95 protein-coding genes and 1 pseudogene (1 of these 96 running past the window's edge) are annotated in these 114906 nt (G+C 69.6%); 44 read left to right on the forward strand and 52 right to left on the reverse strand.

Annotated elements, in window-relative coordinates; all coding sequences use genetic code 11:
* Positions 1–4683 precede the first annotated feature (4683 nt).
* The 5 genes from A176_RS34195 (at position 4684) to A176_RS34215 (ending at position 7898) form a co-directional block, all read left to right on the forward strand.
* On the forward strand, positions 4684–5475 hold the full coding sequence (locus A176_RS34195) for a ParA family protein (protein ID WP_002640372.1): 792 nt from the start codon (positions 4684–4686) through the stop codon (positions 5473–5475).
* Positions 5476–5536: 61 nt separating this feature from the next.
* Positions 5537–6430, forward strand: a complete 894-nt coding sequence (locus A176_RS34200) for a ParB/RepB/Spo0J family partition protein (RefSeq protein ID WP_002640373.1) — start codon at positions 5537–5539, stop codon at positions 6428–6430.
* Positions 6431–6433: 3 nt separating this feature from the next.
* Complete coding sequence (gene bacM, locus A176_RS34205; RefSeq protein ID WP_044890243.1) at positions 6434–6886, forward strand: bactofilin BacM; 453 nt, start codon at positions 6434–6436, stop codon at positions 6884–6886.
* A 2-nt stretch (positions 6887–6888) separates the two neighbouring features.
* Complete coding sequence (locus A176_RS34210; protein WP_044890244.1) at positions 6889–7434, forward strand: hypothetical protein; 546 nt, start codon at positions 6889–6891, stop codon at positions 7432–7434.
* A 272-nt stretch (positions 7435–7706) separates the two neighbouring features.
* On the forward strand, positions 7707–7898 hold the full coding sequence (locus A176_RS34215; RefSeq protein WP_002640376.1) for a hypothetical protein: 192 nt from the start codon (positions 7707–7709) through the stop codon (positions 7896–7898).
* 113 nt (positions 7899–8011) lie between these two features.
* Here the strand turns inward: A176_RS34215 and egtD are convergent, their stop codons facing one another.
* The 3 genes and pseudogenes from egtD to A176_RS34230 all read right to left on the reverse strand — a co-directional run bounded on the left by egtD (position 8012) and on the right by A176_RS34230 (position 10782).
* Entirely contained in the window at positions 8012–9037 is a 1026-nt protein-coding gene (gene egtD / locus A176_RS34220; protein ID WP_002640377.1) for an L-histidine N(alpha)-methyltransferase, read from the reverse strand.
* Positions 9038–9041: 4 nt separating this feature from the next.
* Positions 9042–10384 (reverse strand): annotated as a pseudogene (gene egtB / locus A176_RS41105) (ergothioneine biosynthesis protein EgtB).
* 197 nt (positions 10385–10581) lie between these two features.
* Positions 10582–10782, reverse strand: a complete 201-nt coding sequence (locus A176_RS34230; protein ID WP_002640379.1) for a hypothetical protein — start codon at positions 10780–10782, stop codon at positions 10582–10584.
* Between the two features lie 540 nt (positions 10783–11322).
* On the opposite strand from A176_RS34230, the gene A176_RS34235 reads away from it, so the two are divergent.
* Both A176_RS34235 and A176_RS34240 read left to right on the forward strand, forming a co-directional pair.
* Positions 11323–11844 carry a hypothetical protein gene (locus tag A176_RS34235; protein WP_002640380.1) on the forward strand — a complete coding sequence of 174 codons (522 nt, stop codon included), beginning with the start codon at positions 11323–11325 and terminating at the stop codon, positions 11842–11844.
* 119 nt (positions 11845–11963) lie between these two features.
* Positions 11964–12344, forward strand: a complete 381-nt coding sequence (locus tag A176_RS34240; RefSeq protein WP_002640381.1) for a helix-turn-helix domain-containing protein — start codon at positions 11964–11966, stop codon at positions 12342–12344.
* Between the two features lie 26 nt (positions 12345–12370).
* On the opposite strand, the gene A176_RS34245 is transcribed toward A176_RS34240, so the two are convergent.
* From A176_RS34245 to A176_RS34265, 5 genes are all read right to left on the reverse strand, one after another.
* Complete coding sequence (locus A176_RS34245; protein WP_002640382.1) at positions 12371–15229, reverse strand: Ig-like domain-containing protein; 2859 nt, start codon at positions 15227–15229, stop codon at positions 12371–12373.
* Positions 15230–15510: 281 nt separating this feature from the next.
* On the reverse strand, positions 15511–15774 hold the full coding sequence (locus A176_RS34250) for a hypothetical protein (RefSeq protein WP_049872426.1): 264 nt from the start codon (positions 15772–15774) through the stop codon (positions 15511–15513).
* A 25-nt stretch (positions 15775–15799) separates the two neighbouring features.
* Complete coding sequence (locus A176_RS34255; protein WP_021781324.1) at positions 15800–17566, reverse strand: chloride channel protein; 1767 nt, start codon at positions 17564–17566, stop codon at positions 15800–15802.
* Positions 17567–17841: 275 nt separating this feature from the next.
* Complete coding sequence (locus A176_RS34260) at positions 17842–20694, reverse strand: Ig-like domain-containing protein (protein ID WP_226994073.1); 2853 nt, start codon at positions 20692–20694, stop codon at positions 17842–17844.
* 255 nt (positions 20695–20949) lie between these two features.
* On the reverse strand, positions 20950–21915 hold the full coding sequence (locus A176_RS34265) for an ornithine cyclodeaminase family protein (RefSeq protein ID WP_002638224.1): 966 nt from the start codon (positions 21913–21915) through the stop codon (positions 20950–20952).
* Positions 21916–21970: 55 nt separating this feature from the next.
* Between A176_RS34265 and A176_RS34270 the strand changes: the two genes are divergently transcribed.
* Positions 21971–22924, forward strand: coding sequence for a DUF1152 domain-containing protein (locus A176_RS34270; protein ID WP_002638223.1), 954 nt, complete (start codon positions 21971–21973; stop codon positions 22922–22924).
* Between the two features lie 24 nt (positions 22925–22948).
* Here the strand turns inward: A176_RS34270 and A176_RS34275 are convergent, their stop codons facing one another.
* The 12 genes from A176_RS34275 to A176_RS34330 form a co-directional block, all read right to left on the reverse strand.
* Positions 22949–23374, reverse strand: coding sequence for a DUF4326 domain-containing protein (locus A176_RS34275; RefSeq protein ID WP_002638222.1), 426 nt, complete (start codon positions 23372–23374; stop codon positions 22949–22951).
* A gap of 19 nt (positions 23375–23393) precedes the next feature.
* Complete coding sequence (locus A176_RS34280; protein ID WP_021781325.1) at positions 23394–23678, reverse strand: hypothetical protein; 285 nt, start codon at positions 23676–23678, stop codon at positions 23394–23396.
* Positions 23679–23780: 102 nt separating this feature from the next.
* The gene (locus A176_RS34285) at positions 23781–24545 is read right to left on the reverse strand and encodes a class I SAM-dependent methyltransferase (protein WP_002638220.1); all 765 of its coding nucleotides are present in this window, start codon (positions 24543–24545) and stop codon (positions 23781–23783) included.
* A gap of 33 nt (positions 24546–24578) precedes the next feature.
* Positions 24579–28442, reverse strand: coding sequence for an FG-GAP-like repeat-containing protein (locus tag A176_RS34290; protein WP_002638219.1), 3864 nt, complete (start codon positions 28440–28442; stop codon positions 24579–24581).
* Positions 28443–28482: 40 nt separating this feature from the next.
* Positions 28483–30099, reverse strand: coding sequence for a caspase family protein (locus tag A176_RS34295; RefSeq protein ID WP_044890274.1), 1617 nt, complete (start codon positions 30097–30099; stop codon positions 28483–28485).
* On the reverse strand, positions 30096–31052 hold the full coding sequence (locus tag A176_RS34300; RefSeq protein ID WP_002638217.1) for an anti-sigma factor: 957 nt from the start codon (positions 31050–31052) through the stop codon (positions 30096–30098). Before A176_RS34300 ends, A176_RS34295 begins: the two co-directional genes overlap by 4 nt.
* Positions 31049–31672: an RNA polymerase sigma factor gene (locus A176_RS34305; protein WP_226994074.1), complete on the reverse strand. Its 624-nt coding sequence runs from the start codon at positions 31670–31672 to the stop codon at positions 31049–31051. The genes A176_RS34300 and A176_RS34305 overlap by 4 nt, the downstream gene beginning before the upstream one ends.
* An 80-nt stretch (positions 31673–31752) precedes the next feature.
* Complete coding sequence (locus A176_RS34310) at positions 31753–32814, reverse strand: hypothetical protein (protein ID WP_002638215.1); 1062 nt, start codon at positions 32812–32814, stop codon at positions 31753–31755.
* Between the two features lie 5 nt (positions 32815–32819).
* On the reverse strand, positions 32820–35057 hold the full coding sequence (locus tag A176_RS34315) for a hypothetical protein (protein WP_002638214.1): 2238 nt from the start codon (positions 35055–35057) through the stop codon (positions 32820–32822).
* A gap of 24 nt (positions 35058–35081) precedes the next feature.
* The gene (locus A176_RS34320; protein WP_021781326.1) at positions 35082–35738 is read right to left on the reverse strand and encodes a hypothetical protein; all 657 of its coding nucleotides are present in this window, start codon (positions 35736–35738) and stop codon (positions 35082–35084) included.
* On the reverse strand, positions 35722–36405 hold the full coding sequence (locus tag A176_RS34325; RefSeq protein ID WP_002638212.1) for a hypothetical protein: 684 nt from the start codon (positions 36403–36405) through the stop codon (positions 35722–35724). The genes A176_RS34320 and A176_RS34325 overlap by 17 nt, the downstream gene beginning before the upstream one ends.
* Before the next feature lie 101 nt (positions 36406–36506).
* The gene (locus tag A176_RS34330; RefSeq protein ID WP_044890275.1) at positions 36507–36908 is read right to left on the reverse strand and encodes a hypothetical protein; all 402 of its coding nucleotides are present in this window, start codon (positions 36906–36908) and stop codon (positions 36507–36509) included.
* Positions 36909–37559: 651 nt separating this feature from the next.
* Between A176_RS34330 and A176_RS34335 the strand changes: the two genes are divergently transcribed.
* Positions 37560–38894 (forward strand): AHH domain-containing protein, encoded by a 1335-nt coding sequence (locus A176_RS34335; RefSeq protein ID WP_002638210.1) that lies wholly within the window; start codon positions 37560–37562, stop codon positions 38892–38894.
* Positions 38895–39045: 151 nt separating this feature from the next.
* On the opposite strand, the gene A176_RS34340 is transcribed toward A176_RS34335, so the two are convergent.
* Positions 39046–39615, reverse strand: coding sequence for an imm11 family protein (locus A176_RS34340; RefSeq protein ID WP_002638209.1), 570 nt, complete (start codon positions 39613–39615; stop codon positions 39046–39048).
* Positions 39616–39689: 74 nt separating this feature from the next.
* On the opposite strand from A176_RS34340, the gene A176_RS34345 reads away from it, so the two are divergent.
* The gene (locus A176_RS34345) at positions 39690–40256 is read left to right on the forward strand and encodes an imm11 family protein (RefSeq protein ID WP_002638208.1); all 567 of its coding nucleotides are present in this window, start codon (positions 39690–39692) and stop codon (positions 40254–40256) included.
* 16 nt (positions 40257–40272) lie between these two features.
* Here the strand turns inward: A176_RS34345 and epsA are convergent, their stop codons facing one another.
* The 5 genes from epsA to A176_RS34370 all read right to left on the reverse strand — a co-directional run bounded on the left by epsA (position 40273) and on the right by A176_RS34370 (position 45620).
* Positions 40273–41088 carry an exopolysaccharide biosynthesis glycosyltransferase EpsA gene (gene epsA / locus A176_RS34350; RefSeq protein WP_002638207.1) on the reverse strand — a complete coding sequence of 272 codons (816 nt, stop codon included), beginning with the start codon at positions 41086–41088 and terminating at the stop codon, positions 40273–40275.
* Positions 41085–43319, reverse strand: a complete 2235-nt coding sequence (epsB, locus tag A176_RS34355; RefSeq protein ID WP_002638206.1) for a GH44 family glycoside hydrolase EpsB — start codon at positions 43317–43319, stop codon at positions 41085–41087. The genes epsA and epsB overlap by 4 nt, the downstream gene beginning before the upstream one ends.
* Before the next feature lie 202 nt (positions 43320–43521).
* Positions 43522–44079, reverse strand: coding sequence for a serine O-acetyltransferase EpsC (epsC, locus tag A176_RS34360; RefSeq protein ID WP_002638205.1), 558 nt, complete (start codon positions 44077–44079; stop codon positions 43522–43524).
* Positions 44080–44088: 9 nt separating this feature from the next.
* The gene (epsD, locus tag A176_RS34365; RefSeq protein ID WP_002638204.1) at positions 44089–45102 is read right to left on the reverse strand and encodes an exopolysaccharide biosynthesis glycosyltransferase EpsD; all 1014 of its coding nucleotides are present in this window, start codon (positions 45100–45102) and stop codon (positions 44089–44091) included.
* Positions 45099–45620 (reverse strand): hypothetical protein, encoded by a 522-nt coding sequence (locus A176_RS34370; RefSeq protein ID WP_002638203.1) that lies wholly within the window; start codon positions 45618–45620, stop codon positions 45099–45101. The genes epsD and A176_RS34370 overlap by 4 nt, the downstream gene beginning before the upstream one ends.
* A gap of 331 nt (positions 45621–45951) precedes the next feature.
* On the opposite strand from A176_RS34370, the gene epsE reads away from it, so the two are divergent.
* From epsE to mgtE, 3 genes are all read left to right on the forward strand, one after another.
* On the forward strand, positions 45952–47190 hold the full coding sequence (epsE, locus tag A176_RS34375; RefSeq protein ID WP_044890277.1) for an exopolysaccharide biosynthesis GT4 family glycosyltransferase EpsE: 1239 nt from the start codon (positions 45952–45954) through the stop codon (positions 47188–47190).
* Positions 47191–47425: 235 nt separating this feature from the next.
* Positions 47426–48970, forward strand: coding sequence for a response regulator EpsF (gene epsF / locus A176_RS34380; RefSeq protein ID WP_002638201.1), 1545 nt, complete (start codon positions 47426–47428; stop codon positions 48968–48970).
* 36 nt (positions 48971–49006) lie between these two features.
* Positions 49007–50326: a magnesium transporter gene (mgtE, locus tag A176_RS34385; RefSeq protein ID WP_002638200.1), complete on the forward strand. Its 1320-nt coding sequence runs from the start codon at positions 49007–49009 to the stop codon at positions 50324–50326.
* A gap of 3 nt (positions 50327–50329) precedes the next feature.
* Here the strand turns inward: mgtE and A176_RS40380 are convergent, their stop codons facing one another.
* Positions 50330–50539 carry a hypothetical protein gene (locus A176_RS40380; protein WP_226994075.1) on the reverse strand — a complete coding sequence of 70 codons (210 nt, stop codon included), beginning with the start codon at positions 50537–50539 and terminating at the stop codon, positions 50330–50332.
* Positions 50485–51921 (reverse strand): exopolysaccharide repeat unit polymerase, encoded by a 1437-nt coding sequence (gene wzy, locus A176_RS34390; protein ID WP_226994076.1) that lies wholly within the window; start codon positions 51919–51921, stop codon positions 50485–50487. Before wzy ends, A176_RS40380 begins: the two co-directional genes overlap by 55 nt.
* Before the next feature lie 56 nt (positions 51922–51977).
* On the opposite strand from wzy, the gene epsH reads away from it, so the two are divergent.
* Complete coding sequence (gene epsH / locus A176_RS34395) at positions 51978–53285, forward strand: exopolysaccharide biosynthesis glycosyltransferase EpsH (RefSeq protein WP_002638198.1); 1308 nt, start codon at positions 51978–51980, stop codon at positions 53283–53285.
* Between the two features lie 12 nt (positions 53286–53297).
* Here the strand turns inward: epsH and A176_RS34400 are convergent, their stop codons facing one another.
* Together A176_RS34400 and A176_RS34405 are read right to left on the reverse strand one after the other, a co-directional pair.
* Positions 53298–54653: a sigma-54-dependent transcriptional regulator gene (locus tag A176_RS34400; RefSeq protein ID WP_002638197.1), complete on the reverse strand. Its 1356-nt coding sequence runs from the start codon at positions 54651–54653 to the stop codon at positions 53298–53300.
* Positions 54650–56143: an ATP-binding protein gene (locus tag A176_RS34405; RefSeq protein WP_226994077.1), complete on the reverse strand. Its 1494-nt coding sequence runs from the start codon at positions 56141–56143 to the stop codon at positions 54650–54652. The genes A176_RS34400 and A176_RS34405 overlap by 4 nt, the downstream gene beginning before the upstream one ends.
* A gap of 138 nt (positions 56144–56281) precedes the next feature.
* Between A176_RS34405 and A176_RS34410 the strand changes: the two genes are divergently transcribed.
* From A176_RS34410 to A176_RS34425, 3 genes are all read left to right on the forward strand, one after another.
* Positions 56282–57391, forward strand: coding sequence for an efflux RND transporter periplasmic adaptor subunit (locus tag A176_RS34410; RefSeq protein ID WP_044890301.1), 1110 nt, complete (start codon positions 56282–56284; stop codon positions 57389–57391).
* A 21-nt stretch (positions 57392–57412) separates the two neighbouring features.
* Positions 57413–60586 (forward strand): efflux RND transporter permease subunit, encoded by a 3174-nt coding sequence (locus A176_RS34415; protein ID WP_002638194.1) that lies wholly within the window; start codon positions 57413–57415, stop codon positions 60584–60586.
* Between the two features lie 298 nt (positions 60587–60884).
* Positions 60885–62168, forward strand: a complete 1284-nt coding sequence (locus A176_RS34425; protein WP_002638192.1) for a TolC family protein — start codon at positions 60885–60887, stop codon at positions 62166–62168.
* A 169-nt stretch (positions 62169–62337) separates the two neighbouring features.
* Here the strand turns inward: A176_RS34425 and A176_RS34430 are convergent, their stop codons facing one another.
* From A176_RS34430 to A176_RS34480, 11 genes are all read right to left on the reverse strand, one after another.
* A complete protein-coding gene (locus tag A176_RS34430) occupies positions 62338–64428 on the reverse strand; it encodes a YfbK domain-containing protein (RefSeq protein WP_002638191.1) in 2091 nt (696 codons plus the stop codon).
* 776 nt (positions 64429–65204) lie between these two features.
* Positions 65205–66452, reverse strand: coding sequence for an exopolysaccharide biosynthesis GT2 family glycosyltransferase EpsU (epsU, locus tag A176_RS34440; protein WP_002638189.1), 1248 nt, complete (start codon positions 66450–66452; stop codon positions 65205–65207).
* 15 nt (positions 66453–66467) lie between these two features.
* Entirely contained in the window at positions 66468–67994 is a 1527-nt protein-coding gene (gene epsV / locus A176_RS34445) for a PCP family exopolysaccharide biosynthesis protein EpsV (RefSeq protein ID WP_021781329.1), read from the reverse strand.
* Entirely contained in the window at positions 67991–68395 is a 405-nt protein-coding gene (gene epsW / locus A176_RS34450; RefSeq protein ID WP_002638187.1) for an exopolysaccharide biosynthesis response regulator EpsW, read from the reverse strand. The genes epsV and epsW overlap by 4 nt, the downstream gene beginning before the upstream one ends.
* 26 nt (positions 68396–68421) lie before the next feature.
* Positions 68422–68598, reverse strand: a complete 177-nt coding sequence (locus tag A176_RS39470) for a hypothetical protein (protein WP_002638186.1) — start codon at positions 68596–68598, stop codon at positions 68422–68424.
* Positions 68599–68609: 11 nt separating this feature from the next.
* Positions 68610–69860 carry an exopolysaccharide export protein EpsX gene (gene epsX, locus A176_RS34455; protein ID WP_002638185.1) on the reverse strand — a complete coding sequence of 417 codons (1251 nt, stop codon included), beginning with the start codon at positions 69858–69860 and terminating at the stop codon, positions 68610–68612.
* 3 nt (positions 69861–69863) lie between these two features.
* A complete protein-coding gene (epsY, locus tag A176_RS34460) occupies positions 69864–70505 on the reverse strand; it encodes an exopolysaccharide export protein EpsY (RefSeq protein ID WP_002638184.1) in 642 nt (213 codons plus the stop codon).
* Positions 70506–70522: 17 nt separating this feature from the next.
* A complete protein-coding gene (gene wzx, locus A176_RS34465; protein ID WP_226994078.1) occupies positions 70523–71995 on the reverse strand; it encodes an exopolysaccharide biosynthesis flippase in 1473 nt (490 codons plus the stop codon).
* A 176-nt stretch (positions 71996–72171) separates the two neighbouring features.
* Entirely contained in the window at positions 72172–73656 is a 1485-nt protein-coding gene (epsZ, locus tag A176_RS34470) for an exopolysaccharide biosynthesis polyisoprenyl-phosphate hexose-1-phosphate transferase EpsZ (RefSeq protein WP_044890280.1), read from the reverse strand.
* Between the two features lie 326 nt (positions 73657–73982).
* A complete protein-coding gene (gene fdhD / locus A176_RS38435; protein WP_002638181.1) occupies positions 73983–75374 on the reverse strand; it encodes a formate dehydrogenase accessory sulfurtransferase FdhD in 1392 nt (463 codons plus the stop codon).
* Positions 75371–76621: a molybdopterin molybdotransferase MoeA gene (locus A176_RS34480; protein WP_002638180.1), complete on the reverse strand. Its 1251-nt coding sequence runs from the start codon at positions 76619–76621 to the stop codon at positions 75371–75373. Before A176_RS34480 ends, fdhD begins: the two co-directional genes overlap by 4 nt.
* Positions 76622–76833: 212 nt before the next feature.
* On the opposite strand from A176_RS34480, the gene mobA reads away from it, so the two are divergent.
* The 3 genes from mobA (at position 76834) to sitI6 (ending at position 78993) form a co-directional block, all read left to right on the forward strand.
* Entirely contained in the window at positions 76834–77448 is a 615-nt protein-coding gene (gene mobA / locus A176_RS34485; RefSeq protein WP_044890303.1) for a molybdenum cofactor guanylyltransferase, read from the forward strand.
* Positions 77449–77592: 144 nt separating this feature from the next.
* The gene (gene sitA6, locus A176_RS34490; RefSeq protein ID WP_476704358.1) at positions 77593–78264 is read left to right on the forward strand and encodes a SitA6 family polymorphic toxin lipoprotein; all 672 of its coding nucleotides are present in this window, start codon (positions 77593–77595) and stop codon (positions 78262–78264) included.
* 6 nt (positions 78265–78270) lie between these two features.
* Positions 78271–78993 (forward strand): SitI6 family double-CXXCG motif immunity protein, encoded by a 723-nt coding sequence (sitI6, locus tag A176_RS34495; RefSeq protein ID WP_044890282.1) that lies wholly within the window; start codon positions 78271–78273, stop codon positions 78991–78993.
* A gap of 298 nt (positions 78994–79291) precedes the next feature.
* Here sitI6 and A176_RS40385 read toward each other — a convergent pair whose 3' ends face one another.
* Positions 79292–79765 carry a hypothetical protein gene (locus tag A176_RS40385; protein ID WP_226994079.1) on the reverse strand — a complete coding sequence of 158 codons (474 nt, stop codon included), beginning with the start codon at positions 79763–79765 and terminating at the stop codon, positions 79292–79294.
* 187 nt (positions 79766–79952) lie between these two features.
* On the opposite strand from A176_RS40385, the gene A176_RS34505 reads away from it, so the two are divergent.
* Together A176_RS34505 and A176_RS34510 are read left to right on the forward strand one after the other, a co-directional pair.
* On the forward strand, positions 79953–80270 hold the full coding sequence (locus A176_RS34505; RefSeq protein WP_002638175.1) for a DUF3817 domain-containing protein: 318 nt from the start codon (positions 79953–79955) through the stop codon (positions 80268–80270).
* 127 nt (positions 80271–80397) lie between these two features.
* Positions 80398–81012 carry a DUF2378 family protein gene (locus A176_RS34510; RefSeq protein ID WP_002638174.1) on the forward strand — a complete coding sequence of 205 codons (615 nt, stop codon included), beginning with the start codon at positions 80398–80400 and terminating at the stop codon, positions 81010–81012.
* Between the two features lies 1 nt (position 81013).
* On the opposite strand, the gene A176_RS34515 is transcribed toward A176_RS34510, so the two are convergent.
* Positions 81014–82321: a PQQ-dependent sugar dehydrogenase gene (locus tag A176_RS34515; RefSeq protein ID WP_002638173.1), complete on the reverse strand. Its 1308-nt coding sequence runs from the start codon at positions 82319–82321 to the stop codon at positions 81014–81016.
* Positions 82322–82553: 232 nt separating this feature from the next.
* Between A176_RS34515 and A176_RS34520 the strand changes: the two genes are divergently transcribed.
* A complete protein-coding gene (locus A176_RS34520) occupies positions 82554–83111 on the forward strand; it encodes a hypothetical protein (protein ID WP_002638172.1) in 558 nt (185 codons plus the stop codon).
* A 75-nt stretch (positions 83112–83186) separates the two neighbouring features.
* Here the strand turns inward: A176_RS34520 and A176_RS34525 are convergent, their stop codons facing one another.
* The 4 genes from A176_RS34525 to A176_RS34540 form a co-directional block, all read right to left on the reverse strand.
* Entirely contained in the window at positions 83187–84980 is a 1794-nt protein-coding gene (locus A176_RS34525) for a glycoside hydrolase family 15 protein (protein ID WP_002638171.1), read from the reverse strand.
* A 358-nt stretch (positions 84981–85338) separates the two neighbouring features.
* Positions 85339–86277 (reverse strand): proline dehydrogenase family protein, encoded by a 939-nt coding sequence (locus A176_RS34530; RefSeq protein ID WP_002638170.1) that lies wholly within the window; start codon positions 86275–86277, stop codon positions 85339–85341.
* 20 nt (positions 86278–86297) lie between these two features.
* A complete protein-coding gene (locus tag A176_RS34535) occupies positions 86298–87176 on the reverse strand; it encodes an alpha/beta fold hydrolase (protein WP_044890285.1) in 879 nt (292 codons plus the stop codon).
* Positions 87169–87891 (reverse strand): lysophospholipid acyltransferase family protein, encoded by a 723-nt coding sequence (locus A176_RS34540; RefSeq protein ID WP_002638168.1) that lies wholly within the window; start codon positions 87889–87891, stop codon positions 87169–87171. The genes A176_RS34535 and A176_RS34540 overlap by 8 nt, the downstream gene beginning before the upstream one ends.
* Before the next feature lie 182 nt (positions 87892–88073).
* Between A176_RS34540 and A176_RS34545 the strand changes: the two genes are divergently transcribed.
* The 13 genes from A176_RS34545 to A176_RS34605 all read left to right on the forward strand — a co-directional run bounded on the left by A176_RS34545 (position 88074) and on the right by A176_RS34605 (position 103166).
* The gene (locus A176_RS34545) at positions 88074–88565 is read left to right on the forward strand and encodes a hemerythrin domain-containing protein (protein ID WP_002638167.1); all 492 of its coding nucleotides are present in this window, start codon (positions 88074–88076) and stop codon (positions 88563–88565) included.
* A gap of 199 nt (positions 88566–88764) precedes the next feature.
* Positions 88765–89307 (forward strand): hypothetical protein, encoded by a 543-nt coding sequence (locus tag A176_RS34550; RefSeq protein WP_002638166.1) that lies wholly within the window; start codon positions 88765–88767, stop codon positions 89305–89307.
* Positions 89308–89436: 129 nt separating this feature from the next.
* A complete protein-coding gene (locus tag A176_RS34555) occupies positions 89437–90318 on the forward strand; it encodes a tryptophan 2,3-dioxygenase (RefSeq protein WP_082282886.1) in 882 nt (293 codons plus the stop codon).
* A 210-nt stretch (positions 90319–90528) separates the two neighbouring features.
* Positions 90529–91470 (forward strand): ABC-three component system protein, encoded by a 942-nt coding sequence (locus tag A176_RS34560; RefSeq protein ID WP_044890286.1) that lies wholly within the window; start codon positions 90529–90531, stop codon positions 91468–91470.
* A complete protein-coding gene (locus A176_RS34565) occupies positions 91467–91769 on the forward strand; it encodes an ABC-three component system middle component 6 (RefSeq protein ID WP_044890287.1) in 303 nt (100 codons plus the stop codon). The genes A176_RS34560 and A176_RS34565 overlap by 4 nt, the downstream gene beginning before the upstream one ends.
* Entirely contained in the window at positions 91766–93490 is a 1725-nt protein-coding gene (locus A176_RS34570) for an ABC-three component system protein (RefSeq protein WP_002638164.1), read from the forward strand. Before A176_RS34565 ends, A176_RS34570 begins: the two co-directional genes overlap by 4 nt.
* A gap of 74 nt (positions 93491–93564) precedes the next feature.
* Complete coding sequence (locus A176_RS34575) at positions 93565–94686, forward strand: hypothetical protein (protein ID WP_044890288.1); 1122 nt, start codon at positions 93565–93567, stop codon at positions 94684–94686.
* Between the two features lie 119 nt (positions 94687–94805).
* Complete coding sequence (locus A176_RS34580; protein ID WP_002638162.1) at positions 94806–97850, forward strand: GAF domain-containing protein; 3045 nt, start codon at positions 94806–94808, stop codon at positions 97848–97850.
* Positions 97851–97892: 42 nt separating this feature from the next.
* On the forward strand, positions 97893–98897 hold the full coding sequence (locus A176_RS34585; protein WP_002638161.1) for an OmpA family protein: 1005 nt from the start codon (positions 97893–97895) through the stop codon (positions 98895–98897).
* 47 nt (positions 98898–98944) lie between these two features.
* A complete protein-coding gene (locus A176_RS34590) occupies positions 98945–100405 on the forward strand; it encodes an adenylate/guanylate cyclase domain-containing protein (protein ID WP_002638160.1) in 1461 nt (486 codons plus the stop codon).
* Between the two features lie 54 nt (positions 100406–100459).
* A complete protein-coding gene (locus A176_RS34595) occupies positions 100460–100876 on the forward strand; it encodes a type II secretion system protein GspG (RefSeq protein ID WP_021781331.1) in 417 nt (138 codons plus the stop codon).
* A gap of 175 nt (positions 100877–101051) precedes the next feature.
* Entirely contained in the window at positions 101052–102413 is a 1362-nt protein-coding gene (locus tag A176_RS34600) for a universal stress protein (RefSeq protein WP_002638158.1), read from the forward strand.
* Between the two features lie 165 nt (positions 102414–102578).
* Complete coding sequence (locus tag A176_RS34605; protein WP_044890290.1) at positions 102579–103166, forward strand: hypothetical protein; 588 nt, start codon at positions 102579–102581, stop codon at positions 103164–103166.
* A 48-nt stretch (positions 103167–103214) separates the two neighbouring features.
* Here A176_RS34605 and A176_RS34610 read toward each other — a convergent pair whose 3' ends face one another.
* Positions 103215–103631 carry a hypothetical protein gene (locus A176_RS34610; protein ID WP_002638156.1) on the reverse strand — a complete coding sequence of 139 codons (417 nt, stop codon included), beginning with the start codon at positions 103629–103631 and terminating at the stop codon, positions 103215–103217.
* 178 nt (positions 103632–103809) lie between these two features.
* Here A176_RS34610 and A176_RS34615 point away from each other — a divergent pair, with 178 nt between their 5' ends.
* The gene (locus tag A176_RS34615; RefSeq protein ID WP_002638155.1) at positions 103810–104277 is read left to right on the forward strand and encodes a hypothetical protein; all 468 of its coding nucleotides are present in this window, start codon (positions 103810–103812) and stop codon (positions 104275–104277) included.
* Between the two features lie 149 nt (positions 104278–104426).
* Positions 104427–104858 carry a hypothetical protein gene (locus A176_RS34620; RefSeq protein ID WP_002638154.1) on the forward strand — a complete coding sequence of 144 codons (432 nt, stop codon included), beginning with the start codon at positions 104427–104429 and terminating at the stop codon, positions 104856–104858.
* 116 nt (positions 104859–104974) lie between these two features.
* Here the strand turns inward: A176_RS34620 and A176_RS34625 are convergent, their stop codons facing one another.
* Positions 104975–105640, reverse strand: a complete 666-nt coding sequence (locus A176_RS34625; RefSeq protein ID WP_193409817.1) for an SCO family protein — start codon at positions 105638–105640, stop codon at positions 104975–104977.
* Between the two features lie 242 nt (positions 105641–105882).
* Between A176_RS34625 and A176_RS34630 the strand changes: the two genes are divergently transcribed.
* Positions 105883–107007 (forward strand): LysM peptidoglycan-binding domain-containing protein, encoded by a 1125-nt coding sequence (locus A176_RS34630; protein ID WP_002638152.1) that lies wholly within the window; start codon positions 105883–105885, stop codon positions 107005–107007.
* 213 nt (positions 107008–107220) lie between these two features.
* On the forward strand, positions 107221–108900 hold the full coding sequence (locus tag A176_RS34635) for a hypothetical protein (RefSeq protein WP_002638151.1): 1680 nt from the start codon (positions 107221–107223) through the stop codon (positions 108898–108900).
* 25 nt (positions 108901–108925) lie between these two features.
* On the opposite strand, the gene A176_RS34640 is transcribed toward A176_RS34635, so the two are convergent.
* Positions 108926–109771: a hypothetical protein gene (locus A176_RS34640; protein WP_044890291.1), complete on the reverse strand. Its 846-nt coding sequence runs from the start codon at positions 109769–109771 to the stop codon at positions 108926–108928.
* A gap of 148 nt (positions 109772–109919) precedes the next feature.
* On the opposite strand from A176_RS34640, the gene A176_RS34645 reads away from it, so the two are divergent.
* The 4 genes from A176_RS34645 (at position 109920) to A176_RS34660 (ending at position 113125) form a co-directional block, all read left to right on the forward strand.
* Complete coding sequence (locus tag A176_RS34645) at positions 109920–110345, forward strand: nuclear transport factor 2 family protein (protein WP_002638149.1); 426 nt, start codon at positions 109920–109922, stop codon at positions 110343–110345.
* Between the two features lie 470 nt (positions 110346–110815).
* The gene (locus A176_RS34650; protein ID WP_002638148.1) at positions 110816–111691 is read left to right on the forward strand and encodes a hypothetical protein; all 876 of its coding nucleotides are present in this window, start codon (positions 110816–110818) and stop codon (positions 111689–111691) included.
* Between the two features lie 37 nt (positions 111692–111728).
* Positions 111729–112307 (forward strand): YceI family protein, encoded by a 579-nt coding sequence (locus tag A176_RS34655; protein WP_002638147.1) that lies wholly within the window; start codon positions 111729–111731, stop codon positions 112305–112307.
* Positions 112304–113125: a QcrA and Rieske domain-containing protein gene (locus tag A176_RS34660; protein ID WP_002638146.1), complete on the forward strand. Its 822-nt coding sequence runs from the start codon at positions 112304–112306 to the stop codon at positions 113123–113125. Before A176_RS34655 ends, A176_RS34660 begins: the two co-directional genes overlap by 4 nt.
* A 69-nt stretch (positions 113126–113194) precedes the next feature.
* On the opposite strand, the gene A176_RS34665 is transcribed toward A176_RS34660, so the two are convergent.
* Together A176_RS34665 and A176_RS34670 are read right to left on the reverse strand one after the other, a co-directional pair.
* Positions 113195–114364 (reverse strand): CBS domain-containing protein, encoded by a 1170-nt coding sequence (locus A176_RS34665; protein ID WP_021781332.1) that lies wholly within the window; start codon positions 114362–114364, stop codon positions 113195–113197.
* A gap of 110 nt (positions 114365–114474) precedes the next feature.
* Positions 114475–114906: the final stretch of an ArsA family ATPase gene (locus A176_RS34670; protein WP_044890292.1), read on the reverse strand. 693 nt of this gene lie beyond the right edge of the window; only the last 432 of its 1125 coding nucleotides appear in the window; its start codon lies off the right edge, out of view; the stop codon is at positions 114475–114477.

Genomic DNA, 114906 nt, shown 5'->3' on the forward strand with positions numbered 1-114906 from the left:
GGAGGCCACGTCGCTCATGCGACCGGGCCCTTCGGACGTTCCACGTGGAACGAGAAGAGGACTGGTGTTCGATGTCAGCGAGCGGTGGTTCTTGGCCGCATGCCCCGTTAGCGCTGGTTCCACGTGGAACACGAAGCGGCATTCCGCGGCACTTGGCGGTGGGTCGTGTTGGGGGCGTGCGCTCAACCCATCGCTGGTTCCACGTGGAACACGGAGCGGCGTGCATGCGATGCGCGGACGCCGCGTCGCGCATGTGACCGAGCCTTTGGGCGTTCCACGTGGAACGTGAGGCATGCGCGTGGGCGTTGGCTGCGGATGGTGCTTGGGCGTGCGTTCAACCCATCGCTGGTTCCACGTGGAACACGAAGTCGGCTGCGCTTCTTGAAGCGAGCCACGGTGCGCACGACCACGCCTTCGAGCGTTCCACGTGGAACGTGGACCGTCATGCGCGCGATGACGACGGGTGGTGCTTGAGCGTGTTGGCTCAGTGCTGGTTCCACGTGGAACGTGGAGACGCCATGCACGCGGTGGCGACGGGTGGTACTTGAGCGTGTCGAACTCAGCGCCGGTTCCACGTGGAACACGAAGTCATCGCGCACCAGCGCATGGAGGACGGCGGCAGGTGGCGGCTTCTGAGTTCATCGCCCGCTTCATGTGGAGGAGAGAAACCGTACGCGTGATGGCGGTGAGTGGTGCTTGGGTGCGTGGCGCCATCTCCGGTTCCACGTGGAACACGAAGCGACTCAGGCGCCTCAAGGTCGGGTGTGCCAGGTCTGGTGAGTCCATCGCTTGTTCCACGTGGAACGCACTGAGCCAGATGCACCAGGAGGGGGAGGGTGCTTGGGCGTGTGCTGGGCTCTGCGCTGGTGCCACGCGGATGGCGGCGAGCGCATGCCGCATCGAGCACATGCTCAGCCCATCGCCGGTTCCACCTGGAACGAGATGGCAGCGATGCGAGTGGGGGTGGTGAGTGCATGCCCGGCCCATCGCCAGTTCCACGTGAAACGCGAAGACGAAGAGGCGAGTGGATGACGTGAGCGCATGCTCAGTCCATCGTCAGTTCCACGTGGAACGCGAAGATGTCGATGCGCGCGGGCGGCGAGCGCATGCCGCATCGAGCACATGCTCAGCCCATCACCGGTTCCACCTGGAGCGAGATGGCAGCGATGCGAGTGGGGGTGGTGAGTGCATGCCCGGCCCATCGCCAGTTCCACGTGGAACGCGAAGATGTCGATGCTCGCGGGCGGTGAGTGCATGCCGCATCGCGCGCATTCTCAGCCCATCATCGGGTTCAGGTGGAGCGGTTGATCAGGCCGCCACCAGTCCGCAGTTGGGCCTGAGCTTCGGTGGGCGCTTGCCGGCGTCCGTCGCCAGTTCCACGTGGAACGCGAACGGCGGCGTGGAGTGCCTCAACGAGTTGGTTGGGGCGTCGTGCGCATGGGTACTTCGTTGTCATGGCCCACGTGAGCATGGGGACAGGCGCCGCATGTCGTGGACGGAGCCGACGCGATGGCGAGCTGTTCGAGGTCTCTACCCACGCGCACCCTCCACGTGGGGCATGGGGTCGACGTGTTCGTTCCAAGGGTTCGGCACGGGTTCTTCGCTCCGCTCCTTGGCGAACGGTCCGAGCAGGCCTTTGTGTGGACTGTCATGGCGGCGTTGCGATGCGTCCGCGGTCCCACGCGGAACGCGTGCTCGGCGAGGAGACCACTCCGCTAGGAAATGGAGGCGTTGCTCAGCGAGACCGCTCGGCATGGCGCCGGTGGAGGATGCGAAGACCTCGCGGGCGTTCGATGCGGTCTCCCCGGCCGAGTCTCCGGCATGTCCATGCAGAGGACTGTCTCCGTGGGCCCGGGCGCATCGTTGATGTCGAAGTGGCGGGTGCCCACCCGAGGGTGCTCGATGCCCGTTCCACTTGGAGGGTGAACACGGCCGAACTCTGGCCGGGTGCATGGCCACTGCACGGCGATGGTGCACGTGGTGATGAGGTGGGCCAGCGCTGCGGAAGTGCGGGGCGCATCGCGGGCATGACTCAGCCTCGTTCGTACCCGCGAGTTCCGGCTCACATGCGCTTGTCCAGCAACAGCGACGAGACGCTCACCTCCCGACCCGTGTTCTTGGCGTGGGATGCGGCAGTTCGCGTGGACCGCGTACTCGAGACATCACGCATGGAAGCGCGGCATCGACATGTCGACTCGTGGAGCCGGTGGATTGGGACGGCCGACGCACGCGCTGCACTCAGCGCAGCCGGAATGAGTCGAGGCACGCCGAAGCAACGTGTCGACCCACGCTCCTGTTGGGCGAGGTGTCTCATCGCTCAGGCCGAGTGACTCACGCGCCCGCGTGGCAACGGATGCTCACGCGCTCCACACATCAGGGGTCGAACGCATCACCGCGCGAACGCTTCAGGGATGCATGGCGTGGGGGCGGCTGAAGGGCAGGGAGTTGCGTGAGCGAACTCGGGTGCTGGGCGGTCGCTTCGGCTCACGATGAGGGGGCGCGAGAAGCCCGCGGTGGACTTGAGCCGTGAGGCGAAGCGCGCGGTCGAAGCGCTCAGACACGCCTCTCGGTGGGGCGTACTCAACGAGGACCTGTGCGGGTTCCTCGAGGGGCGGTCGGCTACAGCGGGACATGGGTTGCGGCCTCCACACCCAAACGGCACCTCGAACCGGGTGCTCATCATCTCCGCGAGGTTCAGGTGGCGATGGTGCTCATGCCGTGAACGGCGACCTCATGCTCCGCGCGCTTGGACTGGGGTCGGACCTCAAGGGACCACGCATCGCAGTTGGGGACCGGGGGCGGACTCAATCGGCGTTCCGGGCCGCTCGACATTCGTTCGATACAGCAGAGGCGCTTCGCGGAAGTGGCTGCAACGTGACCAAGCGCCGTTCGTTCGAAGGTGCTGACGCTTCTGGTGACTCCGAATGCCGCATCGAGGTCGCAGCGGGTCTCTTGGTGGTGCGGGCGGTGTTTGGGTCGTGGTGCTCGTCATCGAACCGCGGAGCCGAACCTGCACGCCGCTCCATGGTGTCGAGACGTGCTCCTGGTGGTGCTCGCAGTGGTGGTGGCGCCCGGCTCGCGAGAGGCTTCGTGGAGTCGAACCGTGCCGCGACATCGGCGCGCTTGGCGGGTGACGCACGATGACCGCTCGCTGCTGTGGGGCTTGTCCACGCTGCACCGGACGCGATGCTCTGGTGCGACCGCGCCCAAGCAGAGCGACGGCTGCGCGAACCGGTTCCATGTGGAACAGGGGCTCGCGCACCTGCAACATCGGAGAGCGGAGTTGCGCCCCTGCACGCCTCGCCGTTCTTCGCGGATGGAGACCGCGCCGGCGCTTCGGCTCGTGCCTGCTGGAGTTCGTGGGGCCGGTCCTGGTTCAGGCGCGTCGATGCTTCTCTCCATGCGCGGGCTTCAACGGCCATGTCGTGAGCGCTCTCTCCGCATCGCCACTGCCGCGATGAAGGGCGGCACATCGGTCGAAGACGCATCGACCGCCCGGCTCCGGCGGCTGCCTCCCTACGAGGCGCCTTGAACGACAGCGGGTGGCCGCACTTCCGAACTCTGCGCTGAGCCTCAATCGTGACGCTGTGCCGCCATCGGGCCTCGTTGGGACCCGGAGCTTGGCGCACGTGGGTCGATGACGCCGAACCAACGCGGGCTCATCGATGCATCGGCACCGAACTTCGGGATGAGCGTCTCCGATGCGCCGCAAGACTCCGTTCAAGGTCCATCGTCGAGAGCAGAGGACTGTCTCCAGAGAAGGGGGCGTGGGCCCTCCCTCACGTCGCGAGAGGCCTCAGCTCCGTCCGGATGCGCGGCATCGCTCAACCCGCATCCAGGGGCTGCTTGTCAGCGCTGGCGACACCCGGCCAGCACGGCCCAGTGTCCGGCTGGCGAGACCCGCCCAACTCACGTGACGCTCCGCCACGCGCCGTGCACCCACTCCATCGGCGGACTCGCCAACCTTCCTCACGCTCCGCCACGCGCGGTGCACCCACCCCATCGGCGGACTCGCCAACCTTCGTCACGCTGCTGCCGCGTTCAGCGTGTCCGGAACCCCGCCGCCGTCACGGACACCTCGCGTGCATCCGGGACGCCGGCACGAACTCGCGCGCACGCACCCCCCTGAAAACTGGCTCAAAGGTCCGCGGGCTCGTCGGCGGCCCCAAAGCGCTCCGCATTCCCTGGCCTCGAAAGGTGCCCGCCTGCTCGCCAGAAACCCCTGCGAGCACGGTTCCACGCGGAACAGGGGACCGCCGGAGCGCGGGCGCCACACGGCCGCTCGGGACACGAACGTCACGCTCGGAAGCCCGGAAAGCCGAGTCCAAACGCGGCCGCCTCACGGAAGCCACGGACACAGCGCCACACCGGAGCCCACGGGTGCGGACCGGCGGCTCGGCCGCATCATTATATAGGGGGCTGACGGCGGCCTTCCGGGGCCCCGTTCGACTGGCCCCGGGGCACATCGCCTCCTTATATAAGGAGGGCAACCCCGGCAGCCCGGCCTCCCCCCAGTGACCCGCCGGGTCCCACGCGCTGCTTGAAGAGAGCAGGGAGGCAAGGGCCGCCGTGAATTTGATCCGATACCAAACCGCGTGCTAGCAGCGTGATCAGCGCGCAACCGTGCACTGCATCACGCGCGGGGCCCTGGCCAACGGCCGGGCAGAGAGAGGATGGGCCACCGTGGGTCGTATCATCTGCATCTCCAACCAGAAGGGCGGCGTTGGGAAGACCACCACCGCCATCAACCTCGCGGCGAGTCTGGCCTCGGCGGAGCGTCGCACCCTGCTGGTGGACATGGACCCACAGGGCAACGCCGGCAGCGGCCTGGGCATCAAGCAGGACAACATCACCGGCACCATCTACGAAGCGCTGCTCAATGACCGGCCCATCAAGGAGCTGCTCCACCCCACGGAGCTGCGCTACCTCCAGGTCGTGCCCGCCACGCCGGACCTCACCGGCGCCGAGGTCGAGCTCGTCAACCAGGACAACCGCGAGTTCCGTCTGCGCGACGCGCTCCGCCCGCTGGCCTCCGAGTACGACTACATCATCATCGACTGTCCGCCGTCGCTCGGCCTGCTGACGCTCAACGCGCTGGCCGCCGCGGACTCCGTCCTCATCCCGCTCCAGTGCGAGTACTACGCGCTGGAGGGACTCTCGCAGCTCACGCACACCATCGACCTGGTGAAGCAGGGCCTCAACCCGGACCTGAAGATGGAGGGCATCCTGCTCACCATGTTCGACTCGCGGGCGAACATCGCCCACCAGGTCGTCGAGGAGGTGCGCGGGTACTTCAAGAAGCAGGTGTTCGAGGTCATCGTGCCGCGCAACGTGCGCCTGTCCGAGTGCCCCTCCTTCGGAAAGCCCATCATCCTGTACGACATCAAGTCGAAGGGTTGTGAAAGCTACCTCGCCCTCGGCCGCGAGCTGATGAAGCGGGACACCCCCAAGAGCCCTCGCCGGCGCGTGGCTTGAGCCGCGCCCCTGTGGGCCATGGCCGCCGTGAGCGTGCTCGCGGCGGCGCTGGAGTCACGACGTGGTGAAAGCAGACGCACAGAAGCGGGCCCTGGGACGCGGCCTGTCCGCCCTCATTCCCCAGGCGGGCGCGGGCGGTTCCGGCAAGGGCGGCGAGCAGGCCGCGAAGGCCGGCGTCCTCAAGCTCCCCATCGAGTCCATCCACCGCGACAAGGAACAGCCGCGCACCTACTTCGACGAGGAGAAGCTCAAGGAGCTCTCCGACTCCATCAAGGCGCAGGGCGTGCTCCAGCCCATCCTCGTCCGCAAGGACGGTGACGGCTACCGCATCATCGCGGGCGAGCGCCGTTGGCGCGCGTCCCAGGCGGCCGGTCTCAAGGAAGTGCCCGCCATCGTCCGCGACGTGACGGAGGTCCAGGCCTTCGAACTGGCGCTGGTGGAGAACCTCCAGCGCGCGGACCTGAACCCCATTGAAGAGGCGGAGGGCTACAAGCGCCTGGTGGAGGAGTTCAAGCTCACGCAAGAGCAGGTCAGCGTGCGCGTGGGCAAGGAGCGCTCCACGGTGGCCAACGCGCTGCGCCTGCTCGCGTTGCCCGCGGACGTGAAGGGCATGGTGGCGGACGGCACGCTCAGCATGGGGCACGCGCGCGCCCTGCTGGGGGTTCCCCGGCTGCCGGAGCTCCAGAACCTGGCCAAGCAAGTCGCGGAGAAGAAGCTCTCCGTGCGTGACACGGAGCGGCTGGTCCAGCAGAGTCGCCCCAACGGGAAGAAGGACGCGGGCAAGGCGGCACCGAAGCAGAGCCCGCAGGTGAAGTCACTGGTGGAGGAGCTTCAACGGCGGCTGGGTACCAAGGTCCGGCTCACCGAACGAAGCCCCGGAAAGGGCACCATCGAGGTGGACTTCTTCTCGTACGATGACCTCGACCGGCTCTTGAAGCTTCTCAGGAAGGAGTAGGACGTGGCGCTCCTTGGCGGGAAAAAAGACGAAGCATCCAGCAAGCCTCTGTTCAGGCGGGAGGAGGAATCCGTGTCGCAGCGTTCTGGTGAGGTCCACACGCTCCTGGGCAAGGGGAGCGAGTTCGAAGGGAAGCTGACCTTCGAAGGGCAGGTCCGTATCGACGGCAAGTTCCAGGGGCAGATCATCACCAAGGACGTGCTCGTCATTGGAGATGGCGCCAAGGTCCAGGCTGAAATCCAGGCCGGCACCGTCATCATCAACGGCCAGGTCGAAGGCAACGTGAAGGCGACGCAGATCATCGAGCTGAAGACGCCCGGCCGCGTGAAGGGCAACCTCGAGACGCCGTCGCTGTCCATGGACCGCGGGGTCATCTTCGAGGGCTCGCTGAAGATGGAGAACCTGGGCACCACTGGCGCCCGGCCTCCTCCGCCCCCGGGCAGCGAGAAGAAGTAGGCGTGCAACACCGGAAGCACATGGCGCCAGCCGCATTGCTGGCGCTGACCCTCCTGGGCGGCTGCAAGGGCTGCAACCCGGATGGGGCTGCTTCCGGCTCCGGCGAGGGGAAGGACCGCGCGTCCTCCCTTCGCTCGGGGGTGAAGGTGCCGCTGCCGGACGGCTGGTCCGCGCAGGTGGCGCCGGATGAGAGCTTCCAGGCGGGCCCGCCCGGCCGCCCCGTGCTGCGGGTGGACCTGAAGCGTGGGGACGGCGAGCAGATGCCCTCCGCGGACACCCTGGCCGACCGCGTCCGGGATGAGCTGAAGGACTTCGAGCTCTCCTTCGACCAGGAGGAATCCTCGGACCGCTACGCGCTGGTGCGCATCACCCTGGCGCCTCGGTTGGAGGATGGCGGCGTGGGCCAGGAGGCCCCGGGCTTCTTCGGCGCGCGGCGCGTGGACGGTGACTTGTTCCTCTGCGCCAGCCTCCCGGGGGCCTCGCCCGAGGAAGTGCGCCTGGCCACCGAGGCCTGCCGCGCCATCTCCGTTCAAGGCTCGCTGCCGTAGGGAATCACACACCGGGGCAGGACGTATGTCCGCGGGTGGATCCACGGGGGGCGAGCAGGCGTCCGTCACGGGCGCGTGAACATCCCGCGCGGCTCAGGTGTCACATCGTTATGCATCCACGGTGCACTTCCGTGCATGCAACACCCGCATCCACGCTCGGGGGCTTCCCCTGGCCGTCACGAATCTTTAACCTTCACCTTCCCGGACTGCGTTGGGTGCCTGGTGGGACCCATCCAGGACCTCCACGCAGTGCCCTCGCAAGGAGTCCCCGCATGTCGTTCTCCGGAATGCTCCCCCTCCAGCTCGCCACCGTGGACATCGCACCCGTCGGAGAGCAACTGATCGCCGTGGGCGGCCTCGTGGTCGCCGGGCTGGGGGCGCTCTGGGCCGCTTGGACGCGTCCGTCCCCGCAGCCGGTTCCCGTGCCCGTCCGCAGCGGGCCCCGCCGCAACCCGCGCCGCTGAACCCCGGCGCCGTTCCACGCCGTTTCCCCGCCGGGTGAAACGGCGAAGGGCGCGGAGGCGGGGAGAGTCCCCGCCCACGCGCCCCTCTGAAGGAAGCGACTCCCGCCTCGCGCTCAGCGCTTGAAGGACAGGGAGAGCGCGAAGTCCCCCGCGGCGTCCGTCCACCACTGGGACAGCTCGAGCCCCGCCTCGGACAGCTCCGCGGCCACCTGCTGCTGGTGGAACTTGCAGCTCACCTCGGTGCGCAGCACCTCGCCCTCGGCGAAGTCCACCTGCTTGTGCAGGTGGGACAGCCGCACCGTCTGCGCCTTGCGCGACACCAGGCGCATCTCCACCCAGGCGTTCTTCTCGTCGAAGGGCGCGAAGTGGTCGAAGGCCTCCACGTCGAAGTCCGCGCCCAGCTCGCGGTTGAGCACCTTGAGCACGTTGCGGTTGAACTCGGCCGTCACGCCCGCGCTGTCGTTGTAGGCGGCGTACAGCCGCTCGCGGTCCTTGATGAGGTCGGTGCCCAGCAGCAGGCCGTCACCGGGCTGGAGGCCCGCGGACAACTGGCGCAGGAAGAGCGCGCGCTGCGCCGGCTTCAGGTTGCCAATGGTGCCGCCCAGGAAGGCCACCAGTCGCCGGCCGCCGCCGGGGAGCTGCCCCAGGTGCCGCTCGAAGTCGCCCACCACCGCGTGCACGGTGATGCCGGGGTACTCCCGCGCCAGCCCCGTGGCCGCGCGGCGCAGGAAGGCCTCGCTCACGTCGAAGGGGACGAAGCGCGCCAGCCGGCCCGCCTCCTCCAGCGCGTCCAGCAGCAGGCGCGTCTTCTCGCTGGTGCCGCTGCCCAGCTCGATGAGCGTGTCCGCGCCGCTCAGCCGCGCGATGTCGCCCGCGTGGGCCAGCAGGATTTCCCGCTCGCGCCGCGTCGGGTAGTACTCCGGCAGCCGGGTGATGTCGTCGAAGAGCTGGCTGCCGCGCTCGTCGTAGAGCCACTTGGGAGACAGCTCCTTGGGCGTGCCGCACAGGCCCTGGAGCGCCTCTTCCCGCAGGGCGCGCTTCGCGTCACCCGGCTTCACGTACACGTCCACCTGGACTCCCGGAGTCTGCTGCGCGTTGTCACCCGGAGTCGCCACCGTCGGTACCGTCGTCACCCGCATCGCCTCACCTCACGTCCCGTGCACATCGGAAGCCGGCGAAAATCTGCCGGCGGTTGGGGAAGTCCCAGTTCCGGAAGCCATTGCGCACCGCGACCGGTGCGCTCGCCCACGCGCCCCCTCGGAGGACCTTGTAGGCCTCGCCGAAGAACACCTCGGAGTATTCGGGGTAGGGGAAGGCGCTGAAGCCCGCGTAGGGGCGGAAGTCGCTGGCGGTCCATTCCCACACGTCGCCGAGCAGGCCCCACACGCCGTCATGGCTGACGCCCTGGGGGTGGCTGCCCACCGGTGACGGACCCCACGTCCCTCCGCCCAGGTTGGCGTGCGCGCGCGTGGGCGGCGCGTCGCCCCAGGGATACTCGCGGGGGTGGCCGTCACTGCCGCGCGCGGCCTTCTCCCACTCGGCCTCGGTGGGCAGCCGCTTGCCGGCCCAGCGCGCGTAGGCGTCCGCTTCGTACCAGCACACGTGCTGCACCGGCTCGTCCCAGGGCAGCGGCTCCACCTGGCCGAAGCGTCGCCGCAACCAGGTGCCTCCGTCCTGGGGCAGCCAGAAGCCGGGGTGCCTCAGCCCTTCGGCCTGGACGACCTCCCAGCCCCGGGGGGCCACCAGCGTGGATCCGCGTAGCCACCGGACTCGACGAAGACGCGGTAGTCCCCGTTGGTGACGGGGTGTGCGTCCATCAGGAACGGCGCCACGTGCTGACGGAACGCGGGCCGCTCGTTGTCGTAGGCCCAGGCGGCGTCGCTGCCCAGCCGCACCGGGCCGCCGGGGATGAAGACCTCCGTCTGGGGCACCGCGCCGGGGCGGGGCCGGGGGCGCGCCGCGGGCACGGGGTACTCCGGCGCCGTCATCAGTTGCAGCGTGGCGGCCAGCGTCTCCGCGTGCTGCTGCTCGTGCTGCGCCACCATGCCGAAGACGTAGCCCCCGGCCAGCAGCGGCACGGTGCTGGTTTCGGGCAGGGTGTGCAGGTGCTCACGCACCGCCTCGCGCACGCGCCGCGCGTAGGCGAAGGCGGACTCGGGCGGCAGCAGCGGCAGTTGCGAGCGCGTGGAGCGCGGGTGACGGAAGGCGTCGTAGATGGCGTCGAACGCGGGGTCGGTGATGGCCGGCGCGCCCAGGGCCCGGAGCAGCCACTGCTCCTCGTAGTTGGCCACGTGCGCCACGTCCCAGATGAGGGGCGACATCAGCGGCGAGTGTTGACGCCGCAGCTCCTCCTCGGGCAGCCCGCCCAGCATGGACAACACCCGCGCGCGGGCTGTCTCCAGCTCGGCCCAGGCCCGCGACTTCCAGGGGAGACACCCCCCGCTCACGTCCAGCGGGCCGCTCCGCTCCTCGACCAATGGAAACATCACCCGTCCAAGGTAGGGAGGCGCCCAGCGCGGAGGTAAGTCCCCGCCCCACCGCTGGCTGAGCCGCTCGTGAACGACTTCACGTTGCCTGCGCGTCGACGCCCTTCTACGCACGGCCTCCGGTGCTGTCGCCCGCGAATCGCGAAATTCGCCAATGAAGTTGAAGCTCAAACACTCATGACGCACGAAGGCGTGGATCAGGGCGAGAGCGGAACGCGGGCGAGGCCGAGCAGGGTCAGGGTGCGGGAGCGTTCATCCCAGGCGTACTCCAGCTCCAGCCCGTGCTGCGGCACGAGGTGCCGCGCCACGAGCCCCTCGTCCGAGGGGGGCTCACGCAGGGCCGGGTCGCCCAGCCGCTCCAGCACCTGCTGCAGTGCGTGGAACGTCTCCGCCGTCATGCGGCCCACCTCTCGCCACGCTTGTGGCGCGTAATGAACGCGGTGGGGTCCCTGTCGTTGACGGAGCTGCGGCATGTCCCGGTGTCCTTCGTCCTTTCCGGACCGCGCTCCATGCCAATGGCGTGCCTTCGACCCACCCCCAGCATTTTCAGTGATGTGGGACAGGTGCCGCCCCACCCATGCTGCAGGAGTTACAGACTGGCGTTATCCGGGACGGAAGAAAGGACAGGCTTGAAGTCCCGGGAGTCGCAGTTGCCTGCTCCTTTCCGCCCGCTTGCCAGCGGCCCATGCAGGGCAGGGTGACGCGAGCGTCGCCGCCGGCCTCGCGGCCCGTGGAAATGCGAGGTCCGCCCGGCGGCCCTCCGGGGCGCGGAGGTGGCGCTCGCGGGCATTCCCTTCCCGGCGTGCCGCCGTGCCCGGGTGCCCGCCGGGGAGGCGACGCCGCGGGCCCCTCGCGCATATCGGCTGCCCGCCCGTCCCCGCGTGGCCACGTTGACCTGTGGGGCCGGGCACGCGGCGGGCCCTGGCAAGGAGGAATGGATGGCACGGCGGAGGTACACGCCCTGGTCCGCCACGAACGGCCTGCTCTTCGGCATGGCCGCCGGTGTGGTGTTGGCCCTGGCGGAGGTGGTGCTGGCGGTGGCCACGGGGGACAGCCCCATGCGGCCGGTGCGCATGTCCGCGGGGGTGCTGTTGGGGCCTCCCGCCTTCACGCAGCAGGTGTCGGACGGCACGGCCTTGCTGCTGGGCGTGGGCGTCCACCTGGTGGCGTCAGCGGTGGTGGGGCTCTTCTACTCGGTGCTGGACGCGTTCCTGCCGCCGGATGGCCGCGGGCGCTGGGAGTTCCAGTCCGCGGTGGGGATGCTCTACGGCATCTTCGTGTGGCTGGTGAACTTCCAGTTCATCGGGCGTGGCTCCTACCCGTGGTTCCTCGACGTGCCGCAGTTCCCGCAGATTGTGATGCACGCCGTCTTCCTGGGACTGCCATTGGCCTCGTTGTTCACCGCGGCCGAACGCCGTCGGCTGCTGCTGGACGCGGCGGAGAGCACCCCCGCTGGCTGAGGCACGCGTGTGCTTTGAAAAAACGCGGAAGGTATGGTGAAAGTACCCGACCTTGAGGGTTATCTAGGGACTCCGTGGGGTCCGGGGCCGGCCCTCCCCTTCCGTGGACTGACACACGCATGGACACAGAACTGGCGAGCATGCTGGGCGCCGCGTCGCGAGCCGCCCGGGTGCGGATGGGCCTGACGCAGGCGGATGTCGCCGAACGCATTGGAATGGCGTCGGAGGTGTACGGACGTCTGGAGCGTGGCCACATGCTGCCCAGCGTCCAGAACCTGCGCCGGCTGTGCATGGTGCTGAATGTCCCGCCCCACGAGCTGCTCGGCCTGGGCGAGGGCTTCACGGCGCCTCCGCCCGTGAAGGAGAAGGCCGCCGCGAAGAACCGCGAGGACGACACGCCGGAGATGCGGCGGTTGATGCGCAACCTCCGCAAGCTGTCGGCCGTGCAGTTGAAGCTGATGAACCTGGTCGCCTCGGCGATGCAGCACAAGAAGAAGTAGGAGTTCCCCCCGGGCGCGGCGGCCGGCTACGGCGTGTTGCGCGTGAAGAAGGGGAACGTCTGGATGACGAAGTTCCCCGCATGGTCGTCCATCCACACCTCCACGGTGTGCTCGCCATCCACCAGCTCGCGCGTGTCCAGCTCCGCCGTCCAGGTGCCGTCCGGCTGGAGCGCGGCGGCCCGGATGCCCGAGCCATCCCGCGTGAAGGCCACGCCCCGCACCCCGCTCAACGTGTCCGTCACCCGCGCGGTGAGCTGAATCACCCCGCTGTACGTCTGCCCCGGCACTGGCAGCAGCAACTCGGCCTCGGGCGCGCTGTTGTCGTAGCGGACGGTGCGCGACAGCGTGGTGCGCATGCCCGTCTCACTCGTCACATCGATGGTGAAGGTGTTGTCCCCGGGCACCAGGTCCAGCGTCGCCTGCACGCCGCCGCCGCCGCGAGGCAGCGCGTACGTCCGCCCGGTGGACAGCGTCACCGTCGTCGAGGACGCGGAGTACACGCCGATGTCGTAGGGCAGCGTGTCCCCGGGCTGCGGCCCCACGAGCCACCCGTCCGGCAGGCCGGTGGACACCCACGGCGTCTCCGCGTCCACCCACACCATCAACATGTGCTCGGTGACGTGGCCCACGGAGTCGGTGGCGCGCACCAGGATGAGGTTCTCCCCCGGCCACAGGTCCACCCGGTGCGTCACGTCGCCGCCGCCCGCGGGCACGTCCGTCACCTGCACCCAGTTGGTCTCCACGCGCACGGGGGACCAGTCCCGCACCACCATCCGCACGTCCACGCTGTAGGTCGTCATCGCCTGGCCATTGGTGGGGGAGAGGAAGGTGACGGACGGGGCGGTGTTGTCCACCATCACCGTGGCCTCCTCGCTGGCGATGCCGCCGAACGAGTCGGTGGCCACCAGCCGGATGACGTTGGGCCCGTCCACCAGCGGCAGCACCGTGTCCACGAAGCCGCCGCTCGGGTCCGGCGCCACGGGGTGGCTGACGCCCTGGATGACGAAGGTGGCCGAGTCGATTTCCGCGCCCGGCGCCAGGGGCGTGACGAAGCCGCACACCTCCAGCGTCAGCGCGTCCGTGAAGTCCGGCAGGCCGCACAGCGTCACCGACGGCGCGGGGAAGGGCGACGGGTGGACCGTCACCGCGAAGGACGCCGTGCTGCCCAGGCGGTTCTCCCGCGCGGGCGCCAGCGTCACGCCCGAGTACACCGCGCGCAGGTCCTGCGCGCCCAGCTCGCTCCAGGTGGAGGCGCGGGGCCGCCACACGATGGAATACACGCCGTCTCCGTCCGCGTCGTTGTCCGCGCCCACGGTGACGCCGGCGACGGAGAACGTCACCACGCCCATGCCCGGGCCGCGCGCCTCCCAGCCGCGGGCATCCTCCACGCGCGCGGACAGGGTGTTGGACAGGGCCACGGTGAGCTCGCCGTTCGCGGGCGACAGAATCGTGGTGGTGGTGGGCACGCCCTCGGTGGGCGGCGGCGGGTTGGTGTACGTGGTGACGCGCACGGAGCCGCGCACGCCAGCGGCCTCCACCGAGGCCGCCACCACCATGACGTCCGAGGTGAGCGACGGCTCCAGTCCCTCGGGCGCGGTGATGGTGAGGAGCAGGTTCGCCTCGGCGCCGGGCCCGAGCTCCAGCGTGGTGCGGTTCAGCGTCGCCGTCCAACCGGTGAGCCCACCCTGCGTGCTCAGGCGGTAGCTGTCCGTGCGGTAGCCGTGGTTTCGCACCGTGACGGGGTAGGTGACGGACTGCACGCGCGGCAGGTCATGCTCGAAGGGCTGACGTGTCCCGCCGCTGACGGTGACGCCGACGCTGTAGTCGCCGAAGCAGGCCAGGCCCAGCGAGGCGAAGGTGGTGGGGATGTCCGGGTAGCGCGTGCTCGCGCCCCAGCTTCCGTCCGGCGCCTGCCGCGCCTTGAGCCATTCGAGCGCGTCCGCCATGCGCGCGTGTTCTCCGGGCGTCTCCCCCGCGAGGCACAGCGCGTACAGGGAGATGCCGGTGGCGAACTCGTCCGGTGCGTCGCCTTCGAGCGAGCCCCAACCCGGAGCGCCACCGCCCGCGCGCGTGGACAGCAGACGCGTGGCCAGGGACGCCAGGGCCTGGGTGTTCTCACCGCCCGCGCCGGGGCCTGCGGCCTTGAGGCCCACCATGGCCCACGCCACCTGGTGCGTGTAGCGCTGGCCGTCCTCATCCGGGCCGTCCGTCAGGTCGTTCATGTGCGCGCGCACGTACGTGGCCGCGCGGTCCAGCGCCGCCTGGTAGCGCGCGGCCTTGGCCGGGTCCACGCGCTGCTGGGCCTGGGCGACGGCCGTCATCATCCGCGCGGTGATGCCCACGTTGCCGTAGCCCACCGGGTAGAAGGGGAAGTCCTCGCGCCAGCGGCCGTTGGCGTCCTGCCGCGTCAGGGACCAGTCCGCGGCGAGCACCAGCACGTCCGAATAGCGCGTGCCCAGGTGGGCGTCGTAGCCCGCGAGCCCGAAGGCGGAGTAGCTGCTCTTCGCGTTCGGGTAGTGGATGTCCTCGTGGTACCAGGAGCCGTCCGCGCGCTGCTCGGACACGACGCGCGCCATGATGGCGTCCAGGTTCTGCCGGTTGGTGCGCCCGTTGTACGTGAGCGCGTCCAAGTCGTAGCCCTTGGTGCGCGCGTTCGTGAGGCCGAACATCGCCGCGCCGTGGCGGTGGCAGGACGTGCAGCCGAAGCGCGCGGACCAGTTCTCCGCGTCGGCGCTGAGGAAGTTGATGGCGCGCTGCGCGGACTCGGCGTTGGTGGCGGCGCGCGCGGTGTTGGAGAGCAGCAGCCCCGTCAGCGAGACGAGGACGAACGTGCTCAACGCGAGCGTCGAGCGCGGTGGGTGCAGAAAAGCGACGTGTGAGGGCATGGGGGGCTCGCTCGCAGGATACCGCCCCCGGTATTCGTGCAAGGAAAGCGCCCGGCGAAGCGAGCGAATGCCTGTCTCGGATGCATTGCATCCATCACCTCGAACGCGGGTCGTGCGTCACCCGAGGCCATTTGGCCCCCGAGGCATTCGCGACACGTGCGCAATTCCTGTTCATCGCGCCGTGTGTACGGTTCCAGCGCGATTGACATGACACACACGCCATTCCCTGGATGCGGTGCTCGCGGTGAATCACTCGCAACCGGTGTGAGGCATTCCGCGGGTTAGCGTGAGGGCTCGGGCGCCGGGGGCGGTGTGCCGGGCTCCGGTGCGGGCGTGTCTGACGGAAGCTGGGGCAGGGGCCAGCCCTGGAACATGGGCCACGCGCGGTACGGGGCGCGGCGCTCCTCGGGCGTGAGGGGGCGCTCGGGCGGGGTGGCGGGCTCGGGGACGGGCGGGGGTGGGCGGTGGAGCAGGATGATGCTCAGCACCCCGCAGAGCAGGGACATCAGCACGATGCTCCATGCGCGCGCCGGTCCGTGCAGCATCCGTGTGTGTTCCACGTCGCGTCCCTCAGAAGGTCCCTTGCTTCAACACGTCCACCTTGGAGATTGTGCCAAGCAGGCGCCGCTGCCCATCCACCACGGGCAGTCGCTCCAGCGAGGTCTCCGTGAAACGCGCGGCGACCTCTCCCAGCGACAGCCCAGGCGTGATGGGGCTCACGCGCACGTCCATCAGGTCCGCGGCGATGGTGGCGTGGAGCTGCGAGTGGTCCGGCAGGTGTCCCTTCAACTGGTCGAGCACCAGCGCGCCCCGGTACCGCCCCTGCTCGTCGGTGACGTAGAGGTCCTGGCCCAGGGGCTGCTCGAGCAGGAAGGCCAGCACCTCCTGGAGCGGCGCTGACGGGGCCACGCGCTGGTGCACGGGCTTGAGCAGCGCGCGGGCGCCTTCCTGGCGGAGCCAGTGCGGCACGGTGGCGGGGATGCGCACGTTGCGGCGGTTGAGCACGGCGGTGTAGAGCGACTCGGGTTCCAGTCGCCGGCTCACGGCCGCGGACACCACGGCGCTCAACATCAGCGGCAGCACCAGGGGGTAGTCCCCGGTGAGCTCGAAGATGAGGAGCACCGCGGAGACGGAGGCGTGGGTGGTGCCCGCGAGCACCGCGCCCATGCCCAGCAGGGCGTAGGCCCCGCTGGGGGCGCCGCCGGGGAGCACCTGTTCGGCGAGCAGGCCGAACGCGCCGCCCAACAGCCCGCCGTAGAAGAGGGACGGGGTGAAGAGGCCTCCGGGCACGCCCGCGCCCGCGCACGTGGCGGTGAGGGCCAGCTTCGCCAGGGGGAGCAGCAGCAGCAGGGACAACGGCAGCTTGCCGAGCAGCGCCGCGTTCACCGCGTCATAGCCATTGCCCAGGAGCTGCGGCAGCCACACCGCCGTCACGCCCACCACCGTCATCGACAACAGGGGCAGGAAGGGCGCCAGCCACGCGGCGACCCGGTCCAGCAGGTCCGACACGGCGTTGATGCCGCGGACGTAGAAGGCGGACGCGACGCCCACGCCGATGCCCAGCAGCATGGCCAGCACCAGCTCGCGCGGGTGCAGCAGTGTGTAGTCGGGAATCACGAAGCTGGGGTGGTCCGCGATGAGGCCGCGCGAGACGAGCGTCGCCACCACGCACGAGACGACGATGGGGCCGAAGAGCTCCAGCGCGAAGCTGCCCAGCAGGACCTCCAGGCCGAAGAGGGCCGCGCCAATGGGCACGTTGTACGCGGAGGCCATGCCGGCGGAGGCGCCACAGGCCACCAGCAGGCGGGCCTGTCCGGGCCCCAGCCGCAGCCATTGGGCCAGGGCCGAGCCACTGGCCGCGCCGGTGGACAGCAGCGCGCCCTCGCGGCCCAGCGGCGCCCCCAGCGCCACGGCGAGGATGGAGACCAGACCGCGCAACAGGGCGCGGGGGAGGGACAGCCTGCCGGACTTCACCCAGATGGACTCGATGATGCCGGCGGTGCCGTGGCCGCGCATGGGGCGGCCGACGATGAGCGTCAGCAGCGTCACCAGGGCGCCGCCGAGTATCGGAATGAGCACGCGGCGCCACGTGGGGGCCGCCGCGACGCCCGCGAGGAAGTCCTCGCCGGTGCTCCGCCAGAAGAGCTGCTGGGTGAAGCGGAGCACCTTGAGCAGGGCCACCGCGCCCAGGCCCGCGATGAGCCCCACCAGGACGACGAGCACCCAGAAGCGTTGCTCCGGGCCGGTGAGGCTCCCCAGGAGTGTCCTGGTGGAGCCACGCCCTTCCTGGGAGGCAATGCCACCGGGAGGACCGTTGGCTGGGTGTTGGGCGCCCACGCGGCTCCAAGTTAGGGCGTGCTTCCGGGCGTGAGGGCGCGTGGCCTGGAGGCCGGCCGTCACCCGGCCGTGGGATGGAGCCCCGCGCCGCCTCGCGCCGCCTTGGGGGTGGGTTGCGCTCCGGGCTTCATGCCCTCTGGGGCGGGGCGTGCAGGCACTGGCTTCCGCCGCCGCGCCGTGCCGCCGTCCATGCCACCAAGGCCGCGCCGGGACTCCGGTGTCCCGTACCGCGAGGAGCCCACCCTGAACGACCGGATGGGCTCCCGCTCATCGCATCAGTTCCTGATGACGACGTTGAAGCTCTGCACGGCGAAGTTGCCCACGCCGTCGTTCATCCACAGGTCGAAGGTGTGCGGCCCGTTCACCATCTCGCGCGTGTCGAACTCCGCCGTCCACGTGCCGTCCGCCAACTGCGTGCCCGCGCGGATGCCGGACATGTCGCGGCTGAAGCCCACGTTCGTCACCGGACCGAAGTTGTCGGTGACGCGCGCGCGCACGTTGATGGTGCCCATCACCGTGCTGCCCACCGAGGGGGTGATGAGCGTGGCCGTGGGGGCCTGCGTGTCGTAGTTCACCCGCCGCACGATGTTCGACGTCATGCCCGTCTCGCTGACGACGGAGATGTTGAGCGTGTTCACGCCCGGCACCAGCGTGGCCGACGTCTGAATCTGGCCGCCGCCGCGCGGCAGCGTGAAGGCGGGCCCGCCGTTGACGCGCACGGTGGAGGCCGACACGGTCTGCACGTTGATGGCGTAGTGGAACGTGTGGTTCGGCATGGGGCCGTAGAGCTGGCTGTCCGCGAAGTTGGTGCTGAGCACGGGCGTGCCCGAGTCCACCCACAGGTAGAGCAGCTTCTCGGTGACGTTGCCCGCGCTGTCGGTGGCGCGCACCAGGATGACCTGGTTGCCGTAGCTGACGTTCACCGGGTGCTCCACGGTGCCGTTGCCGAACTCGAGCAGCGAGCTGTTCACCCACTGCGTCTCCACGCGCACGGGCGTCTGGTCCTGCACCGACGAGCGCACGGTGACGACGGGCGTGCCCACGGCGGCGTTCTCCGCGGGGGACTCGATGGTGAGGAGGGGGGGCACGCGGTCCACCGTGAGGTTGACCTGCTTGGTGGTGACGCCGCCGAAGCTGTCACGCGCGGTCATCTGGATGATGTTGGGGCCTTCCTCCAGCGTGATGGAGGTGTAGATGAGGCCGCCGTTGCCCGGCGTGAGGGCAATGGGCGCGCCGCCGTTGATGATGAACGCGGCGTAGGTGATGACGGCGCCCGGGGCGCGCGGCGTGGCGTAGCCCCAGATGTCCAGCGACGTCTCGCGGGTGAAGGCCGGCGGGTTGCCGATGGTGACCAGCGGCGTGTTGTGCGGGAACGGGTCGATGATGATGGTGCGCGAGGCCGTGCTGCCCAGCAGGTTGGCCAGCGGCGCCCGCAGCTCCACGCCGGAGTACACCGCGCGGTAGTCCTGCGCGCCCGTGGTGGTCCACGAGTCGACCGGCGGCACCCAGTTGAACGTGAAGAGTCCGTCTCCGTCCGCGTCCACGTCCGCGCCCACCGGCACGCCGGCGACGTAGAAGGTGACGACGCCGTAGCCGCCGCCCCGGACCACCGCGCCGCCGTCCGTCACGCGGGCGGACAGCGTGGTGCCGTTGCCCACGGTGACGCGCGCGTTGACCGCGGGCGACTGGATGGTGGTGACGGTGGGACGGCCCGTCACGGGAGGCAGGGGCGGGGTGTACGCATTCACGCGCGCCGAACCGGTGACGCCGGGCGCGCCGCCGGACGCGGCGATGAGCGTCACCTCGGAGGTGAGCGCGGGCAGGAGCTGGGGCGGCGCGGTGACGGTGACGGTGACGGTGCCCTCGCCGCCCGCGGGCAGGAAGAGGGTGACGGGGCTGACCGACGCGGACCAGCCGGGCAGGCCGCCCTGGGTGCTCAGCGTGTACGTGTCCGCCTGGTAGCCGTGGTTGCGCACGCTGAAGGTGAAGGTCGTCTGCTGCGGCGACGGGCTGTCCAGCTCCAGCTCCTGCCGGTCCGCGCCGACGACGGCGACGCGCACGCTGAAGTCACCGAAGCACGACAGGCCCAGGGCCGCGAAAGTGGTGGGGATGTCGAAGGTGGCCGAGCCCGTGCGCCAGCTCCCGTCCGCGGACTGGCGCGCCTTCATCCACTCAATGGCGTTGCGCAGGCGCGGGTTGGTGGCGGGCTCGCGGTCCGCGAGGCACAGCGCGTAGATGGCGCTGCCGGTGGCGAAGTCGTTGGCCGCCTCGTTGGGCAGGTTGCCCCAGCCGGCGTTGCCGGGCGAGGTGCGGGTGATGAGCCGCTCGGCCAGGGTGTTGATGGCGGTGGTGTTCGCGTTGCTCGGGCCCGGGCCCGCGGCCTTCAGGCCCAGCACCGTCCACGCCACCTGGAAGGTGTAGGGCATGCCGTTGCCGGCCGCCGTCGTGTCGTTGTTGTTCAGGTTGGTGCGCAGGTACGCGGCGGCGCGGTCCAGCGCGGCCTGGTACGCGGCGGCGCGCGCGGGGTCCACGCGCTGCTTCGCCTGGGCAATGCCCGTCATGATGCGCGCGGTGGTGGACACGCTGCCGTGGTCCACGGGGAAGTCCGCGTGGTCGGAGGGCCAACGGCCGCTGGACTCCTGGGTGGACAGCGCCCAGTTGGCGGCGTTCACCAGCGCGGCGCTGTACTGCGTGGAGACGTTCTGGTCGTAGCCCGCGAGGCCGAAGACGGAGAAGGACGTCTTCTCGTTGCGGAAGGCATTGCCCGTGTGAATCCACGAGCCGTTGGCCAACTGGTCACTGTTGATGCGCTGGGCGAGCAGCTCCAGGTTGGCCAGGTTGGTGCGCCCGTTGCCCACGACGGCGTTCATGTCGTAGCCGTTGGCGCGGGCGCTGGACAGGCCGTACACCACCGCGCCCTGCCGGTGGCACGCGACGCAGTTGTTCGCCTGCGTCCAGTGGACCACGTCCGAGCTCAGGAAGTTGAGGGCCCGTTGCGTGGACTGGGTGTTCGTCTGGGTCTGCGCCGAAGCGGGGACCGCGACGAGGAGGGACAGTACCGCCGCCAGCCGGAACAGCACTGACGGCAAGCGGCGCCACGCGGGCCGCTGGGTATCGAGGGGCTTCAAGTTCACTCCGAAAGACAGCGGGTGCCGGAATTGGCACCCAGCGCTGCTTCCGCGAGGAGCACCCAGGACGCACGACGGCCGTTGCCGGGCGAAGCGCGGGTGGCGTTTCGTCCGGGTGGGGAGGTCTGACGACTTGGAGAGCATCCCCCCGGACGGCGCGATTGGAGGAATACTCCAGTCTTGTTGGAACTGTCCAGCTCAGCAGGTCTCGATTGAGTGACAAGATGTCCGGGGTAGGATTGACCCTCCCGGACTTCAGCTCCCAACGATGTCGAAGGCCTGTCCCAGGCCGCGGGCGAGGGCGGCGTCGTAGAGGGCGCGGGCCAGGGCGACGTCCTGGAGCGCGAGCCCGGTGGAGTCGAAGACGGTGATGTCGGTGTCGCTGGCGCGGCCGGGCTTCTTGCCGGCGACGACCTCGCCCAGGGTGCCGGCGAGCTGCTCGGGGCGCAGGAGGCCGTCGTGCAGCGGGACGTTGACCTCGCCGGAGTGGAGGGCCTGCTCGGTGTCGTCGATGAAGACGCGGCCTTCGGTGAGCAGGCGTGGATCCAACTCCTGCTTGCCGGGGGCGTCCGCGCCCATGGCGTTGATGTGGGCGCCGGGCTGGAACCACTCGCGCTTCACCACGGGGGCGCGGGCGGGGGTGGCGGTGCTGACGATGTCGGCGCCGCAGGCCTCCTGGGCGCTGACGATGCGGCCGCCCTTCTCGGCCTGGAGCGCCTTGGCGGCGGCCTCGGAGGTGTCGGAGAGGAGCAGCTCCAGGGTGTCGCCGTAGATGGCGCGGTGCGAGTCGATGAGCACGCGGGCCTGCACGCCGCAGCCGATGAGGCCCAGGGTGCGGGGCTGCTTCTTCGCGAGGAACTTGGAGGCGACGCCGCCCGCGGCGCCGGTGCGCCAGGCGGTGAGCAGGGTGCCGTCGAGGATGGCGAGCGGGGACGCGGTGTCCGGGTCGCTGAGGATGTAGAGGGCGCGGACGGTGGGCAGCCCGTGCTTCTCCGGGTTGCGTGGATGGGCGTTGACCCACTTCACGCCCGCGGCGCCGTCGAGGAACGCCGGCATGGCGCGGAAGTCGCCGTCATACTTCGGCAGGGACAGGTACACCTTGGGCGGCATCAGCGACTCGCCGAGGCCGTGGGCACGGAAGGCCCGCTCGACGGCGGTGAGGCCGAGCTCGACGGTGTAGAGGCTGCGGAGGTCCTTCGCGCTGAGGATGAGGGTGGGCATGGCGGCGCTATATAGCGCTGGAGGCGCCGTGGTTGGCATTGGAAGGAGTTTGGGAATGGACCTGTCCACTTCACCGCTGTTCCACCGGCTCGCGGATGCGCGGCACGTGCTCATCGCGGGGGCGGGGGGCGGTTTCGACGTGTTCAGCGGGTTGCCGCTGTTCTTCCGCCTGCGCGAGCTGGGCAAGCAGGTGTCCCTCGCGAACCTCAGCTTCACCCGGCTGGAGGCCGTCGAGGGCACGGTGCTGGCGCCGGGCTTGATGCGGGTGGATGCGCACACGAACGGACCTGAGCACTACTTCCCCGAGGGGCTGCTGGCGCGGTGGTTCCTGAGCCGGGGGGAGCAGGTCCCGGTGTACTGCTTCGAGCGGACGGGCGTCGTGCCCCTGCGCGAGGCCTACGAGGTCCTGCGCGAACGGCTCGGCTTCGACACGGTGGTCCTGGTGGATGGTGGGACGGACATCCTGATGCGGGGCGACGAGGTGGGGCTCGGCACGCCCGAGGAGGACCTCAGCAGCCTGGCCGCGGTGGACGCGCTCCCGCTTCGCGACAAGCTGGTGGTGTGTCTGGGGTTTGGCGTCGACTTCCACCACGGCGTCTGTCACGCGCACTTCCTGGAGTCCGTGTCCGCGCTCAGCCAGCAGGGGGCCTACCTGGGGGTCACCGCGTTGTTGGAGGGCATGCCGGAGGTCGCGCTGTACCGCGACGCGGTGAAGGACGTCTGCGAACGGATGCCGCGAGCGCCCAGCATCGTGTCCCTGTCCGTGGTGAGCGCGCTGGAAGGCGAGTACGGGGATGTCCACCGCACGGTCCGCACGAAGGGCAGCACGCTGTGGATCAACCCGCTGATGAGCATGTACTGGGCGTTCGATTTGACGGCGGTGGCCCGGCGCTGCCTCTACCTGGACTCACTGCGTGACACGCAAACGGCGTGGGAGGTCGCGGACCGCATCCTGTCCTTCCGCAACCAGTGTCAGCGCATCCGGCCGTGGAAGGACATCCCTGTGTGACGACGGGCGTCTGAGCGTCCGAAGCTACGCCGGTTGCGCGTCCACCCACTCCGCCAGGATGTCCGCGTGGCACGGGCCGGGCTTGCACCAGCAGCCCAGGCGTTTGCCACGCAACGTCAGGGCCGCGGCGCGGAAGTCCGCGTCATGCCGGACGCGCAGCGCCAGGTACCAGCGATACGCGTCGAAGGCATCCGCCTCCGGGCCCATGCGGCCCCGGGCTTCCTCGCGGATGTGTGCTTGCTCCGCTTCCGGCAGCGCGCCCAGCCAGGGCTCGAAGTAGGCGCGCAGCATGGCGCCCGGCGTGCGCACGCCTCCGGGCTTGAACGGGTTGCCGAAGCGGCCGGGCACCGGGTTGCGGGGGCTCGGCTTCGCGTAGGCGCGGAACGCCCGGCCCACGTACACGTCGCAGGCGTCGTGGACATGGACCGCCGTGGTGCGCGTCACGGTCATCGGCGTGGTTTCCCTCGTCCTACTTCTTCCCCGGGCGCTTCTTGCCCGCGGCGGGCGCGACGACGGGCTCGGGCGGCTTCTCCGCCTCGGCCTTCAACGTGTCGCGCTCCTCCAGCACCTTCGCGAGCTGCGTCTCCAGCTCCCCCACGCGCTCCTTCAACGTCGCGTTCTCCTCGCGCAGCGTGTCCGCGTCCTTCTTCGCCGAGCTCGCCTCCACGCGCGCCCGCGTCAGCTCGCGCGACGACGTGCAACCCACGGCGAGGGGAACCACCGCCAGCGACACCACCGTCATCCATGCCTTCATGTGATTCAGCTCCTGGACGCCTGGGCCCATGGCCCTGAGTCCGGGAGGACCGGCGTCACGGCGCGAAGCGTAGACATGGAGCGAGCGCCACCGGAAGCCGCGTCAATTGGTTGTATCTCCAACGACACGATCGCTGACTTCGTGAATCCAGACGTGCTCCAGGCCCCACGTGAAGAGGAGCCGGTGCTTCGACACCACCGCGATGCCCGGCGCCTCCACCGGCCGCGTCACCGTGAGGATGCGGGTGCCCGGGCGGCAGGTGCGGAAGCGCTCCACGAGCCGGGCGCGCGTCTGCGGCGTCAGCGCCGTCCAGTTGGTGAAGACGTGCGTGGCGTCCTGGAGGTCCGCCTGCATCGCGTCGCCCAGTACGAGCCGGGCGCCGGCCGCCTCCACCGGCTTTCGCGCCAGGGCGACGTGGTGCTGCATCAGCTCGATGCCCACGGCCTCCGCGCCCAGCCAGCGCGCGGCCAGCAGCGTGCGCCCGCGCCCCGCGCCCAGGTCCACCAGCCGCGAGCCGGGGCCCAGGCCCGCCTTCCAGAAGAGCCACACGCCCGTGTGCACGGGCATCTCACCGTACATCAGCTCCTTGAGAATCTGCCCGCTGGCCTGGAGCACCCGCCGCACCTCGAACGACTGCTTCAGGCGGTAGGGCGAGACGAAGACTTCGCGCAGCCAGATGCCCAGGTAGGACGGGAGCAGCCGGGGCCGGCGCAGCAGGAGCAACACGTCCGCGAGCCGGGTGAAGAGCTCGATGAACATGACGCTGACGCGCAGGACGACGAGCGCCGGCAGGGACATGCCGTAGTCATCATCGTCCGGCGCGTCTTGCTGGGACTTCACCGGCGGGCTGGAGGAGGGCTCCGTCATGTCCGTGGAGCCCGCGAGGATAACACCCGGGGGTCAGCGCACGCGCAGCAGGGTGGAGCCAGCGCGGGAGGGCGGGGTGAGGACGCCTCCGGGGCCGGTGAGCACTTCGGGGACGCCATCGTGGTCGATGTCCACCAGGGTGATGTCATTCGGGGTGTTCTGTGTCCCGAAGCAGCTTCCGGGACCGAAGTCGATGTGCCCCCATGACGGCAGGACGCAGACCGTCTGGCGCTCTGGCCAGGTGACGAGCAGCTCGGGCCGCCCGTCTCCATCCAGGTCGCGGGCGATGATGGAGCCTCCGTACCCACCACCCACGGGCCACCGCCCCGAGTTCGGCACATAGAAATCGAAGTTGCCCCGTCCCAGGATGGGCAGGAGGGTGTCCACGTTGCCGCAGGTCACCACGATGTCCAGGTGTCCAGGGGCGTCGAGGTCCGCGATGGCCATGCTTTCGCCAGTGCACGGCGTACTCCCAGCGGGCGCGAACTCTCGCCGCTTGATCAGGGCGCCATGGGCCATGCCTTCGAAGATGATCAGCTCGAAGGTCGAGGCGACGCTGCGCCGCACGAGCAGGTCCGCCCGCCCGTCCCCGTTGAGGTCCTCCAGGACATGCTGTGGCCTTTCGGAGTAGGTGGCGACCACGCCTCCATCCGAGAAGGTGCCAAGGCCGTCGTTCCGGTACAGGCGCAGGTCGACGTGCGACAACCCGTTCTCCGTTCGCGACAGGTCGACGACCAGATCGAGGTCGCCGTCACCGTCCACGTCACCCACGGAGATTCCACGCGTGCTCGAAGACGTGAAGACGCTCCCCAGGGGCAGCACTTCCGAGGGGCGGAAGGTGCCGTCTCCGTTGCCTCGCAGCAGCAAGAGCGAATGTCCGTAGGGCTCCTCCTGCTGGAGCAAGAGCACGAGCAGGTCCACCGTGGCGTCCGCGTCGAAGCGTCCCGTCACCAGCTTCGAGGGCAGCCAGGCGCCCGTTGGCAGCGGCGAGGGTTCGCGCACCACCAGTCCTCCCTCCGCGCGGGTGAGGTGCACCTGGATGCCGTCGCCGAGCCATGAGGCGACGTCGTCGTGTCCGTCCCCATCGAAGTCAGCGGTCACGAAGAGCGCGCCAAAGGGCGAGGCCGAAGGGGCCTCCAGGTCTCTGAGGACGCGCACGGTCTGATGGATGCCCGAGAGGACGGCCAGGTCTGGCTTGCCGCTGCCATCGAAGTCCGCCGCCACCAGCCGCGTGGGATGGCGTCCCGCGGGCAGCGTCCGGATGATGAACGTGCCGTCTCCCCGCCCATGAAAGAGCGTGACGGTGTCTGCGTCCGCATGGACATACGCCAGGTCCTGCGTACCGTTGCCATCGAGGTCACCGGAGATGAGGTGGCTCGTCTCTCCGAAGCCGTACCACGTGTGGTGGTGCAGGCGCAGGGGCGCGGCGAACCGGCCGCGGCCATCCCCTTGCAACAGATAGATGGAAGATTCACCCGCCCCCACGACGAGCGCGGCGATGTCCAGATGCCCATCGCCGTTGAAGTCCTCGGCGGTGGCGAAGCGGACGTTGTCTGCCAGTTCGCCGATGTGTTCGGACACGAAGGTGAGCGGGCCTCGACCGTAGAAGGCCTGGAGCGCGTGGCCGACGACCATCAAGTCCCGTTGGCCGTCGTTGTCGAAATCACCGGCGACCACGGTGCTCCCCGGAGTGTGGGAGAGCTTCTCTCCCTCGAAGGCCAGCGTCAGCCGCCCCCCTTCGGTGTGGCGCATGACGACAATCCGGTGGGTCAAGGCGACGACGAGCTCGGGTGTCCCGTCACCATCCAGGTCCGTTGCGACCGGAGGGGTGAGTGCATGATTGGAGTTGTCGTTGAACCGGTACGGAATGGAGCTCTGGACCGCATCATGGAAGTGACCGTCGCCCTGGCCGCGCAGGACCTGGAGGCTGGAGGTACCGCTGGAGCGGGCGTCGACGGCAATCAGGTCGAGGTTGCCGTCCTGGTCCAGGTCCGCGGTGACCATGTGCTGTCCGGGCAGCCGGTTTCCGACCTGAGCGTTCGGGACGGTGAAGCCGCCATGGCCCTGGCCTCGCAGCACCCACGCCTGCTCGTCGGAGGCCGAGCTGTTGTGCAGCACGGCGATGTCGGGCTTGCCGTCCCGATTGAAGTCACCCAGCGCGGTTCCATAGGTCCGCGCCGGATAGGGCTGGCGCAGGCGCCGCGTCGGGTTGGCATCCAGGTTCACCTCGCAGCGCTGCGCCGGAGCGGCGAGCGCCACGGTGAAGGTGCGCGTCGCGGGTGAGGTGCCAGGGACGACGGCGGTGATGCGGAGCCGCGCGGAGGGTGCGACGCCGGGCACGTCCCTGGGGCGGTTCCAGCGAAAGGTGTGCGCCGCTCCACTGGGTGAAGTGTCGAGGGCGGTCAGTCCGGACGAGAAGTCGAAGAGGGTATCTCCCGCGAGGGTCGCGCGGGTGAAGTCGCCGCTGCCGGTCGCATCGAACTCCACGAGGACGTCCGCGCGCTCCTTGTCCACCTGCCGCAGGGTGTAGGTCACGGGCCGGCAGCCACGGTCCTCCGAGGGGGCGTCGACCTGTGTGAGCTCCACGGGGGCGGGGAGCGACTTCACGGGGGCCGGCGCCGCGCCGGCGGGGCCTTCCCCCGCGGCATTTCGAGCGATGACGGTGACTGTCTGGGCCTTCGTGCTGGGGACGCCCTCCAGGACACTGCTTCGCAGGTCCGCGCCCACGTCCATCCGCACGCCGGAGGGCCGCGCTTCCACGGTGTAGCCGATGAGCGATGAACGGCCATCGGATTCCGGAGGCTGCCACGTGACGGTGAGCGTGCGCACGCCAGGCTCGGCCGCGACAGAGATGGGCGCACCCGGCCGCGCGTGTGTGCGCGCGGTGACCCCGCGGCTCTGGAGCCCCTGGCCCACCTCGTTTGTGGCGGACAGGGTGAAGGTGTACTCGGTGTCGTCCAGGAGGCTGGTGAAGGAGGCCACCGTGGCGGTGCCCTCGAGCTGCTGCGTGGCGCCCCCCGGCGAGGCCGTCACGAGGTAGCCGGACACGGGCAGTCCGCCCGTGTCCTCGGGCGACTGCCAGGAGACGGAGACCGCTCGCACCCCCGGCGAGGCGGACACGGACGTGGGCGCGCCCGGTGGTGCCGCGGGAATCACGACGGAGGACGCTTCGGACACAGGGCCCGTGCCCACGGCGTTTACCGCGCGCACGGTGAACGTGGAGGCCACGCCGTTGGGCAACCCACTCACGGTGGCGGACAACGACGTGCCTTCTGAATCGACGCTCGCGCCGCTGGGCTGGGCCGTCACCACGTAACGCAGCACGGGGCTCCCACCATCGGACGCAGGTGCTCGCCAGGAGATGTGGGCCTGCCGGTCGCCGCGCGCCACGGTGAGGGACTCGGGCGCGGTCGGAACATCCGGCAGTCTCACCGCCTCCACGCTCATGACAGGGCTGGCGCCCACGGCGTTCCGCGCGGCGACGGTGAAGCGGTAGGTGCCTCCCGCGCGCAGTCCGGTGACGCGCGCGGAGGTTCCGTCCACCCGCACCTCCATGCCGCCTTCGAGCGGCTCGACGCCGACGTCGTAGCCCGTAATCGCGCTGCCGCCATCCCGCGCGGGCGCGAACCAGGTGAGCGTCACCAGGCCCGGGGCCGGTAGCGCGGTCACCAGGAGCGGCGCGGAGGGGGCCGTGGGTTCAGGCGGCTTGGGTGGCCGGAGCTGTTCGCACCGGGAGGCATCCGCCACGCACAGGTTGGCGTCCACGCAGCACGTCCATCCACCGGCGCAGGGGCAGGGCCGCTCTCCCTCGTCCACGGGATTGATGCAGCCGGAGAACAGCAGGACGCCCAGCAGCAAGCTCAGGACGTGGGAGGAATGTTTCGTGAAGGTCTTCATCTCAAACGTCACAACGATGGGCGCCAGCGCATTGGACGAATCAGAATGCGCCCGTGAGGCCCAGGCCCGCGCCTTCCGAGCCGAGGGTGGCCAAGGGCATCGTGTCCGTGTCGGGCCACAGGAACAGCAGCGCGCCTCCGAGCACCGCCGCGCCGCCCAAGCCGTAGAGCACCCCACTGGTGGTGTTGAGGGCGTTGATGCGGCGGTTGCGCGCGGCGGCTTCCTGCTGGGGCAGGTTCGGAGGGACGCCGTTGCGCAGGTCTCGGGCCTTCAGCGTGGTCCACATCCCGACGCCCGCGGAGGCGACGCCCAATGACAAGGCCCCCCAGCCCAGTTGCTTCCGGAGGCGCCCCGGCTCCCGGGCGTCCTCCATCAGGGTCAGTGATGGGGGCGGACGGAGTTCGAAGCCAGAGACGGTGTCGCTGCCGAAGGGCAGGGTGAAGATGTGCTGGAAGGCCGCGTGCGCCGCGCCGCGTGAGGCCACGCGAGGGGCTTCGGCGGACAGCGATTCCAGGCGCACGACATCCTGTGTGGTGGGGAGCGCGAACTCCTGCGTCTCATCGCCCACGCGTCGCAGGAACACCGGGCCGCGCGGCGGTGGGCGCAGCAGGCGCAGCGCTTGTCCCTGTGCGTTGTGGAACTCCGCGAGGCGCACGCCGTTGGCGTCCTCCAGCAGGTAGTGCGCGCCCTGGGCGCCGTCGACCTCGAGCCGCCGATCCATGCCCGGGCGCAGGTCCACCAGCAGCTCGGAGCCCTTGGGTGGACGCGCGTGGAGTTGGGGACGGAAGCGCTCATTGGGGATGGCCGCGTTGGCGCGCTCCACGAAGGCGGCGATTTCGCGGTAGCTCACCTGGCCGTCGCCGTCCGCGTCCGCCGCGCCGAACAGGCCCGAGCGCACCTCGTGGTTGAAGACGCCGGCTTCGAAGGCCTCCCACTCGTGGCTCTCCCGGGCGGATGAGGTGGACAGCAGCAGTCCGACGTTGTCCGCCAGCGCCAGGCCCACCGCGCGCGTGAAGCCCGCGGGCAGGGGACGCCGCTGTCCGCCCGGGCCCCGGCTGTAGGCGAGGAAGTAGGAGTAACAGGCGTCGACGATGAGGTGGACGCGGTCGGCGCCGAGCTTGCCCACCACCTGCGTGGACAACTGCTGTCCGGTGAGTGGGCCGTCCTCCAGACTCACGTAGCCCTCGCCGTTGCGCACGTTGCCGTGGCCCGCGTAGACGACGTAGGCCACCGTCTCCACGCCCCGGCTGCGCGCCAGCGCGATGTCCTCGCCCAGCTTCTTCACGGAGGCGGACAGCTCGGAGTGCTTGGGGTCCAGGGCCTCGGCGGCGGCCTGTGGGTGCAATCGGCGCGTGTTGTCATCCAGGCGCGCCAGCAGGTAGGTGCGCGCGCCGAGCATGCGGAACAGGTCGAGGTAACGCGCGGCATCGTCGTCCGCGAAGCGCAGCTCGGGCTGGTCCGGCTCGTGGCTGCGGTTGACGCCGATGATGAGGGCGAAAGAGGCGGTGCTCGGCGGAGGCGGTGCGGTCTCCGGGGCCGCGGAGCGTGGCGGCATCTCGGCTCGCAGCGATGCCGCGCGAGGGGGTGGCGTGACCTCCGGTGTGGACGCCCCCACCGCCACCGGGAGCAGGCCAAGGAGCAGGATGGCGAATCTCATGGCGTGACCTGGAGCTGGAGCGAGAGGGACTCCGCGCCGGCGGGGAGCACGGCTTCCAGGTCCCCCCGCGCCACGAGCGACTCCATCTGTTTCACGGTGAGCGGCGACTCCAGGAAGACCGCGTGAAGGGTGAGGGGCCCGGGCACGAGCGGATGAGAGATGGCTTCGGGCAGCTCGCGCAAGGTGTCCCCAGCGGGGATGGGAATCGCCGAGGGGTTGCTCGCCTCGTCGGTCCAGCCCGGGTGGTACCAGTGGACGCGGCCCGAGGCGTCGCGGGCGAAGACCATGAGGAACCGGTGGGCGTCGGGGTTGCGGAAGGCGAAGGCCAGCTCTTGTTCGGGCCGCAGCGTCGGGCCCAGCAGGCGGGTGTGGCCTCCGGGCGCCACGGCATAGGCGAGCAAGCGCGCCTGGGCCGCCGCGTTGCCCGCGCCCCGGGCGGTGAAGCCCAAGGGGTCGGTGGATGCGGAGGGCAATCGGACCACGAGCAGCGCGAGACCGGCCACCGCCACGGGGGCGAGCAGCCATCCGCGGAGCCCTTCCTTGCCGGACGACCTGGGCCTGGTGTCTCCGCGAACGGGGTGGCCGGAGGTTGGAGCCGCCGAGGTGTCCGGGTTGAGGGCCGGCCGGTCCGGAACGGAGGTTCCATTCCTCGCCGCGCCGCCGGGGGCGAGGCGCGCTGGCGTCGCGGACTCCCGTGGGGCGCCCATGCGGTGGCGCATCCGCTGCCAGAAGGAGGCGGGGCGTCGTGCCTCGAGCCCCAATCCCCGCGCCAGCCGCGTCCGCGCATCCGGAGCGGACGGGTCGAGCCGGGCGAGGAGGAGCTGGCGCTCGTAGCGCTCACGGCAGTGGGCGCAGTCCTGGAGGTGCTCTCGCATGCGGCGCTCGTCCGGCGGGGTGATTCGCGCGGAGAAGTGACGGTCGACGAGGGGGAGGAGGTCGCAGGGGGGGCTCATGGGGCCTCCGGGGTGAGGAGGAACCGCTTGAGGAGCTGGCGGATGCGCAGCTCCTGGTAGGCGAGGGTGGTGCGGTGGATGCGCAGCGTGGCGGCGGCCTCGCGCTGGCTGAGCTGGCGGATGAAGCGGGCTTCGAAGACGGGCGCCCACTTGGGCGGCAGGCACTTCTGGCGGAAGTGCTCCAAGAGGAGGCTGGCGTCGAGCCCCGGCTCGGGCGGCGAGAGCTCCTCGGCCGTGGACTCCGCGGCGAGCTGGGCGAGGATGTCCGACTCGCGCCGCTGGCGGCGCACCCGGTCCACGGCGAGGTTGTGGGCGACGCTGTGAAGCCATGCCGCCAGGGAGCCGCCGTGGAAGGTGCGGCGGGCGCGCTCATCGGACACGAGGCGGAGGAACACGTCATGGACCACGGTCTCCGCGTCCACGGACGGGAGGATGCGAGCGGCGGCGCGGTACACCGTGTCGAAGTGCTCGCGGTAGCACGCGTTGAGCACCTGGGCGTCCCCGGCATGGAACCGGGCAAGCCAGCGGCTCGCCTCCTCCGAGGTGTCTTCGCTCGCGGGGTGACGGTGAGAGGGGCCAGCGGGGTCCACGAAATGCCCAACGTCCGGGACGAGGGACATGGACGAAACCATTTTCGGGCGGGCTCCGGAAAAGGAACCCGCCTGGGTGTGTGTCCCTGCCCGTGGGGAGTCCGCAGGGACTACGGCCGGCGGCGGCTCCCCAAATCCAGCATGTCCCGTGTCACCACGGCCATCCGCGTGGGGCCGCTCAGGGCCTCGCCGCAGAAGGCATAGACGAAGTGCGTCTGGGCCTTGCCCCTGAAGGCGGGGTGCTGGAAGAGGTCGTACTCGAAGTGTCCCGTCACCAGCGCGCCCGCTTCCACCGGCGTGTCCTGGAAGCAGGGGACGCGGAGGGAAATCACCTCGGCCCCACCGGTGCGGCTGCCAATCACCACCAGGGACACGGGGATGATGGCCACCGGACGCGGCTGGCCATGGCCGTCGTCGTCCTCCTCCACCGACGGCTCGGGCTTCGGCGGAACCCGCTCGTGGGCGAGCACGGGCACGTGGAAGGTGCCGCGGATCCACGCGGGCTTCCCGGGCTCGTACAGGAACACGCGCTCACCGTGCACGGTGATGCCCGGGGCCTCCGGCGCGGGAGGACTGTCCGGCCGTGCCTGGAACTGGCGTTCGTCCTCGCCGGGGGCGTACCGGACGGGCTCGGGCGGTGGGGGCTGTTGCTTCAGGGACTCCAGGAAGCGGGTGACCTCTTCATCCTGGTAGCCGGGCACGGAGCGGGTGACCTGGACCTGCACGCGGTTGGAGGTGCGGTCCAGCATCAGCGCCAGCAGCAGGTAGGTGCCGGGCTGCTGCATCGTCTCCAGGCGGAGCGCATCCGTCTGCTCGACGATGGCCATGGCCCCGTTACCCGGAGGCGCTGGGTCGGGGTCGTCCTGGTCGAACAGGCCCGGCTGCTCGGGCGGCTCGGCCAATGGGGTGATGTCGAGCGTCCGGTCTTCCAGCCGCACCCCCACGAGGTGCGCCGTGCTCCACGGGTCATAGATGCGCGCGTCCTGCTGCTTCACGGCGTACAGCGACAGCAGCGGGATGCGGTCGTCCGTCCGGAGGTCGGCTCGCGCGGGTGCGTCCAGGAACAGCCCGTAGCGGTCCTCGGGGACGAACTTACGTAGCACCTGGGAGGTGAACTTGAACGGGTCGGTCCAGTAGTCCCGGCCCTCGATTTCGAAGATGCCCGGTGCCATGTCCGCTAGGCCTTCCAGTTCGTGGTGATGTCGAGCGCGTCGCTGGCCTTGATGTAGCGCGTGCACTCCGGGCAGTAGCTGAACTGCGCCGCCTTCGTCTGGTCGCCGGCGCCGAACAGGACACAGTTGCTGTCGAGCATGTATTCGGGAAGGTTGAAGCTCTTGACGCTCAAGTCCTTTCCTCCCACCTTCAAACCGTGCGCGCAGTGCGAGCCCTTGTGCCCGCGGCCCGCGTAGAAGAACCCCGCCGGGATGAAGGCGTCGAACGGGACGCCGGGAATCTGGTGCTTGGTGAGTCGGCCCCGGCTGTCCGTCGCGGCGCCCTTGTTCTCGATGTACGCGTGGCCCAGGTTGTGGCCGATTTCATGGCACAGCGTCCGCGCCACGCCTTCGGCGGTGCCCAGGCCCATGCACGGCGTCATGCGAATCTTCCCTTGAAGGGCGTTGGCGTTCGCCCCCATCTGGAAGTGGCGGAGCCCCAGGGTGACCACGATGCGGTGCTCGTAGCCGTTCCAGTTCGTCAGGTACTGGCCCGGGTCCTGCGGGTCGGTGCTCGGCAGCTTGATCTTGAACTTCTTCGCCGACTCGAAGTCGACCCACTTCGAGGCCTCCGGCAGGGTGGCGGGAAGCACCTCCGTGATCTCCCAACTGTCCCAGATGGAATTGAGAAGGGTTTGCCCGGGCTCGGCTTCCTTCCAGATGACGTCCCGCGGCAACCAATCGGTATCACCCAGCTTCCGGAAGCCGGTGATGCGCCAGTAGACCTTCTCCACGCCCCAGAGGTCTCCGGGGCCCGTGCACACGGGGTTGCGCAGGGCGGAGAGCAGCCCCTTGGGCGTCGTCTGGGCCACGGGGGTGGGGACGTGTTCGAACTTGGCGACGTACTCGCCGGGCGTCGCGGCGCTCACGTCCGCGTCATCGTCGGACAGCGTCTTGGGCAGCATGTCCGTCCAGACGAGCATGAGCCGGCGAGGGTCCGCGGGCGGATTGTGGAGGACGCGGTCCCGGAGGGCATCCAGGTCCTTGGGGGACAGGAACGTGCAGTTCTTGCCCGGGGTGAGCCGGTCGTGGACGTATGCGCCCGGCAGGATGAAGGTGTCCGTGCCGCCTCGAGCCGAGAGCAGCGCGTTGATGTCGGCGTCCGTGTAGACGGCGCGGAAGGCGTCGGGGAACGTCAACTCGATGAACAGCGGGTCGAGGATGCGCTTGAGGGCGGACTCGAAGTCCGGGTGGGGCTTGGGGTCCGCGTCGTCGTTGTTGACGATTTTGTCCCAGCCCTGCCGCAGGTTGCTGTGGGGGACGACGAACTCGGACTCCAGCCGCCGCCAGTTGCACACCCAGAGTTCGTCATCGCCCGTGCCGTCGTCGAAGCCGACCTGGATGTGGCACATGTCGCCGCCGGCGTAGCCGAGCTGGACATGGAACACGCAACTGCCGCCATTCGCGGGCAGGGTGAGCTGTTCCTTGTAGACGAGGGCCGCCGTCCCGGGTGCCGCCCCCGCATCCGTGCTGGTCTTCGCCAGGCCGTTGATGATGAGCGCCGGACGGGGCGTGGTCCGCTTGCTGTTGGTGGCCTTGAAGGTGACGCACACGCTGATCTTCTGGTCCTTCAAGCCGAGCGCCCGGTCATGCGGTGCGACTTCCACGCGCATGAGGTTTCCCTTCTCCGTGCCGTCCGTGATGGGGAGGTTCACGTACTGCTTGAAGGGGGCGTCCTCGGCCTTGCCGTCGGTGTGCGAGGTGATTTTCGCCGTCCACGGGAGCTGGGAGACCTCGAGCGCGTAGCTCGCGGCCTCGTCCGCGGAGGCCGTCTTCTTCTCGAGCTTCCAGGGCGAGACGGCATCGAAGCTGTGGGCGGCCTTCTCGAGCGGGCCCGCCCATTTGCCGCCCGTCACGGTGGGCTTCTCGGACTTCTCGCCCTGCTGCAGCGAGAACATGAAGCCTTCCGCGGAGCCCTTGGCGCCTGCCTGCATCTTGACGTCGAGCTTCAGGGTCTTGGGCCAGACGCGGAAGGTGTCCGAGCCCGAGAGGAGGTCCTCCTGCTCCGGGAGCTTGTAGTTCCACGAGATGACGTAGTTCTCCATCCCCGCGGGGACCTTGCCGCAGGTGTGCTCGTGGGTCGGGGCCGTCGCCTTCTCTTCCTTGCCCTTGCCGTCCGTGTTGATGAGGGTGAATTCGACGGCTTCCTCGGTCTCGACGCCCTTCAGCTTGATGGGGTCGCCTTCGTAGACCTCGTATTGCACGGGGAACTCCTTGTCGGGACGGGTTCAGTCGCCCTGGGATGGCGGGGAAAGGGAGGCCCTGGCGGAGCTGGGGCGCGGGGAGGTGCTGTTGGCGCGAGCGGAGGCCAGCGGCCGCGACGCGGAGGCGCCCTGGGCGGAGGCTTGAGGTCGTGAATCGAAGGCGCCCTGGGCGGAGGAGGGGGGCTTCGAAACGAAGGTGGCCTGGGCCGAGGCGCGGGGCTGGGAGGTGCCGGGCTCACCCGCGCGGGACGTGAGCTGGGCCTCGGCCCGGGGCGGCGGCCGTGTCTTCACGGTGGCGACCGCCTTGGGAATCACGCACCGGACGGGGACGATGAGGCTCTTGGTTTCGCTGTCGGCCAGGGAGAAGGGCCCGGGCGGCGCGTCGATGCGGTAGTTCTTCGCGTGCGCGCCCGTGAGGTTGAGTTGCAGCGAATAGGGGCCCCCTCTCAGGGGGCGGAAGGTGACGGCCCCCGAGTCCATGGCGGTGGCGCCCTGCTGGCCGGTGGGGCCGGTGAGCTGGACGGTGGTGTCTCCGAGGAGCTGCCCGTTCTCCGGACACCACACCTGGACCACGACGGTGGCGGCGGGCGAGGGGCAGGCCATCACGGGGGCGCCGGCATCCGGAGGGACGTTGGCGACGTCCTGGGCGGCGCGGTCGGTCCAGTCAGCGGTTGGAGGCATCGGGCACCTCGCTGCCGCGCTGCTTGAGCATGCGGAGAATCATCCCGGCCTTCTCCTCGGGGGGAATGGACGTCGAGCGCAGGATGGCGCCGCTCCAGGCCATGGCGGGGGTGTCCTCGAAGCCGGGGCCTTTCACGACGACGAGGTCGGTGAGCAGGGTGACGCTCTTCGGGTCCTGGATGCCGTGGCGTTCGGCGGTGGCGGCGCCTGCCGCGACGAGCGCGAGCGCCTCGGCGGGGGGGAGGGCGCGCATTCGTTCCGGGAACACGCGGCGCAGGTGCGCGAGCATCCGGTCCTCGGGTGGCGGCTTCGCGGGGGATTCGAAGGCCTGCATCTGGGCGGCGCGGATGGTCAGCGCGCCCTTCCAGGGGCCCGAGGCCACGCCATGGCCAGGGGCGGAGCGGCGGCACGTGGAGGCCCAGGCGCCAGCGTCATACTCGGGCGCGGCGGCGTCCGCGAGCACCTGACCGAGCGCGAACAGGACGGCCTGGGGTGACTCACCCAGGCCCTGCCGGTGCGCGGTGGCCAGTCCTGTCTGGAGCTTGCGGGTGGCCTCGGCCTCGCCCAAGGCGCGGTACTCCCAGGCGTAGTGCTGCTTCAGCGTCGCCAGGGCGTGCCGCAGCAGCGCCGAGGGAGGCGCTCCCGGTCCGCCGTTCCAGGAGGTCATGGGTGTCGGATATTGCACGAAGGCGTGGGTGGACGGGAGGACCTGTCTGGCAGGTCGAACTCGTCTGACGCACGTGCGTGCGTGCGTATTCACTCGTAGGCTCAGGGCTGAGCGGCTGCCTTCTTGCGGAACTCGATGATTGGCGTCGCATCGAGCTTCCACGCACCGTTGACACGGCGGACTTCCATGGGGACAGGAGCAACGGGGCTCTGCAGCACGACCCGCTCGGGCTCATCCGTGACGCGGGTGATTTGTACCTCGCGATACTGCTTACCGAGCGCCGCGGCCACGGGTTCGGGATAGGAGCCGCCTGACCAGAGCAACGCGGCGTCCGGGTGGTCGAGGATGAGTGACCGGATGGCCTTTTCGTCGCCAGTGAGGTTGGCGAGCATGAAGCGTCGATAGACGTCCTCGGGGGAACCGGCGGTGTCAGACCCCTTCGAGCAACCTGCCAAAGCGAGAAGCGCAGCGACAGCGACCCATCGCGTGAATCCAGACTTCATTTGGGTTCTCCTTGCATTGAACGCGGCGCTGCCTGGCACGCCATGACAGAGGTGCCTGCCACTTGCCGCTCCAATGTGGAAGCATACTCGGGTTTGAGTCTGCCTTGGGCTTGTCCACGCACGGGGGCGGGAGTGTGGTGATAGTGAGTGACGAGAATCCGCTTCGCATTGCGTCCGAGCTCGCCCAGGCAGGTAGGACGGCCGAAGCCATTGCTTGCCTGGAATCCGCCTTGGCGCGCACTCGGTCGAGCAAGGAGCGGCCCGCGAGTGCGTCCCTCCTGGCGAGAACAGCGGGACTCTTTTGTGAGAGCGCCGGGGAGTTATCGCAGGCAGCGCTCTATTACGAAGAAGCAGTGGCTACGGCGGAGCGCGACCCACTTCCGTTGCTCGCTCTGGCTGGCGTCCGCTGGCGATTGGGTCCGCCGGACAGCGCACGTTCGTGTCTGGCGAAAGCAGAAGCCTTGGCGCAGTCCGCCTCGGATGCGGAGGCCTTGAAGTGCGTTGCCAGTCTCCGCTCGGAGTGGGCACACGACGACTGAGCAGCGCTCAGGAGTCCGTGGCCTGTTGTCTCTTCTCGTAGCCGGAGTTTCCGTCAGCCGTCGCCGCTAGTTTGATGGGCGCCTCGTTCGGAAGTGAGGCCGTGGGGGACATATGCGACTGCTGTGGATGGCCTTGCTCCTGTTCGTTGGGTCCGCGTGCTCGACGGTCCGTGTCGTTCGCCTGGAGACAGGTGATGCTGAGCCTCGCGTGCATGTGCCGCGTGACGCGGAAGGCGCCGGTCCTGTGGGACTGGATGCCGAGGTGTTCGAGGCCGCCGTGGCCTCATTGGCTCGAGACGTGATGCCGTCCCTGCATCCACTGCGCGATGCGCGCCGACGCTTCGGAGTTCCGGACAGGAGCGGTGTCTACGCGTACGAGCGCCGAGGCCAGCGGCTGATTCCCCTTGAGGAGCGCTCGGATGGCCCGCGCTTGTTGGAGAACTACGCGGACGAGGAACTGACGCGTGCCTATGGCCAGTGGTGCGCACGCAGGAGACACGCTGGAGACTGTCTTCGGCTGTTGGATGAAGGTCCGCTGCTGGCCAGCGATGGCAAGTACACGCTGGCGATGGCCATTGCCATGGATTCGGTTTGGGATGAGACGGCCGAGGCCTTGCGCGGCATGGCGGACCCTCAAGCATTGATGGCGACGATGACGGCGTCCGTCAGCATGTACCTGCTGCTGTGGGCTTTGCCGGAGCCCGTGAGCAAGGGTGTGGCGGCCCTCGTCACGGCCGCTGCGATTGCGTACCTGGGCGTGGATACGGTGTGGCGCCTGTTGGACGGGTGGATGGCGCTGGTTCGTCAGGTGGACCGAGCCACGACGTTCGCGCAGCTCAGCGCGGCGGGGGACGCATACGGTGAGGTTCTCGGAGAGAGCGCCGCACGCATCTTTGTGCTGCTGGCGACGGCCGCGGTCGGCAACACCGCGGGACTGGTGGCAAGGTCGTCGAGACTTCCTGGCTCAGCGCAAGCAGCGCTGAATGCCGAGGCGCAGGCTGGCTATCGCTATGCAGTGCTTGGCGCCGTGGAGTCCGTGTCGATGACCGCCGAGGGCTTCGCCATCGTGTTGGCCCCGCACGCCGTGGCGATGGCGGCCCGAGGAACCTCGGGTGCGAGCCGCACCGAGAAGCACCACATCGCCACGAACAAGAACGACGTCTCCACCTTGCGTGGCGGCCCGTGGACGCCCGAGTTCCGACGAATTTTCAAACGAGCTGGGATGGAACTGAAGGATCCCGAGAACATCGTCCAGGTGAGAGGGCACAAAGGGCCGCATTCGCGGGCGTACCATCAGGCTGTTCACGACAGACTCATCAACGCCACGGAAGGCTGCCGCACGATGGAGTCGTGCCGTAAGGCGCTGACGACCGCGCTCCGAGAAATGGCCGAAGAGGTCGCCACACCCGGAACGAAGCTTCACAAGCTCCTGACCCGAGCCATGTGAGAGAAGGCCGTCATGCCGAGCCGCTACTTCAAATTGACAGAAGACAGGCAGCCCGGAAACTGGGACCTGGGCGACCCGGTGCATGCGAGCGGATCATTCGCCGGAGGTCTTCGGGGGGGTGGAGCGACGGCTTCCTCATGCGGGTTCGCCCCTATACCGGCGTGAACTCCACGCCCGTGGTGCCGGACTGTTCCAGCGCGACCTTGAGGTCCTCGGAGACAATGAGGGCGAGCTTCCATCCCCAGGTGCGGAACACCTGGGCGTCACCCACTTTCGCGGGGTCGATTCGGAGGCCAATGACTGAGCGGTACTGTCCCACTCGCTCCGGCTGGCCATGCTCCGGCTTCCAATAGCGGACTTCCTCGGACGCCGCGTCGTCGATACATCGGATGAGCTTCGTGGCGACCAGGATGAGGTACTGGTCCGGCTGCCCTGAGATGTTTACGGGGACGAGTTGCACATCATCAGAGGCGAGCTCCGCGAAGAGTGAGGCCACCCGGACGTGGACGATTGGCATCACGCCGATCCCCACGGTGCAGAAGTCCAACTGTCTGCCCGGTGTGTCGATGGGGATGTTCAGACGCCCTTCGACCTGAATGGGACGCCCGGCGGTGTACATCCAAAGGTCGTCCACTTCGTGGCCCGATGCGTCCACCGGGTCGCCCAGGTCCCAGTTTCCGGCTTGCATGTTCTCGGTCAGCCGGAAGTAGCGCTTCGTCATGAGGGCCTTGAACGATGTTCGCGGGTCTTCTCAGTAGCTCTGATGCAGGATGGCCCGATATCGAAAGTTCCACCATGCCGATGCGGTACTTCCAGCTCCCGGACGACATGTACCTGCCCCATCGCTGGGAGCTGGGGAGCCTCATCGGACCGGACGCCCAAGATGTACAGCCCTCGTTGCTCCGAAGCGGGACACCGCTGGAGATGCAGGGGCGCTTGAAAGTCTCTATCGAGACGCCCGGCCGCCCGCTCGACTTCACGCATGCGGCGTACAGCATCCCCATCGTCCACGTCCGGGTGGCGTCCCTTCTCTCGGAGGTAGCGCCGGACGACGTTCAATTCCTGCGGGTGGATGTTCCGTCACAGCCCGACGCGTATCTCGTGCTGAACGCGCTCCATCTCATCCGGTGCATCGATGACGAGCGCTCCACGGAAGTCCGTTACTGGGAGCCCGAGGACGGCATGCCGGAGAAGGTCGGGACCTATTTCTCCGTGGCCGGCCTGCGCATCGACCCCACGAAGGTCGGCGGCGCCAGGATTTTCCGCACCTGGGGATGGACCGGGGCCCTCATCGTCTCCGAGGACCTCAAGGCCGCGCTGGAACAGTCCGGGGCCACGGGGATGAAGTTCACCCCCGTGTGACGCACGGACGTGCCGGCTACTCCGACTTCTGCGCCCCCGTCCGCTGCCAGAACTCCCGCAGCAGAATCGTGGCGAAGCGCGAGTCATTCAGGATGTACCGGCGCCACAGGCGCTTGGGCTCGTTCACCAGCCGGTAGAGCCACTCGAAGCCCGCGCGCGAAATCCACACAGGCGCGCGCTTCGCCGTGCCCGCGATGAAGTCCAACCCCGCGCCAATGCCAATCGCCACCGTGGGCCCCAGCTTGGACGCCACCTGCGAAATCCACACCTCCTGCTTCGGGCTGCCGAGCGCCACCAGGAGCAGGTGCGGGTCCTTCTCGCGAATCTTCGCGACAATCGGGTCGTTCTGCGCGTCGCCGCCGTCCAGGCGCACCATGGGCGAATCCCAGCCCACCACCTCCACGCCGTACTGCTCGCCGACGATGCGGCCCACCTTCTCCGCCACGCCTGGGCCTGCGCCCAGCAGGAACACGCGCCACTTGCGCTCCGCCCCCAGCTTCATCAGCGGGAGGATGAGGTCGGAGCCGGCGATGCGCTCGGGCAGCGGCACGTCCATGGCGCGAGACGCCCAGACGATGGGCATGCCATCCACCACCGAAATCGTGGCGCGCGAGTACGCCTCGCGGAACTGCGCGTTGTCCTCGGCCAGCACCACGTGGTCCACGTTGGCCGTGAAGACGTAGCCGCCCTGGCGCGAATCCACCAGGCGGCCAATCTCCGTTATGGCCTCGTCGAACGTGAGCTGATCGATGGCGAGCTGGCCGATGTTCAGGCGCGCGCGGCCGGTGGTGAAGGGAGTCTGCGGAGGGACGGGGGCAGCGGCGGAGCTCATGGCTTCTTCACCGTCAGGTCGAGCACGGTCATGGAATAGGGCGGCAGCCGCTGTGTGAGTGAGCCCGCGGCCTTCGTTCCGGGAGTCTGCTCGGTGAACCCCCCAGGTGCGCCCGAGTAGCCCAGCACGCGCACGCTGTCGAGTGTACCGCAGCCCTTGAGTTCAATCTGCGCCTGAGCCGCCTGGTCGGGGTCGAAGTTGAGCACCACCGCCACCAGCTTGCCGCCCGCCTCGTCCCGCGAGGCGAACACGCTGGTGTTCTCGGCGGCCTTGGCTGGCACCCACATGTCCTGGAAGCGGCCCCCCTTGCCGTCGAAGTTGCGGAACGCGCGGAACGCCCAGAACACGGGCGAGCCCTCGGTGGGGTACTGCCAGAAGTAGGCGGAGTAGATGTTCTCCTGCGCGAAGCGGCCCAGCGTCTCGGCCTGGGCCAGGCCGCCGCTCATGTGCCGGAAGGCGCCGAAGTTGTACTCGCCAATGGAGATGCGCAGACCTGGGTAGTTGTCGGCGATCCACTCCTTCATGCGCGGAATCAGCCGGATGGGCTCACCAATCCAGGACTCGTCCTTGTACGTGGGGTCCCACAGCCCGCGCGTGGAGCGGATGCGCCGCGCGTTGGTGGCCGGGTCGGTGTTGCCCTCCAGTCCCACGCCCACGTTGCTTTGCGGATAGAAGTGCAGGTCCACGATGTCGAGCAGCTTCACGCCCGTCTTCTTCTCGTGCTCGCGGAGCTGCCGCAGGTACCAGGGCAGCAGCGGCACGTTGCCGTGCGCGCGCCGGTCCGAGTGCGGCATCTTCCCCGGCGCGAAGTCCGCCGCGGACCACAGGTAGTTCGTCCAACCCCACTCGGCCGGGCCCGCGATGAGGCCCTCCGGGTCCGCTTTCCGCACCGCGGTGCCGTAGGCGATGGTGCGCTCCATCAGCCCGTCATACGTGAGCGGCTCCGGATGCACGTCGCGGTGCGTGGAGTTCCAGAGCATGGGCTCGTTGTCCAGGATGTACATCTGGACGCTGCGCTGACCGCGCTCCTGGTCCTTCTTGCGGATGGCCTGAATCCATTCCGCGATGAACTCCGGAGACGCCTCGGTGCTGGTGAGCGTGGGCGCGCCGGGCTTCAGCGGCGTGCCGTCCCGGGCGAGCCCGTTGCCCGAGCCGTTGTCCTCCTGCTGCTGCGGGCCGAAGCGCATCACCGGGAAGCCCACCGACTTCGCGTCCTTGGCCACCCAGCCCAGGATGGGCACCGTCAGCGCGGAGCTCATGCCGTGCTTGCGGTTGGACTCCAGGAAGTCGTCGTAGCTCACGCCGATGTCGACGTTCTGGAAGAACCAGTCGTTCGCCGTGTTCCACGTGCCGCCCAGCTTCCAGTTGTAGCGGGACGTGGGGTTGCCGCCCCAGCGGCGCGAGGTGGCGCCGACCTCGTACTGGTGCTTGTCCTTCTTCTCGGTGAGCCCGTCGAAGGCGATGCCGTAGATGAGCGGGCTGATGCGGTGGCTCGGGGCGGTGCAGTCGATGGTCATGGGGGCCTCGCGGCCACTGCCCTGACCCTGGCGTCCGCCTCCCGCGGCGAGCGCGGCGGCCAGCTCGGGCGGCAGGGCCGCCAGCGCCACCTTGTCGAAGAGTACCCACTCCCGGCCCACGCTCTTGGACGCGCGCATCACCACGCGGTCGAACGGCTGACCGCGCGGGTTGAGCATCTCCATGGGGATGATGATTTCAGCCCACTCGCCGTCCTTGCGGACCTGGAGCTCGGGGGTGATGGGGATGCGCGGGAAGCTCGCGGCGCCGGGCGCGTCCAGGCGGACCTCCAGGAACTCGCCGAAGGCCTCCGGGGCGCTGAGCCGGAACGAGAGCGCGCCGAAGGTCCCCTCCAGCTTGGGCTGGTAGAGAATCCACCCGCTGTAGTTGAACATGCGCATGCGCGCGGGCGCGCCCTTGGGGAGCTGGCGCTGCGCCCAGCCGAGGTCCTTCCAGCCCGAGGCCAGGCCCCCGTCGTACAGCATCAGCGGGGCGGTCTTCTCCAGGCTGGCGGTGAGGCTCGCCGCGGCGGTGTCGGCAGCAGCCGCTGGGGCAGTGCCGCTCGGGGCACCGGCTGCCGTGGTGCTGGCCGCTGCCGCGTTGCCGCTCGCACCCGGCGCCTCCGCGCCCACGGCCTGAGCCACGGCCACCGAGCCACCGGCGAGCAGCACACCCGACAGGACCGCGGCGCCCGCCTTCGTCCGTGAACGCTTCACTGTGTCCTCACTGAGCGAGTTGCCACCACCGTGCCCTCGTGCGCCATCGTCCGCGAACGCTTCACCCCGGCCCTCATGGGAGCGCGGCCCAGGCGCGAGCCGAGCTCCGCGACTGCTTCACCCCGTGGGTGCGTCGCCGCCCCTGCGCCATCGTCCGCGAACGCTCCACGCCGGCTTCCATCGGCACGCCCGTCCCGCCGCGCTAGAGCGCGACTTCGTCCGTGTCCTTGCGCGGGAAGATGCGCGCGGGGATGCCCACGGCCACGCTGTCCGGCGGCACGTCCTGGAGCACCACCGCGTTGGCGCCGATGCGCGAGCGCGCGCCGATGCGCACTGGCCCGAGAATCCGCGCCCCCGCGCCAATCCACACGTCATCCTCGATGACGGGGTAGCCGTTGTCCTTCGCGGTGCCCACGGTGTTGTTGCCGTAGAAGCGCACCCGGTCGCCGATGCGCGCGTCTCCGCCGATGACGACGCCCAGGCTGTGCACGAAGTACACGCCCTTGCCGAGCGTGACGTCCTTGCCAATCTCAATCCCCATCACCGCCGTCTGCGCCACGCGCAGCACGTGGTTCAGCAGGGGGATGCGGTACGTCAGCGCGGCCTCACGGGCGCGGTTGAGCGCGGTGATGCGGTACGAATCACTGGTCAGCACCACCTTGGCAATGGACTTCGCATCCGAGTTGCCATTGGCGGCCTTCGCCAGTTCCAGCGCATCCGTGACGAGCGAGCCAATCATCGAGTCCCTGGCCTTCCGCATGGTGTGTGATTACTCCCCCCGGCCCTGCAGGTAGCGGGCGACCTCGCGGGCGATGCCCGTCCAGCCGCCGGCCTCGCCGCGCGCGCCGCGCAGATACTCCATGCCGTACACCACCGACGTGCCCGCGAACGCGGCCTTCTCCAGGCCCAGCTTGTCCGCGGCGTTCGCGGCGTGCATCACCGCGCGCGTCAGCACCCGCGAGGCCTCCGGCGCCACCAGCGTGGCGGCCAGCAGCGGGCGGGTGAGGGGATTCGTCTTGAACAGCAGTCGCAACGGATTGACGTCGCGCACGTCCGGGTGCTTCCGGGCGACCTGCGTGTCGAACATGCCGTAGCGGTGCGCGCGCTTCAGCCAGCGCTCGAAGGAGACGTGGTCGCTGCCATGCAGCACGTACGCGTCCCGCGCGAAGACGAAGGCGCAGCCGGCCTTCTCCAGCCGCACGCCCAGCTCCACGTCTTCCGACTGGCCCAGGGACTTGTCGAAGCCGCCCACGCCCACGTAGTCGGCGCGGGGGAAGGACACGTTGCCGGTGAAGAGGTGGACGCCGCGGGCGCGCGCGCCGGGGACGGAGAGTTCGTCCGCCATGCGGTTGTTGAGGTACGCGTACCAGCGCTCGAACAGCGGCATGTCGCCAATGGACGGGTCGGGCCGGATGCGGCCCAGCACGACGACGCGCGAGCCCTCCGGGTGGTGGGCCAGGTGGCGCTCCAGGAAGTCCGGGGCCACCTGCATGTCGTCGTCGGTGACGAGCACCACCTCGCCCCGCGCGGCCAGGACGCCTCGGTGGCGCGCGGCGGCGGCGCCCGCGTTCTGCTGGACCTCCACGCGCAGGGTGTAGGGCAGGGACAGGGCCTGGAGCGGCTCGCGCGTGGGCTCCTTCGAGCCGTCGTCCACGACGACAACCTCGAACTGCTCGGGCGGCAGCGTCTGCCCGGCGAGCTGCCACAACAGCCGGGTGATGAGCGGCAGCCGGTTGTAGGTGGCGATGACGACGCTGAGCCGGGGCGCGGAGGCGGAGGTCATGGCTTCTTGTTCTTCTTTGCCAACGCCCGGCGTTGCTTCTTCGTCAGCCGGGGAAAGGTGACGCTGCCGAGGAAGCGCTCGCGGCCCACGAAGTCCAGGGTCTTGTTGGCGGCGCCGAAGTCCGTCTCGCCCAGGGTGACGCACAGCAGGCAGCCGTCGGCGGCGAGCGCCAGGGGCAGGCTGGCCGGGCGGGTCATCAGGGAGTCGATGACGGCGACGACGCGCTCACCTCGGGACACGCGCTCGCGCAGCTCCAGCACCTTCTGCGCGGCGGCGGTGGGCGACAGGCCGCTGGCGTCCTCGAGGTGGATCTTCTCCATGTACGCGTACGGCGCGCCGGCCTCCAGCACCGCCATGGCCGCTTCCAGCGCGGGCGCGCCCGGGTGCGCGGGCACCACGGTGATGAACCTCCAGGCGTGGCGCTCCAGGGCGAACCACAGCCGTTGCAGCGCCGGAGAAGGAATGGCGCTGTCGGGCGAAGTGGCGTCTGCGGGCGGTGCGCTGGAATCGGCGGCCATGGGGAGGCGCTCGGTATAGCGCAACGCGTGGCGTCGGCCCAACGGCCTCGCCGGGCAGTTCAGGGCGCGCAGGCCTGCCCACCTGCCAAGGCACGGAGGCGAGGGGCTCCAGGTCGCGCGGCGCCGCCCGCTGCCAGGGCACGAGCCACCAGGCTCGTCCGCTCCGGCTCGCCAGGGGGATGCACGGCGGCAAGGAACCGGCGTGGTGGGGCGCCCGGGGACGCGCGCGGCGCCACTGTCCCTCCATGCCGCCAGTCCTGCACGCGTGAAGGCCATGTCACGGGCTGGGTGCGCGGCCACCCACGCCGTGGCAGGGGCGGGCAGGCGTGTTATGCCATCCCGCGTGCAGAAGATTGGCTACCTGATTCCCGAGTTCCCCGGACAGACACACATCTTCTTCTGGCGCGAGCTGCAGGCGCTGCCGGGCAAGGGCGTGTCGCCGGAGCTGGTCTCCACGCGTCCTCCGCCCGCGGGCATCATCTCGCACCGCTGGGCGCACGAGGCCATGGCGCGCACGGAGTACCTCATGCCGCCCGGGCCGCTGGGCGTCGTGAAGGCCGCCGCGGAGGTGGCCCGCGCGATGCCGTCCGGCTGGGCCCGCTGCCTGGCCTCCATCGCCCGCGCGGAGGGCCTGGACGCGAAGGGCCGCGCGCAATTGCTCGCCTTCGCCATCATGGGCGGCCGGCTGGCCTCGCTGGCGCGGGAGCGTGGCTGGACGCACGTCCACGTGCACTCCTGCGCCAACGCCGCGCACGTGGCGCTCTTCGCCCACCTCCTGTCGGGGCTCACGTACAGCCTGACGCTGCACGGGCCGCTCTACGACTACGGCCCCAACCAGCGTGAGAAGTGGCGGCACGCGCAGTTCGCCTTCGTCATCACGAAGAAGCTGCTCCAGGAAGTGAACGACGAGCTGGCCGGCGCGCTGCCGTCGCGCATCGAGCTGGCGCCCATGGGCGTGGAGCTGCGCAAGTTCAATCGCTCCGTGGCGTACGCGCCGTGGACGGGCGAAGGCCCGCTGCGCATCTTCTCCTGCGGCCGTCTCAACCCCTGCAAGGGCCACGCGGACCTCATCGACGCGGTGGGGCTGCTGCGCGCGAAGGGGCTGGACGCGCGGCTGGCCATCGCGGGCGAGGACGAGGCGGGCGGCACCACGTACCGCAAGGTGCTGGAGGCCAAACTCCAGGAGACGCGTCTGGGCGACGCGGTGACGCTGCTGGGCGCGGTGAGTGAGGACACGGTGCGCGGGGAAATCGAGCGCGCGCACATCTTCTCATTGGCCAGCCTCCAGGAGCCGCTGGGCGTCGCCATCATGGAGGCCATGGCCATGCGCGTGCCCGTGGTGGTGACGGGCGCGGGCGGTGTGCCGGAGCTGGTGGATGATGGCGTGGACGGAATCCTCGTCCCCCCGCAGCAGCCCCAGGTCCTGGCGGACAAGCTGGAGGCCGTGGCCCGTGATGCCCAGGAGGCACACCGGCTGGGCGAGGCGGGCCGCCGGAAGGTGGAGACGACGTTCAGCAGCGAGCGCAGCGCGGACATGCTCGCGCTGATGCTCCAGCGGGCGGTGGTGTAGCGGGGCACACGGTAGGACGTCCTCCCGCATGCGCAGGTGTTTGCGGGCCGTCACTGGCCCACCCGGCGTCGTTCCTGGACTGGTGAGGCCGGTGGACGCGGCCCATGATGGGAACGTCCTGACCGGGGCCCCTGTTGTCGCCCGGTGACCAACGGGAGGAGCGGGCCGGACCCGTTGCCAGACGGCCCACGGCGCATTACCGCCTGGGGTTCAGGCCCGAAGGGAGGCATCGCGGGTGAGAGCGCCCGAGCAACCCACGTTCCATGCACCCGTCCTGCTGGTGGACGACAACGCGGCCAACCTGCTCGCGCTGGAGGCCGTCCTGGAGCCGCTCGGCCAGCGGTTGGTGCGGGCCATGTCCGGTCCGGAGGCCCTGCGGTGGCTGCTCCAGGAGGAGTTCGCCGTCATCCTGCTGGACGTGCAGATGCCCGGCGTGGACGGTTTCGAGACGGCCCGTCTCATCCGTCAGCGCCAGCGCACGCGCTTCACGCCCATCATCTTCCTCACGGCACACAGCCGTGACGAAGCACACCTGGTGCATGGCTACGCGATGGGCGCCGCGGACTACGTGGTGAAGCCCTTCCACCCGGACGTGCTGCGCTGGAAGGTGGAGGCCTTCGTCGGGCTGTACCTGGAGCAGCAGCGGCTCCAGCAGCACGAGTCCACGCTGTGGGAGCGCGAGCGGCGGATGCTGGAGCAGCAGGGCGAGCTGCGCTTCCGCAGGATGGTGGACACCATGCCCCAGTTCGTCTGGGAGCTGCTGGTGGACGGAAGCATCGGCTACGCCAACCGGGGCTGGCTGGACTACGCGGGGCTGACGCCGGAGCAGGGGCGGCAGTGGAAGGACACGCTGCGCTGCCTGCACCCGGAGGACGTGCCCGCCCTCCGCTCCGCGTGGCAAAAGGCCCAGAACGAAGGAAGGCCCCTGGAGCGGGAATGCCGGCTGAGGCGCTCGGAGGGGGACTACCGCTGGTTCCTGACGCGCACCATCCCGGAGCGGGATGAGCGGGGTCAGCTCGCCGGCTGGGTGTCCACGGCGACGGACATCGACGACGCGCGCCATGCGGTGGAGACGCTGCGCGCGGCCAGCGAGGCCAAGGACATGTTCCTCACCATGGCGGCGCACGAGCTGCGCACGCCGCTCCAGGCGGCGCGGAGCTTCGCGCACCTGGCCACCGTGCGGGCGGGGGACACCTTGCCGCAGGGCATGGACAAGGCGCTGCACGGCCTGCACCGCAGCGTGAATCGGATGGCGAAGCTGGTGGAGAACCTGCTCGACGTGGGCCGCATCCAGCGGGGCGAGCTGCACCTGCGGCCCTCCATGCTGGACGTGAGCTCGCTGCTGCGCGAGGTGGCGGAGCACTTCGAGCCCCTGCCAGACGGCCAGCGCATCGAGTTGGACGCGCCGGAGGGGCTGGTGGTGCCGGGGGACCGCGAGCGGTTGGACCAGGTGTTCACCAACCTGGTCTCCAATGCGCTGCGCTACTCGCCGGAGGGCGGACGCATCCGGCTCGCCGCGCGTGAGGAGGCGGGCCGCGTGCACGTGGAGGTGGTGGACCACGGGCTGGGGATTCCGGGCGGGAAGCTGGAGCACATCTTCGAGCGCTTCAGTCGCGCGCACGGGATTTCGTACGGCGGGCTCGGGCTGGGCCTGTCCATCGCCCGCGGCATCGTCGAGCGCCACGGGGGCCGCATCTGGGCGGAGTCACCGGGCGGCGAGGGCTCGGGGAGCACCTTCCACGTGGTGCTGCCCGGGGAGCCTGGGGCGCCAGCGCGGTGACGCCGTGGGTGGGGCCACGGCGAGGGGGGAGTCGTCATGGAGGCCGAGGCCGAGGCGGTCCACGAGGATGAGCTGCGCGACGCGTGGCCCGTGCTGTCGCCTCGCGAGCGGGTGGAGGGCTTCCACCTGCTGCGTCCCGAGCGCGCGCGGGACTTCTTCGCCACCCTGGAGCCGCCGGAGCAGGTGGGCCTGCTCCAGGCGCTCTCGCCCGGGGAGCGGGGCACGTGGCTGCGGGTGATGGCGCCGGATGACGCGGCGGACGTCGTGCAGCGGCTGCCCCCGGAGGAGCGGGAGGACTGGTTGGCCCTGCTGGACGCGCCGTCCCTGCGCGAGGTGCGGGCCCTGTTGGCGTACGGCGAGGACGCGGCGGGCGGGCTGATGAACCCGCGCTTCGTCCGCGTGCGCCCGGAGCTGCGCATCGACGAGGCCCTCAGCTACCTGCGCCGGCAGGCCCGGGAGCAGGTGGAGACCGTCTATTACGCCTACGTGCTGGACGCGGAGCAGCGCCTGGTGGGCGTGGTGTCGCTGCGCCAGCTCTTCCAGGCCACGCCGGACAAGGTGGTGCGGGAGGTGATGCGCACGGACCTGGTGCGTGTGCGCGAGGACACGGACCAGGAGGAGGTGGGGCGCCTCTTCGGACGCCACGGCCTGGTGGCCATCCCCGTGGTGGACGGGCAGGGGCGGATGAAGGGCATCGTCACCGTGGACGACATCGTCACCGTGGTGCAGGAGGAGGCCACCGAGGACATCCAGAAGGTGGGTGGCACGGAGGCGTTGGGCGCGCCGTACCTGGAGGTGGGGCTGCGCGCGATGCTGAAGAAGCGCGCGGGCTGGCTGCTGGTGCTCTTCCTGTCGGAGATGCTCACCGCCACCGCGATGACGCGCTACCAGGACGAGATTGCCCGCGCGGTGGTGCTCAGCCTCTTCGTGCCGCTCATCATCTCCGCCGGGGGCAACGCCGGCAGCCAGGCCTCCACGCTGGTCATCCGCGCGCTGGCGCTGGCGCAGGTGCGGCTGCGCGACGTGTGGCGGGTGCTGCGGCGCGAAATCGTGTCCGGCCTGTTGCTGGGCGCGGTGCTGGGCGCGGTGGGCGTGACGCGCATCCTGCTGTGGCAGGAGCTGTTCCACCTCTACGGCGAGCACTTCCTCAAGGTGGCTTTCACCGTGGGCCTGTCCGTGCTGGGCGTGGTGACGTGGGGGACGCTGGCGGGCGCGATGCTGCCGTTCCTGCTGCGGCGGATGGGCTTCGACCCGGCGAGCGCGTCCGCGCCCTTCGTGGCCACGCTGGTGGATGTCAGCGGGCTGGTCATCTACTTCACCACGGCGGAGTTCATCCTCCGCGGCACGCTGCTGTAACCCTTACGCGTTGCCCTCGCGCGCGGCGGGCGCCGGGGCGTCTTCTTCGTTGGGGTAGTGGATGGCGCCCGGCGGCGGCACCGGCGCGGTGGGCGCGGGCCCCATCAGCCGGCTGTGCGGCATGGGCCACGCGCCGGTGTACACGGCGAGCTTCCCCGTCATCGCCACGGCCAGCGATATCTGGAACGTGCAGATGTACGAGATGATGCCCATGTCTCCGAACACCTGGTTGATGTACGTGGCCACCAGTCCCACGATGATGAGCGCGGCGGCGCGGTACTCCGACACGTCGCAGCGGTGGTACGAGCGCACCACCAGGTAGACGGTGACGGCCAGGTACAGCCACACGCCCGTGTAGCCGAGCATCCCCCGAACGCGAACAGCCCCAGCAGCGAGTTGTGGGGATGGAAGCGGTACTGGGGGAAGACGAAGGCGATGTCCGGCAGGGGGATGGGTTCCAGGAACTCGTGCCCGTAGCCGGTGCCCAGGATGGGGAACTGGGCCCACGTGGCGATCATGTCCAGGTTCTCGATGTCGCGGTAGTCCAGGTTGCCCTCGCCGCCCTGGCCGTCAATCAGCGAGCGGATGGTCTGCACCGGCGCGAAGGCGGACGAGCCCGAGTTCCACCCCACCGCCATGTACACGATGATGAAGGGAATGAAGAGCGGCGCCAGCCGGACCAGGAAGCGCTTCAGCGGCGTCCACGGGTTGATGAGGAAGGCCGCCATCAGGCAGCCCATGAAGCTCACGTAGGCCAGTCGCCGGTCGTTGAAGACCATGCCAATGCCGATGAGCGCGATGATGAGCAGCCCTCTCAGCACGTGCGCGGCCTTGGGTTTCTCGATGACCCGCATCGTCGACACCAGCAGGGCGAAGACGAACGTCATCGAGTCGGAGTGGGACGTGGTGTACTCCACCTCCACACCCAGCTCGTGCACCACCACCATGGCGAAGTAGGTGCTCACCGCGGACTTGGTGAGGCCGGCCAGGATGATGGTCTTCGCGAAGGCGGGCCAGTCCTCGGGGCCCCGCATGGCGTAGTGATACATCGCGACGATGAAGGGCATCATCGCGGCCTGGTGCCATTGCCAGAGCGAGTTCTTGATGTCCCCGCCCCGGGCGATACCCCGCACCTCAATCCAGAGGATGGCGACCAGGGACAGCGCCACCACGGCGATGAGCGGCCGGGGCATGGGCATGGGCTCCGGGTCGATTTTCAACCCCTTCACCCGCCGGTACATCGCCAGCCCCATCAGCCCGACGATGAGCACGTCCACCAAGGGGAAGCGCAACGCCCCGATTTTGGTGATGTAGCTGAGTTGCGCGAACATCAATTCGCCCAACGGGTACAGGGGTGAGGGCCACAGGCCCGCCTGGGGCCGCTCCGGCACGTAGTCCACCGCGAGGACGAGCCAGGTCACCACCAACACCGGGTACTTCACCGGCACCTTCAGGATGACCCACACCACCCCAATCCCCAGGACTGGGGCCAATGCGACCACGGGGTGCAGGATGGCGCCGCCCACGGTGGCCAGCACCAGGACTGCGAGCAGCGCGGCGAAGCGCAGGTAGGGCGGCCGGTGGGGGGCGTACATCGGGACCGGAGGAGGCTACATCCCAGGCACGGGTTGGGATAGATGGAGTGGCACGTATGCCTGCTCCCCGCCCACGCGTCCTCTTGATTGCCGAGCTGTGCAACCCTGACTGGGTGAGCGTCCCGCTGGAGGGCTGGTCGCTCTACCACGCGCTGGCCGAAGTGGCCGACGTTCACCTGGTCACCCATGTCCGCAACCGGGAGAACATCCTGAAGCAGGGCGTGCAGGAGGGCTCGCAGTTCACGGCGCTGGACTCCACGCCGGTGGAGAAGCCACTCGACAAGGTGGGCGAGGTGCTGCGGGGCAGCACCGGCGTGGGGTGGACCACGGCCACCGCGCTCAGCGCGCTGCCCTACTACTACTTCGAGGAGGTGCTCTGGCGCCGCTTCGGTCCGCGCATCGAGGCGGGCGAGTTCGACCTGGTGCACCGCTACACGCCCATCAGCCCCACCACGCCCAGCACGCTGGCGGCGCGGTGCAAGAAGGCGGGCGTGCCCTTCGTCATGGGGCCGCTCAATGGCGGCCTGCCCTGGCCCAAGGGTTTCGGCGGCGCGCGGCGGCGGGAGAAGGAGTGGCTCAGCTACATCCGGGACGCCTACAAGCTGATGCCCTTCTACAAGTCCACGCGGGACAACGCGTCCGCCATCATCACCGGCTCGCGCGCCACGCGGGGGCAGGTGTCGGACCGGTGGCAGGGCAAGACGGTGTACGTGCCGGAGAACGCCATCGACGTGCGGCGCTTCGGCACGGCGAAGTCGGAGGGCCCGGTGGAGCTGCCGCTGCGGGTGGCCTTCGTGGGCCGCTTCGTACCCTACAAGGGCATGGCCATGCTGATGGAGGCCGCCGCGCCGCTCATCCGCGAGGGCAAGGTGGTGCTGGAGTACATCGGTGACGGGCAGGAGATGGCCAACCTCAAGGCCCAGGCGGCGCGCGACGGCATCGAGTCCGGCGTGACGTTCGCCGGCTGGGTGAAGCACCACGAGCTCCAGGACCGGCTGGCGAAGAACCACATCTTCGGCTTCCCCAGCGTGCGCGAGTTCGGCGGCGCGGTGGTGTGCGAGGCCATGGCCCTGGGGCTGGTGCCCATCGTCATGGACTACGGCGGTCCGGGTGAAATCGTGAGCCCGGCCACGGGCTTCGCCATCCCCATGGGGACGCCGGAGGAAATCGTCGCCCGCGTGCGCGAGGTGCTGGCGAAGCTGGCCGCGGACCCGTCCGTCATCCGTCCCATGGGCGAGCGCGCCCGCGAGCGCGTCTTCAAGTACTTCACCTGGAAGGCGAAGGCGGAGCAGGTGCTGGAGGTGTACCGCTGGGTGATGGGTGAGCGCGGCCAGCCCGACTGGGGCATGCCGCTGGCGGACTGAGGTCCGCGGGGCCTACTCCTCCAGGTCCAGCTTGCGGTACAGCGTGCGCCGGTTGATGCCCAGGATGCGCGCGGCGGCGGCCTTGTTGCCACCCTGCGCCTCCACCACCCGGCGCACATAGGCGCGCTCCACCTCTTCCAGGGGCGCGTCTTCTCCCGAGGCGCGGTTGAGCAGCGAGGTGATGCCGCTGTCGTCGCCGCCCGGCAGGTCGAAGTCCTCCGGCACCAGCGTGTCGTGGTCCGCCAGGGCCACCGCGCGCTCCAGCAGGTTGGCCAATTCGCGCACGTTGCCGGGCCAGGCGTGGGCCATCAGCCGCTTCATGGCGCTGGCGGACACGCCCAGCACCTCGCGTGACTGCTGCTCGCCCAGCCGGCCGAGGAAGAAGTCCACCAGCGGGAGGATGTCCTCGCGCCGCTCGCGCAGCGGGGGCACCTCGATGCGGATGACGTTGAGCCGGTAGTAGAGGTCCGCGCGGAAGCGGCCCTCGCGCAGCAGCGTCTCCAGCGGCCGGTTGGTGGCGGCCAGCACGCGGGCGCGCACGGGCGTCTCCGTGCTCGAGCCCAGCGGGCGCACGCGCCCCGTCTCCAGCGCCTGGAGCAGCTTGGCCTGCACCTCCAGCGACAGCTCGCCCACCTCGTCGAGGAACAGCGTCCCGCCGCCCGCGGACACGAAGACGCCGGCCCGGTCCTCGCGCGCGTCGGTGTACGCGCCGCGCCTGGCGCCGAACAGCTCGCTCTCCGCTAGGCTCGCGGGCAGGGCGGCGCAGTTGAGTTGGAGGAAGGGTTGGGCGCGCCGGTTGCTGGACTCGTGGATGAAGCGGGCCAGGGAGCTCTTGCCGGTGCCTGTCTCCCCCGTCAGGAGGACTGTGGCGTCGCTGCGCCCCGCGCGGCGGGAGACCTCCAGCGCCTTCTGCATGGCGGCGCTGCGGGCCACCAGGCCTCCGGGCGTGTCCCCGGGGACGGCGGCGCGCAGGCGCACGATTTCGCGGCGGAGCTGCCGCTCGCGGAAGGCGCGCTCCAGCGTGAGGACGAGCGCGTCGATGTTGAACGGCTTCGTCACGAAGTCGCAGGCGCCGGCCTTCACCGCCGCGACCGCCAGCTCCACGCTGCCGAAGGCGGTGATGAGCACCACGAGCTGGCCCGGCTTGCGCGTCAGCAGCGCCTCCAGCACCTCGGTGCCCCGCATGCGCGGCATCTCCACGTCGGTGATGACCAGGTCGAAGGGCTCGCGCTCGAAGAGGCTCAGCGCCTCCTCGGGCGACGTGCGGCCCACGGCCTCGTAGCCGCGCGCGTCCAGGCTCTCGCAGAGGAAGTCCACCACCCCCGCGTCGTCATCCAGGACGAGCAGACGCTTCTTGGGAGTGCTCATACCGCCCCCGTTCCCTCTTCCGTCGCGGAAGGGATGTGTACGACGAAGTGACTGCCCTGGCCCTGCTGTGACGTCACCGTCACGGCGCCCCCGTGTTCGGCGACGATGGCCTTCACCACCGGCAGGCCCAGGCCCGTGCCGCCGTGGGTGCCCCAGGTGCTGAAGAAGGGCTCGAAGACGCGCTCCAGCGCCGCCGCGTCCATGCCCACGCCGGTGTCCTCCACGGAGAGGCACACGCCGTGGCGCTCGCGCAGGCCGGGGGCGGGCTGGAAGGTGGAGGGCTTCAGCGTCACGCGCACCTCGCCGCCCCGGGGCGTGGCGCGCAGCGCGTTGGTGAGCAGGTTGAGCGTCACCTGCTGCAAGCCGTCGCCGTCCGCCATCACCTGGGGCAGGGCGGGCTCGAAGTGGAACGTCAGCCGGACGTCGCGCTTGCGGGCGTCGAACTCCAGCAGGTCCACCACGGCGCGCACCGAGGCGAGTGCGTCCAGCGGCTCCAACCGCGAGGGCTTGCGGCGCGCCAGGTCCAGGAGCTGGCGGACGATGCGCTCGATGCGCTCCGACTGCTCCACCAGGATGCGCGCGTTGCGCCGCACGTCGTCCGGCAGCTCCGCGCGCGCGGCCAGGGCCTGCGCGCGCCCGTTGAGGATGAGCAGCGGCGAGCCGATTTCATGCGCCAGCCCCGCGGAGAGCTGCCCCACGGCGGCCAGCTTGTCCACGCGCCGCAGGCCCGCCTCCAGCGCGAGCCGCGAGTCCGCCTCCTCCGACAGGCGCAGCCGCGCCACGCGCAGCTCCGTCACCATGGCGTTGAAGGCGTGGACCACCTCGCCCACTTCGTCGTCGCCGCCGGCCACCACCGTGGCGGTGAAGTCGCCGCCGCGCACCGCGCGCATGCCGCGCACCACGCGCTCCAGGGGCTGCTGGAGGTAGAGCATCAGCAGCAGCCACCCCACCACGGAGATGCCCGCGATGAGCGTCAGCACCGAGAGCACGGTGGCCCGGGTGGTGTGCTCCAAGTCTTGCCGCAGCCCGTCCAGGGGCTTCACCACGCCCAGCGCGCCAATGGCGCCGCCGTCGTCGCTGAGCAGCGGCAGGACGACGAGCAGGTGGGACAGCTTGTCCGGGCCCGCGAAGTGGGTGAGCGAGTGGCGCGTCTTCAACACGCGCTGGGACGCGTCCTCCACCAGGTGGAGCGTCTGGGTGCTGCCCGGCGAGCGCACCATCACCGCGCCCCGCGCGTCGAAGACGAACAGGTCCACCGTGGGGTCGCGGCGCTCCAGCGACTCGAGGATTTCGTTGACGTCCCCCGCCTGTCCGTCCCGGAAGGCGTTCTCCATGGCCACCTGGAGGGCCGTGGCCAGCAGCCGCGTCGACTGCTCGGTGGCCGTCCGCAGGTCGTACTCCTCCCGCTGGAGCTGGCTGTAGCCGTAGGCCCCCAGGATGATGGCGCTGGTCAGCGTCAGGCCCAGGCCCAGTTTCGTGGAGATGCGCACGCCGGGCACTGTGGCGAAAGTGCACAGGTGGTTCAATAAGCACCAGTCACGCCTGCTCGGCGAGCGTCGCCTTCCTCAATGATTCCAGGGGGTTGAGGATGTGGCGCGGTGGGCCCGGACTTGCTCAGGGGCCTGGGCATGAACAGGACCCTGCTCCTTGGCCTCTGGGCCTTCTCCACCGCCGCCTGCTCGGGCGCCTCCGCCCCTCCCGCCCCCCCCGAGCGCGCGGCCCCCGCGCCTCTGAAGGAGGGCGTGGTGCAGCTCGCCGAGGCCTCCCGGGCCTTCGTCACTGTCACCCCGGTGAAGGCGGATGCCAGCAGCGCGGCGGTCCAGGCCCCGGCGCGCGTGGCCTTCCGAGATGGAGCGCTGTCCCGCGTGGTGCCGCCCTTGGCGGGTCGGGTGGTGAGCGTCCATGTGCGCACCGGTGACACCGTGAAGCCGGGGGATGCGCTCGTGACACTGGACTGCCCGGAGGCCGCGGCGGCGCGCACGGCGGTGGCCACGGCGACGGCGACGCTGCGCGAGGCCCAGTTGGCCTTCGAGCGCGAGGTCCGCATGTTCGAGCAGGGCGTCACCACCGAGCGCGAGCGGCTGGCGGCGGAGACGCGGCTGGCGGAGATGCAGGCGGAGCTGGCGCGGGCGAAGGCGTCGGTGGGCTTCGTGGGCACGGGCAACGGAACGACGGTGGTGCTGCGCGCGCCGCTGGCGGGCACGGTGCTGAGCCGGAGCGCGGTGGACGGCCTCGCCGTGCAGCCGGGCGGGGACCCGTTGGTGGAGGTGGGTGACCCCTCCGCGCTGTGGGTGATGGCGGACGTGTTCGAGCGCGACCTGTCCCTGGTGCACGAGGGCGCGCGGGTGCAGGTGACGCTGCCGTCGGTGCACGCGCCGCTGGCGGGCAAGGTGGAGTGGGTGGGCGCGGTGGTGGCTGGGGGCTCGCGGACGGCGCCGGTGCGCATCACCCTGGACACGCCCGCCAACGGGCTGCGCCCCGGCATGTTCGGGCGCGTCCGCATCGACTCGCCGGACGCCATCCTGACGCTGCCGGTGGAGGCGGTGCTGCTGCGCAACGGCAAGGACTCGGTGGTGTACGTGCAGGAGGCGGCCGCGGGCACCTACGTGCGGCGGCCTGTCGTCGTCGCCCAGCCGGTGGATGGGCGGGTGCAGGTCATCGGCGGTCTCTCACCGGGTGAGCAGGTCGTCACTCGCGGCGCGCTGCTGCTGGACGGCGCGGCGGACCAGCTTCTCTAGGCGCGGCGAGGACACCCACCCATGTTGAGAGCACTCATCGCGTTTTGTGTGAAGAGCCGCCTGCCCGTCCTGTTGCTGACGCTGGGCATCGGTCTCTTCGGTGTGAAGGCCTACCTGGAGACGCCGGTGGAGGCGTTTCCGGACGTCACCAACCTCCAGGTGAACGTCATCGCGCAGATGCCCGGGCTGGCGCCCGAGGAAATCGAGCGGCAGGTGACGGTGCCCCTGGAGCGCGTGCTCAACGGCACGCCGGGCATGGTGCAGATGCGCAGCGAGAGCCTCTTCGGGCTGTCGCTCATCTTCCTCACCTTCGATGACGGCGTGGACCCGTTCCGGGCGCGCACCATCGTGGGGGAGCGCATGTCCAACGCGGACATGCCGGACGGCGCCGACGTGCGGCTGGCGCCCGAGGCCACGCCGCTGGGCAAAATCTACCAGTTCCGCGTGCTGAGCGACCGGCACACCCTCACCGAGACGCGCTCGGAGATGGAGTGGAACATCGCGCGGCACCTGCGCCAGGTGCCCGGCGTGGCGGACGTGCTCAGCCTGGGCGGCTTCCTAAAGGAGTTCCACGTGCAGGTGGACCCGTCGCGGCTGCTCGCGCACGAGCTGACGCTGGCGGACGTCACCGAGGCGCTGGAGCGCTCCAACCGCAACGTGGGCGGCGGCTTCCTGCGCCAGGGTGACCAGGAGCTGCTCATCCGCGGCGTGGGCTACCTGCGCAACGCGCGGGACGTGCAGAGCATCGTGCTCAAGAGCGAGGACGGCACGCCGGTGACGGTGGGCGACGTGGCGCGCGTGGTGGCGTCGCACACGCCGCGCCGCGGCTCGGTGAGCCACAACCTGGACATGGACGTCACCGAGGGCGTCGTCCTGCTGCGCCGCGGGGAGAACCCCAGCACGGTGCTGGAGGGCGTGCACGCGAAGGTGGCGGAGCTGAACTCGCACGTGCTGCCCAAGGGCATGCGCATCGAGGCCTTCTACGACCGGAACGATTTGGTGGGGCACACGCTGTCCACGGTGCACCACAACCTGATGCACGGCGCGCTGCTGGTGGTGGCGGTGGCGTGGCTGTTCCTGCGCAGCCTGCGCTGCTCGCTCATCGTCGCGTCCGTCATCCCGCTGGCGCTGCTGACCGCGTTCATCGGCCTGAAGATGGTGGGCCTGCCCGCCAACCTCATCTCCATGGGCGCCATCGACTTCGGCATCCTCGTGGATGGCGCGGTGGTGCTGGTGGAGAACGTGTTGCATGAGGCGGGCGTGCAGCGGCCCCGGAAGCGGCGGGAGATGCTGGGCCTCATCCTGCGCTCGGCGCTGGACGTGGCGCGGCCGACCTTCTTCGCGATGGCCATCATCATCGCCGCGCTCATCCCCGTCTTCACGCTGGAGCGCGTGGAAGGCCGCATCTTCCGTCCGCTGTCGCTGACGTACAGCTTCGCGCTGGTGGGCGCGCTCGTCTTCGCGCTGACGGTGGTGCCCGCCCTGTGCGCGCTGCTGCTGCGGCCCCAGGACGCGGAAGTGAAGGAGCCGAAGCTGTTGACGACGCTGCGGGACGGCTACGCCCGCGCGGTGTCCTGGCTGATGCCGCGCAAGGTGATGGTGTTCGCGAGCATGGCGGCGCTGGTGCTCGTCACCGGCGTGGTGGGCTCGCGGGTGGGCAGTGAGTTCCTCCCGGAGCTGGACGAAGGTGACATCAACATCTTCGTGGAGATGCCGGCCAGCATCTCCCTGGGCAAGGGCGCGGACATCCTCCTGGAGGTGCGGCGCCGGCTGCTCGACTTCCCCGAGGTGAAGGAGGTGCTCGTCGAGCAGGGCCGCCCGGAGGACGGCACGGACAACGAAGCCGTGAACATGGGCAAGACCTTCGTCCGCTTCAACGCCGAGGAGACGTGGCGCAAGGGCTGGGACAAGGAGCGGCTGGTGCGGGAGATGCGCGCCTCGCTGCTGGAGATTCCGGGCGTCGCCTTCAACTTCTCGCAGCCCATCAAGGACAGCGTGGAGGAGGCCATCAGCGGCGTGCGTGGCAAGGTGGTGCTGAAGATTTTCGGCACCGACCTGGCGGCCATGCGCGGCACGTTGGAGCAGGCCGTCACGTCGCTCCAGAAGGTGGAGGGCGTGGTGGACCTGGGGCTCTACCGCGACTCCAGCGTGCCGCAGCTCCAGGTGGTGCTGGACCGCCCGGCGCTGGCGCGCGTGGGCGTGGACGTGGCCGCGGCGCAGGACCTGGTGGAGACGGCGCTGGGCGGCCGGGTGGTGACGGAGCTGTGGGAGCAGGAGCGGCCCGTCCCGGTGCGCGTCATCCTCCCGGGCTCGGAGCGGGATGACGAGGCGCGCATCGGCAACATCCGGGTGCCCACCGCCAATGGCGGCCAGGTGCCGTTGCGCGAGGTGGCGAAGCTGGAGAAGGCGCTGGGCCGCGCGAGCATCAATCGCGAGGCGAACAGCCGCACCCTGGCGCTGAAGTTCAACGTGGAGGGCCGCGACATGGGCTCCACCATCCAGGAGGCCATGGCCACGGTGGAGCGCGAGGTGACGGTGCCCGAAGGCACGTTCCTCAAGTGGGGCGGCGAGTTCGAGAACCAGGAGCGCGCGCTGGGCCGGCTGGCGGTCATCGTGCCCATCTCGTTCCTGGTGGTGTTCGCGCTGCTGTACGCGGCGCTGGGCTCCATGCGCAGCGCGGGCGCGGTGTTGGCGGGAGCGCCCTTCGCGATGTGCGGCGGCGTGCTCGCGCTGGCCGTCACGGGCATCCCGTTGTCCGTGAGCGCGGCGGTGGGCTTCATCACGCTGCTGGGGCAGGTGTGTCTGGCGTCGCTGCTGGTGGTGAGCGCGGTGGATGACCGGCGCAAGGCGGGCGAGGCGCTGGACACGGCGCTTCCGGCGGGCGCGGCCAGCCGCTTCCGCGCGGTGCTGATGACGGCGCTGCTGGCGATGCTGGGGCTGATGCCGGCGGCGCTCTCCAGCGGCGCGGGCAGCGAGACGCAGCGGCCCTTCGCGGTGGTCATCATCGGCGGGCTGGTGACGGCGGTGCTGGTGTCGCTGTTCGCGCTGCCGGCCTTCTACGCCGTCATCGTGGGCAACAGCACGTCCTCCTCGGGCTCGAAGGATGACGAGGACCTGGACCTGGACGAGGGCGTGGGGCACCTCGAGCCGAAGGGCCACGGCCCCGTGCACGGCACGACGGGGGTGGCGGCGTGAGGCGCTTCAGCGGGACACGCGTCCGGTGGTCGGGTGTTGCACCCAGCGGCGCTTCGGCGTTTCGGCGGGCCGGGAGCAAGGCCCGCCACCGTTGGAGCAGCGATGCCGGTCCTCGCGATGCCGGGGCCGGTCCCACGCTTCGTGGCGGCCTGCGGTCCGTGGGTGGCGGCCTGAAGCGCTTCATGCCGGTGCGCGCCCACTGGGCGGAGCCGAAGCCCGAGGGGCGTTTGAGCACAGAGGGAGTTCCATGTCTGTCGTTGGTGCTGGAAGGCGTTCAGGGCGAGGCGGAGGTGACGGAATGAAGCGGTTCATCACATGGGGCACCCTGTGCCTGCTGATGGCCGGGAGCGCGGGCGCGGAGCAGGCCGCGGCCCCCGTGACGCTGGAGCAGAAGCGGACCGGGACCGCGCCGCCGTCCGAGCTCACGCTGGAGCAGGCGCTGACGCTGTTGGACGAGCGCAGCCCCTGGACCGCGGCGGAGCGTGCACGCGTGGACGTGGCGGCGGCGGACCGGGTCGAGGCGAACATCCTGCCCAACCCGTCGTTCAGCTACGGCACGCAGTTGCTGGCGGCGGGGGTGAACACGGGCTCGTCCGTGGTGCACGAGCTGTCGTTGGAGCAGCCGCTGCTCATCTTCGGGCAGCGGGGTGTCCGCCGTGAATTGGCGGAGCGCAACGTGTCCGCGGAGCAGGCGCGGGTGAAGGCCTCGGTGGCGGAGCGGGCGTTCGCCGTGCGCGAGGCCTTCGCGGCGCTGCTGACGAACCAGGAGGAGCTGCGCGTCCTGCAGGAGACGTCGGTGGACCTGGGCCGGGTGGAGAAGGTGGTGAAGGGCCGCGCCTCGGCGGGTGATTCCAGCCGGTACGACGTGGAGCGCATCGAAGTGGAGAGCCGCGCGTTGGAGGTGGAGGTGATGAACGCGCGTGCCAGCGTGGACGATGCCTCCGGGCGGTTGGCGGCGTTGCTCGGCATCGAAGGGTGGCACCCTCGGGCGCAGGGCACGCTGCGCACCACCGAGTCCCTGCCGGACCTTCCGCTCCTGTGGGAGTCGGCGCAGCAGCGCCGGCCGTCGCTGGTGGCGGCGAGGGCGCGGCAGGAGGTGGCGCGTGGTGGGCTGGACGTGGCGCGCAGGGACCGGCTGCCGGTGCCCTCCGTGGCGGCGGGCGTGATGCTCACGCGCAACGAGAAGAGCACCATCGCCATGGTGGGCGTGGGGTTGCCGTTGCCGCTGTTCGACCGGAACCAGGGTTCCATCGCCCGGGCGTCCGCGGAGATGCAGGCGGAGGCCCGCGCGTTGGACGCGGAGCTGGCCGAGGCCCGCGCGGAGCTGTCCCGGGCGCACGCCGTCCTGGAGGGCCGCAAGAGCGCGCTGGTGCGCTTGGAGCAGGACGTGGTGGAGCGGCTGCCCACGATGCGCCGGATGGCGGAGGACGCCTACCGCGAGGGCCGAGGCGGCATCCTGGAGTTGCTGGACGCGTTCCGGTCGCTCAAGGACATGCGCGTGCTCCACTTGAAGCAGATGGAGACGGTGAAGGTCGCGGAGGCCTCGGTGCTCTTCGCGGCGGGGATGGACGCGGCGCCCTGATGGGGTGTCGGCGCGAGGTTTCGCCGCGGTGCCGGAGTGGGCCTTTGGAGGAGGCCCCCATGCCCTTCGCGGTGGGCAGGGTTTCGGCGCTGTGACGGAGGCTGGCGCTCGCGCCTGGTGAAATCGTCCCGTCATGGGAGGGACGTGACGCCAGGCGCGGGCGCGGGGCTCAGGGCAGGGTGGGCACGCGGTCGAAGTCCATCGTGCTCACCGGAGCGAAGGCCTCGAAGCGGTCCGTGCGGCGGTCCATCGCGCGAGCCTTCTGGATGAGGCCTCCCAGCTCCACGACATCCGCACGCTCCTTCAGCGGCTGTCCGAGCTCCTGCCACAGGGAGCCCAGGGTGTCGTAGCTGAGGGTGCGCACCCAGTACGAGCCTCGGAGCTTCTCGGCGAAGGCGGCGGCCACGTAGGACAGGCGCGTGGGCGGTGCGGCGCTGCCATAGGCGGGGCGTAGCACCTTGGAGGGCAGCGGCTTCTCGATGAGCTTGGAGGCCCCGCCCATGGGCGCCTTGTAGCGGATGCGCAGGGTGCCGAGGGACTTCGAGGCCTCGGTCAGCTTCACTTCATAGAGCGCGGTGACGGAGTGGCCCGCGCCGACTTCGCCCGCGTCCACGCGGTCATCGGAGAACTGCTCCTTCGTGAGCATGCGGTTCTCGTAGCCAAGCAGTCGGAAGTGGGACACGGCCTTCGGATTGAACTCCACCTGGAGCTTCACGTCCTTGGCCACCACCTGGAGTGTACCGGTGAGGTCACGGACGAAGAGTCGGTGGGCTTCCTGGAGACGGTCGACGTACGCGTAGTTGCCCTCGCCAACGTGAGACAGGCGCTCCATCAGCACGTCGTTGTAGTTGCCCATGCCGAAGCCCACGGTGGACAGCGTGATGCCCTTCTCCGCGTGTTCACGGATGCGGTTCCAGATGCCATCCGCGTCCGTGATTCCGGTGTTGGCCACGCCGTCCGAGCACAAGATGACGCGGTTGATGCCGCCCTCCACGAAGTGCGAGGCCGCGAGCGAATAGCCCAGCTCCAGTCCCGCCTGGGCGTTGGTGACGCCCTCGGTGTGGAGACTCTCGATGGCGGCGCGGATGACGTGCTTGTGCGTGGCGCTCGTCGGCTCCAGCACCTGCCTCGCGGTGGAGCCATACACGACGATGGACACCTGGTCGCGTTCGTCCAACGCGTTCACGAGCAGGTAGAGCGACCGTTTCACCAGACCCAGCCGGCTCTCCATCTCCATGGAGCCGGACACGTCGATGACGAACACGAGGTGGCTCGGCTTGCGCTCCGTGTGGGTGACCTCCTGGGCTTTCACGCCGATGTGGACCACGTGGTAGCCCTTGCGCACGGGCGAAGGGAATCCCTCCATCTGGACGTTGAAGGGGGCGTCGCGCTGGGGCGAGTAGCCGTAGTCGAAGCTGTTGACGAACTCCTCCACGCGGACGGCGCGTTCGTCGGGCAGGCTTCCGCGTTCCAGGTAGGCCCGCGTCAGCGAGTACGACGCGGAATCCGTGTCGACGGAGAAGGTGGAGAAGCGCTCTTCCTCGGTGTTGACGGTGGGATTGACGCCGTACCCCTGGAAGTACATGTGGAACGGGGAGACCGGCGCCGGAGTCGGTTCGGAGGGCTCGACGATACCGAGGACGAGCTGAGGCTCCTTCGGTGGTGTGCGAACGCCACGGCGGCTCACGGTCTGCGAGGGCAAGATGGACGCCGGCGGCCCGTTGATGCTCGCGCCGTAGTGGTCGTTGGCGCTCCCGGGTGAAAGCTCCGCGAGGCTTTCAAAGGACCGTGTGGGCCCACCTTGGGCACCAGGCCGGGCGACGGCGATGCGCTTGATGAACTCCTGGTCGACGTTCACGCCCATCGTCGTGGAACCCACGTCGAGTCTTGGCGGCGGAGCCGCCGCTGCCGTTCTGCCCATGCTCGCGGGGAGTAACTTCACGTTGACGCGGAGGGTGCGCTGCGCGCCCAGGGCAATGGCGGAGCGTTCATAGAGTTCGTACTGCTCCAACTCGTAGCGAAGCGTGTACTTGCCCGAGGGAAGATGCGGGAGCCGGTAGTGGCCCTGCGCATCTGTCACGACGACGTACTCGCCCGGAAGATTGGGCGAGGTCGCGCTCACGATGACGTCGGCGAGGGGCTTCTGGGTCGTTACGTCTTCCACCATGCCAATGATGGTGCCGTAGCCATCTTGGGCCCGCGCGAGGAAGGCCGACAGCAACAGGAAGACGCACAGCGCACTGCGTGCGAAGGACTGCATCGCGAATCACCTCTGAAGAACGAGAGGTGTGCATGTTCCAGAAGTGGGGCCTCATTCGGGTCATGCGAGGCTCGTCTCTTCATCACGGTTCCCGCATTGTTCGTGCGCGACGAACATCCGTGTCCCCCGGGAAGGGAACGCCTCAAAACGGAGTGGGGTGCTCGGCCCAGCGCGTGGCCACGTCGAGAATCTCCGTGGCCTCTGCGTGCCAACGCACCCGCATCCAGGGCCTTGCGGCGGACCGCCTCGGGGACCTCAATGGGATGAGCCGTGTTCACTCTCGATGGGGAGACCTCGCCAATCCACGCGAAGGAGTGGCCGGTCCGGCGTCAGTGCCCAGTCGATGAGGCGGCGAACGAAGCCGGGGCCCACGGCAGTGGAATCCCAATCAGGCGCTCGCACCCGAATCCAGGAGCCGCCCGCGTCCGGGAGTCCGGGAAACTCCCTCCCGAGGACCGCCACGCAGCCCGTCTCAGCCGGTTGCTCCAACGCATACAGAACGTGGAACCGCTTGTCGTCCGCGATGACGTGCAGGACCGTTTCCGGCCCATCCGTTGCGTCCACCCACCAGATGAACAGGCGGCCTTCCCGATGGAGCTTTCGTCGTCCCTTGGAGCGTACGCCCATTCGCGATGTCGCCTCCGCTCAGCCTGCGCGGATGACCACGGCGCGCCGTTCCTACGCACGAAACTCAAGTCCAATTTGAGTTTCGTGCAAGGAGCGCCTGCAGTCCGCACGAAACTCAAGTCCGACTTGAGCTTCGTGCACCCAACCCGCTACCGGTTCTCGCCCTCACGCGAGGTCCGCACCCACTCGCCGCGCTTCTCCGCGCCGGGGCCGCGAATCATGAGCCACACCTTCCACACCACGTACACAGGCGCCCAGGCCAGGTCCAACAGACCCCGAGCCCCCACGCCGGACACCCACCAGCCGCGCAGCACGTAGAGCCCCAGGCTCGTCAGGCTGAAGCCCGCCACGCCCAGCGCCCACGGCATGGGCGCACCGGACACCACCGAGAACGCCCCCGCCAGCACCGAGCAGCCCACGGCCGCCAGCACCAATTGGCTCAGCGGCGGCACCAGCACGTCCATGGCCAGGTCCAACAGCGTGCCGTCCTTCTTGCTCAACCCGTCCTTCAACAGCGGCCACCCGTGCAGCTTGCGCATCTGCGCGCGCCCGCCCTCCCAGCGCTGCCGCTGCGAGCGGCTCTGCTTCTCCGCGGACACCATCTCCCCCAGCACCTCCGCCTCCCAGACGTAGTGCACGCGGAAGCCGCTGCGGGCCAGACGGATGCCGTACTCCAAGTCCTCCACCACGCTGAAGGCGTCATGCGGCACCTTGTCCAGCGCGTGGTGCGTGAAGCACATGCCGTTGCCGCGCAGGCCGCACGACACGCCCAGCGCCTCGCGTCCCTGCGAGCGCACCTTGTGGAACATGCCCAGCGCGATGGTCATCAGCCGCGTGCGCCAGGACGCCGTGGGGTTCATCACCCCGTAGTGCGCCTGCATGGCGTGCGCAGATTCCGTCTGGCCCTTCTCACCTTCGGCACCCTCGATGCGCAGCGCGAACGCGGTGAGCAGGTTGGGCGACACCACCGTGTCCGCGTCCACCACGACCACGGCCTCGGCGAAGCCTTCCTTCTGGCTGAACTCGAAGGCGTGGGCCAGCGCGTAGCCCTTGCCCCGCTTCGTCGTGTCCTGGCGCTCCAGCACCAGCGCGCCCGCCTCACGGGCCTTCTGCGCCGTCGCGTCCGAGCAGTTGTCCGCCACCACGATGATGCGCCGCAGGTGGGCCGGGTAGTCGACCGCGGACAGGTTCATCACCGTCCGGGCGATGCCCAGCTCCTCGTTGTGGGAAGGGATGATGATGTCGAACTTCCGCCTCGGCGCGATGCGCGTCGAGGGCGGCTGGGGCCGATAGGACAACAGCGTCAGGGTCAGCAGGTAGCCACACGCCACCGCCACGGGAAGCTGCACCAGGCACAGCGCCACGTCCAACCACGTCCACGTTGTCACGACATGCACCCCCGAGCGCGCGCGTCAGCGGCGCTCCAGCTCCGCCAGCACCGGTAGCTTCAGAATCCGCTCGACCTGCCACTTCTCCAGAATCCGCCGGCGGATGATGTCCAACGCCAGCGCCGCGAAGATGCCCAGGCCAATGCCACCCACCACGCCCGCGGCGACGATGAGCTGCACCTTCGGCTTGGACGGCCGCTCCGGGAAGGTGGGCGGCGCCAGCACGCTGAAGCGGTGCTTCATGGACGCGCGGGAAATCTCCAGCTCCGTGCGCGCCTGGTCCAGCCGCCGCGTCTTCTCCTGGTGCCGCATCACCAGCATGCGCACCTTGTCCGCCGCCACGGACACCTCCGGGTCATCCGACGCGGGCGTGCCGCCGAACGTCGCGCCGCCCAGCGCGGCCGTCGTCAGTCCGGACTCCAGCTCCGCCGGGTCACCGCCGTTGCGCACGTACTCGTTGATGAGCTCCGTCATCTCCGAGCGCAGCGCCACGAGCTGCGGCGAGTCCTCCTGGAGCGAGGAGATGCGCTGCTCCAGGTCGGTGATGATGGGGTGCTGCGGCGAATAGATGACGCGCTGCTCGGAGAGCTGGTTGCGCAGCTCCGTCAGCCGCCGCGAGCGGAAGTCCTCGACGTCACCAATGGCGCGGCGCTTCGTCTGAATCATGAAGCGCATCTGCGCCAGCAGGTGGTCGGTGTTGATGCCCAGCGCGGCGTTGGCCGCGGCCGCGGCGCCGCCCCGCCGCCCCTTCTTGGCCTCTTCCTTCTTCTGCCGGGCCTCCACGCGCTTCACCGCCGCGTTGAGCTGGCCAATGGCCTGCTGGATGCCCGCGGCCTCGTCAATCACCTGCTTCTCCAGGATGGTGATGGCCTCCTGCACCGCGCCCATCTCCGCCGCCTGGCGCATGTCGAGGAAGTTCTGCTGCGCGGCCTTCACGATGTCGAGCGCGAGCTGCGGGTCGCTCCACTCCACGCCGATGGAGACCGTGCCCGTGCCACCCTCCACGCCCACAATCATCGCCTGCTCGAGCATGGCGGTGAGCGCGTCGCGCTTGTCGTCGTCCGACATGGGCGCGGGCGGCTTGCGCAGCACCTGCTCCTTCAGCCGGCTCGCCGGTGAGCGCTGAAGCTCCCAGTACTCCACCAGCTTCGCCTGCGCGACGATGGAGCGCAGGTTGTCGTGCTTCATCACCATCTCCCACGCGGCGCGCGTGGGCTGGTCCGCGTCCACGGGGATGGAGCGCCCGGGGTTGGCCAGCGAGGAGATGATGAAGTTGCGCTGCGTCAGCATCCGCGTCTCCACGCGGTACTTGCGCGGCATGATTTTGCTGACGCCCACGGCCAGCGCGGACACCGTGCCCATCACCACCAGGGCGAGGAACCAGTGCCGCAGCACCGCGTTCTTCAAATAGAAGACCGCGTCGATGGCGAAGCCCCAGTCGATGAGGTCCGCCGGGGCGTTCGTCTCCGGACGCTCCGGAGTGAAGGCGGGCTGCGGCGCGGGCATCAACGATGGGCGCGGCCCGGGAGCCCCGGGCGCGGGGACTGTCACGGAGTCCTCCTCGCCGCGCTGCTCTTGAGGAGCGACTGCACCCGGCGGGTGAACTCCTCCTGCGTGAAGGGCTTGCCCAGGTAGCCGTTGGCGCCCGCCTCCTCGGCGTGGGCCTTGTCCTCGGGCAAATCCCGCGCGCTCACCACCAGCACCGGCACGTCCGCCATCACCGGCGTGCGGCGGATGTGCTCGCAGAGGTCATAGCCGGAGATGTCCGGCAGCGTCAGGTCCAGGCACACCAGGTCCGGACGCGAGGCGGTCTCCAGATGCTTGAGCGCGGCGCGCCCACTGGGCAGCTCCACCACTTCCTTGAACCCCATGTCCCGCAGGTAGTCGCCCAGCATCTTCCGAAAGAAGGGGGCGTCCTCCACCAAGAGGACCGTGCGCAAGTCGGACACCATCCGTCGTCAACCTTTCTGAAACTCGCTCAGCCGAACCCGAGCCTCGGCACCCAGACAACGACGCCGTACGTGTATGCCGCGTTGAAGAGCACGAACCAGAGGATGGCCTTCTTCAACCCCCGCTTGGGATGCGGATCCCTCGCCGCCCTGGCTGGCAGGATGATGGTGAGGAAGAGGACGGACATCAAAATGAGCTTCGCCATGGCGCCAGCCCTCAGAGAATACCAGTTTGTCGCACGGACAGGCCCAGCGTTGCCGCCCATGTCAGCCGAGCGGCCGGGAGTTCGGGCGAGCGGCTCCAGGTTCCTCGGACGTCGGTATCCACGGACACCCACCGTGTGAGAATCCAGGAACCCGTGAAGCCCCCGGAGAGGATGCTGTCTCCGCTGCTTCCGCCCACGGCCGTCGCGCCGCCGCCAATCGCGGAGACCCGCACCCGGGGTCCCAGGGCCCACGTCCCCGTCAGCGTGAGGTCCGCTCGGGGATAGACGCGCGCGGTGAGCCGGTCCGTGAAGGGGACGACGCGCAGGTCCGCCCGGCCATTGAAGTCCGCCGTGCGCGAGGGAATCCGGTGGCTCACGCCCAGATTCAGGTTGGGGAGCAGCTCTGTCCGGGGCCCGTCCAGCGGACCGGGCTCGGGCTCGCCTTCGGCGGGGGGCACCGGGATGGAGTTCACCACGCTCACGCCCGCCCCGGCCTCCAGGGAGGTGCGCCTGTCCAGCCGGTGACCCCAGGCCTCGCGCAGCGTGACGATGGTGTTGTTCGCCCCGGTGGAGAAGTGCGCGTAGTTGACGGCGAGGGAGCTGGTGATGGCGGTCCGCGACGACAGCGCGTGGCTGAGGGACGCGTCCGCGCGGGGGCCGTACTGCAGGGGCACGGCTTCGCGGGCGGGGCCGTCCATGCCGCCGCTGATGGAGAAGCCGGCTGAGCCCGTGAGGTTCCACCGCCGCCCCAGCCAGCCGGTGTCCGCCGTCAGCGTGGTGGCCGACGAGAGGAAGTAGACGGTGTCCGCCTGGGGCAGGGGTTGCAGCGGACCGCCGTTGCCCGGAGGCCGCAGCGGTCCGTCCGGGTCGGTGCCGGGCGTGCCCCCGGGCAGCGAGCCCAGGTCCGCGGTGAGCAGGTTGACGCTGCCCAGCACCAGCTCCTCCGACAGGCGCAGGGACAGGCCGCGCTCGGGGCGCCAGAGGCCAATGAGGCGGCCCATGTGCTGCACTTCGGTGCGCGGGCGGAAGGTGACTTCGCGCAGGCTGATGCGCGGGCCGTACTCCACCTGGAGCGCGGCGTTGCCGTCGCGAATCTCCAGGCCCAGCAGGGGCGTGACGTCGGTGTCGCCCGCGACGCTGGGCGCGTCCGGCGTGGGGTCCTCGTTCGAGCGCACGCGCGAGTCGACACGCGCGGCCGTGGAGTAGGTGACGGAGGCGGAGGACACCTCCATCCACGCCACGGTGAGGACCGTCCCCAGCACGGGTTACTCCACCACCACCACGTCACCGGGGCGCAGCCGGAAGGCCGGCGCGCGTCCCTCGGCGTGGATGAGGTCGTCGTAGCGGAAGCGGATGCGCTCGGGAGCGGCGTCGCCTTCTTCCTGCCGCATCACGAAGATGCGGTCCTTGTGGGCGTACTCGGTGAAGCCGCCCGCGCCGGCCAGGGCCTGGAGCAGGCTGGCGCCCGGCTCGATTTCCAGCGGGCCAATGCGGTTCACCTCGCCCACCATCGTCACGCGGATGGGGCGCGCCATCTCCAGCGCCACGGTGACGACGGGGTGGTTGATGTAGTCCTTCAGCCGCGTCTGGATTTGCTGCGACAGCAGGGCCGGCGTGTGGCCCGCGGCCTCCACGTCGTCCAGGAAGAGCAGGCTGATGCGGCCGTCCTCGCGCACGCGGGCCTGCGTGGTGAGCGACTCCTGGTTCCACACGCGGATGTTGAGCAAGTCGCCGGCGGCGATGCGGTACGCCGCGTCCACCGGGGGCGGCTTCTCCTGGTATTCGTCCACCCAGGTGTACTTGCCCAGTCCCCGGCAGGCGGGCGCCAGCAGCAGCAGCGCGGCGCAGGCGAGCGTGCGCCAGGGGCGGCGCGGGGGGGAGGCGGGGGGACGGTGCGTGGACGGCATGAGCGGCGGGGTCCTCTTCAAGGGGTGGGCGCGGCCTCGGGCGCGGGGTTGCCACGGCGGCGGGCGATGCGCGCCACCGCGAGCACTTCACCCGGGCGCACCGCTCCGGTGGCGAGCACCGCGACGATGTAGAGCACCGCCTCCAGCGCCAGGCGCACCCAGGCGTTCAGGAAGGCGAGCAGCGTCTGGTCCAGCACCGCGATGACCACGCAGATGGCGGCCGTCTTGGCCATCATGGACAACAGGCGCGCGTCGAAGGCCGCCTTGCCCATGCGGCCCAGCAGGCTGATGGTGACGCAGACCTCCATGAGCAGCATGGACAGCGCCGTGGCCGCCGCGCCGCCGCCGTTGCCCAACGCTTCGTACATCAGCGGAATCAGCAGCAGGTTGAGCAGGGGAATCAGCACCATGCTGCCCACGACGCTGGTGATGGTCACCCACCACTCGCGGTTCGTCATGGTCAACCACAGGCCGGCGTTCATCGTCACGAAGGCCAGCACGAACAGCGGCGACATCAGCCGCAGCGGCATGGCGGACTCGGAGAACGCGCCGCCCATCAGCCCCACCCACAGCGGCGCGCCCAGGACGATGAGCATCATCATGGGCACGGTGACGGCCAGCGTGCCCTCCATGGCGCGGCGGGTGAGCTGCGTCAGCTCCGCCTCCGAGCGCTCCGCCGCGCGGGACGCCAGCGGCATCAACACCCAGCCGAACACCGGGTTGAGGAAGAACGTCAGGCCCGCGATGTTCCACGCCGCGCCGTACCAGCCCACCTCTTCGTGGCTGGAGACCATGCCCAGCAGCATCACATCCAGGCGCCCGTTGGCCGCCAGCGCCGCGCCGGTGATGAAGAAGGGCAGGCTGGCCTTGAGCACCCGCAGCGTCGCCGGGAGGTCCACCTTGAAGGTGAGGCCCATGTGCTGGCGCGCCAGGTACCAGCCCACCGCGAGCTTCACCGCCTCCGACGCCACCAGCGGTATCGCCAGCCACGGCAGGGGCAGGCCGGCCATGGCCACCGCGAGCAGACCGCCGCCCCACACCACCTTGGTGACGATGTTGGAGACGCTCAGCCCCGCCACCTTGCCCTTGGCGTGCAGCAGCGCGGCCACGGAGGCGTTGATGATGATGAGGGATTGGGCCAGGGCGAAGACGTAGACGAGCTGCCGGACTTCCTGGGGCTCGTCGAAGTGGGCCATGACCAGGGCCATGAGGCCCATCAGCACCGCGGTGAGGCCCAGCCGCAGCAGCAAGGTGCTGCCGAAGAAGTCGCTGGCGTGCTCGGGCCGGCGCGACACCTCCTTGCGGATGTACATCTCCAGGCCCAGGTGGGTGGCGATGAAGAAGACGGCGGAGAAGCTGTCCGCGTAGTTGAAGCGCCCGAAGCTCTCTGGCCCCAGGTGGGCGGGCAGCAGGAAGCGCACGCCCATGGCGATGGCATACGTCGCCAGCAGGGAGCCGCCGAGCTGGAGCCCGTTGCGCACAGCGCCCATCGCCTCATTCGAGCGCTGGCGCTCGTCCGCGTCCTGCGAAATGGAATGGCTGGGACTGTTCACGATGGGAGCGTGCGGCCCCGGCGCCGGCCAGGACAGAACACGGGTGCATAGAAAACGAGCGGGGGCGGCACGTCAATGCCGCCCCCGCAAAGGTTGGGTCGCCTGGTGGGTCGCTAGCTGGCGCCGCGGCCCGTGAGCACCACCGGCACCGTCTGGAGCAGCAGGCGCAGGTCGCTCGTCAGGCTCCAGTGGTCGATGTACTGCATATCCAGGTACATCCAGTCCTCGAAGGAGATCTGGTTCCGTCCTGACACCTGCCAGATGCAGGTGAGTCCAGGACGCACCGACAGGCGGCGGCGCTGCCAGGTCTCGTACTTGGCGACCTCGGTGGGCACCGGCGGGCGCGGCCCGACGATGCTCATCTCCCCGCGCAGCACGTTGATGAACTGGGGCAGCTCGTCGATGGAGAACTTGCGGATGAAGCGGCCGATGCCGGTGATGCGCGGGTCGTGCTTCATCTTGAAGACGGGGCCCGTCTGCTCGTTGAGCGCCGCCAGCTTCTCCTTCAGCTCCTCGGCGTTCACCACCATGGAGCGGAACTTCAGCATGTAGAACGGCTTGCCGTTCTGCCCCACGCGGAGCTGCTTGAAGAAGATGGGGCCCTTGGAGGTGAACTTCACCACCAACGCCACCATGGCCAAGAGCGGCAGCAGCGCCCACAGCGCGGCCGCGGACACGCAGATGTCGAACAGGCGCTTCATCGCCATTTGGTGCGGCTTGGGGCTCACCGCCGCGAAGTGCAGGAAGCCGTCCGCCACCGCGCGGCGCTCCACCGGGCGGGCGCGGTCCAGGCGGAAGCTGTGCGCGGGCAGCGCGAAGGGAACGCCGAAGCGCTCGGCCAGCTTGATGGCCGCCTGCATGGACTCGCCCTGCTTCAGCGTGTTGCCAGCGATGTAGACCTCGTCCACCGCGGTGTTGCGGAGGATGCGCTCCAGGTCCTCCACCGAGCCCATGACGGGGCCGGGCAGCTCTCCCGAGGAGCCCGCGTCGTCGTGGAAGCGCACGTAGCCCAGAATCTGGCGGCGGCCGCGGTTGGCCAGGTCCTCACCCGTGTAGCGGCCCATGGCGCCCGTGCCCACGATGAGCACCGCGTCCATGGGGCGCTCCTGCGAGGCCACCGGACGGAACACGAACAGCCGCAACAGCAGCGTCACCGGCCAGAAGATGAAGAGCAGCGGGGCCACGACGGGCGTCGTCACCACCGTGGGAAGCGCCACGCTGCCCAGCGCCAGCACCGTCACCACCGCCAGCGTCGTCACCGACACGAGCGCCACGTGGTCCAGCTTGCTGCGCTCGGCAAAGCGCGAGTCGTACAGACACAGCGCGGTGCCCGTGACAATCCACACCATCCACGCCGCCAGCACCAGCCCCGACACCTTCCAACCCGACTCCGCGGACAGCAGGCCGCTCAGCCACGCCGAGCCCGCGAGCACCGATGACAGCAGGACCAGGTCGACCGACAGGTTCAGCTTCGCCGCGAACCCCGGCGCCAGCTTCGGCGGTCCCTGCACTTCTTCTGTGACTTGTCCCTGAGCGTTGGCCGACCCAGGAGCACCGACCACCGCCGCACTTGCCGTTGCGCCGCTCATCGTGTCCACCCCCCTCTGCCCACTTTCGTGCAGTTCAGGCAGAGGTTGCCGTTGAGGCTAAAAATATTTAAGTCGGAAGGAAACCAGTTTTGCCCGATATCGCGGCGCGTTGCAACCCCTGCCGCGTAAGTAAGACGTGACAGCATGTGAAATCTTGTGAGCGCCCTACTGGGGTCTGGGTTCACCGAGCACCACGAACACATCGTGTTGCCCGAGCGCTTCCCGCGTTTCCTTCGACACGCCTTTGTTGCATATACGATGCCGCTCTGACGCCAGGGACCGGATGATGCCAGTCATGGGACGTCTCCGGGAAGGGGCCCTGGAGTTTCAAGGGGTTACGGAGGCTGCAGGCGTGCTTGGCCGGTGTAGACGTTGAAGCGCCCGTTCCGGACGAACGTGGCCAGCGTCATACCAGCACGCAGCGCCAGGTCCACTGCGAGCGAGCTGGCGGCCGATACGCCGGCGACGATGGGGATCCGCGCCATGGCGGCCTTTTGGATGATCTCAAAGCTGACGCGTCCACTGACGGCGAGCATTGCGGGCTGACGTGTCAACGGCGGGTGCGGGCGCCGGCCGCCCCGCACGGAACCGGCGAGCACGAGGCTGCCCACCACCTTGTCCACGGCGTTGTGGCGGCCCACGTCCTCATACGCGGCGAGGACCTGGCCTTGGGCGTCGAGCGCGGCGGCGGCGTGGACTCCGCCGGTGCGCGCGAAGTTCCGCTGCACGCCGCGCAGGTGCTCGGTGGCGCGGGCCACGGCGTCGGGTGCGAGCACGGGCCCGGGAGGCAGGGGCGGGCAGAGGGCGAGCAGGTCCTCCACGTTTCGCCGGCCGCACACGCCGCACGCGGAGGTGGTGAGCGTGCCCCGGCGGGCGGCGCGCACGCGCTCCACGTCCAGGATGACGCCGGGGGCGGGCGTGACTTCGATGACGTTGCCCCAGCCTTCCTCGCCGGGCCGGCCGCAGTGGGCGAGCCCGCCCAGGTCGTCCACGCTGGGGAGGATGCCTTCGGCGAAGAGGAAGCCCGTGGCCAGCTCTCGGTCATGACCCGGGGTACGCATGGTGGTGGCCACTGGATCTCCGCTGACGCGAATCTCCAGGGGCTCCTCCACCGCGAGGTCGTCGTCCTGGGCGGGGGAGAGCGCGGCGCCGTTCCACCGCTGCACGGGGCGGCGCGTGACGCCCCGGGCGTCCGCGGGAGGCAGTGGGGCGCGGCGCTCCGGGCGCAGGCGGGCGAGGATGAGGTCGGCCACGGCGGGCACGTCGCCGAGGCTCAGCGTCCGGAGTCCCTGGGGGAAGTCCGAGGGGAGCTTGGGTTCGGTGGTGAGGACCGCGAGGACCTCGGGACGGGAGGGGGCCAGGGGCGGGCCGAGGCCGCTGCGCCAGACCTCGAGCTTCGGCAGGGGGCCGTCCTTCCAGCCTTCGACGAGGAACAGGTCCACCTCTCCGGTGTGGCGCTCGAGCAGCCTCGGCAGCGCGTCCGCGGGCGCGATGGGGGTGGTGAGCTGGACGCCCGCGGGGGAGGCGAAGCCCGTGAGGAGCGCGCCTGCCTGCTCGTAGCGGGCGGTGTCGCTGCCGGGCCGGTGCAGCGGGTGGGCGTCGGAGGAGTGCTTCACCACGGCCACGCGGAGGCCACGCGCGGCGAGTTCCGGGACGAGCCGGGTGATCAGCGTCGTCTTTCCGGCGCCGGACCAGCCCACCACGCTGAGCGCGGGCACGCGGCTCACGCGAGCGGCTCCACCGGCGAGTAGACGGGCCGGTCGAAGAGCTCCACGTCGACGGCGTCCTCCGCCGCGAAGTCCGCGCGGCCCGGGGGGAGGATGGCCCAGCCTTCGCCGTGGACGTTCTGGAGAATCTGTCCGGCGCCCTGGGGGCGCAGCAGGGCGCGGGGGGCGTGTCCCTCGCGGGATTCCAGCGTGGTGGTGATGAGGTAGGTGAGGCCCGCTTGCTTGTGGCGCGGCTCGGAGAGGTGGGCGCGGACGCGGCGGCGTGTTTCGTGGACGCCCTGGTGCTTGAGGAGGAGCGGGCGGGCGAGCTGATCAAACGCCACGGTGGCGGCGCCGGGATTGCCGGGCAGCACGACGACGGTGGTGTCACCCAGGCGGGCCACGGCCACGGGCTTGCCGGGCTTGAGCGCGACGCCGTCCACGAAGAAGCGCGCGCCGAGCGTGGTGAGGACCCGCTTCACGAAGTCCTTGTCGCCCACGGAGGCGCCGCCGGTGGTGATGAGCACGTCCACTCGAGGCGCGAGCCGGGTGAGGGCTTCACGGAGTGCGTGCTCGTCATCGGGGGCGCGGGTGAGTTCGCGGACGTCCGCGCCGGCCTCGCGGGCGAGCGCGGCCACGAGGACGAGGTTGCTCTCGTAGACCTGGTGGGGCAGGGCGGGGGTGCCAGGGGGCACGAGTTCATCGCCCGTGGCGAGCACGGCGACGCGGGGGGCGGGGCGCACGGGGACTTCGGTGGCACCCAGGGACGCGAGCACACCGAGCACGGCGGCGCTCACGCGCTGGCCCGCATCGAAGAGGGGCGCGCCGGTGAGGACTTCCTCCCCGGTGCGGCGGATGTCGTTGCCGGGGGGGACGGAGATGAAGATGTCCACGCAGGTGCCGTCCTCGCTGGCGCGCGCGGCCTCCTGTCGGACGACGGCGTCGGCGCCGGGGGGCAGGGGGGCGCCGGTGAAGATGCGCGCGGCCTCGCCGGGGTGGAGTCGGGTGGCGGGGAGCTTTCCGGCGAAAACGGTGTCGATGATGCGCAGGCGCGTGGGGGTGTCGCGGTGGGCGCCCTGGGTCTCCTCGGCGCGCACGGCCCAGCCGTCCATGGCGGAGTTGTCGCAGCCGGGCAGTGAGCGCGACGCGGCGACGCGCGTGGCGAGGAACCGGCCCTGGGCGTCGAGTAAGCGCACGCGCTCGGGCGCCGCCGGGGCGATGGCATCGAGTGCGGCCTGCCGGGCGGCGCTGAGGGACGTGAGGGGCATGGGCAGCGTCGCAGCCTATGCGCCTGAGCGTGCGCTGTGTCCACGGAGGTGCGGGAAACGTCGGCTGCTTGCTGCTCCTGGGGCGCGCGGTGTCGGCTGCGATGCGGGGCGCTGCGCACGTGTACCGTCCACGGGAGCAGGGAGACTGTTCCGCGGAGGCCGTGCACCGGAGAACGGATAGGGTGGACGCGGTGGGTGACTGGGGCACGCGCATGGTGAGAAGCGGCACGGAGTTTCCGGACGTGACCCTGGCCATCATCGCGGGAGGCCAAGGCCGGCGTTTGTCCGGAGTGCCCAAGGGACTGCTGTCGGTGGACGGTCGCACCGTGCTGGAGCGACTTCTGCTGTTGGCGCCGCGCTTCGAGGACGTGTTGCTGGTGGCAAACACACCCGAGCCCTATGTCCACTTCGGACTGCGCACGGTGGCGGACGTGGTGCCGGGCAAGGGTGCGCCGGGCGGCGTTCACGCGGCGCTGATGGCAGCGCGAACGCCGTGGGTGGTCGCGGTGGCGTGCGACATGCCGTTCATCGCGCCAGAGGTCATCTGTGTCCTGCTGGCCTCAAGGGGCGAAGATGTGGACGCGGTGTGCTTCGAAGCGGGTGGGCGACTGGAGCCACTGCTCGCCACCTATCGGTCATCGCTCGCTCCCGCGTGGGGAGAAGCGCTGGCGAATGACCCTTCGATGCGTGACCTACTGTCCCGAGCGCGCACGCGGCTGCTGCCAGAGGCGACGTTGCGCACTGTGGACCCCACTCTGCGCTCCCTGGCGAACGTGAACACACCCGAGGACCTGGAGCGCTACGGCGTCACGCTGCCACCCAGGTGAGGTGCTCGGCTCCTCGCATGGACTCATGCCGCGCGGAGCCCCGTGGCGTGCGCGGCGCCGTTCTGTTGCGGCCCAGATATCGTGGCGGTGCGGGCTTGAGAGGCGTCAGCGTCTCGGTTCACAGGAGCGCTAGGGTGATGGGCCGTGCGACCTCTCATGTACGGATGTCTGCTGGCGTTCGTCCTGTGTTGGACCGGGTGTTCCACGGTTGCGCATGCTCCCGTGCCGCAGCCCTGGGATGGCACTGCGTCGGAGTGCCAATCACCCGGTGATGACGCGTGTGTCTCCCTGTTGTGTCTGGGGGACGCTTGCGGCTTCTACGCTTGCGAGGACCTGCCCGGTGTCGTGGAAGTGGCACGCTTTCCACCTGCGCGCCCTCCCGCCGCCGCGGCATCTCCCGGGCGAGGGCCTCGGAGGCGCTGGGGTGGCGGCCAGAACCTGCCGCGGGGCGCTGTCATGGTGTTCCCCAACTGGAGCGGGGCGCCCGAGCGAGTCATCCCGCCGTCCCACCGGTTGACCCCTGGCCGCTGGGAGAAACACCACATCTTCCCGCAGGCGGAAGACCTGTCGATGTGGTTCGGGTCTCGCGGCGTCAAAATCCATGACTTCACGATGCCGATACCTCGAGATGTTCATCGCCGCATCCACGGATCGGACGGACGCGGCGGGGCGTGGAATCAAGCCTGGCGTGACTTCAAATCCGAGAAGCCCGGCGCGACCTCTACGGAGATCTTCAAACACGCGGGCGAGCTCATCCACCGCTTCCAGCTCATCGGTGGTCCCATTCAGCCCTACTATTCGCGCCCAGGAGCGTGAGACCCGATGAGCCGTTTCTTCTGGATGCAAGAGGACCGTGCGGCGACAGAGAAGCTCGGCGGGCAGCTCAACGCATGGCATCAGCTATCGCTGCCGGGCGCGAGTTGCGACACCTGTGGCGAGACCTGGGCCAGCACGGGCCACGAGTATCCGTGCATCGACGTATCGCGACTTCCGGAGCGGAAGGCGTTCGAGAAGCCTCGGCCCGAGCCATTCGCAGAGTTCGCACGCCTCAGGGAACGGGTGCGTCCTCTGGCGCCTCCGCACGCGGAGCTGCCACCGGGGACGGGCTTCGGCCCACTGGTAGGGCGCGCCTCCGGAGCGTTTGGTCCCATCGCCTGGGTCTGGAGCCAGAAACTGCTCGTGCGCCACGACGCCCTGGAGCGTCTCCGGGAATCAGGGGTGCGAGGACTTCAGGCTTGCGACACCCAGTTGCGCTTCCGTCAGGCGGATCCGCCGCGACTGTTGGAGCTTCAAATCGAGCCCTGGGGTGCGCTCCATCCGGACTGCATCCCCGTGGAGACGCCGCCGCCCTGCCAGACATGTGGGCGGTTCGGCCTGTCGCGCCCGGATGCTCCCATCCTCGCCGCCGCATCGTTGCCGCGGGACGTGGACCTGTTCCGAGTAGGGAACTTCGCCACGATGATCATCGGGACCGAGCGGCTCCAGGATGCCGTCAGTCGGCTGTCGCTGGATGGCATCACCTTCGCCGAACTGCCCACACGGTGATGACGGTACAGCCGTGGCAGCGCGGGGCGAAGACGTGGACACGGTGTTCTTCGACGTAGGCGGGCGACTGGAGCCACTGCTCGCCACCTGTCGGTCTGTACTCGCGCCCGCGTGGGGCGAAGCGCTGGCGGAGGACCCGTCGATGCGTGACCTGCTGTCCCGAGCGCGCACGCGGCTGCTGCCAGAGTATGCGTTGCGCACCGTGGACCCCACGCTGCGCTCCCTGGCGAACGTGCCCCCCCCGAGGACCTGGAGTGCTACGGCGTCGCGCTGCCACCGCAATGATGCTGAACCGCCGTCACGGCATGGCGGGATACCGTTCGATGCGTCCTTCTGGAGACACGGCGTACAGCTCGAACCCGTCGTACTCGAGGCTCACACCGGGCCCGAACTCCGGGCACTTGTCGACCCGGCGATTGACGCGGACGAAGTGCCATCCATTCCGGTAGCCGACGACGAACTCCAGGGCGCGTGGTGAGAACGCGCATGACTTCGACGCTGCCTTGGGAAAGCGTTTCATCACTTCCTGGAGCACCCCATGCGCGGCGAGGACGGCGGGACCGTCCATCGTCCCCATCGGCTCGAACTCCTCTTCGGGCCAAGGAACGGGAGTCGAGGCATCCGTCGTGCCCGCGTCCAAGGACACAGGTGTTCGCACTGGGCGGGATGACGCCACGCCAGCATCCGTGCCCGCGTCGTGCGCAGGGGCCGCGGACGGCTCCCTGTCCGCCAGCAGTGTGACGAGGATGATGAGGTGATGGAGTCTCAGCATGTGGCACCTCGGCTCAGCCTACGGGTGTGGCGCTCGCTGGACGGGAGTGTCTTCATGGAACTGCCCGCACGTGGACGAACGATGGCGCCGCCCTCGACCGAGGAAGCAGGCAACCAGGCACCCCCTGCGTCACCATGACTCATGGACCACGGCGCACAGGAGTGGGAAACAGGCGGGGGAGAACCTCATGCTGAAGACCTCACTGGGACGTTTCCGCGCCGTGGCCCTCGCCGAGGGCCTGTCCGTCATCGCGCTCTTCTTCATCGCGATGCCCCTGAAGTACGCAGCGGGCATCCCAGAGGCCGTGAAGTTCACCGGCTGGGTCCACGGCCTGCTCTTCGTGCTCTACCTCTTCGCGCTCATGGAGGCGGCCATCACCTACCGCTGGTCCATCGTGCGTGTGCTGGGCGGTCTCGCCGCGTCGCTGCTCCCCTTCGGCACCTTCGTCTTCGAGGCGCGCCTGCGCCGCGAAGCGCAGCAGCCGGACGTCGAGCCCGCGCGCTGAGCGCTGTCACCCACCCGACGTCCCAGGTCGGTCTCCACCACGCCGGGCCGCGCGCGCCGCAGCCCGGAGTTCGCGCGCGCGCCGAAGCTGTGCCAGCATCCCGCGCGTTTTCAGTCGGGAGGTGAGCATGGAGCGCGGCAAGTGGGAGACGCCCGAGGACGTGGAGCGCGAGCTGACCGCGCGCCTCGCGCTCGTGGAGGAATCCGAGGGGATTCGCGGCATGCACTTCGCCGCCGTCCTCGACACCGTGCGCTTCCTCGGCGGTGAGCAGGCGGTGACGCACATCCAGCAAGAGGGGGACTACCCCGCGGACCTGGACCCCACCGAGTTCTACCCCGTCCCGCCGTTCATGCGCTTCTTCTTCTCCGCGTCCCGGCGGCTCGCGCCGCAGTTGGGCGGCATCGAGGAGGCCATGCGGCAGCTCGGCGTCCAGGGCACGCTGGCCTTCATCAACTCCATGTTCGGCGCCGAGGTCCGGCAGCAGGTGGGCGGCGAGCCCAAGCGCCTGATGGAGATGCTCCCCGAGGCCTACCGCATGGCCATCAACTTCGGAGAGCTCCAGGTGTCGTGGACGGGCCCGCGCTCGGGCCGCATCCACATGCGCCGCATCTTCACCCCCGTGGCCTACAACGAGGGCATGCTCGAAGGCGCCCTGCAGGCCGTGGGCGCGCAGGACATCCAGGTGCGCGGCGCGCAGACCTCGCTGCTCGACAGCGAGTACACGCTGTCGTGGGACAACTGACCTACTTCGCGTAACGGATGCGGTAGATGCGTCCGTTGCCGTCGTCGGTCAGCAGCAGGCTCCCGTCCGGGTGCTCCAGCAGGCCCACCGGCCGCGCGAAGGTCTCCGGCTTCTTCGCGTCCACGAGGAAGCCCGTGAGGAAGTCCTCGAAGCCGCCTTCCGGCCGGCCCTGGGCGTTGAAGGGCACGAACACCACCTTGTAGCCGGTGCCCTCGGAGCGGTTCCAGCTCCCCCGGAAGGCCACGAAGGCGCCGTTCCGGTAGCGCTCCGGGAAGGCCGTCCCCTTGTAGAAAACGAGCCCCAGCGCCGCCGAGTGCGACGGAAAGAGCACGTCCGGCGTCACCGTCTTCGCCACCAGGTCCGGCTGTTCGCTCTGGCCGTTCTTCGTCCGGCGCGGGTCCACGTTCTTCGGAGACAGGTACGCGTAGGGCCAGCCGTAGAAGGCGCCCTGCTGCACGCGGGTGAGGTAGTCCGGCACCAGGTCGTCGCCCAGGCCGTCACGTTCATTGATGGTGCTGTAGGGCTCGCCGGTGCGCGGGTGGAAGTCCAGTCCCACCGGGTTGCGCAGGCCGCTGGCGAAGACCTCGCGGCCCTTGCCATCCAACCCCATCACCAGCACCGAGGCGCGCGGTGATGGCTCCACGTCCACGTTGCTCTCGCTGCCCACGGTGACGAAGAGGCGCTTCCCATCCGGTGCCACGCGCACGTTGCGCGTCCAGTGCTGGTTGTAGCCGAGCCCCGGCAGCTTCGTGAGCTCCTCGCCCTTGCCGGTGAGCTTCCCCTGTCCCCGCTGGTACGGGTAGCGCTTCACCGCGTTGGTGTTGGCCAGGAAGAAGTGGGTGTCGTTGAAGGCCATGCCGAAGGGCAGGTTCAGGCCGTTGGCCTCGGCGGCGAACGGCTCGCGTGCCTCGGCGACGCCGTCCTGGTCCGCGTCGCGCAGGCGCTGGATGCGATTGGAGCGGCTCTCCACCACCAGCACGTCGCCTTCGGGCGAGAGCGTCATCCAGCGCGGCTCTTTCAGTGCGTCCGCGTAGACGTTGACGGCGAAGCCCTGGGGCACGCGCAGCGTGGCGTTGGCCGGTGGGGGCACGACGGTGGGGCTCTTCGACGCGCTCCGCGTCGCATAGGGTTTGGGCAACGCGTCCAGCTTCACCTGCTGACGTTGGGGCGACAGGGGTTCGGTGCGCACGCGCGAGGCGGCGGGCGGCTCGCGCGGCGTGGCGGGAGCGGCGGGGGCCTGCGCGAGCGCGGCGTGGGGGAGCACGGCGGTGGTGAGGAGCAGGGCGGACAGACGGGAGCGGAGCGACACGCGGGCGTCCTTTCGAAGTGGGGCCGTGCAAGTCATGGAGCGGCGGCGCCGGGCCCGCAACGGAGGGCTTCGGCAAGTGCATGGCCGTACACATCCGTGGGATCAGCGCGTGACTTCGACGCGACTGTTCACAACCATGACGAAATAAATGATGTGCCGCCGCGCCCATTGGCTAGAAGGGCGGCGAGCGCCCGGAAATACGCGCCGGGCCTACGCAACGGAGGGACGTCTCATGAAGGCAAACAACTTGAAGAACCTGGCCGCGGTGGCGGGCGTCATGGTCTCGCTCAGCGCCGGCGCGCAGGAGTCGTCGGGGAGCTTCGGTCAGGAGGGACAGTTCGTCATCAGCACGGACGCGTCCGCGAGCCTGGGTTACTCCACGCAGGGCAGCGGCGTGGGCTACATCTTCCTGGAGCCCGGCGCCGACTACTTCCTCAAGAAGAACCTGTCCGTGGGTAGCGGCCTCCAGGTCCGCGCCCTCTTCGGCAGCGGCGACACCGTGGCGGCGTTCGGCCTGAACGCGCGCATCGGTTACAACATCCCGCTGACGGACCGCGTGTCCGTGTGGCCCAAGGGCCAGGTGTCGCTCTACATCGGCGACAACATCCTGCCCTTCGCCAACCAGGCCCTGCCCGCCGACGTCACGGTCATCCTGGAGGGCTACGCGCCCTTCCTCTTCCACGTGACGCCGCACTTCTTCGTGGGCGGTGGCCCGCGCCTGGCCTTCGGCCTGGGCGGTGACGTGGAGGTGAACTTCAGCGTCGCGACCACCATCGGCGGCTACTTCTAGCCTCTGGGTGGATGTGCTGTCTCCGGGCCCCGGGCGGGGTGGGCATGTGCCCACCGCGTGCCGGGGTCTGGCGTTTCACTGGCTCCGCTGTTGGCCGGGGCCGTCCCCGCGAGCCAGGTTCATCGCGGTGCCCACCAGCGCCAGGTGGCTGAAGGCCTGCGGGAAGTTGCCCGTCATCCTCCGCGCCGTCGGGTCGTATTCCTCGGACAGCAGGCCCACGTCGTTGCACAGGCTCAGCAGGTGCTCGAAGCGTTCGCGCGCCTCGTGCTCGCGGCCCATCATCGCCAGCGCGTCCGCCAGCCAGAAGCTGCACGCCAGGAACACGCCTTCCCCGGGCGGCAGGCCGTCCCGCGTCTTGTGCGTGTGGTAGCGGCGGACCAGGCCTTCGTAGGAGAGCTCGCGCTCGATGGCCTCCACGGTGCCGCGCGCGCGAGGGTCCTCGGGCGGGAGGAAGCCCACCAGGGGAATCAAGAGCAGGCTGGCGTCGAGCGCCTCGCTGCCAAAGGCCTGGGTGAAGGTGTTGCGGCGCGCGTCGTAACCCCGCGCGCAGATTTCCGCGTGCATCCGCGCGCGCAGCGCCACCCAGTGGTCCACCTGGGCGCCGCGCATGCCGCGGAGCTGCGCCGTCTTCACCATCCGGTCCATGGCCACCCACGCCATGACCTTGGAGTGGGTGAACTGCTGGCGTCCGCCGCGCACCTCCCAGATGCCCTCGTCGGGCTCGGTCCAGTGGTCCTCCACGAAGCGCAGCAGGTGGACGCTCACGTCCCACGCCTCGTCGTCCGAACAGACGCCGTGGCGGAGCGCGTGGTAGAGGCAGTCCGCGATTTCGCCGAAGACGTCCAACTGGAACTGGCTCACGGCGGCGTTGCCGATGCGCACGGGGCGCGAGCCCTCGTAGCCCGGCAGCCACCGCAGCTCCAGCTCGGTGACGCGTCGCTCGCCGGCCAGGCCGTAGAGGATTTGCAGCTCGTCCGGCTCACCCGCCACCGCGCGCAACAGCCAGTCGCGCCACGACTGCGCCTCCTGGGTGTAGCCCGCGTCCAGCAGCGTCAGCAGGGTGAGCGTGGCGTCCCGCAGCCAGCAGAAGCGGTAGTCCCAGTTGCGCACCCCGCCCAGCCGCTCCGGCAGGGACGTGGTGGGCGCGGCCACCAGCCCGCCCGTGGGCGAATAGGTGAGCGCCTTGAGCGTGATGAGCGAGCGCATCACCTGCGGGCGCCAGCGACTCTGGTGGAGACACTGGTGTGCCCAGGCGCGCCACCACCGCAGCGTGTCCTCCCGCAGCAGGTGGGCCGCCTGCGGCTGCCGGGGCGGGAGCAGGTGTGACGGGTGCCAGGAGAGGACGAAGGCTTGCTGCTGCCGCTCCGGAACGCGGAAGTCCGCGAGCACGTGGCTGCGCTCCATGCGCAGCGGCAGGTCGGTGGCCAGATAGAGCGCGTCCGGGCCGGCCTTGGTGCTCACGCCGCCGGGAATCAGCCGGGCCCACGGCGTGCGGTCGCCGTAGCCGAAGCAGGGGGCGAACTCCATGTGCAGGGGCACCTCGCCGGAGAGCGCTTCGACGATGCGCACCAGCCGCGGCGTGTCCTCGCGCAGCGGCATGAAGTCGCAGAGGCGCACGGCGCCCGTGTCGGTGTGGAACTCCGTCTCCAAGACGAGGGTGTCGCGCACGTAGCGGCGGTGGACGCGCCGCACCGGCACGTCGGGGGTGATGCGCCAGAAGCCGTGTCGCTCGCAGCCCAGCAGCGCGGAGAAGCAGGCGTCCGAGTCGAAGCGCGGCCAGCACAGCCAGTCGATGGTGCCGTCCTTCGCCACCAGCGCGGCGCTGTGGGTATCTCCAATGAGCGCGTGGTCTTCGATGGGGGCCGCCATGCCGCAAAGCTAGGGACGCCATGGCCGCGTCGGGTCAGGGGCCCCGGGCGCACGCCGGGCCTCTTCCAGCGCCGCCGAACCGCCAAGGCCCGGGCCGTCCGGACGCCTTCGCGGATGAATCATCACCCCGCCTGAGACACGCGGCCTGAGCAGTCAATGGCGGGCCCTTCCGTGAAGCTTGCGATGCCAGGCACCGCCACGGTGAAAGCCCTTGCGCGGCGGACATTCGCGGTTGGTTTTCCCAGGGGCGCGCGAGGGTCGGTCCGTGGCCTCGGTCTGGTGTTTCAACCGCGTGTTTCACGTGCGGGGCCGGGTCGAACGGGCCCGCACCGCCCGCACCGCCCGCGCGTACCGGAGCCTACCCACGTACCAGGTTGCGCAGCAGGAAGCCCAGATTGGCGGGGCGCTCGGCCAGGCGGCGCATGAAGTAGGGGTACCAGTGCCGTCCGTAGGGGACGTAGATGCGCACCGGGTGACCCTCCCTCACGAGTCGTTCCTGCAAGTCCCGCCGGATGCCGTAGAGCATCTGGAACTCGAAGGCGCCGCGCGGCAGGCCCCGCCGCGTGGCGTGGTCCAGTGTGGCTTCAATCATCCGCTCATCGTGCGTGGCGATGCCGTGATACACGCCGCTGTCGAGCAGCACGCGCATGCTTCGGATGAAGCTCGCGTCCACGTCGCGCTTGTCTGGAAAGGCCACGTCGGGCTTCTCCAGATAGGCGCCCTTGCACAGACGGATGCGGATGCGCTGGGCGCACAAGTCTTCCGCGTCCTGCTCGGTGCGCCGCAGGGCGCTTTGCAACACGGCGCCCACGTGTGGCTCGCCGAACTCGGCGCGGAGCTGGCGGACGATGTCCAACGTCACCTGCGTCACCGAGCTGTCCTCCATGTCGATGCGCACGAAGGAGTCCCGGGCGGCGGCCTCGGCCACCACGGTGCGGGCATTCTCCAGCGCCAGGGCCTCGTCGAAGAGCAGCCCGCACTGGGTGAGCTTCAGGGACACGTTGGCCCGCACGCCCACCGCGTCGATGCGGTGGAGCAGCCGCTGGTACTCACGCACCTCCGCGCGCGTCTCCTCGGGCGTCTGGACGGCCTCGTTGAGGTGGTCGAACGACGCCATGAGCCCCTTCGCGCCCAGCGCCTTCACCGCGTCCAGCGCCTCCTCCATCGACTCGCCCGCGATGAAGCGCGAGGCCAACCGCCGGAAGGGCCCCAGCCGGGTGGCGACATCCTTGAGGGCGGGCTTGCGGGCCAGGAAGTGCAGCGCGGCGCGAGACAGGTGGGTGGTGTCGGCGGTCATGGCGGGTGGGCGGTGTCCATTCAGTCGAGGTGCCGCCGGAGGAAATCCCCGGCGAGCGCGTTGAAGGCGTCTGGGTGGCTCATGTAGGGCAGGTGGCTGGCGCTTCGGATGAGCTCCAGGCGCGCGCCGGGGATGTGCTCGGCCACGTCGCGGGCGGCGCGGCGGGGCACCAGCAGGTCCCTGCCGCCCTGGATGACGAGCGTGGGCACCTGGAGTGCGTGGAGCCGGGACAGGTAGTCCGCCGCCAGCACGTCTCGCAGCCGGCGCAGCAGCTCCACTGGAGACAGCCGCCGGGCCTCGCGCACGATTTCCGCCCGCCCCTCCGCGGGCAGGCTCAGGCCTCCCAGCACCCGCGCCACGGTGGGGGCCAGCAGGTAGGCCAGGGGCCGGGGCGAGCGCACCAGGGTGGACAGCGTCAGCGCCAGCCGGCGGATGCGGTGCACGCTGGCCACCGGGGACACCAGCACCAGCGCCTTCACCCGCTCCGGGTGCGCCAGGGCATAGGCGATGGACAGCAGGCTTCCATAGGAGGAGCCCAGCAACGCGAAGCGCCCCGGCAGCCCCGACTCCGCGTGGTCCAGCAGCGCCAGGTTCCACAACAGGGGGGTATGGGTGGCGGGCGTGCGCAGCGGCGGCGTCCACAACAGCAGCCTCAAGGTGGTGGCCAGGGGCTCCATGGGCGCGAACGAACGTCCACTCGCACCCAGCCCCGGAAGGCACACCACGGTGCGTGTCTCGTCCGTGTTGCCTTCCGGAAAGGTGAACAAACGTACCGGTGTGCCTCGCACCGGACGTTGTTCGCAATGCAGGTGGGCGTAGCCTTTCTGGATGTCTTCCACGTCCGGGACGAGCGGCGGACTGGCGACGCTCCCCGTGCGGGGTGAGAGGGCTTCAAGCATGCGCGGACCTCGTGAGCAGCCGCCGCACGCTGGCGGCCACGGTGTCGCGGAAGGCCCGGAGGCGGGATTCGCTGGCGTCCGGCGGTGGTGGCTCGAGGGGCGCGCCCACTGCGAAGGTGAGCCGCACGGGCCAGGGCAGGGGGCCCATGCCCACCACCAACGGCATCCGGTATTTGTCATCGGCGGACAGGCGCACGCACAGACGCTCCTCGCCAGGGGGCCACCGGAAGGTGTCATCCACGCCCAGTCCGGCGAAGGGCACCACCGGCACGCCTGTCTGGGCCGCGAGCCGCGCGAAGCCCAGCGCCCGCTCCCAGCACAGCCGGTAGCGGCCCTGGCTGCGTTTGAAGGTCTCCCGAGCGCCTCCTGGATAACAGACGACCAGCGCGCCACCCTGGAGCGCCGTGAGCGCGTTCTCCCGCGTCCCCTCCACGCCGCCCAGCCACGGCAGCACCGTGCGGATCAACGGAATGCGAAAAAAGCCTCGCTCCGCCAGGCCCAACGGATAGCGGCCGGTGCTCTGGTGGATCAGATGAAAGAAGGCAGGCGTCTCGTAACCCCAGACGCCATGGTTGCCCACGAGCAGTACCGGACCTTGTAATGGCAGGTGCTCGGTGCCCAGCAGTCGCGCCCGATGGTACAGGGCGGAGAGGGCGGCGCCCTGTTCGGCGAGCCGGAAGATGGCTCGGCGCAGGCTGGCGAGCGGGGCGTCCATGGTGGAAAAACATGGGGATGCGCGCCCGCCCTGGCAGTTTTTACCTGTCTCCTGGTTGGCGAGCGGTCAGGCACACATGGGTGTGAAGCCCTGCGCATGCACAGGCGTAGGAGTTTGATTAATGCCCGCTTGTAGGCATACTCAGGTTGTCTGCTTCCCGGTGCATGCCGAACGTTGGGTGTATGGGCAGCCCGTTCGACAGCCTCATCCATCAGCACCGGGAGCTGGAGGAGCGTTTCGAGCGCCTGGCGTCTGGGGTGGACTCGGGGGCGTCGCGGGAAACCGAGGAGCTGCTGGCATTGCTGCGGTTCCATTCGCGTCTGGAGGAGCGCTGCCTCTACCCGTTGCTGGCGCAGGTGGCCGGGCGGGAGCGCTGCCGCGAGCAGACGGAAGACCATCTCACCATGCGAGAATTGATGGATGAGCTGGAAGCGCTGCCACCGGGTCACTCCGAGTGGCAGGCCCGTCTGTTGACACTGGAAGACCTGGTGGTGGCGCATTTCCAAGAAGAGGAGAATGCGCTGCTGCCCCAGCTCATGACTGCCCTGGATTCCCTGGCGTTGGATGACCTGCGGCGTGATTTATCGGCCACGCGGATGGAACTGCTCGCGCGCCCTCAGGTGTCCCATGTGGCGGGAGCGCCCCTCCTGGATTCACTCCACTGGGACGGTTAGACCCCCCGGAGGGGGCCTGGAAACAGGTGAGACCTGCGACAACGGGGTGAAGGTCCGTTGCTCAGTCACAACTTTTATCTCTTCCTTTAGACAAAACCATTTTTGGCAGGTATGGGTATGGGCAGCATCACAAGCATCGAGCATCAGCCCCCCCTAGTACTGCATTACCCTTGTCGTTCCCCAGGTGAGGATTCAACGAATGTCCGTGGATAAAGCGTTTCGCGACATGATCCGCAATGAGATCGAAGTCCAGCTCAAGCCGCTGCGTGACGTGGTCGCGCGGCTGGAGGAGGGCACGGCGGATCTGGACGCGCTCCGCAACGTGGCCGAGCGCCTGGCGCCCCTGGCCGAGGTCGTGGGGCCCCTGTTCGGCGCGCAGATTCCGGCGGCGGCCAAGGCGGGTCGGCGTGGCCCGGGTCGCCCGGCGAGCGCGGCTCGCAGCACCCTGACGGCGGCTCCCGCCGCGGCGGCCGGTGGCAAGCGCCGGGGCCGCAAGCCCGCGGCGGCTGGTGCTGACGGCTCGCGCGCCTGCGCCATCATCGGCTGCGGCAAGCCCAGCCGCACCAAGGGCTACTGCGCGGCCCACTACCAGAAGCTCCGCATGCTGGAGAAGACCAACCGTCGCCCGAGCGACTGGAAGGACTACGCGGACCCGGACTCCGTGGACGACATCAAGCTGCCGCGCGGACGCGCCGCGTCGAAGGCGCTGGCGGCTGCCGCTCAGGCTGGGCACGCAGGCTAGCCAGCGGCACGCTGCCCCGGCCCGGGCAGAGAGTGACCGCGCCCCCGTTGTTCCGCTCTGTTGCACAGAGAGGATTCGGGGTCCGCCCATGCGGGAGAGACTTGCCCGTGGGGGCTTGCACGAGCATGAATGCCCGGGCCCATGAACACACGCGATTTGGAGCCTGGAATCATCACCGACCTGGCCGGACGGACCACGTACGGTGATTACCTGCAGCTCGACCGACTCTTGTCGGCCCAGGTGACGCGCTCACAGCCGCCTCACCACGACGAGCTGTTGTTCATCATCCAGCATCAGACGAGCGAGCTGTGGATGAAGCTGCTCATCCACGAACTGGGCGCCTGCATCCGTTACGTGCAGGCCGACCGGCTGGAGCCGTCGTTCAAGATTTTCGCCCGCGTGGCGCACATCCAGCGGATGCTCTTCGAGCAATGGAGCGTCTTGGAGACGCTCACGCCCAACGAGTACCTGGAGTTCCGCGACACGCTGGGCAGCTCCTCGGGTTTCCAGAGCTTCCAGTACCGTGCGCTGGAGTTCCTGCTGGGCAACAAGGACCCGAATGCGCTGATGCCCTTCCGCCACGTGCCTTCCGTGCACGGCGAGTTGGAGCGGCTGTTCGAATCCCCCAGTCTGTATGACGAGTTCCTGCGCCACCTGTCGCGCATGGGACACCCGGTGCCGCAGAGCCACGCGCAGCGCGACTGGCGCAAGCCTTACGAGAAGAGTCCGGACGTGGTGCAGGTGTTCCGCCGCATCTACGAGGACCCCGAGGCGCACTGGGACGCGTACGAGATGTGCGAGAAGCTGGTGGACACCGAGGAGCGCTTCCAGCTCTGGCGTTACCGCCACATGATGACGGTGATGCGCATCATCGGCTTCAAGCAGGGCACGGGCGGCTCGTCCGGCGTGGGCTTCCTGCGCAAGGCGTTGGACCTGCGCTTCTTCCCGGAGCTGTGGGATGTGCGCACGGAGCTGTCGCCGCCCGCGCCTTCCCGGCACCGCACGCCCTGAGCCGTCCACTGGGTGGCAGGGCCGCGCGGTGGGAGTGACGACTGGCGCGCATGCCCCTGCTCACCTCGGAAGTTCAGTAGGGGCGTGCCGGGGCTCTTGTTCAGAGCGAGGGTGTGGCCTCTTTTTTGCTTGGGGTGAGCGGGCGAAGCCGAACGCCATTGGATGGGATGCGGTACTCGTGGTCTGGTTGAGAAAATACTGGAGCCTAGGTTGGACCCAAACGCACGAGCCTTCTACGAGTCGCGCTTCGAGATTGCTTTCCTGCGGAAGAAGGGGGAGGCGTTCCAGGACTTCTTCTCAACCATCATGGAGATGGGGTACCCGTCCGATTTCCAGCGAGTCCGGCCATGGGGTCGGCTTGGGGATCGGAAGAACGACGGCTACCTCGGGTCCAAGAGGATGCTCTTTCAGGTCTACGCACCGAACGAATTAGCTTCGGCGGAGACGGTACGAAAGATCCACGAAGACTTCACCGAGGCACTTCCATACTGGAAGGCGCACTTTTCGACGTGGGTTTTCGTCCATAACGCGGAGAATGGGCTGGGACCTGCGGTTCTGAAGAAGCTGCTGGAACTTGAAGCGGCGAACTCCCATCTGAAAGTGCTCCGCTGGGGCTTCGAGCAACTCAGAGCTGAGGTTTTCCTCCTGCCTGAGTCGAGCTTGGCTAGGCTGTTTGGCCCTGCGCCAACTGCGCAAAGTATGGATGCGCTGGGTATTTCAGACCTGCGACCGATTCTGGAGCACATCCCTCGTCTTCCGGCGCCGTCCGACGCGGATTTGCGGCCCGTCCCTGCCGATAAGCTGCAGCGCAACCTGCTCTCGGAACATGCAGCAGACCTGCTGAAGCTCGGGATGCGGCGTGCCTCGCTAGTTGGTCGGTATTTCGACGCGCGCCCAGACCCTACTGAACGTGATGCGATCGCGCAGGCACTGCGAGTCAGGTACGAAGAGCTTCGGCGGACAGCCCTTTCTCCAGACCAGGTCTTCGCCGCTCTCCAGGAGTTCGTGCACTCGGTGCGTGCACCAACCCCTGCGCAACATGCCGCAGTCGTGACTGTGCTCGCCTACTTCTTCGAGGAGTGCGACATTTTCGAGCGCACACCTCAGCAGGCGGAGTCAGTCGAGCGCGCAGCCCAGAAGGTGGAGTCATGATTCTGCCGACCAAGGGAATCCGCGCAGATCGGGCGCTATTGAGCGTCGGGGCGGACGTTCTACGTTTGCTCGACGAACCCAAGACGGTATCTCGAATCTGGGATGAGGTGCGGTCTGCATGGGAGATGCGGGACGGCGCGTCCAGGTTGAGCTTTGACTGGTTTGTTCTGGCCCTCGACCTGCTCTACGTCTTGGGGGCTGTGGAGATGGCGCAAGGGCGGCTCTCGCGCCGCACGTCACGCACGGAGTCGAAGCGCCTGAATCCGGCAAGCTCTCCGTCAGAGGGCCTTGGAACATGATTCATCGCCTCTTCAGCGACTTGCCCACGTTCAAGTCCCTGCACCTGCACAGCGGGCTCAACGTGCTGCTTGCCGACAAGAGCCCGGGCGCGACCGACCGTCAGACGAGGAATGGTGCAGGCAAGACCAGCTTCGTGGACTTGATTCACTTCTTGCTGGGCGCAAGGTCGGCGCCTCGCTCCACTTTCCGCCTTGATCCCTTGAAGGACTCCTCTTTCGGGATGGAGTTCGATCTTCGCGGGCACAACATCGTCGTGCGTCGGTCCGGGGCAGATTCTGCGCGCATCCAGTTAGAAGGCGTACCTCCTTCTTGGGGTGTGCCCGAAGAGGTGTCCAACGAGGCGTGGAAGGCGCTACTCGGGCCAGCGATGTTCGGGCTGCCCCCAGCTGACTCCGGCAAGGCCGCTCCGTCATTTCGAGAGTTGATGGCCTACTTTGCCCGCCGCCAACTGGACGGTGGTTTCACCGCACCTACCAAGAGCTCCTCCGTACAGCAAACCGGTTCGCAGCAAACGGCTGTTACCTATTTGCTCGGGCTGGACTGGAGCATTCCTCAAGAATGGCAGCGAGTCCGAGAGCAGGAGGCCAGCCTCAAGGAACTTAAAAAGGCATCAGGAGAAGGCCCGCTGAGCCCGATCCTCGGCTCTGCGGCCACGCTTCGAACCCAGCTCGCGTTGGCGGAAGAGCGCGCCCGTAAACTCAGGGGGGCGATTGCGTCCTTTCAGGTGCATGCTCAGTACCACGAGTTGGAGAAAGAGGCGTCCCGCCTGACCCGAGATCTCAACGGGTTGGTGGACGACAACGCGCTCGACCGGCAGCGCGCGGAGGAACTGCGTGCCGCCGTTGTTGCAGAGGCACCGCCCACTCCGCCAGACCTTGAACGGCTTTACGAAGAAATTGGGGTCCACCTCTCCAGCGCTGTCTTGCGCCGCTTCGAGGAACTCCAGGCGTTTCATGACTCCGTGGTGCGGAACCGGAGCTCCTATCTCAAGAGCGAGCTGGCCGCCTTGGAGCATCGAGTCGAGGAGCGTGACCGCAAAAAGGGGGAACTCGACCAACGGCGTTCAGAGGTCATGGAAATCCTGCGTTCGCACGGGGCTTTGGAGCACTTCTCCAAGCTACAGACCGAGTTGTCGCGAGTAGAGGCGGAAGCGGAGACTCTGCGGCTTCGGTACTCTGCGGCGGAAGCTTTGGAGAGCAGCAGGGTGACGATGGCTTTGGAGCGCACGCGGCTGCTCACCCGGTTGGGAGAGGACTACAGAGAGCAGGAGAACGTCTTGGGAAGGGCCATCGTCGCCTTCGAAGAGATTTCCAGGTCGCTCTACGAAGACGCCGGGAGCTTGACGATCAAGGCAACGCCCAATGGTCCTTCGTTCGAGATCCAGATTCATGGTGCCAGGAGCAAGGGCATCCAGAACATGCAGATCTTCTGCTTCGACATGATGCTGATGCGCCTGTGCACGGAGCGGGGGCGCGGCCCGGGGTTCTTGGTCCACGACAGCCACTTGTTCGATGGTGTCGATGAGCGGCAGGTCGCGAAAGCTCTCCAGCTTGGGGCGAGGCTGTCCGACGAACTGGGCTTTCAGTACATCGTGACGATGAACTCGGATGCAGTGCCTCGAGACTTGCCTCCGGGCTTCTCCCTGGACCGGCACGTTCTTCCGATTCGGTTGACCGATGCCACGGAGGACGGAGGGCTTTTCGGCATCAGGTTCGCGTAGTACGCAACAGGCGGGCCTCACAGGGGGCGGACGGGGCGGTGATTGTCATGGTCGCGGGTTAGCCTTCCCGCACCATGGACGCTGCCGCTCCGGTGCTCTTCGAAAAGGCGTACGTCCTCTGCTACCGCACCTTCGACATCGCGGAGGAGGTGGATTTGGAGCGCGCGCGCCGCGTGCTCACCGAGGACTCCCGCCGGCTCAAGCTTTCACGGGAGAACAGTCAGTACCTCCAGCTCCCCAACCCGCCGCTGGCGTATGAGCTGGGCCGTCGGCCTCTGGCATTGCGTGACGGTCCGGTGACAGTGGATGCCACCGCGCGCCTGTTCGACCATGGCGCCGCGTCCATCATCCTCCGCGTGCCTGTCGTCCCGGGAACGTCATTGGATGAGCTCACGCGGATGGCGGATGAGCTCTACGACAGCCAGGCGTTGGAGGACCTGGCCCTGGAGTTGGTGGAAGGTGTGCGTCGCACCATCGCGCCCGCGGTGCAGGCGCCGCACCTGTGGGAGCAGAACGAGAGCTACACCGTCATCTTCGCGGAGGAGATTCGGGGCCACCCCACCGCGGACGAACTGCTGAAGCAGGCGGACCTGGCGCGGCTGCTCCTGGGGGAGAGTGGCGCCGTGCCGCTGTCGCCACGTGAGAGTGAATCCGTGCTCCAGTCACGCTTCAGCTACACCATCCACGACCTGGTCGTCATCGACTGGAACAGCGCCTTTGTCTACGAACCCTCCGGCTCGCGAGACATTCCCGACCTGCTGGAGATCGCCAACGCGCAGTTGTTGGAGTTCCGCTACTACGACGAGCGGCTGGACGCGCACATCACCCGCATCCACGAGAAGGTGCAGGCCGCGCGGCACGGCTGGGCCACGCTGTTCCGCAGTCCCTATCGCACGCTGACGCGGCAGACGCTCTCCACGCTGGTGGACCTGAACGAGTTCATCGAGCGCGTGGACAACAGCCTGAAAATCATCGGCGACTTCTACCTGGCCAAGGTCTACGAGAGCGCCGTGCGCCGCATGCGCATCCCCGCGTGGCAGGGCTCCGTCACCCGCAAGCATCAGTTGCTGGCCCAAACGTATGGCCTGCTCAAGGGGGACGTGGACATCGACCGCTCCCACACGCTGGAGGCCGTCATCGTCCTGCTCATCGTCCTCGAAATCTTCTTCGCCTTCTTTCGCGTCTTCGAGCACTGACGCCCCCGGGGAACCCCGTACCTCAAGACTGTTTCTGCCCGGTTTCCACGCTTCACGGGACATGGGAGAATGGGGTTTCGAGGCAGGAGGCCGTGCGTCCTTGCCGGGGGGAGTGGGGCATGAAGGTGCCCGAGAAAAACGTGGGAGCCGCGGTGGACCGCATGTCGCGGGCGCTCGAGCGGCTGTCGACAGCACCGCCCGTGGTGGCGGTGCTGGAGGAATTGCTTTGCCAGGCGACGACCGCGCTCGGGGCCTCGGGGGCCTTCATCTGCTGGTGGGGTGGCTCGGGGGATTGGCGCACGCTGACCACGGCGGGCGTCGACGCCGAGGCGGCGGCCGTCTGCGCGCAGCGGTTGATGGAGCGGGCTCCCGGGCCGGGTGCGCCGCGCCAGCCGTCGGTGGTGGAGGATTTGTCGAGGGACGCGTTGCTCGCCCCGGAGCCCGAGGCACGGGACCGGTTGGCGGCGGTGTCCCTGGTGTCGCAGCCCCTGTTCTTCGCGGCCGGGTTGGGCGCGGCGGGCGTGCTGGGGGTGCTTTTCCGCGAGGCCTGGCGGCCGGAAGCGGGTGACCTGCCGCGCTTCGGCTTGTCGGTGAAGTTGGCGGCGCTGGCGCTGGAGCGTGAACGCATGGCGGAGACGTTGCGCCAGTCCGTGATGGCGGCGCGGATGGACGCGGAAGAGGCGGAGGTGCTGCGGCTGCGGCGCTTCCAGGCGGTGACGGAGGCTTTTGGCCATGCGCTCACGCGGGATGAAGTGGCCCGCGTGGTGTTGGAGCAGGGCCTGCCCGCGGTGGGCGCGGTGGCGGGGCTGGTGCACCTGGTGGAGCCCGACGGGACGGCCGTGCTGAAGGCCGCGTTGGGGCTGACGGACGCGCAGCTCGCGCCGCTGCGGGTGCTGCAGGGACCGGGACGCCTGGAGCTTGAGTCCGAGGTGTGGCGGGCACCCCCGCGTGTGACGGGCGATGCCGATGCGGCCGAGGCACGTCGGGCACCCACGCGCGTGACAGGCAACGTCAGCGGCGAGCCCGATACAACCCCTGCGCCTTGGCGCACGCTGTTCCCGGCGGGCGCACTGGGGATGTCAGACGCCGTGCCGCTCGCCACGCCGCTCTGGCTTGAAACAGCCGCGGCGGTGCGCGCCACCGTGCCTGGGTTGGCGTCCCTGGTCACACCGGGGCCACTGCGCGCGCTGGTGCTGCTCCCCTTGCAAGTCGAGGGACAGGACTTCGGCACCCTGTGCTTCGGCTTCTCGGAGCCCCGTCGCTTCTCCGCGTTGGAGCGGGCCTCCATCACCGGCCTGGGCCGTGAGTGTGGCCAGGCGCTCGAGCGCGCACGGCTGTACGCGCGGGAGCGCTCCGCGCGGCTCCAAGCGGAGGCGGCGGGACAGCGCCTGCGACTGCTGGCCGACGCGAGCGCGCTGGTCTCAGCCTCGCTGGATTGGGAGGAGACGGTGGCCGGCGTGGCGCGGCTGGCATTGGGCCACTTCGCGGATGGCTGCGCGGTGGACTCATACGAGGACGGCGTCGTGCGCCGGCTGGCGATGCTCTACGAGGACCCGCAGGAAGCGCCGCGCGGCCTGGAGCTGCTCCGCTTCGCGCCACACGAGGGCAGCCCCACGCTGCTCTCGGAGGTGCTCGCCTCCGGGCGTCCGTGGATGATGGTGCGTCCCTCCGAGGAGCCCGATGATGACCGCACGGAGGCGGGCCAGTTGTACGCGGCCGCGCGCGAGCTGGGCGTGGGCTCGCTCATCCTCACGCCGCTGGTCGCTCGGCAGCGCACCCTGGGGCTGCTGACCTTCATGCGCACCGCCTCGTCGCCGCCCTTCGAAATCCCAGACCTGTCCCTGGCCGAGGAACTCGCCGGCCGGGCGGCGCTGGCCATCGACAACGCGGCCCTGTTCCGCAAGGCACGCGCCGCGGAGGAGGAGAGCCGGCGCAGCGCGGCCCGGCTCCACGTGTTGGTGCAGGTGAGCCAGCTCATCGCCGAGGCGGGGCTCAACCTGCCCTCGGTGCTGGAGGTACTGGTGCGCAAGGTGTCGGAGGCGATGGGCGACGCGTGCGTGCTCCAGCTTCTCTCCGAGGACCGGACACACCTGGACCTGGTGACCGTGCACCACCCGAACGCGGAGGCGCGCGCGGTGCTCGACGCGTCCCTGTCGCGCGGCCCGGTGCGCGTGGGCGAAGGGCTGTCGGGCCGGGTGGCGGCGACGGGACAGACGCTCTTCGTGCCGCGGCTCCACGCGGACGACCTGCGCGACGAACGCGTGCCCGAGGGCCGCCTCTTCCTCCAGCACTACGGCCCCCACAGTGTCATCTTCGTCCCGCTGGGCGTGCGCGGCCGGGTGCTGGGCACGCTGGGCGTCATGCGCGACGCAGGGGGCCGCGAGTACTCCGTGGAGGAGCGCGCGCTGCTGGAGAGTCTCGCGGCGCGAGCGGCCCTGGCCATCGAGGACGCACGCCTGTACGGCGCCGCGACGCAGGCGGTGAAGGCGCGCGACGAGCTGCTGTCGGTGGCGGGGCACGAGCTGAAGTCCCCGCTCAACGCGTTGCAGCTCCAGATTCACCTGCTGGCGCGAATGGCCCGGGACGCCATGGCCGCTGACGGGTTCGCGGAGCGCGCGGAGCGGGCGGCTCGGGCGGGCCAGCGCCTGGGGCTGCTCATCGATGACTTGCTGGATGTCTCGCGGCTCAGCGCGGGGCGCCTGGGCCTGAAGCGAGAGGAGATGGACCTGTCCGCCCTCACGCGCGAGCTGGTGCACCGCATGTCCGAGGAGCTGGCGCTCGCGGGCAACGACGTGCGGCTCGCGCTGGAGCAGCCGGTGCTGGGCGAATGGGACCGGCTGCGGCTGGAGCAGGTGCTGGTGAACCTGCTGTCCAACGCGGCGAAGTACGGCGCGGGCCGACCAGTGACGGTGGCGGTGGAGGCGGTGGGGCCACTGGCGCGGTTGTCCGTGCGCGACGAGGGCATCGGCGTCGCGCCCGAGGAGCAGGAGCGCATCTTCGAGCAGTTCGAGCGCTCGGCCTCCGTGCAGCACCACTTCAAGGGCCTGGGCCTGGGCTTGTGGATTACCAAGCGCATCGTCGAGGCCCACGGCGGCACCATCCGCCTGTGGAGCGAGCCGGGCAAGGGTTCCACCTTCACCGTGGAATTGCCCTTGCGCGTTTGAGCGTCTGGACAGCTCCGAGGTCCCTGCGCTCTGGTGCCTCGGATGATGCGCGCACTCCTCCCCTGGGCCCTGCTCGCCGTCGTGTCCGGCGGGCTCGTTTCTGGCTGCCGGCATGGGCCGGAGTTGAACCCCGCACTGGACGCGGATGGCGACGGTGTCCCCAATGGCGAGGACGCCTGTCCCACCGTGCGCGGGCTGGCGCGGCTCCAGGGCTGCCCGGTGCGGGACACGGACGGGGACGGGGTGGAGGACTCGCTCGACAAGTGCCCGCGTCACGCCGGGCCCGCTTCCCGGGACGGCTGCCCCATCCGCGACACGGACGAGGACGGCGTGGAGGACGCGAAGGACCTGTGCCCACGCGTGCCCGGCCTGCTGGAGCGCCAGGGGTGTCCCATCGACGACCCGGACCGCGACGGGGTGGAGGGCGCAGCGGACAAGTGCCCGGATGAACCCGGCCCCGCCTCGCGGGACGGCTGCCCCGTGCGGGACTCGGATGGGGACGGCGTGCCGGACGAGGAGGACGCGTGTCCCAATGAGGAAGGGCCCGTCTCGCTGCGCGGCTGTCCGGAGCGGGACTCGGATGGTGACGGCGTGCCGGACCACCGCGACAACTGCCCGCGAGAGCGCGGCGCGATGGACAATCAGGGCTGCATCTCCGCGTCGAAGCAGCTCGTCATCATCCGCCCGGACCGGCTGGAGCTGTTGGAGCGCATCGGCTTCGCGCCGGGCACGGCCACGCTATTGCCGCGCGCCCTGCCGGTGCTGGACAACGTGGCGCTGGTGCTGCTCGCGCATCCGCGGCTGGGCGTCATCGCCATCGAGGGCCACACCGACAACCGGGGCGACCCGGACGCGCAGCGGGCGATGACGCTGGCTCGCGCGGAGGCGGTGCGAGACCACCTCGTGCGGCAGGGTGTCCCGCCGGACCGCCTGGAGGCGTGGGGCATCGGTCCCGACAAGCCGCTGGGGACGAATGAAACCTCCCACGGCCGGGAGGCCAACCGGCGGATGGACCTGCGCATCGTGGCGCCTCGCGCCCGTCCGTGAGGGCCGGGCTCCCCGGGAATGGGGGGCCTGGGGTACGCTCACCCACCATGAGTGCTTCCAGCCCCCTGTTTGGTGACCTGCTGCTCAAGCTGGGCATCGTCTCGCCCAGCCAGGTTCAGGAGGCGCTCGCCCTGCAAGCCCTGACCGGCCAGCGCGTCGGCGAGGCCCTCATCTCCCTGGGCTACGTGACGCGCGAGCAGATTCAGGACGCGTTGGGTGAAGCGCTCGGCCTGCATCACGACAAGAGCCCGATGCAGCCCGCGCTGGGCGAGCTGCTGGTGGGCCTCAAGTACGTGACGCTGGCGCAGCTCGACGAGGCGCTCGCGCGCCAACGCCGCGACGGCCGCAAGCTGGGCGAAATCCTGGTGGAGCTGGGGCACTGCACCTACAAGCAGATTTACGAAGCACTCGGGTTGCAGAACCGCATCGCCGGGCGCCAGGACCTGGCGCGCCCCGCGTCCGACGGGCGCCGCCGCGTGGTGGTGGTGGATGACAGCCCGCTGGCCTGCGCCTTCGTGCAAGAGGGCCTGGTGGCCCTGGGCTACGAGGTCCTCTGCTTCCAGGACCCCTTCGAGGCGCTGGAGAGCATGGGGCGCCTCCAGCCCGTCATCGTCCTCAGCGACCTGGAGATGCCCAGCCTGGACGGCGTGGAGCTGTGCCGCCGCCTGAAGGAAGGCCCCAGCCACGCGGTGCCCGTCATCATCCTCACCGCCAATGACGGGGAGGCGGAGCGCGTGCGGGGCCTGCGCGCCGGCGCGGACGACTACGTCAACAAGTCCGCGTCCATGGATGAGCTGGCCGCGCGCATCGAAAGCGTGGTGCGCCGCACCGGCGAGACGGAGCGCATGCGCAAGCTGTTCGCGCGCTACACGTCCGACGCGGTGGTGGAGGAAATCCTCAAGAGCGCGGACGCGGTGGTGCTCACCGGTGAGAAGCGCGAGGTGACGCTGCTGTTCGCGGACATCCGCAACTTCACCGGCCTGGCGGAGAGCTTGCCGCCGGAGCAGGTGGTGGGGGTGCTCAACCAGGTGCTCGGGCGGATGTCGGACGCGGTGCTCACCTGCGGCGGCACGTTGGACAAGTTCCTGGGGGACGGGCTGATGGCCGTGTTCGGTGCGCCGGTGGCCCGGCCGGATGACGCGCTGCGTGCGCTGCAGTGCGCGAAGATGATGATGGACGCGCTGACGGACCTGCGCATCGAGGCGGAGGCGGAGTGGACCGCCAACGGGCGCGAGGGCCAGCCGCTGGTGCTGGAGCTGGGCGTCGGCATCAACTCCGGCGTGGTGGTGGCGGGCAACATCGGCAGCACCCAGCGCGCCGAGTACACGTGCATTGGCGACGCGGTGAACGTGGCCGCGCGGCTGTGCGCGCTGGCGGGCCCGGGGGAAATCCTCGTGGGCGAGCGCACGCGCGAGCTGGTGGACGCCAACGAGACGGCCTTCGAGGACCTGCCCCCCGTGCGGCTGAAAGGCAAGCAGCAGCCCGTTCCGCTGTTCCGTGCGCTGTGAGTGCGTGAAGTCCAAGCGCGCGACCGGGGCGGAAAGCGGCTATAGGGAAGGGTCATGAGTGCCTCCTCCGATGGCGAGCCCCCTCCCTCCCGCCGTTCCCCCGTGTTGTGGGTCGGCTTCGTCTTCGCGCTCGCGTTGGTCGCGGCGGTGCTGGTGGGCGCGCTGAACGGCTCCAAGGCGCTGCACGCGGACCGCATCCACCAGGACTTCGCGGTGCTCGAGGAGGCGCTGGGGCGCTACCGGGCGGACAAGGGCACCCTGCCGGAAGAGGCGGACCTGGGGGAGTTGCTGGTCCCCGAGTACCTGACGGAGCTGCCGCTGGACCCGTGGGGCCGGGAGTACCGTTACACCAGCAATGGGGAGCAGGTGTTCCTCGCCACCTTCGGCAAGGGTGACGACCGGGGCGGCACGGGCGAGGAGCAGGACCACACCAACCACGACGGGCACCAGGTGCCCAAGCGCGCGCCGTAGCCCTTGAGCGGGCGGGGAGGCGGGCGCCGCGGCACGTGCCTGCTTCGCGGGCCGCCCGGCGCGTCGTGAGCCGGGCCCCGGAGCAAGCCAGCGTGACACGCGTGTCCGCTTTTCGGCGTCGCCATGGCCATCTGTACCTTCACGGGGAAGGGGTTCCCGAACCTGGAGGGCAGCCATGGCCATCGTCTGTGTCACCAACCTGTCCCCTGAGTCCCTGGCCGCGGCCCACGTGGCGGCGGCCATCGCGGGCCGGCTGCAAGAGCCGCTGTTGCTGTTAGGCGTCGCGGAAGGGGACGCCTTCCTCGACGACGGCACCGGCGCGCTGTCCCTCACCCAGCAGCGTTTGGAGGAAGAGGCCGTCCGGCTGGAGCCACTCGCGCGCGTGGTGCGCTACCGCCTGCAGGCGGGCTCCAACGCGGACGAGGTGCTGAGCGACGAGGAGTGTCGCCGCGCGCGCTGGATTGTGGTGGCGGCCACTGGCTGGCGCACCTCCGCGTGGCGGCGGGCCACGGTGCCAGAGCGGCTGTCCCGGTATGGCTGCGCGCCGGTGCTCGCCGTGCGCAGCGACGCCGCGATGACGGACTGGGCGCGCGGCCGGCGGCGGCTGCTGGTGCTCGTGGGCGTGGACCCGGGCTCGTCCACCACGGGCGCGGCGGTGTCCTTCCTGCGCGAGCTGCGCCGCGTGGGGCCGTGCGACGTGCTGGCCACGTACGTGTGTTCGCCCATGGATGAGCGCGAGCGGCTGGGCATCCACAGCCCCGTGCACGTGGAGCTGTTGGATCCGGGGCTCCAGGACATGGAGGCGTTGGACCCGGTGGTGGAGCGCGTGCTCCAGCGCGAGGTGCGCGAGCAGGTGGGAGACCTGCTGGGCGAAGGCAGCGTGGAGGTGGTGCTGGAGCCCGGCTTCGGCCGTCCCGCGGACCACCTGATGCACGTGGCGCACACGCGCGGCGTGGACCTGATGGTGGTGGGCACGCACCAGCGCAGCGGCGTGAAGCGGCTGTGGCACGGCTCGGTGTCCGCGGGCGTGCTGCGGCACGCGGCGCAGTCGGTGGTGTGCGTGCCGCCCATCGTGCAGTCGCGCCGGGCGGGCCATCCGCCGCGCAGCGTGCTGGTGCCGGTGGACTTCTCGGAGGCCAGCGCGCGGGCCATCTCCCAGGCGCGCACGCTGGTGGGGCCGGGGGGCCGCGTCCACCTGCTGCATGTGCACCGCCGCCGCCTGGAGGACCGCGGCCTGGTGGACCACTACGGCGTGCTGCCCGAGCCACCCCGCGAGCGGGACCAGGTGCTCCAGAAGCTGTGGGAGCTGGTGCCGCGCGACGAGACGTCCCAGGCGGTGCGCTGGAGCGTGGAGGGTGTCACCGGCGAGGACGTGACGCTGGCCATCTGCCAGGCGACGGAGCGCGAGGGGGTGGACCTGGTGTGCGTGGGGACGTCCCTGGAGCCCTCGCGCCTTCGGGACGCGCTGGAGGGGGAGGTGGCCCATGAGCTGGTGGCCCGCTGCCGCCGGCCCGTCATGGTGGTGCCCTCGGCGTGACGTGGATGTTTCACGGACGCTGGGACTACCTGTCTCCACATGAAAGGATTTGCAGGTGGTGGCCGCGGTGACGCGCCCGGTAGGGCACGTGTGCCGTTGAAGTCAGGACCCTGGAAGGCATTAGAATCGTAGAAACCACGCTTTCCAGTCGCAGGGGGGCCGCCGGTGACACCTCAGGGTTATCGCGAAGTGGAGCTCATCTGTAACCGTTCGTCGCTGCTCATCCACGGTGGCACGGAGGAGGAGCGGCGCTGCTGGGCCCAGGAGGCCGCGCGCAACTTCGATGTGGAGTTGGTGGAGGTGCGGCAGGCGGCGGAGCTGCCGCAGGCGCTCCGTCATCCCAACGGCGTGGTGTTCATCGCGGACGTGGCCCGGCTGGGACGGGAGGCGCAGTTCGCGTTGCTCCGGTGTCTGCAGACGCAGGAGGAGCGGCCGAAGCTGGTGCTGGGTGTCTCCGGCGCGGCGGACGCGGCACGGGCCCGCGGCACGCTGCGCGAGGACCTGCACTACCGCCTGCACCAAGCCCAGGTGGACCTTCAGAAGGACGGGCTGCGGGACGTGCTGAAGCGCCGCTGGGCGCAGCAGGCCGAGCAGCTCGCGCTGAAGGCCGCCGCGGCACGGGTCGCCGAGGAGCAGGCCCGCGAGGCCGCAGCGGCACGCCGTCCGGGCACGGTGACGCGCACCGCGCCGAAGCCCAAGGGCATGAGCAGCGCCGCGCGCGGCAAGGCGGAGTCGAGGAACGCGGTCCGCTGAGTCGGTGACGCCGCGGGCACGGCGCGGTGCCGTGCCCGTGCCGCCCCGTCAGTGCCGGTGCTTCTGTCCGCGCTTCGTCTTCACGGTGCGGGCCGTCGGCTTCTTCGCCGTGCCTCGCTTGGGGGCCGCGGCCTGAGCCGGAACGGCCTTGCGCCCCGTCTGCCGGCTCGCGGCCGTCGACGCGGCGGCCACCTTCTTCGCCGTCGAAGGGCGCTTTCGCGCGGGCGCCTTCACGGGCTTGGCGCTCTCGATGACGCCGCGAACCGCCTTCGCCGTCCGCCGCGCCGCGGTGGCCGACCTGGCGCGGCTGCGCTCCGCCTTTTCACCCCGCAGCTTGGACTGGAGGGAGGCCACCCCCCGGGCCGTTACCACCGCCGTCCCCAGGAGGACCTTCGCCCCACGGGTACCGGCCTGGACGGCCACCTCCTTCACCCTGTCCACCAGCCCCCGCTTGGAAATCGCCATGGCGCGCCTCGTCTCTCTCTGGCTCGGTTTCGCTGCCGCCAAAGGTAGTCACGAGCACCCCGCCGTGAAGCCGCCCCCTCCCGGTTCTGTTTGCATTCCGGGATGGGCGGGAATGTGTGAAGTCGGGAAACTGGGCTACAGTCCGCCGCACTGTCCCATTTTCTTCCCGGAGCAAGACATGTCCCAGGACAACACTGCAAAGCCCAAGCGCGGCCTGAAGCGGCCCATTGAGGTGGTTCGTGCCGAGCTGCTCAAGGACCCGGAGACGAAGAAGATCGCCGAGGCCGTGAGCATGCAGCTCGAGGACTACGTGGAGCTGGTCCTCAAGTACGCCCAGGACAAGGACAAGGAGGCCGAGGTCGCCGTCATCTCCGACGAGGAGCTGCGCCGCAACGGCTTCAACCCCCTGTCCGCCGAGGAGGCCGCCAACATCCTCATCAAGGGCATGAAGGGCGAGCTGCCCGGCTCTCCGCCGGACTTCGAGGCCTCCAAGTTCACCCAGGACAAGGTGTCCACGGCCGGCAAGCCGGTGCTCAACACGCCGGATGGAACGGCCCCCGCCCCCACCGGTCCGCAAGATCCGGCCGCCCGCCAGGAGCTGATGGATCAGCTCAAGAAGGGCAGCAGCGGCGGTAACCGTCCGTAACCCCTGGCCCCCAGGGGCAATGCCGGGGGGAAAAATTCGACGGAAATAAGGGGAGGAAACAATTCCCCACACTGCCCGAGAATCCTTTCGAGCTTTCCTCCCGGCACAAATCTCCGACTTCCAAACTTTCAAAGATCGAGGGTACTACCATGGGCAGCGCTATCCAGGGCATCACGAAGGCCATCGGCAAGGTCGCGGGCACGGTCAGCAAGATCGCTGGCGGCATCGCGAACATCGGCGGCAAGGCCATGGAGTTCCTCCAGAAGCCCCTGAGCTCGCTGGTGGACCCCATCGCGAAGTTCATCGGCGACAAGGTCGGCAAGCTGCCCCTGGTCGGCAAGTTCCTCGGCCCCACGGCGGAGAACCTCGTGAAGCAGGGCGCCTCGTCCTTCCTGGGTGAGGGCACCCTGGGCAGCATGGGCTTCCTGTCCAAGATCGCCGGCAAGGTCGGCGACATCACCAACATCGCGCAGTCCATCAAGACCGGCGCGGACAAGGTCGGCGCGTTCGCCAACAACCCGCTGGGTCAGCAGAACTTCCAGAACATCATCGCGCAGGGCCACGCCCGCTTCGTGGAGTAATGCGGAGCCGCGCCATCCCTGGCGCGTCGAGATGGTAAGCCCGAGGGCCGGTCTCCCGAGAACATCCGGGGCCGGCCCTTCGGCTTTGCGGGGTACCGAGCCCCCCGCCAGGCGGCTCAGTGCCCTGTCTTCGCCAGGCGCTGGGTGTCGCGCAGCAGGCGCTGGGTGGAGTCGCTGTCCGCGCTGTCGTAGTAGCCGCGAATCTGGCCGGCGTCGTCCACGAGCACGAAGTGCGTCCCGTGGAAGATGGAGAGCAGATCATCCTCCGGCGCGCCGGGCTCGCGGCCCATGCTCACCTTGAAGCCCTGGACGATGGTCTCCTTGAGCTGCTCGTAGTCGCCGGTGAGGAAGCTCCAGCGGGAGAAGTCCGCGCCGTGGCGCTCGCCATACTCGGTGAGCCGCTCCGGGGTGTCGTACTTCGGATCCACGGAGAACGACACCAACTGGAGCCCGGCGCCAAACGCCGCCGTCTCCTTCTGTACGCCCACCATCTTCCGGGTGAACTCCGGGCAGACGGTGGGGCAGCGCGTGAAGATGAAGTTGGCCACGAAGGGCTTGCCCCGGAGCTGACCGCTGCCGAAGGGCTGTCCGTCATGACGGGTGAAGGTGAAGTCTGGCAGCGCGCCCAGGTCGGGCAGCGGCTGCGAGGCGCCCCGGCCACGCAACAGCGTGAGTCCTGACACGGCGGTGATGCCGAGCGCCGTGACGGCGACACCCGCCCAGAAACCCGGGCGCTGCGTGAGACGGGCCCGAGGGGCCGGGAGAGCTGAGTCAGCGGACATGCCCCCCGAGGTAACGGAACCCTGGGAGTCGCACAAGCGCGGCCATGGGGGTGCGTCATCCTGGCTGCTTGGGGGGATGATGTCACGGGTACGTAACGACCCATCCATCGTGTCACAGTTCCGTGATTTCAGTGGTTTGAAACAAGTTTACCCTTAAATAACGGGGTGTTTGGGGCAACTTCCTCTCAGTCGTTACGAAAATGTGGGCACGTCTGCTCTCTGTTTTCAGGAGTCTTCCCCCCGTGACGACCTACTCCGTTCGAAGTGGCGACACCCTCGGCGCCCTGGCCAAGCGCTTCAACACCTCGGTGTCGTCGCTGGCGAAGACCAACGGCATCTCGAACCCGAACCTCATCTTCACGGGGCAGAAGCTTCGCGTTCCGGACGGCTTCGACGCGCCCCGCGCCTCCGGGGGCGGCCGCGCGGCCTCCAGCTACACGGTGAAGTCGGGTGACACGCTGAGCGGCATCGCGGGCCGGCACGGCACGACGGTGAGCGCGCTGGCGAAGGCGAACAACATCTCCAACCCGAACCGGATCTACGCGGGCCAGAAGCTCACGATTCCGGGCTCCGGCGGCGCGGCGCCCACGAAGCCCTCCTCGGGCGGTGGTGGTGGCGGCTCCTACACGGTGAAGTCGGGTGACACGCTGAGCGGCATCGCGAGCCGGCACGGCACCACGGTCAGCGCGCTGGCGCGGGCCAACAACATCTCGAACCCGAACCTGATCCACGTGGGCCAGCGGCTCACGATTCCGGGTGGCGGTGGGGCGTCCCCGACGCGTCCGACGCCGAGCCAGCCTCCCGTGGGGGGCGTGGGCGGGCCGAAGCCGCCCACCGGTGGATCCGCTGGTGTCACGGTGGGCCAGCTCCGGGCGGTGATGCCCAACCTGTCGCAGGCCAAGGCGGAGCAGTACCTGCCCTACCTGAACCAGGCCATGGCGGAGGCGAACATCACCACCCCGATGCGCAAGGCGGCCTTCCTGGCGCAGCTCGCGCACGAGAGCGGCCAGCTCCGCTACATGGAGGAGATTGCCTCCGGCGCCGCCTACGAGGGTCGCAGGGACCTGGGCAACACCCAGCCGGGTGACGGCGTGCGCTACAAGGGCCGCGGCCCCATCCAGCTCACGGGCCGCGCCAACTACCGCGCCGCGGGCCGGGCGCTGGGCATCGACCTGGAGGGCAACCCCCAGCGCGCGAAGGATCCGGACGTCGCGTTCCGCATCGCCGGTTGGTACTGGTCGTCGCGCAACCTCAACACCTACGCCGACGCGGGCAACTTCCGCGAGGTCACCCGCCGTATCAACGGTGGCTACAACGGCCTGGCGGACCGCGAGATGTACTACCGCCGCGCGCAGAACGTGTTCTGAGCCCGCGCCGCTCAGGCCCGGTGAAGTGACGCGAGGACCGTGGGCCGACCTGGCCACGGTCCTCGTCGCGTTTCGAGGGTGTCCATCCCATCTGGGAGATGCCACGTCCGCCGTGCGCGACCGCGCGCCGCGCCCGAGGCACGTGCCCTGGAGTGGCGGCGCCGTGGTGCGCCGGCTGCAGTGCCCAGGCCGTTCCCCTTCGGAGCGCGCCACATGCCTCGTATCGATTCGTCCTGCAGTTCCTCCCTTCCCATCGAAACCACCCCGGAGCCCTCGGGGGCCCCGCCCGCCGCGCCGAAGCAGGGCGAGCCTCGCAGGTCGGTGCCTGCGGCTCGCAACGAGCTGCACGCCTCCGACGGGCCCGCCGCGCCGAAGCAAGGCGAAACCCGTGTGTCCTCGCCCACGGCTCGCAACGAGCTGCACGCCTTCTCCGAATCCGCCGCGCCGACGTCGGGTGCCCAGGCGAAGTCGCTCACGGCTCGCAACGAGCTGCACGCCTTCTCCGAATCCGCCGCGCCGACGTCGGAAGCTCCGGCGAAGCCGCTCACGGCTCGCAACGAGCTGCACGCCTTCGCCGGGCCTTCCTCGCGGGCGGCAGCGCCCCCAACTCGCTCGCCCCCGCCTGAAAGTGCGGGCCCAGCCGTGTCCGCGGGCGAGCTGACCGCGCTGGGCGGGCGGCTGCGGCCACCGGGCTCGAAGCACCTCCCCGAGGAGGTGTTCCAAGGCATCCGCACGCACCTCACGCGGAGCCTGACGGACTGGACCGTCAGCGCGGCGGACGTGCGGGCCGTGCATGGGGCGCTCGGGGCGCTGCCGCCGGGGCCCTACCGGGCGGCGCTGGAGCGGATGGAGCGCGACGGACTCCTGCGCACGTATGTGAACGCGCAGGACGCGGGTTCGCGGCGGGCGTTCCTGGAGCAGGCGGAAGGAAAAGGCATGCTCCAGCGGAACAAGGGCGAGACGAGCCCCGTGGACGCCCTGGGCTACCCGGCCGTGCCGGACTTCTTCGTCAACGACGCGCGGCTCCCCCGGGCGATGCGGGACGCGGTGAACGCGCATGCCATCGACGTGGGCGTGGGCTTCTACAAGGCGCACGGCGAGTACCTCGTCCGGTACGCCCTCGCGGTGGACCAGGCAGGGAGCCGCCGGGAGCTGGGGGCGTTGGGCCCGCCGCGTGCCGCCCAGCTCTCCGAATCAGTGCTGGGCCTCGAATGGAAGGACCCCGCGCGGAAGGACTACGAGGCGGCATGGAAGGCGGGCATCGGCCGGCCGAAGTCGCTCAACCTCACGTACCAGCACCTCACGGCCCGTGAGCGGGAGCTCTCCGGAGAACGCGGCGCGGGCACGGTCCGGCTCCAGGGCAAGGTGGGCGCGGGAAGCGAGACGGCCCAGTGGGCCCTGAAGGGCTCGCTCGACACGCGCGGCCAGCGTGAGCTGAAGGGCGAAGCCGGCGTCACCGTGCGCAGTGGCCCCATGAAGCTCGAGCTGTCCCAGGACACGGCCGGCAAGAAGGAGGCGACCGTCAAGCTGGACCTGGGGCTCGTGGAGTTCAGCCTCGACTCGGGGGGCGCGCAACGCGTGGCGGTGGGCATCGGCAAGGCGCTTCAAGTGCAGGCGACGCTGAACCCCCGGAAGGCCGAGTTCGAAGGGGGCCTCTCCGCGAAGGTGAAGGCGGACGGAGACCAGGCCGGCGTCGAGGTTGGCTTCTCCATGAAGGGACTGTCGGCGCAGCGGGCGCGGCAGGCGGTCGACCGGGGGCATCGCGGCGTGTTCCAACAACCCGCTGAACTCGAGTCGCGGATGGCCTGGGACACGCTCCCTCCGGCCACGCGCGCGGCCTATGCGAAGGAGGGTTGGAGCCGGGAGCTGTGGACGCAGGCCCTGCCGCGCTGAGGCGGGCCGGAGGATGCGAGGGACCTCAAGACGTCGCGGCCTCGGGCGCCTGGGGCTTTGTCGGCTCCACCGCGGGCGGCGTCTCCGGCAGCTTCGAGGGGCGTATCAACTGGGCGGCACCGAGCAGGGCGTACCAGGTGGGCCACGCCAGGAGTAAGAGCCCGTAGCTGCTCATCGAGGACATGAAGAGGGTGATGGCGAGCCACGCCAGGCCTTGAAGCACCAGTCCCACCGCGCCCAGCCCTTGAAGCGTCCGGTGCCGCATCAGGGCGCCCATGAGGGCCATCGCTGGAGGAACGCAGATGCCCAGCAGGAGGATCATGACAATGAATCCCGGCACATCGAGCCTGGAGCCTGTCCGCAGCAAAGGCAGCAACATGGGCAAGAGCTGCAACGCCGTGCCAAAGAGCGTGACGACGATGCCCGCGACGGGGAGCGGCTCGGCCCCTTGCTCCTTCTGCTGTTGCTCCTTCTGTTGTTTCTTCTTCCGGCGCCGCTGCGCGTCGCGCTCCTCCCGGGCCCGCTCCAGCAGGTTGGGAGGGACCTCCAGCGCATACGGATAGCCCAGCTCCAGCAGGGTCTCCACGGCGGCGGTGCTCACCGTGATGCCGTCGCTGCCCGTCTGCTGGCTGCCGACGCCCGGCAGCGTCATCAGGGACTGCAGGAAGTCGGCGCGCTCGCGCAACGCGGCTTCTCCCTCCACGGGCCGAGCCATCTCCACGAAGAGCGTGTCCACCTCGGCGGGGATGACACCGGGCGAGCACATGTCCGCTCGCAGCTCGGTCAGCGAGCGCGGCGCCGACAGGGGCGCCAGGGACTCCACGGGGGAATCCTCCGCGACGGGAGGGGGCCGGACATGCGTGGCGGTCATGGTGAAGCGAGGATGTTAACACCGGCCCCCGCTCGGGCGCGCCGCGCGACCGTCCGGAGGGCAAGGGGCCGGGTTCTCCCGAGGGCCACGCCTCCAGGGCATGCGCACCCTTTCCCCTGGGACCCCTTCACGAGGAGCGAGGCAGCGCATGGCGATGGAGCGAGCGCAGCGGTTCGTGGATGCACTGGCGAAGTTGGAGGAGCGCGGGGACCTGGAGCCGCTCATCGCCCTCTTCAGCGATGACGCCCAGGTGAGCAACGTGGCCTCGGCGAAGGTGTTCTCCGGCAAGGAGGGCGCCCGGCGCTTCTGGCACGAGTACAAGGGCACCCTTCAGCAGGTGAAGTCCACCTTCCGGAACATGATTGAGGCGGGCGCTCGCGTCGCGCTCGAGTGGGAGACGCAGGGCACCGCCCACAACGGCGCGGCGGTGGCCTACGAAGGCGTGTCCATCCTCGAATGGGACGGCGACCGGATCCGCCGCTTCTACGCGTACTTTGATCCGCACGCGCTCGGCCTGGAGCTGACCCACGGCAGCGCGCCGCGCACGGAAGTCCCCGCCACCACCCCCGCGTGAGGCGTGAGGCCGCCCGGATGGGGACCCCGGGACTTCCGGGGCCGCCCGTGGGCGTGATTCAACACCCGCTGACCCTCGCGTCCGCCTGGGCGCGCGGGCGCGGTGTGCCACGTTGTCGAGCCGCCCACGGGACGACATCGCGGAGCCAGTCCCTCCGCCGCCCCTGGCCGTTGCCCGACACAGGGCCGTGACCTTCAGACATCTCCCGAACCGTCACACCCGACGCTACCGTCAGCCGCCGCGACCCCGAGATGCGATGGCCGTCCAGCCATGGGTTCGCGGAAATTTATGCCGGACCGCGAGTTCCGAGGCGATACCTTCGACGCGGTGCGTTTCCGGAAAGCCCGGGACGCGGTAGCGTTCCCGACGTCCTCTGAGAAGGTGGGTTGGTGATGGTGTGGCGGAGGACTCGACCTTGGATGACCGGTGCTGACCCGGCAGTCTGCTTTGCGTCTACACGGAAAAGCCTGATGACCCGCTTTGCTGCCTTCTTCGTCGTCCTGTCCCTGATTGCCGCACCCCACACCGCCTGGGCCCAGCAAAGCCAGCGCGACTCCGCGAAGAAGTCCCGCGTGGTGAAGTCGTCCTCGAAGTCCAAGAGCAAGGCGACGAAGAGCAACGCGGCCAAGACGTCCTCGAAGCGCAAGTCCGCGAAGAAGCCCCCGTCCAGCCGGACGAAGGCCGCGCCCGCGGTGGACTCGCGGACGGTGGACGCGCCGGAGGTCCAGCCCGCTCAGCCCACGATGCAGGTGGAGCCCGCCAGGCCGCTGTCCGCCGAGGACGACACGCCCACGGTGAAGAAGTCCGGGGAGCCGTCCGTCGGCGACGTGGACTCGATGGACTTCGACCTGCTGGAGCCCGCGGAGGCCGCCGCCGCCGCGCAGGTGGATCCAGACCTGGAGCGCCGCATTGGCCGCCGCCGCACCATGCTCAAGCTGCACCAGGGTCTGGGCTTCGCCATGGCCGCCGGCCTGGTGGGCACCACCGTGGTGGGCCAGCTCCAGTTCAACGACTCATTCCGCGGGGGCGGGGATGACCGCAACCTGCTGGGGCTGCACCGCGGGCTCGCCATTGGCACCTCGGCGCTGTTCGCCACCGTCGGTCTGCTGGGCGTGCTGGCGCCGGAGCCCTTCGAGAAGGAGAAGCTCCAGTGGGACACCATCACCGTCCACAAGATGTTCATGGCGCTCGCGACCGTCGGCATGGTGGCGCAGATCATCCTGGGCGTGATGGCCACGGACCGCTTCGGCCGCTTGTCGGAGACGGACATGGCGACCGCGCATCAGATTTCCGGTTACGTGACGCTGGGCGCGGTGTCCGCCGGCGTGTTCACGCTGTTCTTCTGAAGCACCTGCATTCCGTAGTGGTTCCCTGGAGGTTGACGTGATTGCTCGACGAATCGCCCTGATCGCCACCCTGGTGCTCGCGCTGCCCGCAGTCGCGCAGTCGCAGGCCCGCACGTATAGCGTCAAGAAGGACGCCAGCTCCCTCACCTACAAGCTGAAGCACAAGCTGCACGAGGTGGTGGGCAAGGCGGCTCCCAGCGACGGCAAGGCGCGGCTCTTGCCGGATGGAACCCTTCAGGTGGCGGTGCGCGCCAACGTGAAGGACTTCGACTCGGGCAACGCGAACCGTGACGCGCACATGCTGGAGACCACGGACGCGGCGAAGTTCCCCATCATCGACTTCAAGGGCGTGGCCACCGGCGTGAAGCCGCCCACGAGCTTCCCGGCCAAGGTGCCGGTGAAGGTGAAGGGCCAGCTCACCTTCCACGGCGTGAAGAAGACCGTGGAGATTCCGATGACGGTGCTGTTCAACTCGGAGAAGGAGGCGGTGGCCGAGGGCAGCTTCGACATCAGCCTGGATGCCTATAACGTCGACCGCCCTTCGCTGCTGATGGTGAAGGTGGATGACGTCCTGGTGCTGGAGCCCAAGCTGGTGTTCGAGGTGGAGGGTACGTGAGTTCGACGCGACGAGGATTTCTCAAGGGCATTCTGGGAACGGGCGCGGCGGGCGCGGCGGCTTCGACGCTGCCGGGCTGCGCGCCGGACATCGACCCCGCGCCGGTGACGGACATCTCCGCCAGCGCGCAGGGGACGGTGGACATCCTGGTGTCGCGCTATCCGGATTTGGAGCCCGTGGGCGGCGCGCTGACGGTGCGCGTCCCGGGGACGGAGACGGTGCCGCTGCTGGTGGTGCACTCCAAGGATGACGGCGCCCCGGACGACTTCTCCGTGCTGTCGTCCATCTGCACGCACGTGGGCTGCCCGCTGGGCTACGACGGCAAGGACGTCATCTGTCCCTGCCACCTGTCCCGCTTCAATGCCCGGGATGGCGCCGTGTTGCAGCGGCCGGCCACCGTGGCGCTGCAGACGTTCTCCTCGGAGTACAACGTCAACACGGGCGTGCTGCGCATCAACCTGCGCGCGGGCCAGAGCGACTTCCCGCCCGCGGTGGCCGGGGAGGTCGTGTTGCCCCTCAGCCAGTTCCCGGCGCTGCGGGATGTCGGCGGCTCGGTGACGGGCGTACCGGACGGGTACGGTCGGCGCATCTTCGTCTTCCGGATGCAGGACGGCTCGCTGTCGGCCGTGGACTCCATCTGCACGCACCTGAACTGCGAGGTGGAGCACCGCACGCAGGAGGCGGACCTGTTCTGCGCCTGCCACGCGTCCATCTTCACGCTGGACGGCGCGGTGACGCAGGGGCCCGCCACGCGGCCCCTCAAGCGCTTCACGGTGTCGGAGACGCCGGACTCCGTCGTGCTCACCGGCGTGGCCTGAGCCGTCCCCGAGGCGCGGGTGGGGCCTTCCTGGCCCGCCCGCCCCCGGACGGTTCCCGCGCGCGGTGGCTCAGCCCAGCCGGCTCCAGAAGGAGCGCTTGGCGGAGATTCGCTCCAGGGCGTGCTGAAGCTCCTCGTCCTGGTCCGCGCGCAGGGCGATGTCCCCCAGGGAGATGATGCCGACGATGCAGTCGTCGCGCTCCACCACGGGGATGCGGCGCAGTTGGCGGCGGCCCATCAGCCCGATGACGTCCTGGAGCGTGTCCTCCGGCGTGACGGCCTCCACGTCATCGGTCATCACGTCCGACACGCGGAGCTGCTCGGGCGAGCGGCTCCCGGTGAAGGCGCGCACCACCAGGTCCCGGTCGGTGACGATGCCCACCAGCCGGCCCCGCTCGTCGACGATGGGCACGGCGCCGCACGACTCGTCCTTCATGATTTGCGCCACGTCTCGCAGCGGGCTGTCCCGGCGGGCGGTGCGCACGTTGCGCGTCATCACCTCCCGGGCGGAGAGGGGCTCGTGTTGCCAGCGGCGACCTGCTCGGGACGCGCGCGACTCGGGGCGGCCGCCCGTGGTCGTGGAGATGGAGGTGCCCGGGCCTTCGTAGCGGTAGGTGGTCTCCTCGGGGCGGCCCGCGACGGCGGTGTAGACGGACATGCCCACGCGCTGGGGACGGTGGGTGCTCGCCTCGTCGCGGTCCCTGCTCGCGGAGGTGGAGGAGGCGGTGTCCCCGTGGCCGCGGTCCGTGCGGTATCGGGGGCGCGCGTCGCCATGGCGCATGGGGGCGCGGGCCTCGTGAGGGCCCTGGGGGCGAAAGGGCTCGTCACGGCCTCCGCCGTAGCCGGAGCGGTCCCAGGCCCGGTATTCGGCGTGCTGGGGGGACAGCTCCACGTCCTGTTCGCCTGAGTCGTACCGGGGCCCCCACCCGTCGGCGTAGCGGCTGTCCCGGTCATCCCGGCCATAGGGGCCGCTGTTCTCCGGCGGCGCGCCGTGAATCGTGTCCGGCGCGTCGTCCATCTGGGTGCGCGGCTGGGACATGCGCAGGGTGGCCGCGCGGTGGTAGCGGCCCTGCCGGGTGGAGGACTCCTCGTCGCGAGCGGGGTTCCAGCCGGTGAGGTCGGACTCGGCGCGCTCGCGCGAGCCTGGAGGCGCCACGTCCGGCTCACGGTGGGCGGTGGGCTCGGCGCGCCGCGCGCCCGAGGTTTCGTCCCTGCCGTCGTCCATGCTTCTGTGGGCCATGTCAGTCCTCGCGCGAAGTCGGGTTCAAACAGCAACGCTGGTGGTGGTGGGGTGCGCCTCCAAGGGGCGGGCGGCCGGGCGGGCGGGTGCCCGTTTCCCAGTGCCCCGGTTCATCCGGCGGACAGGGCGTCTCCCAGGCGCACGAGTCCGCTGAACTCCTCCAGCTCCGCGCCGGTGTCTGGTGCGGCCACCGCGAGCGCGCCAGGGGGCAGGTGCTCGGCGAGGCGGTGGAGCAGGGCGAGGTGCGCCGCCGAGCGGGACTGCTCGGCGGTGGCCATGCGGGACAGCGCCTTCACGGCGCTCTCCGCGTGGCGGTCTCCCTTCGCGTGCTCCAGGAGGGCTTCCGGGGCCGTCAGCACGTCGTCGTGCGCCCAGCTCCGGTTCAGCACGTATCCGGCGAAGGGGAGCCCGCGCGCCGCCAGCGCCTCGCGGAACCAGGCCGCCTCGTGGAGGGAGGTGGTCTCCGGGGAGGTCACCAGCAGGAAGCCCGCGTCGGGCGAGGCGAGCCGCGACCGCAGTCGCTCCGTGTGCAGGCGCATGCC

The organism is Myxococcus hansupus (assembly GCF_000280925.3).
Classification (GTDB): Bacteria; Myxococcota; Myxococcia; order Myxococcales; family Myxococcaceae; genus Myxococcus; species Myxococcus hansupus.

What these genes read in the sequence shown, in the direction of transcription:
- A176_RS34345 (WP_002638208.1), top strand. Translation starts at nt 39,690, where the DNA reads ATGCCGATGCGGTACTTCCAGCTCCCGGACGACATGTACCTGCCCCAT.
- A176_RS34595 (WP_021781331.1), top strand. Translation starts at nt 100,460, where the DNA reads ATGAGTGCCTCCTCCGATGGCGAGCCCCCTCCCTCCCGCCGTTCCCCC.
- A176_RS40385 (WP_226994079.1), bottom strand. Translation starts at nt 79,765, where the DNA reads ATGCTGAGACTCCATCACCTCATCATCCTCGTCACACTGCTGGCGGAC.
- A176_RS34335 (WP_002638210.1), top strand. Translation starts at nt 37,560, where the DNA reads ATGCGACTGCTGTGGATGGCCTTGCTCCTGTTCGTTGGGTCCGCGTGC.
- A176_RS34245 (WP_002640382.1), bottom strand. Translation starts at nt 15,229, where the DNA reads ATGCCCTCACACGTCGCTTTTCTGCACCCACCGCGCTCGACGCTCGCG.
- A176_RS34620 (WP_002638154.1), top strand. Translation starts at nt 104,427, where the DNA reads ATGGGCAGCGCTATCCAGGGCATCACGAAGGCCATCGGCAAGGTCGCG.
- A176_RS34415 (WP_002638194.1), top strand. Translation starts at nt 57,413, where the DNA reads ATGTTGAGAGCACTCATCGCGTTTTGTGTGAAGAGCCGCCTGCCCGTC.
- A176_RS34540 (WP_002638168.1), bottom strand. Translation starts at nt 87,891, where the DNA reads ATGGACGCCCCGCTCGCCAGCCTGCGCCGAGCCATCTTCCGGCTCGCC.
- A176_RS34240 (WP_002640381.1), top strand. Translation starts at nt 11,964, where the DNA reads ATGGACACAGAACTGGCGAGCATGCTGGGCGCCGCGTCGCGAGCCGCC.
- A176_RS34480 (WP_002638180.1), bottom strand. Translation starts at nt 76,621, where the DNA reads ATGCCCCTCACGTCCCTCAGCGCCGCCCGGCAGGCCGCACTCGATGCC.
- epsD (WP_002638204.1), bottom strand. Translation starts at nt 45,102, where the DNA reads ATGACCTCCGCCTCCGCGCCCCGGCTCAGCGTCGTCATCGCCACCTAC.
- A176_RS34625 (WP_193409817.1), bottom strand. Translation starts at nt 105,640, where the DNA reads ATGTCCGCTGACTCAGCTCTCCCGGCCCCTCGGGCCCGTCTCACGCAG.
- A176_RS34330 (WP_044890275.1), bottom strand. Translation starts at nt 36,908, where the DNA reads ATGAAGTCTGGATTCACGCGATGGGTCGCTGTCGCTGCGCTTCTCGCT.
- A176_RS34600 (WP_002638158.1), top strand. Translation starts at nt 101,052, where the DNA reads ATGGCCATCGTCTGTGTCACCAACCTGTCCCCTGAGTCCCTGGCCGCG.
- A176_RS34590 (WP_002638160.1), top strand. Translation starts at nt 98,945, where the DNA reads ATGAGTGCTTCCAGCCCCCTGTTTGGTGACCTGCTGCTCAAGCTGGGC.
- A176_RS34535 (WP_044890285.1), bottom strand. Translation starts at nt 87,176, where the DNA reads ATGCTTGAAGCCCTCTCACCCCGCACGGGGAGCGTCGCCAGTCCGCCG.
- A176_RS34520 (WP_002638172.1), top strand. Translation starts at nt 82,554, where the DNA reads ATGAAGGCAAACAACTTGAAGAACCTGGCCGCGGTGGCGGGCGTCATG.
- A176_RS34215 (WP_002640376.1), top strand. Translation starts at nt 7,707, where the DNA reads ATGTCGTTCTCCGGAATGCTCCCCCTCCAGCTCGCCACCGTGGACATC.
- A176_RS39470 (WP_002638186.1), bottom strand. Translation starts at nt 68,598, where the DNA reads ATGGCGAAGCTCATTTTGATGTCCGTCCTCTTCCTCACCATCATCCTG.
- epsC (WP_002638205.1), bottom strand. Translation starts at nt 44,079, where the DNA reads ATGCGGAAGGCCAGGGACTCGATGATTGGCTCGCTCGTCACGGATGCG.
- epsH (WP_002638198.1), top strand. Translation starts at nt 51,978, where the DNA reads ATGCCTGCTCCCCGCCCACGCGTCCTCTTGATTGCCGAGCTGTGCAAC.
- A176_RS34525 (WP_002638171.1), bottom strand. Translation starts at nt 84,980, where the DNA reads ATGGCGGCCCCCATCGAAGACCACGCGCTCATTGGAGATACCCACAGC.
- A176_RS34555 (WP_082282886.1), top strand. Translation starts at nt 89,437, where the DNA reads ATGCCCGGGCCCATGAACACACGCGATTTGGAGCCTGGAATCATCACC.
- A176_RS34635 (WP_002638151.1), top strand. Translation starts at nt 107,221, where the DNA reads ATGCCTCGTATCGATTCGTCCTGCAGTTCCTCCCTTCCCATCGAAACC.
- A176_RS34570 (WP_002638164.1), top strand. Translation starts at nt 91,766, where the DNA reads ATGATTCATCGCCTCTTCAGCGACTTGCCCACGTTCAAGTCCCTGCAC.
- egtD (WP_002640377.1), bottom strand. Translation starts at nt 9,037, where the DNA reads ATGCGGGTGACGACGGTACCGACGGTGGCGACTCCGGGTGACAACGCG.
- A176_RS34250 (WP_049872426.1), bottom strand. Translation starts at nt 15,774, where the DNA reads ATGCTGCACGGACCGGCGCGCGCATGGAGCATCGTGCTGATGTCCCTG.
- A176_RS34615 (WP_002638155.1), top strand. Translation starts at nt 103,810, where the DNA reads ATGTCCCAGGACAACACTGCAAAGCCCAAGCGCGGCCTGAAGCGGCCC.
- A176_RS34550 (WP_002638166.1), top strand. Translation starts at nt 88,765, where the DNA reads ATGTCCGTGGATAAAGCGTTTCGCGACATGATCCGCAATGAGATCGAA.
- A176_RS40380 (WP_226994075.1), bottom strand. Translation starts at nt 50,539, where the DNA reads ATGGGCATCATCTCGTACATCTGCACGTTCCAGATATCGCTGGCCGTG.
- epsA (WP_002638207.1), bottom strand. Translation starts at nt 41,088, where the DNA reads ATGAGCTCCGCCGCTGCCCCCGTCCCTCCGCAGACTCCCTTCACCACC.
- A176_RS34305 (WP_226994074.1), bottom strand. Translation starts at nt 31,672, where the DNA reads ATGTCCCTCGTCCCGGACGTTGGGCATTTCGTGGACCCCGCTGGCCCC.
- A176_RS34270 (WP_002638223.1), top strand. Translation starts at nt 21,971, where the DNA reads ATGGACCTGTCCACTTCACCGCTGTTCCACCGGCTCGCGGATGCGCGG.
- A176_RS34430 (WP_002638191.1), bottom strand. Translation starts at nt 64,428, where the DNA reads ATGCAGTCCTTCGCACGCAGTGCGCTGTGCGTCTTCCTGTTGCTGTCG.
- wzx (WP_226994078.1), bottom strand. Translation starts at nt 71,995, where the DNA reads ATGGGCGCTGTGCGCAACGGGCTCCAGCTCGGCGGCTCCCTGCTGGCG.
- wzy (WP_226994076.1), bottom strand. Translation starts at nt 51,921, where the DNA reads ATGTACGCCCCCCACCGGCCGCCCTACCTGCGCTTCGCCGCGCTGCTC.
- A176_RS34280 (WP_021781325.1), bottom strand. Translation starts at nt 23,678, where the DNA reads ATGAAGGCATGGATGACGGTGGTGTCGCTGGCGGTGGTTCCCCTCGCC.
- A176_RS34505 (WP_002638175.1), top strand. Translation starts at nt 79,953, where the DNA reads ATGCTGAAGACCTCACTGGGACGTTTCCGCGCCGTGGCCCTCGCCGAG.
- A176_RS34300 (WP_002638217.1), bottom strand. Translation starts at nt 31,052, where the DNA reads ATGAGCCCCCCCTGCGACCTCCTCCCCCTCGTCGACCGTCACTTCTCC.
- A176_RS34290 (WP_002638219.1), bottom strand. Translation starts at nt 28,442, where the DNA reads ATGAAGACCTTCACGAAACATTCCTCCCACGTCCTGAGCTTGCTGCTG.
- A176_RS34340 (WP_002638209.1), bottom strand. Translation starts at nt 39,615, where the DNA reads ATGACGAAGCGCTACTTCCGGCTGACCGAGAACATGCAAGCCGGAAAC.
- A176_RS34230 (WP_002640379.1), bottom strand. Translation starts at nt 10,782, where the DNA reads ATGACGGCGGAGACGTTCCACGCACTGCAGCAGGTGCTGGAGCGGCTG.
- A176_RS34410 (WP_044890301.1), top strand. Translation starts at nt 56,282, where the DNA reads ATGAACAGGACCCTGCTCCTTGGCCTCTGGGCCTTCTCCACCGCCGCC.
- A176_RS34565 (WP_044890287.1), top strand. Translation starts at nt 91,467, where the DNA reads ATGATTCTGCCGACCAAGGGAATCCGCGCAGATCGGGCGCTATTGAGC.
- epsE (WP_044890277.1), top strand. Translation starts at nt 45,952, where the DNA reads ATGCCATCCCGCGTGCAGAAGATTGGCTACCTGATTCCCGAGTTCCCC.
- epsW (WP_002638187.1), bottom strand. Translation starts at nt 68,395, where the DNA reads ATGGTGTCCGACTTGCGCACGGTCCTCTTGGTGGAGGACGCCCCCTTC.
- A176_RS34320 (WP_021781326.1), bottom strand. Translation starts at nt 35,738, where the DNA reads ATGCCTCCAACCGCTGACTGGACCGACCGCGCCGCCCAGGACGTCGCC.
- A176_RS34285 (WP_002638220.1), bottom strand. Translation starts at nt 24,545, where the DNA reads ATGACGGAGCCCTCCTCCAGCCCGCCGGTGAAGTCCCAGCAAGACGCG.
- A176_RS34640 (WP_044890291.1), bottom strand. Translation starts at nt 109,771, where the DNA reads ATGACCGCCACGCATGTCCGGCCCCCTCCCGTCGCGGAGGATTCCCCC.
- A176_RS34575 (WP_044890288.1), top strand. Translation starts at nt 93,565, where the DNA reads ATGGACGCTGCCGCTCCGGTGCTCTTCGAAAAGGCGTACGTCCTCTGC.
- mgtE (WP_002638200.1), top strand. Translation starts at nt 49,007, where the DNA reads ATGGAGGCCGAGGCCGAGGCGGTCCACGAGGATGAGCTGCGCGACGCG.
- A176_RS34530 (WP_002638170.1), bottom strand. Translation starts at nt 86,277, where the DNA reads ATGACCGCCGACACCACCCACCTGTCTCGCGCCGCGCTGCACTTCCTG.
- A176_RS34585 (WP_002638161.1), top strand. Translation starts at nt 97,893, where the DNA reads ATGATGCGCGCACTCCTCCCCTGGGCCCTGCTCGCCGTCGTGTCCGGC.
- A176_RS34665 (WP_021781332.1), bottom strand. Translation starts at nt 114,364, where the DNA reads ATGGCCCACAGAAGCATGGACGACGGCAGGGACGAAACCTCGGGCGCG.
- mobA (WP_044890303.1), top strand. Translation starts at nt 76,834, where the DNA reads ATGGTGAGAAGCGGCACGGAGTTTCCGGACGTGACCCTGGCCATCATC.
- A176_RS34580 (WP_002638162.1), top strand. Translation starts at nt 94,806, where the DNA reads ATGAAGGTGCCCGAGAAAAACGTGGGAGCCGCGGTGGACCGCATGTCG.
- A176_RS34275 (WP_002638222.1), bottom strand. Translation starts at nt 23,374, where the DNA reads ATGACCGTGACGCGCACCACGGCGGTCCATGTCCACGACGCCTGCGAC.
- A176_RS34400 (WP_002638197.1), bottom strand. Translation starts at nt 54,653, where the DNA reads ATGAGCACTCCCAAGAAGCGTCTGCTCGTCCTGGATGACGACGCGGGG.
- A176_RS34235 (WP_002640380.1), top strand. Translation starts at nt 11,323, where the DNA reads ATGGCACGGCGGAGGTACACGCCCTGGTCCGCCACGAACGGCCTGCTC.
- epsY (WP_002638184.1), bottom strand. Translation starts at nt 70,505, where the DNA reads ATGCCGTCCACGCACCGTCCCCCCGCCTCCCCCCCGCGCCGCCCCTGG.
- A176_RS34610 (WP_002638156.1), bottom strand. Translation starts at nt 103,631, where the DNA reads ATGGCGATTTCCAAGCGGGGGCTGGTGGACAGGGTGAAGGAGGTGGCC.
- A176_RS34425 (WP_002638192.1), top strand. Translation starts at nt 60,885, where the DNA reads ATGAAGCGGTTCATCACATGGGGCACCCTGTGCCTGCTGATGGCCGGG.
- A176_RS34310 (WP_002638215.1), bottom strand. Translation starts at nt 32,814, where the DNA reads ATGGCACCGGGCATCTTCGAAATCGAGGGCCGGGACTACTGGACCGAC.
- A176_RS34325 (WP_002638212.1), bottom strand. Translation starts at nt 36,405, where the DNA reads ATGACCTCCTGGAACGGCGGACCGGGAGCGCCTCCCTCGGCGCTGCTG.
- A176_RS34645 (WP_002638149.1), top strand. Translation starts at nt 109,920, where the DNA reads ATGGCGATGGAGCGAGCGCAGCGGTTCGTGGATGCACTGGCGAAGTTG.
- A176_RS34510 (WP_002638174.1), top strand. Translation starts at nt 80,398, where the DNA reads ATGGAGCGCGGCAAGTGGGAGACGCCCGAGGACGTGGAGCGCGAGCTG.
- A176_RS34265 (WP_002638224.1), bottom strand. Translation starts at nt 21,915, where the DNA reads ATGCCCACCCTCATCCTCAGCGCGAAGGACCTCCGCAGCCTCTACACC.
- A176_RS34545 (WP_002638167.1), top strand. Translation starts at nt 88,074, where the DNA reads ATGGGCAGCCCGTTCGACAGCCTCATCCATCAGCACCGGGAGCTGGAG.
- A176_RS34295 (WP_044890274.1), bottom strand. Translation starts at nt 30,099, where the DNA reads ATGAGATTCGCCATCCTGCTCCTTGGCCTGCTCCCGGTGGCGGTGGGG.
- A176_RS34370 (WP_002638203.1), bottom strand. Translation starts at nt 45,620, where the DNA reads ATGGCCGCCGATTCCAGCGCACCGCCCGCAGACGCCACTTCGCCCGAC.
- A176_RS34650 (WP_002638148.1), top strand. Translation starts at nt 110,816, where the DNA reads ATGACCCGCTTTGCTGCCTTCTTCGTCGTCCTGTCCCTGATTGCCGCA.
- sitI6 (WP_044890282.1), top strand. Translation starts at nt 78,271, where the DNA reads ATGAGCCGTTTCTTCTGGATGCAAGAGGACCGTGCGGCGACAGAGAAG.